This window comes from Sagittula sp. S175, from assembly GCF_049800975.1.
GTDB lineage: Bacteria > Pseudomonadota > Alphaproteobacteria > Rhodobacterales > Rhodobacteraceae > Sagittula.
The window spans coordinates 1-109,570 of record NZ_JBNAGB010000012.1 but is presented as its reverse complement, the minus strand read 5'-3'; the positions used below and the strand labels follow the sequence as shown (position 1 = coordinate 109,570).

Genomic DNA, 109,570 nt, shown 5'->3' with positions numbered 1-109,570 from the left:
CCGGTGATCGTTGAACTTAAGCTGAAGTTGTCGCTGTCACTGTTCCACCAGGCCGTGACGCGTCTGAAGGTGACGGACCACGTCTACATCGCCGTTCCGAAACCCTCCGGGCGAACGGCGCGGCGGGCGTTGAAGGACAATCTTTCGCTGTGCAGGCGGCTGGGGCTGGGCTTTATCACGGTGCTGGAGGATGGCCGCGTCGAGGTACAGTGCGATCCCGGCCCCTATGCGCCGCGCCAGGACAAACGGAAGGCTGCGCGACTGCTGCGTGAATTCCATGCGCTGCGCGGCGATCCCAATGACGGAGGCGCGACACGCCATGGCATCGTGACGGCCTATCGTCAGGATGCCTTGGCCTGTGCGGCTTTCCTGATCGAACACGGCTCCAGCCGTGGGCAGGATGTTGCCAGGGCGACGGGCGTCACGCGGGCCACGACGGTCATGCGGGACAACCACTACGGCTGGTTCGAAAAGGTCGAAAAGGGCGTATACGGTCTGACCGCAGAGGGACAGAACGGTCTGGTACATTGGGCCGGCTCCTGGGAGGATGCCGACACGTGACGGGATCGGTCAGGCCACCTCGGGGATGGCTGCGGCCTTGCGGGCTTCACGCTCGGCGCGGGCATTCAACCGTTCGCGGTGCAGCGTATAAAGGCCGGAGGCCACGATGATTGCACATCCGAGAAAGGTCCATTGGTCAGGCAGGTCACCGAAAACCACAAATCCGTAGAATGTGCTCCAGATGATGAGCGAGTAGTGCATCGGGGCAACGACGACGGCCTGTGCAATATCAAGAGCGCGGATCACCAGCACTTCGCCAAGCGCCGCAGTCGAGGTCAGGCCAAGGACGACCAGCCAGAGTTTCAGGGACTCGGGTGTTTGCCAGTACATCGGCAGAGCCACGGAGAGGATCAGCGTAGCCGTGATCGAGGTATACGCGACCGTTGTCACAACCGGGTCGGCGCCGGACAGGCTGCGCGACAGGACCTGGCGCAGCGCAAAGAACGAAGCCGCCAGAACCACCAGAAGGATCGCGGGATTGATGACGCCCAAGCCGGGCCGGATCACGATCAGCATCCCCACAAAGCCGACGGTCACGGCAGCCCAGCGGCGCGGACCGACGGGTTCGCGCAGGAACACCGCGCTCATGAGTGTGACAAAGAAGGGCGCCATGAAGCTGACGGCCACGGCGTCTGCCAGCGGAACGAAGCTGACGGCGACGACGAAGCAGATCGAGGAAACAACCGCACATAGCCCCCGCGCGATCTGGATACCGGGCAGATGCGACCGGAGCAGGCCGGGCCCCTTGATGGCAATCAAGGCCGCGACACCCAGGAACAGTCCGATCTGTCGGAACCACACCACTTCGACGGCATGGAAATATTCCGTCAGGTATTTCGCCTGCACGTCGCAGGCCGCAAAGGAAAAGAAGCCAAGGCTCATGAGAATGAGCCCCTTCAGGTTCTCGGGTTCGCGCGGCGGCGGAACGTGACGCAGGGGAGCGGCCTGAAGCGTTGGCATGTCGGGGACTCGCGGTTTGGTCTGGCGATGATAGGGTCAGTTACTATGACCAATCAAGCTCGAAAGCGTGCTGATTGCATCAAATTGTCATGCGCAATCAAGGCGACCGACGGGCGGTGGCCGCTCGGACGTGTCAGTCCCGGGTTTGACCGCAGGGGGCGCCGGTGTTTAGGTCGGGACGAGGAATTGCCTTGGGAGACGGGGATGCGAAGGCTGTGGCGCGAGGCGCCCTATTTGACGGCCGGCCTGCTGCTGGCCTTGGTCGTCGCCGGTTTCTTCGGCGTTCGGTTGGTCTTGGGCGCTGTGTTCTGGGCCGATCCAAGGCATCAGGATATGCCGATCGCCCCTTGGATGACGCCGAGGTTCGTTGCCATGTCCTGGGATGTGCCCAAGGAAGTGGTCATCGAGGCGCTCGGCATGAAGCAGGACGGCCACGGGCCGGAACCTCTGAAAAAGATGGCCGAGGAGCGGGGTGTGCCCGTGGAGGCCCTCGTTGCAGAGCTGGAGGCGGCCATTGCAGCTTACCGCGCGGACACGCCGCTTGGGGCTGGGCATGAGTGAGACGATCTTCGGTTTGGTCTCGACCTACGGCTTGTGGGTCGTTGCCTTTTCTGCCTTCTTTTCCTGTCTCGCGGTGCCCATTCCGACGGCGCTGGTGATGCTGGCCGCGGGTGCGTTTGCGGCGGCTGGGGATCTGGTGTTGTGGCAGGTCTGGCTGGTCGCCTGGCTTGCGGCGCTGGCGGGGGACAACGCAGGATACCAGATCGGGCGGCGAGGCGGTGTGCCGCTGGTGCGCTGGCTGGGCGCGAAGTTGCGTAAGGAGAAACTGATCGCGAAAGGCGAGGACACCGTCGCAAGATATGGCGGTATTGGCGTTTTCTTTTCCACTTGGCTGGTCGCGCCTTTGGGGCCTTGGGTGAACCTTATTTCGGGCGCGATGGGGCTGCCGCGTCTGCGCTTTGCCCTATGGGACACGGCGGGAGAGACCATCTGGGTGACCGGGTATGTCGCGCTGGGCTTTGCCTTTGGTACGCAGATCGACACCGTGGCGCAGATGGTGACAGACTGGGCGGGGCTGGTGGCCGCACTGGCCGTGGCGGCGGGCTTTGGCGTGGCACTGGTCGTCAAGCTCTGGAAGCACGTTCAGCCCGTGAAAGGCTGAGACTGTCGAAACTTTGCTTCAGCAAGAAGGCCGAGGCGTTCAGTGCGTCCCGCTCGATATCCGACAGGTCCGGCATCAGCGTGGCTGTGATCCCTTCGCGCCCGACGATCCTCGGTAGGGAACAGGCAACGCCGGGCACGTCCAGCACGTCTCCGACGGTCGATACTGTCAGGACGGCCTGTTCGTCCCCGGCGATGGCGGCGACGATGCGCGCCAGTCCGGCACCGATCCCGTACCATGTGGCCCCCTTGCCCTCGATGATGGTGTACGCCGCGCGGCGGACGCCGGTGTCGATCTCGGCACGGATGGCGTCGGTCAGGGGGCTGCGCATCTGGGCGGCAAAGCTTTCGACGCTGACCGATCCGGCGCGCGCCGCGGACCACGCCAAGACTTCGCTGTCGCCGTGTTCGCCCAGCACATAGGCATGAACGGACCGCGGCGCGATCCCGAGGTGCCGCCCCAGCAGCCAGCGAAAGCGCGCGGTGTCGAGGATCGTCCCTGACCCGATCACCCGCCCGGCGGGCAGTCCGCTCAGGGATTGTGTCACCTGCCCCATGATGTCCACGGGGTTCGACGCCACCACGAGAATGGCCTCGGGCGCATGCCGCGTGACCTCGGCAACCACCTGCCGGAACACCTCGGCGTTTCTGGACAACAACTGTAACCGGGCTTCGCCGGGTTTCTGTGAAACCCCACAGGCGAGGATCACGACACCTGACCCGGAAAGATCCGCGTAGCGGCCCGCCTCCACCTGCACCGGAGAGGCAAAGGGAACGGCATGCGCGATGTCTTCGGCTTCGGCCTTGGCCCGCGCTCCGTTCAGGTCCACGAGCACTATCCGCGAAGCGACACCGCGCATGGTACAGGCGAAGGCGGCGGATGATCCGACCATGCCTGCTCCGACAATCCCGAGCTTCATCTGTGTATCCCTTTCTGCATATGCGGCAGGGTATCGGACTCAGGGGGCAGACCAATGCTTTTCGACGCCAGTGCCTTGGTATTGATTGCAGATGTCGGATTTTTGACAAGCGCCGCTCACCATACGTGCGTGGTTGTAGCGCCGGACCGTGGTGCCTATCTCTGTCACTGACCGGGCGGCAAACGCCGCAGCGCAGCACCCCGAAGGTCAGAAAATTTCCGCGCTCCGTGTTGACACGACTCATCGCGTTCCTTACCTCAGCGCCGTTAGCACTCTCCGAGGGTGAGTGCTAACGGCCCGCCCGATTGGGGGGCAGTAGTGAAACTTTGAGCCAGGAGAACTCAGAGATGGCATTCAAACCGCTTCATGACCGCGTGCTGGTTCGTCGCGTAGAATCCGACGAGAAGACGGCTGGTGGGCTGATCATTCCCGACAGCGCCAAGGAAAAGCCGGCAGAAGGCGTGGTTGTCGCGTGTGGCGAAGGCGCACGTAAAGACAGCGGCGAGCTGATCGCGATGGCCGTCAAGGAAGGCGACAAGGTCCTGTTCGGCAAGTGGTCCGGCACCGAAGTCACCGTCGAAGGTGAAGAGCTGCTGATCATGAAGGAAAGCGACATCCTCGGCATCATCAGCTGAGGACGGCAGGGGGCCAAGGCTCCCGCACGCATTCCCGAACGGACCCCGGGATGATCCCCGGTCCAAGCATCCAAACAAGTTTCAAGGAGATCGCAAATGGCTGCGAAAGACGTGAAATTCGATACCGAAGCCCGCACCAAGATGCTGCGCGGCGTCAACATCCTCGCCGACGCGGTGAAGGTGACGCTGGGCCCGAAAGGCCGCAACGTGGTTCTGGACAAGTCGTTCGGCGCACCGCGCATCACCAAGGACGGTGTGTCCGTGGCGAAGGAAATCGAACTGGAAGACAAGTTCGAGAACATGGGCGCGCAAATGGTGAAGGAAGTTGCTTCCCGCACCAACGACGAAGCCGGTGACGGCACCACCACCGCGACCGTTCTCGCTCAGGCGATCGTCAAGGAAGGCATGAAGGCCGTTGCGGCTGGCATGAACCCGATGGACCTGAAGCGCGGCATCGACATGGCAACCGCCAAGGTCGTGCAGGCGATCAAGGACGCGGCACGCCCGGTCGACAACTCCGACGAAGTCGCTCAGGTCGGCACCATCTCCGCGAACGGCGAGGCCGAGATCGGCCGTCAGATCGCCGACGCGATGCAGAAGGTCGGCAACGAGGGTGTCATCACCGTCGAAGAGAACAAGGGCCTCGAGACCGAGACCGATGTCGTCGAAGGCATGCAGTTCGACCGTGGCTACCTGTCGCCCTACTTCGTGACCAATCCGGACAAGATGATTGCAGAGCTCGAAGACTGCATGATCCTGCTGCACGAGAAGAAGCTCTCCTCGCTGCAGCCGATGGTTCCGCTGCTCGAAGCAGTGATCCAGTCACAGAAGCCGCTGCTGATCATCGCCGAGGACGTCGAAGGCGAAGCACTGGCAACCCTCGTGGTCAACAAGCTGCGTGGCGGCCTGAAGATCGCCGCCGTGAAGGCACCGGGCTTCGGTGACCGTCGCAAGGCCATGCTGCAGGATATCGCGATCCTGACCGGCGGCCAGGTGATCTCCGAAGATCTGGGCATGAAGCTCGAGTCCGTGACCATGGACATGCTGGGCAACGCCAAGAAGATCCAGATCACCAAGGACGAGACCACCATCGTCGACGGTTCGGGCGAGAAGGCCGAGATCGAGGCACGCGTGGCCCAGATCCGCACCCAGATCGAAGAGACCACCTCGGACTACGACCGCGAGAAGCTGCAGGAACGCGTTGCCAAGCTGGCAGGCGGTGTGGCTGTCATCCGCGTCGGCGGCATGACCGAAGTCGAAGTGAAAGAGCGCAAGGACCGCGTCGATGACGCCCTGAACGCGACCCGCGCGGCCGTGCAGGAAGGCATCGTCGTCGGCGGCGGCACCGCTCTGGTGCAGGCCGGCAAGGTGCTGGAAGGTGTGGAAGGCGCGAACGCCGACCAGAACCGCGGCATCGCGATCATCCGTGCAGCTCTCGAAGCGCCGATGCGCCAGATCGCGCAGAACGCAGGCGTCGACGGTTCCGTCGTGGCAGGCAAGGTGCGCGAGTCCAACGATCCGAAGTTCGGCTACAACGCTCAGACCGACGAATATGGCGACATGTTCAAGTTCGGCGTCATCGACCCGGCAAAGGTCGTGCGCACCGCGCTGGAAGACGCCTCCTCGGTTGCTGGCCTGCTGATCACCACCGAAGCGATGGTGGCTGACAAGCCCGCCAAAGAAGGTGCAGCCGGTGGCGGCATGCCCGACATGGGCGGCATGGGCGGCATGATGTAAGACGAATTCCCTTCGGGAATTCTGTCTGACACAGAAAAGCAAAGGCGCCCTCTGGCGCCTTTGTTCATTTTCGGCCACCGGTTGTCAGAATGACCCGACCGGAAACCCCGATTTAACTGAGGACGCGCTAGTCAAGGTCATGCGCAGTTTCGCGGGCAATGGTTTCCCGCATTGCGAGAATTTTGAGGATTCGTTTCATCTCGCCCGACGTGAGTCCTCTGGGTATCCTCGTCCAACGCAAAGGGGTGGAGAAACGATGAGTCGCCGTGACGGGAGGAAGGCCTTGGAGCTGCGCCTGCCTGACGAGCTGCGAAAACGGCTCGTTAAAACGTCCCAACAACATCTGCCGTTGGCCTATCTGGCACGGCAGGCCCTGCGGCGTGCGCTGGACACCGGCGAAGGCTGGCAGACAGAGGTGGCGCCGGGCGGCGACCGGCCGATCCTGCTTCAGCTTTCGACAGAGGAACTGGCGCGGCTGGAAATGTGGATCGCTTCCAAAGACGTGCCGCCGGAGACTGCGGTGCTGTCGCTCATCTCGGCTGTTGTCTGACGCACCCGTCCTCAGAACACGTCTGGCGCCGCGCCGGTAAAGCGGCCGGAGGGTTCGTGGCGGGCGCGTGAGACGTCCCAGGTATAAAGGTAGGTCTGCGCTTCGACTGAACGGCCGTCTGCCATGGCAACCTCGATCATGCGACGCAGGTACTCGTGCGGTTCTGGCCAATCCGGCGAACACCCCTCGAAGGCGTCGATCTGCGGAAAGACGATATCGGGCGCGTTGACCTCGTACAGTTCCCCATGCACGCGGTCATCCGGGTCCGGCGAGGGCAGGGCACCGGGATAGCTGTTCTGGCCGGGTACATCCGGGTCTTCGATCACGTAGAGCCGCGCGCGGATCGTTCCGTGGCCAATATGACGGCCATGTTCGCGCAGCAGTGCGCCCATCGGGTGTCCGGCGGTCGTGGTGAGCGTCCCGTAGACGAAAAGCAGGGGGTGGGACATGCGCAGCCTTCAGTTGGGATCGACAGGAGGTTAGGCAGCTGTGGCCCGCTTGGAAAGCCGGAAACGCCCTGGTTGCCGTATCAGAGGGAATCGGCTCTTACCTGCATATGGACATGATGTACGAAAACGCGCTTTGGGCGCAGGGTGTGACGCGGATTGCAGGCGTCGACGAGGTCGGGCGCGGCCCGCTTGCAGGGCCTGTCGTCGCGGCTGCGGTGGTGTTGAACCGTGACTCCATCCCGGAAGGTCTGAACGATTCCAAGAAATTGAGCATCAAACGGCGCGAATTCCTGGCACCGCTCCTGTGGCAGTCGGCAGAGGTGGCCATAGGCGTGGCCAGTGTCGAGGAGATAGACGAGATCAACATCCTTCAGGCGAGCCTGTTGGCGATGCGCAGGGCGGTGGAGGGGCTGGGCCTGCCGCCGGAACATGTTCTCGTAGATGGTAACAGGATCCCTGCGCAACTCCCGTGCAAGGCGACTGCCGTGGTGGGTGGTGACGGCAAATCACCCAGCATCGCGGCGGCCTCAATTGTGGCAAAAATCTGGCGGGATAATGTCATGAAAGAGGCCGCGACACAGTGGCCAGGATATGGTTGGGAAACAAACGCCGGATACCCGACGAAGTGTCACAAATCTGCCCTCCGAAATCTGGGGGTAACTCCCCTCCATAGACGTTCGTTCAAACCGGTACGCGATATCTTGTGACAAGAAGAAATCGCAACCCTCTGTTAACTTAAAATAATTGACCACGAATCGGTTTCGAATCAGATTCGATGCCAACAACTGAGCCCGAACAACGGGCCGGGACAGAGGCAGAGAATGACGACGATGACCAAGGCGAAGAGCGCGTCCGCGCTCCCGATCAATACAATTTTGTCCGGCGACTGTATCAATGTGATGAACAGTCTGCCCGAGGGTTCTGTTGACCTGATTTTCGCCGACCCGCCGTACAACCTGCAACTGAAAGGCGATCTGCATCGCCCCGACAACTCGAAGGTCGACGCAGTGGATGACCACTGGGACCAGTTCAACAGTTTTGCCGCCTACGACAGCTTTACCCGAGACTGGCTGAAGGCGGCGCGCCGTTTGCTCAAGCCCGACGGGGCCATCTGGGTGATCGGCAGCTATCACAACATCTTTCGGGTCGGCGCCGCGCTTCAGGACGCTGGCTACTGGATCCTGAACGATGTGGTCTGGCGCAAGTCGAACCCGATGCCGAACTTCCGTGGCAAGCGGTTCACCAACGCACACGAGACGATGATCTGGGCATCGAAGTCGGAGGGTGCCAAGTACACCTTCAACTACGAGGCGCTGAAGTCGCTGAATGAAGGCGTACAGATGCGCTCCGACTGGGTCCTGCCGATCTGCAATGGCGGCGAGCGACTGAAGGACGAGAACGGTGACAAGGCGCACCCGACGCAAAAGCCGCAGTCCCTGCTGCACCGCGTGATCGTCGGGTCGACCAATCCGGGCGATGTGGTTCTGGACCCGTTCTTCGGCACTGGCACCACGGGCGCCGTGGCCAAGATGCTGGGCCGCGACTTCATCGGCATCGAGCGCGAGGAAGCCTACCGCAAGGTTGCGCAGCAGCGCATCAATGACATCCGTCCTTTCGATGGTTCGGCCCTTCAGGTGTCCACCTCGAAGCGCGCCGAACCCCGCGTGCCCTTCGGACAGCTGGTCGAGCGTGGCATGCTGCGCCCCGGCGAGATGCTGGTCAACCAGCGCGGCCAGAGCGCCAAGGTTCGCGCCGACGGCACCCTTGTGGGTGACGGCGTGACCGGTTCGATCCACCAGGTGGGCGCAAAGCTGGAAGGCGCGCCGTCCTGCAACGGCTGGACCTACTGGCACTTCAAGCGTGAAGGCAAGGTCGTCCCGATCGACGTCCTGCGCCAGCAGATCCGCGCGGAAATGCAGTAACCGGGCCAGCGCCCACAGAGTTTCACAGATACCAAGAACACCGCCGGCGCCCGCGCGAAAGCGAGGGGACGCCTACTGACCCCGTCTGCCTTTTGGCAGGCGGGGCTTTTTTTATGCGCGGTCAATGTTACCTTTGGCGCGAGAGGGAGGACGACACATGCGGCTGAGGGCGGATTTTTCGAAACGCGAAGTGGTGCGGCCCGAGGACTACGACTGGCGCGCCAGCCCTGCGAGCGGCGTATCGCGCATGATGCTGGACCGTATCGGTGAAGAGGTCGCGCGGGCCACGACCATCGTGCGCTTTGACCCGGACAGCGCCTTTGACGCCCATACGCATGGCGGTGGCGAGGAGTACCTCGTGCTCGAAGGGGTGTTTTCGGACGAACACGGCGATTACCCGGCGGGCACCTACGTGCGCAATCCCATCGGCACGCGGCACCGACCGCATATCGGGCCGGAGGGGGCGACGATCCTCGTGAAGCTGTGCCAGTTCGCCGAGGACGATCAGGCGCAATTTGCGATCGACACCCGTAAGGCGGTTTTTCATCCGGGGCAACTGTCCGGCGTGTCAGAGCTGCAGCTGCACCGGGTGCCCGGCGAAGAGGTCAGGATGATCCGCTTGCAACCCGGAGCCGAGCTTGGTCACCATGTCCATCATGGCGGTGCCGAGCTCCTCGTATTGGAGGGCACACTGGAGGACGAGAGCGGCAGCTATCCCGCCGGGACGTGGGTCCGCCTTCCTCAAGGCGACGCCCATACGCCACGGACGTCGGAGGGGTGCCTGCTGTGGATCAAGACGGGCCATCTGCGCGCCTGAGGCTCACCAGTCGATGTAGTCCTTGAAGGCGGACAGCGAACTGCGCCAGATCTCGAGGTTATCGGTAAAGTTCGCCTCCGAGACGCCTCCGTCGATGTTCATGTCCATCTGCAGGAAGGGATCCTGCTCGTCATCGAGATAAACCGAGGTGAAGCGTTGGTCCCGCGACCAGCCCAATGCCTGTTCGGCGGTCATTCCGTCTGCCATGTCGAATGCAGCAAGGAACTGGACCGAGGTGCAGTTCAGATGGTCCTCTCCGCAGCCGTAAAACTGGATGTAGAAGGCCGTTCCCTCCGATTTTACCACCAGTTGCGGGTCCCCGATGTCATCGGTGCCTTGCTCCACCGGATAGCCTTGGCTGCTGATCAGCGCGGACAGCTGGTCAGGGTCGGCCTGTGTCAGATTGGTCTGAGTCAGATTGGCCTGTGTCAGCTCGGCCAGTGCCGGAGAGGCAAGCAGCGTCGCGGCGGCGATGAGGTGTTTCATCGTTCGGTCCTTTCGGTAGGCGCGTTTGTGGAAAGGCTAACATGCGGGTTCGCGTCGGCTCAATCGCAACGCGTGCCTTCACAAGGCGAAATGGCCGTTCTACAGCTTTGCCCATGGATATGCGCGCGATCTTGATGGGGCTGGCCTTTGCGGCAATGTGGTCCTCTGCCTTCACCTCTGCCCGGATCATCGTCGCGGCCGCGCCGCCGCTCAGTGCGCTGGCCCTGCGGTTCTTGATCTCGGGTCTGATCGCCGTGGCCATTGCCCTGTTCCTGCGGCAAAGCTGGCGCCTGACGCGGACGCAATGGCGGGCGACCATCATCTTTGGGATATGCCAGAACGCGCTGTATCTCGGGCTGAATTTCGTTGCGATGCAGACGGTCGAAGCCTCTCTGGCGGCAATCATTGCCTCGACGATGCCGCTCATCGTGGCGCTTCTGGGCTGGGCGGTGTTCAGGGAGCGACTGCTGCCGCAGGCCACGCTGGGCCTGCTCGCCGGTGTTGCCGGTGTCGCGCTCATCATGGGGGCGCGGTTTGGCGGCGGGATGGACCTGTTCGGGGTTGCGTTGTGCGTCCTGGGGGCCTTGGCGCTCGCCGTGGCGACGCTGACGCTGCGCGGTGCCAGCTCGGGTGGGAACTTCATGATGATCGTCGGGTTGCAGATGCTGATCGGCTCTGTCGCACTGTGGGTGCCAGCGCTTCTGCTGGAAACCTGGGACGTCACCTGGACGCCGCGGCTGACAGTGGCCTTTGCCTATACCACCCTGGTGCCGGGTCTGGCGGCGACCTTCGTTTGGGTGCTGCTGGTGGACCGCATCGGCGCCGTGCGTGCAGCCACCTTCCATTTCCTCAACCCGTTCTTCGGTGTAGCCATCGCAGCGGCTTTGCTGGGCGAGGATCTGCGGGTGCTGGATATGGTCGGCGTGGCTGTTATCGCGGCGGGCATTCTCCTCGTGCAAACGGCGCGCCTGCCGTCATCCGTGCCCGGAAAGGGCTGATCCGCTCAAAGTCGCCGTATTTTTGGGGTGGTTTGCTAGGGTTTGTTTACAGAGCCAGCCTACGGTCAAGCCGAACATTTGCAGGGGCACCGGCACGCCCCCTGCACGGCTTGAGGTGACGCATGAGCAGATTTTCCATTCGAATCCAGGTTATTTTCCTGGCTGGGACACTTCTGGCTGCGATGCTCGCGTTATCGGGACTGAACTGGTTTGCGCAACGACAACTGGGCTTGTCCATCCAGACAGCTGACCAGCTGAGTTCAGAAATGTCCATCCTGTCAGGGATGATGGAAACCATCGACGAATCCGTATCAAACTTGCTTTTCGTCGCGGTGGACCGGGACAGGGAGTGGTCGATCTTCACCGACGGGATTTCCGAGGTGCGTCGAACGATCGTCGAATCGGAGGAGGTCTTCGGCGACGGCACGGTGGACCATCTCGAAATCCAAAAGGGCTTGGCAGAAGTCGACGTATTGCTCGCCGAAATGGAGGCGTTTTACGATACCACAGAAGAAGAGCTCTCTTGGGGCATCGTCACCACCGCGAACGCGGAGATGCTCCCGCGACTTACCGGCGCCGAAGAACGGTTGGGCGCGGTCATGGACAATATCTCGCTGAAAATCGAAGAAATGTATGCCAGCGCCAATTCCGAGGTCGCGCGGTTGAACCAGTTGGTCATGGCGGGCAACATGATCGCGATTGTGCTGGGAGTGGTGCTCTCCTATCTGTTCGGACGCCATCTGAGCCAACCCATCGAGCGGGCACGCAGTCGCATCGCAAGACTGAGCGAGCAGGACTACGACAGCCCGATCGAAGATCAGGCGCGCGGGGACGAAGTTGGGCATATCGCGCGTAGTCTGAACGATCTGCGACGTATCCTGCGCGACGCCGAGCAATCCGATAACCGCATCAAGGAGGAGAACGGTCGCCGGGTGGACCTCTTTCAGACGCTCAGCGTGGCCATGAGCAAGCTCCGCAGCGGGCAACTGACAGAGCGCATCGCGTCCGAAGAATGGCGGGATCTCGGAGAAAGCTACGTGAAGCTGTGTCGCGACTTCAACGATCTCGCGTCTGCCCTGCAGTCTTTGGTAGATTCGCTCAGATCCAGCACCTCCACCGTCCAAACCAATGCCAGTGAACTGTCAGGCATGTCTGACGAAATGTCCCGCCGCGCCGAGATGCAGGCCGCCACGCTGGAACAATCGGCAGCTGCGCTGGACGTCCTGTCCGTCGGCGTAAAGACTGCAGCGGACAAGGCGCAGGACGCCGACGAAAAGGTGGTTGAGGGGCGGCGCCGGGCAGAGCAGGGCGGAGAAGTCATGGAGCAGGCGTTGAAAGCCATGAGTTCGATTGCAAAATCGTCCGAGCAGATCAGTCAGATCATCGGCGTGATCGATGACATCGCCTTTCAGACCAACTTGCTGGCACTGAACGCAGGCGTGGAAGCAGCACGTGCCGGCGAATCCGGAAAGGGCTTTTCCGTCGTAGCGTCAGAGGTCCGGGGCCTCGCACAACGAGCGTCTGAGTCCGCCAATGAGATCAAGGAACTTGTCCTGAACAGCGTGTCACAGGTCGAAGACGGTGAACGGTTGGTTCAGGCCACCAGCCAGACACTCAGCCACATCGTGGAGAGCGTCACGGAGGTCTCGGAGATGGTTTCGGGAATTGCCACCTTGTCTCGCGAACAGGCGCGTGGCGTTGAAGAAATAAACATCGGCATCGGCGAGCTGGACAAGGTGACCCAGCAAAACGCTGCAATGGTCAGTCAGACGAGTACCGCCAGCCAGCAATTGACGGTCGAGGCGACCAGATTGTCGGATCTTCTGACGCGCTTTACCGGCGGGAACGTGACTGCTGGTGGCATTGGCGCCGATGGCGGCATGCCGGAAATGTTTGACCACACGAATGAAATCGAATTGTTTGACGACGTTCCGCCGTTGCCATCGGCAGCTGTCGCGAAACCGCCGCAGAAGCCGGGGGCCAAACCTCAAGGACACGGTTACAATGCGTCCAAGAGTGGCGCCGACATATCGAAAAAGCCTGAGAAACTTCAAAAGGAGATTCTTGTTCATGGCAGTTGGGCCGCAGAAATTGCGGACCCAGAGCCCGTCCCGATGGCTGTAGAAGAGCCGCTGGTGGTGAATGCCATAAGGGTTCCAGCGGCGACGCCGCGCCCTGCGGCCAGCAAGGACGATGCGTGGTCGGATTTTTGATGCGAGAACCCTCGGTGTAGCCGAAGCGGGACAGAGACTCAGCCGATTACGCCACCTGCGGCTCCGACCTGCCCGCGATGCAGCAGCAAGTGATCCAGTAGAACACAGGCCATCATGGCTTCGCCGACCGGAACGGCGCGGATGCCGACGCAAGGATCGTGACGGCCTTTGGTGATGATCTCTGTTGCTTCGCCGGACTTCGTGATCGTTTGACGTGGCCGCAGGATCGAAGAGGTTGGTTTGACAGCAAAGCGTACGACCACGTCCTGCCCCGTGGAAATGCCACCGAGAATGCCGCCCGCATGGTTGGAAGAGTAAACCGGCTGGCCGTCATTCCCGAGGAAAATTTCGTCGGCGTTCTCTTCGCCGGTCAGTTCCGCTGCGCGCATGCCTTCGCCGATCTCGACACCCTTGACCGCGTTGATCGACATCATCGCCGCCGCGAGGTCCGTATCGAGCTTGCCGTAAATCGGTGCACCGAGCCCTGCGGGGACACCGCGCGCCACGACCTCGATAACGGCACCGACGGAATTGCCGGACTTGCGGAGTTCATCCAGTTCACCCGCCCATTGCGCCGCCATGACCGCATCCGGGCACCAAAAGGGATTCTGATCGATCTGCATCATGTCATAACGTGAGGGGTCGGCCTTTGAACGGCCCATTTGCACCATGTAGCCTTGGATTTCGACAGTAGGCGCCAGCGCAGTCAGCGCCGCCCGGGCCAACCCGCCCGCAGCAACCCGCGCCGCGGTTTCACGCGCCGACGACCGCCCGCCGCCGCGGTAATCGCGAATGCCGTATTTCTGGAAATAGGTAATATCGGCGTGGCCGGGACGGAATTTTTCGGCAATATCGCCGTAATCCTTCGAGCGTTGATCGGTATTCTCGATCATCAGCTGAACGGAAGTGCCGGTGGTCCGCCCTTCGAACACCCCGGACAGGATCCGCACCGCATCCGGCTCGCGGCGCTGGGTCGTGTACTTGTTCTGCCCCGGCTTTCGCTTGTCCAGCCAGACCTGAAGCTGCGCCTCGTCCACTTCAATCCCCGGCGGCACGCCATCGACGGTCGCGCCAAGCGCGGGTCCGTGGCTTTCGCCCCAGGTGGTGATGCGGAACAGATGGCCGAAGGTGTTGAGGCTCATGGGCAGTCTCCTTTGCGTCGGTGGTCTAGGGCAGCCGCGCCATGCGCTCAAGGGGTTTTGGCTTGGTTGCGTCGGCGCGCGGGGCGCGTTCGGTCCGGGCGCATACGCGCGCGGGGGCTTTCGGCTTGCACGCCTGCGCCCGCGGCAATAGGGTGCGCCTCACCTCGGGGTGGCGGAGCACGATCCGTCTGAGATTTGCGTAAGCGCATCAACCCGTTGAACCTGAACCGGTTAACACCGGCGGAGGGAAGGTGCAGGCCGACCAAGTGTCTGCCGAACTGATCCCCTCGCGCCGCAAATAAGGAGGATGCCATGAAGGCACCGATATTTGCTGCGGGATTGTTGCTGGCCACCAGTGCGGTGGCTCAGGAAAACGTCCTGACCGTCTATGCCCCGGACTATTTCACGTCCGAATGGGGCCCGGGCCCCAAGATCGAGGAACTGTTTGAGGCGCAGTGTGGCTGTGATCTTCAGTTCAAGCCGGGCGAGTTGCTGCCGCGCCTGATGCTGGAAGGCGACCGGACCGAAGCCGACGTGGTGATCGGCCTGAACACCGACGTGACCAAGAAGGCGCGCGAAAGTGGGCTGTTCGCGCCGCATGGTGTGGACCTGTCGCCACTGACGCTGCCGATCGAATGGACGGACGACACGTTCCTGCCGTTCAACTATGGCCACACGGCATTCATCTATGACACGACAAAGATGGAGGCGCCCGCGTCGTTTGACGCGCTTCTGGAGGCGCCCGACGACCTGCGGCTGGTGATCCAGGACCCGCGCACTTCGATCTCGGGCCTCGCGCTGGTGCTCTGGGTGCAGGAGGTCTACGGCGACAAGGCACAGGACGCCTGGGCGAAACTTGCGCCGAAAATCGTCACGGTGACAAAGGGTTGGTCGGAAAGCTACGGCATGTTCAACGACGGCGAGGCGGATATGGTGCTGTCTTACACGACCTCGCCCGCCTATCACATCATCGCCGAGGAAGATGTGACCAAGAAGGCCGCGATCTTTCCCGAGGGGCATTATTTCATGGTCGAGCTGGCGGCCAAGGTGGCCGGGACCGACCAGCCCGAACTGGCGCAACAGTTCATGGACTTTATCCTCAGCCATGATTTCCAGTCGATGATCGCCACCGGCAACTGGTCGATTCCAGCGGCGCTGGACAAGGCAGAGTGGCCGGAGGGCTTCCAGAAGCTCGACCTGCCGGAGAACGTACTGTTCTACTCCGAAGACGAAGCCGCCGCGCTGCGGGATGAGGCCATCGAGGCATGGCGCGCCGCGCTGTCTCAGTAATTGCGGGGCTGGCCCTGGCGCTTTTGACGCTGGGGCCAGTGATCGTCGTTCTGAACCGGGCCGGGGGGCTATCGGCCCTCGGGCCCGGACTGCTGAAGGCCGGGGATTGGCAGGCTGTCCGGTTCACGTTGTGGCAGGCGCTGCTGTCCGCAGGGGTCAGCGTCGCCTTGGCTGTTCCGGTGGCCAAGGCGTTGGTGAGGCAGCGCTTTCCGGGGCGGGCTGCTCTGGTCACGCTGATGGGGGCGCCGTTCATCCTGCCGGTGATTGTGGCTGTCATGGGGCTGATCGCGGTGTTCGGGCAGGCGGGTCTGGTGAACGATCTGCTGGGCGCCTTGGGGCTGCCCGGTGTCGACGTCTACGGGCTGCACGGAGTTGTTCTGGCGCATGTGTTCTTCAACCTGCCCTTGGCGGTGCGGATGCTGCTGAACGGTTGGCAGGCGGTTCCGGGCGAGCGTCTCCGGCTGGCGTCCTCGTTGGGACTGACGCGTGGCGCGATGTGGCGGGTCGTGGATTGGCCGGTGGTGACGCGGGTGGCTCCAGGGGCTTTCGTGGTGATTTTTGTCATCTGCCTGACGAGTTTCGCGGTCGCTTTGACGCTGGGCGGCGGGCCGCGGGCCACGACGGTGGAACTGGCGATCTATCAGGCCATGCGATTCGATTTTGATCTCGGGCGGGCGGCAGTTTTAAGCCTGATGCAGCTGGCCTTGGGGCTGGCTGCGGGCCTTGTGGCGTTGAAGGTCGCGAGAACCGAAGGGTTTGGCGTCGGGCGAGATCGGACGTTGCTGCGCCGGGACGGATGCGGGTGGACGCGGCTTTGGGATTTTGGCTGGATCACGCTTGCGGCCTTGTTTCTTTTGGTGCCCTTGGGGGCGGTGGTGGCACGCGGCGTGCCCGGATTGGCCCTGTTGCGGGCGGATACGCTGATCGCCGCTGGCCATTCACTGGCGGTTGCTGCGGTGTCGACGGTGCTGTGCATGGCATGGGCCGTGGCCTTGGCGAACAGACGCGGCGAGCTGCTGTCCCTCGCGGCGATCACCGTGTCGCCCTTGGTTCTGGGGACCGGGCTGTTCCTGATGCTGCGTCCATATGTGAACCCGTTCAGCATGGCTCTGCCCGTGACGGCCTTGGTCAACGCCTTGATGGGGTTGCCTTTTGCGCTGCGGATCATCACGCCTCAGGCCGAGGCGGTGCAGGCGGATTTCGGACGTCTGCGGGCGTCACTTGGGCTGACGGCATGGGCCTGGTTGCGGCTGGTCTGGCTGCCGCGCCTGCGTCGCCCGATGGGCTTTGCCGCCGGGTTGGTGGCGGCGCTGGCCATGGGGGACCTCGGCGTGATCGCGTTGTTCGCCGACCCGGATCGAGCGACGCTGCCCTTGCAGGTCTATCGGTTGATGGGGTCTTACCAGATGGAGGCCGCCGCCGGTGCGGCGCTGTTGTTGCTGGGGCTGAGCCTTGGCGCGTTTGTCCTGCTGGACAGGGGAGGGCGGCTTGCTGAGGTTTGAAGAAGTCCGGATCGCGATGGATCGTGGCACGCTGGACGCGGATCTGGCCTTGGGGCCGGGGCGGCGTGTGGCGGTGCTTGGGCCTTCGGGGGCGGGAAAATCCACGCTTCTGGACGTGATCGCCGGTTTCCGGGCACCGTTGTCGGGCCGGATCAGCTGGGAGGGGCGCGACCTGTCCGCCGTGCCGCCCGAGAAGCGCCCGGTGTCGATCCTTTTTCAGGACGGCAACCTGTTCCCGCATCTCGACCTTGCCCGGAACCTTGGGCTGGCGTTGCAGCCCGGCGGGCAGCGGCCGGGACCCGAAGAGATGGCGCGGATCGAAGGCGCGTTGCGGCGCGTGGGGCTGGACGGCTACGCCCGCCGCAAGCCCGGCACCCTGTCGGGCGGGCAGCAAAGCCGCGCGGCACTGGCGCGGGTGCTTCTGATGGCGAGACCTGTTCTGCTGCTGGACGAACCGTTTGCAGCACTCGGGCCGGGATTGAAGAAAGACATGCTGGCCGTGGTGCGCGAGGTGGCCGGGGCATTGGGGGCCCTGACCCTCATGGTCACGCATGACCCCGAAGACGCCCGTTCTTTTGCGCAGGATGTCGTTCTGGTGGCCGAAGGGCTGGTGCATCCGCCCGCCCCGACACGCGCATTTTTCGAAGTCCCGCCAAAGGCATTCCGCGCCTACATGGGAGAGTAACCCCGGTTATCTCCCTGCGCCGACTCGCGGCTTGCGGTGGGAGAGACAGTGCGGATTGCCACCTCTGCGTCCGTCGTTTCTAGCCTCGAAAGGCTGCGGACCACACCAGTGATGATCCGATTCGTGCGGGTATTCCCTTGCCCGGATGTGTCGGAACATGCCCGGGTTTGGAGAAAATCATTCCCCGAAGATCGTGGCGGCAACCGAGTGCGCATCTACAAAAAACAGGATCTTCTTTAAATTTTTCTTGGCCCTGCGCGCGGGGCCGTCAAGGGCAACGCCTTGGGGCGGCTGAGGGGACGCGATGCGGGCAAAGAAAAAGCCCCGCGCGCGGCGGGGCTTTTCGGAGATTGGGGGCACGGTCGGCGCTCTGGCCAGACCGGTGCCGATCAATGCTTGCGCTTGATCGGGGCCCAGATGCGCTTGTTCACCAAGTACAGCAGGACCGAGAGGATCAGCAGGAAGAAGACGCCGATAAAGCCGGCTTCCTTGCGCTGGTTCAGCTTCGGCTCGGCGGCCCACATCAGGAACGCCGCGACGTCCTGCGCCTCGTGGTGCAGCGAGTTGGAGTGGCCGTCGTCAAAATCGACGTCCTCGCCCATCAGCGGCTGGCCCATTGCGATCCAGGAACCGGGCACGGTGTGGTTGCCGTGCTCGTCCTTGCACTCCTCGGGGTAGCCACCCACGGCGAAGACCGCGTTGTAGCTGCCGGGGAAGTCCTCGGGGGCGCATTCCGGTGCCTCGTGGTAGCCGGTCAGCAGGGAGGCGATGTATTCCGGACCGCCCATGCCTTTGACGAACTGGTTGATGCCCAGACCGTAGGGGCCATGGAAGCCCGCGCGCGACTTGGCCATCAGCGACAGGTCAGGTGCGCCCGCGCCGGTGTTCGCCGGGAACTTGTCCGCCGGAACCGCCTCGCGGAAGTCGCCTTCGCCGCCGTTCAGCGTGCGGTCCCAGACCTGGAGCTGCGACGCATAGGCGAACAGCTGGTCCTCGTTGTAGCCCAGAGCCGCGAGGTCGCGGATCGGGACGTACTTGAGGCCGTGGCAGGCCGAGCAGACTTCGGTGAAGATCTTCAGACCGCGCTGAAGCTGCATCTGGTCGTATTTGCCGAAGGGACCTTCGAAGGGGAAGGCGAAGTCTTCGACGTGGGGTGTGGCTCCGGCGGCAAATGCGCCGGTGCCAAGACCGAGGGCCGTCAGGGCCGCGAGGGTGAGTTTCTTGAACATCTCTTGCGATCCTCTTGTCTTATTCCGCCGGAGTCGCGGTGGACTTGGGCGGATAGTGCGCGTCGAAGTCCTCTTCGATGGTCGCGGGCTGCGGCAGCGGCTTTTCGAGGACACCCAGCAGCGGCAGGATGACGAAGAAGTAGCCGAACCAGTAAGCAGCAGCGATCAGCGAGAAGGAGGCGTAGGGCTCTTCAGCGGGCATCGCACCCAGCCACATCAGGGCCATGAAGTCGATGCAGAGCAGCCAGAACCACCACTTGAACATCGGGCGATACTTGCCCGAACGCACGCGGGAGGTGTCCAGCCACGGTGCCAGTGCCATCGCGAGGATTGCACCGAACATCGCGATCACGCCGAAGAACTTCGCGTCGATGATGCCGTTGGTGATGAAGGATGCGAACTGAACGACCCAGACTTCGGAGGTGAAGGCACGCAGGATCGCGTAGAACGGTAGGAAGTACCATTCCGGAACGATGTGCGCCGGGGTCGAGAGCGGGTTCGCCTCGATGTAGTTGTCGGGGTGACCCAGGTAGTTCGGCATGAAGCCGACGATGGCGAAGAAGACCGCCAGGATCACGGCCAGCGCGAACAGGTCCTTGATGACGTAGTAGGGCCAGAACGGAACCGTGTCCTTCTCGGCCTCGGCCTTGGAGCCGCGGCGCACTTCGACACCTGTCGGGTTGTTGTTCCCGGTGGTGTGGAAGGCCCAGATGTGAACGGCCACGAGGGCGGCGATCACGAAGGGCAGCAGGTAGTGCAGCGAGAAGAAGCGGTTCAGCGTGGCGTTGTCCACGGCCGGTCCGCCCAGCAGCCAGGTCTGGATGGCCTCGCCCACGCCGGGGATGGCGCCGAACAAGCCGGTGATGACGGTCGCGCCCCAGAAGGACATCTGACCCCAGGGCAGAACGTAGCCCATGAAGGCGGTGCCCATCATGCACAGGTAGATCAGCATGCCGATGATCCAGGTGATCTCGCGCGGTGCCTTATACGACCCGTAGTAGAGACCACGGAAGATGTGCAGGTACACGGCCACGAAGAACAGCGATGCGCCGTTGGCGTGCAGGTAGCGGATGAAGTGGCCGCCGTTCACGTCGCGCATGATGTGCTCGACCGAGGCAAAGGCCAGGTCCACGTGCGGCGTGTAGTGCATCACCAGGATGACCCCGGTGGCGATCTGCAGCACGAGGCAGAAGGTCAGGATGATGCCCCAGATCCACATCCAGTTGAGGTTCTTGGGCGTGGGGATCATGATGGTGTCATAGAGCAGACCAACGATGGGCAGGCGCGAGTGCACCCACTTCTCGATGCCGGTCTTGGGCTCGTAATGATCGTGCGGGATTCCAGCCATGTTACGCGCTCCTTAACCCAGCAGGATGGTCGATGCGTCGACCCAGGAGGTCGGCGGGATGTGCAGGTTCTCGGGCGCCGGGCCCTTACGGATACGGCCTGCCATGTCGTAGTGCGAGCCGTGGCACGGGCAGAACCAGCCGCCAAAGTCACCGGCATCGCCCAGCGGCACGCAGCCGAGGTGGGTGCAGACGCCCATCTGGACCAGCCACTGGCCTTCGGGGCCTTCGGCGCCCTCGGGGTTCGGCGTGGTGCGGTTTGCGTCGGTCGCCGGTGCAGAGGGGTCCAGGTTCTCGTTGCGCGCCAGCGTGTCGACCAGCGGCGAGGCGGACCCATCGGCAATCGCCGCGTCCTGTTCTGCCGCCCGAGCGATCTCGTCTTCGGTGCGGTGGCGGATGAAGACCGGCTTGCCCAGCCATTTCACCGTCAGCTGTGCGCCCGGCTCGACGCCGGAAATGTCCACACGAATGGTGGACAGCGCCCGCACATCCGCGGAGGGGTTCATCTGGTTGACCAGCGGCCAGACTGCCGCGCCCGTGGTGACGGCCCCGGCGCCTGCAGCGGCGTAGTAGAGGAAGTCCCTGCGGGTGGCATCATGATCGTCAGCGTGTGACACGATTGTCGCTCCCTAGTTCGGGGCCCGAGGAAGCGCCCTCCGGCCGAGATACGTCAAAACGCATGGGCGGAGTCATGCCGACTCTGTCCATGCGAATTCAGACGCGTATCTACCCGTCACCTTTGGTGTGGTAAAGCATACAAAAGCCACACTTTGACAGGCGGGCGGATGTGTCGCAATTGAAACCCACCCGGGCGAGGTTTAGCTAGGACCCGAGCAGAGGGAGTTCGTCAGATGAAACGTCTGATTCCGGGCGCGGCGCTGGCAGCCGCAATCACCGCATCCATGGCCGTTCCGGTCGCCGCCGAGACCGAGCTTTCGGTCTACATGGGCTGGCAGACCTTGCCGCACAGCCGCATCAAGGGCGAGCTGCCCAACAACGGCGGGTCTTACAACGAGCTGGTCGGATGGGAGGGCAAGCCCTTCTCGTCGCCGCCGTATTACGGCGCGCGGGCGACGTGGTGGAAGTCCGAAACACTGGGGTTCGGCATCGAATACACCCACACAAAGGCCTATGCGCCGGGTTCGGTGAAGACTGCGCTGGGCTTTGACCGGCTTGAGTTTTCTGACGGGCACAACGTGGCGACCCTCAACGTGATGAAGCGCTGGCCCGACAAGTGGGGGACCATGACGCCCTATGTCGGCGGCGGGATCGGCTTTGCCTTCCCGCATGTGGACGCAAGCCATGTGAGCGGATCGCGGACCTATGGTTTCCAGGTCACCGGACCGGCGGCGCGGGTGCTGGCGGGGGCGACGATGCCGATCAACGACCGCTATTCCGTTTTCGGCGAATACCAGTTCACCTATTCGTCGAACGAAGGCACCTTCGACCAGGGCGGCACCTTCAAGACCGACATCAAGACCAACGCGCTGAACGTCGGCATTTCGATGAAATTCTGAAGAAATTTGCCTCTCAGGGCAAAGCGGGCGGGCCATCTGGTCCGCCCTTTTTCGTCGGCGCGGGCGGAAACTTGCAAAGTTTCCGGAACGGTTTCTTTGCAAGGAACCGGGGCGCGTCAGGCCGGCTGGGTCGCCTGCATGGCCGCGCGTTGGCCGAAGGCTTCGAACCACGCGGCCAGCGTCGGGCGACCGGTGCGCCAGCTGCGCACGTCATGGCGGAAGTCGATGTACCCCAGTGCACAGCCCACGGCGATCTGGCCCATGTCGAGCGGCCCGTTCAGGTGGCTCATCCAGCGGGTTTCAAGGGCGTCCAGCGCGCGGGCGACCTTTGTCCACTGGCCCTCGATCCAGTCCATCGACACCTTTTCCTGCGGGCGGAAGCGCTCTTCATAGACGATCAGGACGGAGGCCTCCATCATGCCGTCGGCGGTGGCCTCCAGCGTCAGCGTGTCCCAAAGGCGCTTCTCCGGATACAGGTTCGTGCCCGCCCGCGCATCGAGGAAGCGGCAGATCACCCTTGAATCATAAAGGGTTGGGCTGTTCTCGCGGATGAGGGCGGGGATCTTGCCCACCGGGTTGGCAGAGGCCAGCGTCGGGTCGGAGGCCAGTGGCGTGGTGGTGACGTTCACCCGTTCGACATCGTCCATCTGCCCGGTTTCATGCAGCGTGACCATGACCTTACGCACAAAGGGCGAGGCGGGGGAGTAGAGCAGTTTCATGACGGGTCTCCTTCCATTGTCTGAATGGATGGCAGAGCGGGGCGCATGGCTCAAGGGAAATGCGGGGCCAGCGTACGGTGGTTTTACCGGGGTTTCCAGTCCATGCAGGTTAAACCACCGTGCAGCGGGGTAACGGAGCGTGCGCTCTGCGTGGGGTGCCATATGTGGGTGTTTTCGAAATTTCCGGCACAACGGGTTAAGGGGTATTAACCTTTCACCCCTCTACCTTAACGCGCGAACCGGCCGGATTCCCGATGATTCCCGGCCGGTTCTTAACCTTTGGGTGAGTCGGGGTGCGAAACCCCGTTGCGTGAAAATCTTTCGCGTTAACCGTGGCGAAAAACCGCGGTTTCCGGCCAAAGCCACGGTCGCCGTCAGGGGCTGATTTGCGGCCAGAGGGCCAGCACCAGCGGCAGCGTCACGACCGCGACCAGCGTCTGAAAGGTGATGAGGGCGGCCATGTAGGGGCCGTCTCCGCCCAGTTGCCGGGTGAGGACGTAGGCGGTCGAGGCCGTGGGAATGGCGGAAAAGGCCACCAGCACCAGCGCGGCGTCGGCTGGCAGGCGGAAGGCCAGCGCCACGGCCATGGCAAGGGCGGGCATGGCAATCAGGCGCAGTGCCGAGACGCCGAGCAGCGCGGGCAGGTCGCGACGCAGCCCGTCCATGCGCAGCGCCGCGCCGACGCACAACAGGCCGAGGGGCAGGCTGCCCTGTGCCAGCAGCGCGGCAAAGTTCTGCAACCCGAAGGGCAGGCCAATGCCGGTGCTGGCAAGGGTCAGCCCGACGACGCAGCCCAGCACCAGCGGGTTGCGCAGCACGGTCATCAGCAGGACTCGCGGGCGTGCACGGCCCGACAGGGCGATGATAGACAGGACGTTCACCAGCGGCACCGCGATGGCGAGGTAGACCGCGGCAGAGGTCGCGCCGTCGCTGGGGGCCATGCGGGTGATGACGGCAAAGCCGAGGTAGGTGTTGAAGCGGATGACGCCCTGAAGCGTGGGGCCGAAGCGCTCCGGTGGCGCGGGGGTCCAAAGGCGCAGCAGCACCATGACCCCGGCGGCGATCAGGATCGTGGTCGCGCCCGCAGCCCCCATGCGCAGCAGGTCCGGGTCGCTGACGGGCGCGCGCGACAGGCTGGAAATCAGCAGCGCCGGGAAGAGGACGAAGTAGTTCAGTTTCTCGGCGGCAGGCCAGAAGTCGGCGGAGGGGATGCCGCGCCGCGCCAGCACCGCGCCAAGGCAGATCGCGGCAAAGAGCGGCCAGATGGTGGTTATCAGCAACTCAGCCCGCCTTGGGGTGGCAGGCCTCGTAGACCTGCATCAGGTGGACCTGGTCGACGGCGGTATAGGCCTGCGTCGTGGACAGCGAGGCATGGCCGAGCAGTTCCTGGATGGCGCGCAGGTCACCGCCCGCTTGCAATAGATGCGTGGCAAAGCTGTGCCGCATGGCGTGCGGCGTGGCCGAAGACGGCAGGCCCAGTTGCATGCGCGAGCGTTCCGTGACCTTGGCGATGTGGCGGCCGTTCAGCGGCCCGCCGCGTGCGCCGCGAAAAACGTGTTCGTCGGGCGTCATCGGGTAGGGGCAGAGCGTCAGATAGGCCTCGACCGCGCGGCGGGCAACGGGGAGGACCGGGACAAGGCGTTCCTTGTTGCCCTTGCCGATGATGCGCAGGCTGTCGCCCAGCGGCAGGTCGCGGCCCTTGAGGCCAAGAGCTTCGGAGATGCGCAGACCGCAGCCATAGAGCAGCTTGACGACGGCGGTGTCGCGGGCGCCCTGCCAGCTGTCCTTTGTCTGGTGCTCGACCGTTTCGATCATGGCGCGGGCGGCGTCTTCGGTCAGGGGGCGGGGGAGTTTCTTCTGGAACTTCGGCGCACGTGTGGCGAGGACGGCGGTGGGCTCGAACCCCTCGCGTTCGGATAGCCAGCGGTAGAAGGTTTTCACCGCCGACAGCTTGCGCGCCACGGAGCGCGGCGAGATGTCGTCGCGGCGCAGATGCGCCATCCATGCGCGCATGTCCGAGGTGGTGATGCGGGCGAGGGGCGCCAGCCCCTGCGGTTCGCCATGGTGCAGCGTCATGAAGACGATGAAGTCCAGCACATCGGCACGATAGGCGGTGATCGTGTTCTCGGACGCGTCTTTCAGGGCGCGCGCATGGTCGAGCCATGTGGTCAGGGCGTGGCGGGCGGCGTGCGAGATGTCGAGGGTCATGCGGGTCCGTTCACGCGTCTTCGCGTGCCTTTGAGGGTCCCCCGGGGTTTCGTGTCAGGCTGGCAGGCCCTTGGTTTACGACAACCAGCGCCGCATGCCGCGTTCGAACACGCCCGCGAAGAAGGCCAGCAGGTCGGTGCCCTGTTGCGGGGTGAACTGGTGCGGATCCTCGGAGCCCATGACCAGCAGGCCCGGCAGGCGGCCGGGGCCGAAGTCGAGCTTCAGGCAGGCCTCGGAGCGGATCCATTCGGCGCGCGTGCCGTACACTCGGCCGTCGCCATGGCTGATCTGGCGCAGGGTGACGGGGCGGATCGGTGCCTCGCGGTTGCCGGCGATGAAGCTTTCGACAAAGCCCGGTTCGGCCACGGACAGCACCTCGCCCAGACGGCGGATGACCGGTTCGTTGTCGTTCTGCTGGCTTTCCAGCACCAGTTTAACCACGTCGACGCGCAGGATCTGGGCGACTTCGCCGCCGAGGTCGCGCAGGAAGGGTTCGAAATCCAGCGGGTCCAGCATGCGCAGGATGGCGCGGTGTATCTGGTTGGTCCCGGCGAGGTTTTCATAGGCGGCGGCGATGACGCTGCGATGGGTGTCTTCGAGCCGGTCAAGGCGCGCTTCGAGCCGTTCCATGGCGATGCCGCGCAGGTCGACGATATTGCCGCCCATGGCCCGCTCGTTGGCGGCGATCAGCGCGTGCATGAGGTCCTTGTCGTCAAGGATCATGTCGGGGCGCGAAATGATCGTCTCGCGGAGGGACTCCTCGATTCGGGCGGTGCTGGTCATGTGCTGTCCTGTATCGGGGCCCCGATGGGGCAAGTGCCGTCGCTCGATGGGCGTGTTTGCACGCCCTGTGTTCTGAATTGGTCATTTTTTGCCCCGGCGGGGGCGTTGCTGTCAAGAAATTCCGGCCCGTTTCCGGGCGACAGCGCGCGAAACGCGGCGCTTTGGGCACGGGGGATTCCGTGGCAAGCTGGGGGCAGGGAGGATCGACCATGCCACATATCCACGTCAGCGACGCGGTGCAGACCGTTTTGACCACCTTCGAGACCAGCCCCGGCAACTGCCAGGACCTGCTGGACGAGTTGCGGGAGGCCTATGCCGGTTTCATCTCGGAGCAGCCCGGTTTCGTTGCCGCCGGGTTGCACGTGAATGACGCGCAGACCCGTATCGCGAATTATTCGCAATGGCGGCGGCGCGAGGACTTCCTTGCCATGTTACGATCTGATGAGATGCGGGCGGTGAACAAGCGTCTGAACGCGCTGTGCCGGTCGTTCGAGCCGGTGCTGTACGACGTTGCGGCGGTGTTCTGAGTGTAGGAGGCCCGGTTGGGCATACTGGACGCCCTGAAGGGCAAGAAGGCGCTGGAGCCGGAGGTGCTGAGGGTCGCGTAGTTGAGCGCGCGGGTGCAGCCGTTGGGGTGGGGCGACTATGTCGAGGACCCGCTGACGAAACAAGCGCGGATCGTGCAGATCGCGTGATGTGTCGCCCGGTATCGGGCGACACATAGGGGCATAGGATTAGGCAGCGACCGCTGCGGCCACGTCGCTGGCGGCGAAGCGGAAGCCGGAGCCGCGGACGGTGTCAATGTCCACCGCGCCCGCCGAGGCCTGAAGGCAGGAGCGCAGGTTGCAGATGTAGACGTCGAAGACGCGCGCATCCGGTTCGTTTTCAAGGCCGTAGATGTGCGACAGCAGCTCTGCCCGCGTCACCAATTGGCCGGGGCGCAGCGCGAGGTATTCCAGCAGTTCATACAGCTTGGGCGAGAGCTTCAGCGGGCAGGTCAGCATGTAGGCCTTGCGCGTCAGCAGGTCGATACGCAGCGGGCCGTGCACGATCTGCGGACGCGACAGGCCGAGGCGGCGGCGGGCGACAGCCTGAAGGGTGACCACGGCCTCTTCTGGTGGGCGGGTGGCGTCGATCACGCAGTCGGCGCCGGCGTCAAGCCATGCGGCGATCTGTTCGGATTGCGGCTTGTCCGCGACAAGCGCGATGGGCATGTCGGGAGAGATGCGGCGCAGCGCAGCCAGCGACATGCCGCGATTGGCGATCTGGTCGGCGGCGAGCACAAGCAGGTCCGCCTCGCCATGGCGCATGAAATGTTCGACGTCCTCGGGCCGGTCGGTCCGCGTCATCAGCGTGCCATTGGCCGCCAGTTCGGCGGCGAGGGTCATCATGGTCCAGTTGGTTTCGGCGATCAGGTAACGCATTGCTTTCCTCACGGTCAGTAGAGAGCGTGTCGCCCGCCGGAGGACCCGCACGGGGCCACACACATGGCGGTCGCTCGGCCCGTTCCGGATCTTCTGTCGGGTGGGGCCGGGAGGAGGTGCGTTCTGCAACCTGTGTTAATGGGATACGTTTGGATTGAGAACAAAATGTGACCCGATCACGGCGTGCGCGCGGCATGACCTGCATCAAGGCGGCGCGAAAGGAGTGGGTCCAGTGTACATTTGGTGAAAAAGGGAGAATTCGGCCATGTACAGGAACATTCTGGTGCCGCTGGCGATGGATGAAGGCAGCGAGGACCGCATCCGCAAGTCGATCGCCGTGGCAGAGGCGCTGGCGACCGAGGGCGCGAAGATCACGCTGCTGCACGTCATGGAGCAGGTGCCGGGTTACGTCGATACCTACCTGCCGCACGATTACATGGACGAGCTGCGCAAGGCCCTGGAGGATCGGATCGCGCAACTGGCGACCGAGGTCGACGGCGCGCAAGGGGTGATCGTGATCGGCCATGCCTCGCGCGGGATCCTCGACTATGCGGCGGCAAACGACGTCGATCTGGTGGTGATCGCCTCGCACCGTCCGGGCATGGGGGATTTCCTCATCGGCTCGACCGCGGCGCAGGTTGTGCGCCACGCGCAATGCTCTGTGCACGTACTGCGTTGACTTTGCCCTGCGGCGGGATCACCTCGGCTGCATGGACAAGCTTTATGAACTGACGGAACGGGACGGGCTGCCAGAGGCGCTGAAGGTGCTTCTTGAGGCCTATCCGCGCGAGGTGTGGCAGGCGCATCCGAACTTTGCCGGGCTGGTGGCCTTCTGGCTGGAACGCCACGAGATGTTCCGTCAGCTCTGCGAGGTGATGGGCACGGATGCCGAGGGCGTCGTGGACGGGCGCATGGACCCGCAGCAGATGAAGGGGCGGCTGTCGCGCTATGGCTCGATGCTGTTGCAGAACCTGCACGGGCATCACCAGATCGAGGACATGCATTACTTTCCCATGCTGCGGCCCAAGGACACGCGGCTGGAGCGGGGCTTTGACATCCTCGACCGCGACCATCACGCGATGGACGGGCTGCTGAACCGCTTTGCCGAAGGGGCGAACGGCGTGTTGCAGGGCAAGGTGGAGGCCGGGCGGTTCCGCGAGGAACTGGCGGGCTTTGAAGGGCTGCTGTTGCGCCATCTGGCGGACGAGGAAGACCTGATCGTGCCGGTGATCCTGAAACACGGGCCGGACGGTCTGGCGTAAGCCGGGGTTCGCGCGGGGTTCCGGGTGGGACGGTTGGACGCGGTCTGCATGGCGTGCATTTGGTGTGGATGAGTCCTAGCTTTCCGGTGATGGATCGGAGGCGAGGATGAAACAGAAGGGCGCGGCACTGTCGCTGGCGGCGGCGCTGGTCTGGCCGGGCATGGCCTGGTGTCTGGCGCTGGCCTTGGGGCGGTTGCTGGAGGGCGGCTCCGGCATCTGGCCACTGGCCTTGATTTTCATTGCATTGGGCGCGGTGCGCGCGGCGCTGGAGGCAGCGGCGCAGGCCGTGCTTGCGCGGCAGGCGGATGCGGAGATCGCGGCGTTGCGGGCCGAGGTTCTGGCGGGCGAGGTTGCGACCGTCGAGCCGTCCGATCTGGGCGGTCCGGGGGCCTTGGCGGCGCTCGTGGCCGAGAAGCTGGACGCGCTGCGGCCCTACCTCATGCGCTATCGCCCGGCGATGCTGCGCGCGCGGGTGGTGCCGGTGGTGATCCTCGGGCTGGCGTTCTGGCACAGTTGGGCCGTGGGGCTGGTCCTGCTGGTGGCGGGGCCGGTGATCCCGGTCTTCATGGCTTTGGTCGGCTGGGCGGCAAAGGACGCCAGCGCGCGGCAGATGGACGAGATCGGATCGCTGAGCGACCTGCTGGTGGACCGGCTGGCGGCGCTGGCGGACATGCGGCTGGTGGGCGGGGGCGAGGCGGTGGTCGCGGGGTTCGCTGACGCCTCCGAGCGGCTGCGCGCGCGGACCATGGCGGTGCTGCGCGTCGCCTTCCTGTCCTCGACCGTGCTGGAGCTGCTCTCGGCGCTGGGCGTGGCCATGGTGGCGGTCTGGACCGGGTTCTCGCTGTTGGGTCTGGTGGCGTGGGGCGGCGAGGTGTCCCCGGCGGTGGGCATCTGGCTGCTGCTGCTGGCGCCGGAGTATTTCCAGCCTTTGCGCGATCTGGCGGCGGCTTGGCATGACAAGGCGGCGGCAGAGGCCGTGCAGGGCGATGTCGCCCGCTGGCGGGCGCAGGCGCGCGCGGCGGTGATGCGCGGCGCGGGGACGGTGCCCGAGGGGCCGCTGGTGCTGCGCGGCGTGGTGGCGCGGGGGATCGCCTATCCCGACATTCAGGTGCAGCCCGGCGAGAAGCTGGCGCTGATGGCGCCAAGCGGCGCGGGCAAGACGACCCTGCTGCGCGTGCTGGCGGGGTTGGAGCCGTTCGACGGTTCAGTGACGGTGGGCAGGGTGCCGCTGCGCGAGATCGTGGACGACTGGCGCGGGGGGCTGGGGTGGATGCCGCAGGGTCCACAGTTCCTTGGCCGGTCGCTCCGGTACAACGTGGGGTTCGGCGCGCCCTTGCGGCCCGAGGTCGTGGCGCAGGCGGCGCTGAGCGGGGTCGTCGCCGCCTTGCCCAAGGGCGACCTGACCGTGTTGGGCGAGCGCGGCGCGGGGCTGTCGGGCGGCGAGGCGCGGCGGGTGACGCTGGCGCGGGCCTTGCACGGTGCGCCGCGCGTGCTGCTGGCCGATGAACCGACCGCCGATCTGGATGCCGACACCGCCGAGGCCGTGACCGAGGGTTTGCTGGCGTTTGACGGCACGCTGATCGTGGCGACGCATGATGCGCGACTGGCGGGGAGGATGGATCGCGTGATCCATCTGGGCGCATGAGGGCGCTTTTGCGGGTCGTGACGCTGGTGCTGCGCGGGCAGCGGCGGGCGTTGCTGTGGGGGTTCCTGCTGGCGGTCACGGTACTGGCCATGGGCGCGGCGCTGCTGGGCCTGTCGGGGTGGTTCATCACCGCTGCCGCCGCCTCGGGTCTGGCGGGGACGGGGGCGCTGTTCAACGTGTTCGGGCCGTCGTCCATGGTGCGTTTCCTCGCGCTGGGACGGACGGCGGCGCGCTGGGGCGAGCGGGTGCTGACCCATGACGCGACCTTGCGGGCGCTGTCGGGGCTGCGGGTGCAGTTGTTGCGCGGGCTTCTCGCACAGCCGTACCGGGCGCTGGAGCGGCTGCGCGCCAATGCGGTGCTGAACCGGGTGACGGCGGATGTGGACGCGCTGGACGGGGTTCTGTTGCGGCTGGTGGTGCCGGGCGTGGCGGGCGGTCTGGTGGTCATCGTCGCGGGGCTGGTGGTCGGCTGGCTGGTCCACCCTTGGGTCGGGCTGTGGATCGCGGTGGGCTGGCTGCTGCTGCCGACGCTGGTCTTTGTCCTGGGGCAGCGGCTGGCGCGCGCCCCGGCGCGGCGGGTCGAGGCCGGAACGCAGGCGCTGCGGGCGCGGATGGTCGACCTGCTGGCGGCGCGCGAGGACCTGCTGGTCTACGGCCAGTTGGGGACGCAGGCAGAGCGGGTCCGGTCCGCCATGGCCTTCGAGGCCGGCGCGCGGCGCGTGCTGGAAAGGGTCGAACGGCGCATGGGCCTTGGGCTTGACCTGATCGGCGTGGCCGTCGTCGGCGGGGCGCTGGCGATTGGTGGCGCTCTGGCAGAGCAGGCAGAGGTGACAGCGGCTCAGGTCGGTCTGGGCGTGCTGGCGGCGCTGGCCCTGGGCGAGGCGGTCATGCCGGTGCGCCGTGCGCTGGCCGAAGTCGGCCGGATGGCGCAGGCGGCGCGGCGCGTGGTGCCGTCGCTGGAGGTGCCCGCGCAGCCGACTCGGGGCGTCGTGCCCGAGGGCGTGCTGGCGGTCGAGGGCCTGAGCTCCGGGCGTTTCGCGCCGGTGTCCTTCACCGTGGCCCCGGGCGAGACCGTGGCGCTGACCGGGGCGAGCGGGGCGGGCAAGACGACGCTGTTGCTGATGGCGGCGGGCGTACTGGACCCGGCAGAGGGGCGCGTGACCCTTGGCGGTGTCGCGCCGGTGGCCGAGGCGGACTGGCGGCGCGCCGTGGTCATGGTGCCGCAGCGCCACGCGCTGATCGCCGGGACGGTGCGCGAGAACCTCGCGCTGGCGGGCAGCGATGACGCGGCCATGTGGCAGGCGCTGGAGGCTGTCGCGCTGGCGGATGTGATCCGCGCCAAGGGGGGCCTCGATGCGCGGCTGGGGTTCCGCGGCGCGGGCCTGTCGGGCGGCGAGGCGCGGCGGCTGGTGCTGGCGCGCGCCCTGCTGACCCGCCCGCGCGTCCTGTTGCTGGACGAACCGACCGAGGGGCTGGACCTCACGACTGCGCGACGGGTGCTGACGGGGCTGCGCACCGCGCTACCTGACAGCGCACTACTGATCGCCGCGCACCGCGCCGAAGAAGTGGCGCAGGCCAACTGCGTCATCGCGTTGCAGGGGCGGGCTGTCACAGTTCCGAAATGACACATCCAGGATATAGAATTTTGATGCACATCAAAGTCGCATCTGAGATTTAGAATATAACCCGCCCCATCGCCCCGTTCGAGGGGCCGGGAAACAAGGGAGCCACGCCATGGAAATCGGCCTGGTCGAGCTGTCTCGCCTGCAATTCGCGATGACCGCTCTGTATCACTTTCTCTTCGTGCCGCTGACGCTGGGTCTGTCGATCCTCGTCGCGATCATGGAGACCGTCTACGTCATGACCAACCGCCCCATCTGGCGGCAGATGACGAAGTTCTGGGGCACGCTGTTCGGGATCAACTTTGTCCTTGGCGTCGCAACGGGCATCACCATGGAATTCCAGTTCGGGATGAACTGGTCGTACTACTCGCATTACGTGGGCGACGTGTTCGGCGCGCCGCTGGCGATGGAGGGGCTGATGGCCTTTTTCATGGAGGCGACATTCGTCGGGCTGTTCTTCTTTGGCTGGGACAAGCTGTCGAAGGTGGCGCACCTCGTCGTGGCCTGGCTGGTGGCCATCGGGTCGAACTTCTCGGCCCTGTGGATCCTGATCGCGAACGGCTGGATGGCCAACCCGGTGGGCGCGGAATTTAACCCGGACACCATGCGGATGGAGATGACGTCGTTCTTCGAGGTGATCTTCAACGAGGTGGCGCAGGCAAAGTTCGTGCACACCGTCAGCGCGGGTTATGTCACCGCGTCGCTCTTCGTGCTGGGCGTGTCGGCGTGGTATCTGCTGAAGGGGCGGCACATCGACCTCGCGCGGCGGTCCATCGCGGTGGCCTCGGCCTTTGGTCTGGCCTCGGCCCTGTCGGTCGTCGTGCTGGGGGATGAATCCGGCTACTCGGCCAGCCAGACGCAGAAGATGAAGCTGGCCGCGATCGAGGCCATGTGGGAGACGGAGCCCGCGCCCGCGTCCTTCACCCTGATCGGCATTCCCGATCAGGAGGCGCGCGAGACGCATTACGCGGTGCATGTGCCCTACGTGATGGGCCTGATCGGCACGCGCTCCCTGACCGAGGAGATCCCCGGCATCGCGCAGTTGGTCGAGCAGAACGTCGGCAAGATCCGTCGCGGCGTCATCGCCTATGACGCGCTGATGACCATCCGCGACGCGCGGACGGCGGGCGAGGACGTGCCCTCGGAGGCGAAGTTCGTGTTCGAGCAGAACTCCGAGGATCTGGGCTATGCCTTCCTGCTGAAGCGCTACGTCGAAGACCCGCGCGACGCCAGCGAAGAGCAGATCCAGATGGCGGCGGATGACACCGTGCCGGGCGTCTTCCCGCTGTTCTACGCCTTCCGGATCATGGTGGGGCTGGGCTTCAGCTTTATCCTCATCACCGCGTATTTCTTCTGGCGGACGTCCTTCAAGGGCATGTCCTACCCGCGCTGGGCGCTCTGGGGCGCGGTGGCGTGGATCCCGATGCCGTGGATCGCCGCCGAGATGGGCTGGTTCGTGGCCGAGTTCGGGCGCCAGCCCTGGACGGTGGACGGGATGCTGCCCACGGCCATGTCGGCCTCGCACCTGTCGATCATGGACCTGCTGCTGACGCTGGCCGGGTTCACGATCTTCTACACGGTGCTCTTCGTGATCGAGATGAGCCTGATGGTGAAATACATCAAGAAAGGCCCGATTCAGGACGTAGCCGAGACCGACGCTTGGAACGCCCGCCACTGGGCGCGGCTGTCCACGCGGCGCAATCAATCCGCAATCGCAGAACCTGCAGAGTGACCGGGCGGAGTAAAAGACATGATCCTGAATGAATTCATCGACTTCGAAACGCTGCGCGTGATCTGGTGGGGGCTGTTGGGCGTGCTGCTGATCGGCTTTGCCCTGACGGACGGGTTCGACATGGGGGTCGGCGCGCTGCTGCCCTTCGTGGCGAAGACGGACGTGGAACGGCGCGTGGTCATCAACACCATCGGCCCCGTGTGGGAAGGCAACCAGGTGTGGTTCATCCTGGGCGGCGGCGCGATCTTTGCCGCATGGCCGCCGCTCTATGCGGTGTCGTTCAGCGGGTTCTACCTGGCGATGTTCCTGATCCTCGCGGCGCTGATCCTGCGCCCGGTGGGGTTCAAGTACCGCTCCAAGCGCGAAGGCACCAAGTGGCGCACCCGCTGGGATTGGGCGCTGTTCATCGGCGGCTTTGTCCCGGCACTGCTGTTCGGGGTGGCCGTGGGCAACGTGCTGCTGGGCGTGCCGTTCCGGTTCACGCCGGACCTGCTGTCGATCTACGAGGGCGGCTCGATCATGAAGCTGATCGGGCTGTTGCGGCCCTTCGCGCTGCTGGCGGGGGTCGTCTCGGTCGGGATGCTCTTGATGCATGGCGCGGCATGGCTGTCGCTGAAGACCGAAGGCGTCATCAAGGACCGCGCCCGCCGCATCGGCACCGTGGCCGGGATGGTCGCCGCCGGGGGCTATGCGCTGGCGGGCCTGTGGCTGGCGGTGGGGGTCGAGGGCTATGCCTTTGCCGGTGAGGTCGCCCATGACGGCCCGTCCAACCCGCTGTTCAACGAGGTGGTGCGCAGCGGATCGTGGCTGACCGCCTACGCGGAGCGCCCGTGGATCGCCATTGCCCCCGTGATGGGTTTTGTCGGCATCGCGCTGGCGGTGATGGGCCTGCGCGCGGGGCGCGAGGTCACCACGCTGCTGTTTTCGAAGATGGCGATCCTCGGGATCGTGTCCTCGGTCGGGCTGACCATGTTCCCGTTCATCCTGCCGTCGAACATCGACCCGACCTCGTCGCTGACGGTCTGGGATGCGTCCTCGTCACATATGACCCTGTTCGTGATGCTGGTGGGCACGGCGATCTTCATGCCGCTGATCCTCATGTACACGGCATGGGTCTACAAGGTCCTCTGGGGCAAGGTGACCGAGGCCGACGTGACCGACAACGCCGAAACGCTGTACTGAAAGGAGCGGATATGTGGTATTTTGCCTGGATGCTGGGATTGCCGCTGGCGGCGGCCTTTGCAGTTCTCAACGCGATGTGGTTGGAATTGCGCAGCGATGCGCAGATGGCCGAGGAGGCCGACGCGCAGGCCGACGATCCGGCCGAAGATCGGGCCGACCACCGGCGCGGCGCATAACGAGACACATTCAAAGGGGTTGAGGGTTTCAGGGGGACCTACCCTTTCTCCCCCTGAAAGGGGCGGGCCTCGAAGGGTGACCTTCGGGGCCCGTTTCCGTTTTATTCGCAGGTAAAGCTGTCTGCACTGGCCGGATCGCTTCCGGTGTAGCGGGCGATCTGCGGGTAGGGGCACAGCTTGCGGCTGACCGGGCCAAGCGCTGCCTGCCCTTCGGTGTTGCCTTCGGTCACCGTGGCGGTGATCGCACCGGGCGCGGTGCCGTTTTCCACCCAGTCCACCAGCGGCGTCATGACGTCGAACCCGTCGGTGGACGGCCCGCCCGCGCCATGCGGCATCCCCGGCACGCGGTAGAAGGTCACCACCTCGTGCGCCGCGCCGCCGGTGTTGGCATCGAGCTTGTCATACCATGCCATCGTATCGCGCACGGAAAAGACCGGGTCGGAATTGCCATGCAGGATCAGGATCTTGCCCCCTGCTGCGCGGAACTCGGCCAGCTTTGGATCGTCGCTGCCCGGCGGGGTCATGACCTCCATCGCGCTTTCGGTAAAGGTCTTGTCGGTGGCGTCGATCCCGGCGGCCTGACCGGCGATGTCGAACTCCATGAGGAACTGTTCCAGCGCCTCCGGCGACCCTTCGACCGGGGTCGGCGGCGTGGTAAAGATCTGCGCCAGCGAGGCCGCGCCCATCACGGCGATGATCGGCTTTTGCCCCCATGGCGGGACGGTGGATTCCACCTTCCAGAACCGCCAGTTGCCCGAACCGATGCCCGTGTCCCAATCCCAGTCGCTGTACAGCTGCTCGCCGTTCGCGCCTTTTGGTCCGGCGTGGATCGTGACCAGCGCGGCGGTCTGCTCCGGTGTCAGGCAGGCGCTGTTCTGGCCATCGGTGCAGGTGAGCGAGGCCGGGTCAAAGGCCTGCTGGCAGGCAGGCGCGTCGTTGATCAGTCCATCGGCCAGCCCGTCGAGGGCATCGCAGGCGTCGAGCAGTTTCGAGGCGACCAGCGTCAGGTCGTCCTTGCTGAACGATTCGGCCAGCGGTTTGCCGGTCGAGCGGAACGCCTGTACATCCAGCGCATGTTGCAGCGCGGCGCGGGGGAGGTTGAAGCCGGGATAGCCCACCAGCAGCCCGTCGAAGGCCTCGGGCATGCGCGCGGCGGCCACCATGGCGTGCCGCCCGCCGTTCGACCCGCCGATGCCGTAGCTGTAGGCGATGTCGCTGCCGTAGTAGGTCTGTACCAGCGCCTCGGCCACCGGGTTCAGGTCCCGGACGGCGGTGTAGCCATAGGCGGCGCGGGCTTCGGGGTCGAAGCCGAAATTGGCGCCACCCGCCAGCCCCTTGTCCTTGAACAGTGCGCCGTCATGGCCCGCGTTCGACGACACCACCGCATAGCCACGCGACAGGGCGGTGTCGGCCTTGTTGCCGGAGAGCAGAGGCCCCACGGCGGGTTTCACCTCGCCATCGTTGCCGCCGTTGAACTGGTGCACGAAGCGCCCGTTCCACTCGTCGGGCAGGCGCAGCTCGAAGCCGATCGCATAGGCGCGGCCCTCGGCCCCGATGCGCTGGTTCATCTCGCCGGTGACGCGGCAATGGGGCAGGGGGCTGTCCTCGCCCGCGGGCAGGGCTTCGATCCCGGTGAGGGTGACGCCTTCGTGGGCAAAGGTGTCTTGTGCAAAGGCCTCGGCGGTGCACTCGGCCAGCGCGGGGCTGGCCAAAGTCGTCGCCAGTGCCGTTGCGGCCAGCAGGGCGGCTGCGTGGGTTTTCATGGTTGTCCTCCCGTGTCGGGGGCCGTTGTCGGCCCCTCGGAGTCAAAGGAGTAACGGGGGAACGGTCCTCGGGGAAGCCCGTTCAGGTTGCGCTAACGGCGTTTCGGCAGGATGCCGAGGCAGAACTGCGCCAGGACCGAGGGGACCGCGTAGCTGAGGGTGAACATCACGATGCCCTGCGCGCCGCTGCCATGACGGCCCGAGAACAGCCCGGCGACAAACACCAGCCCCCAGATCACCGCGATCAGCCACAGGCCGGGGCGCAGCAGGCGCGGCGTGGGGCGGTCGGGGGCGCGCATGAGACGGATGAAGTGCCAGGCGTTTTGCAGCGCGATGGCCACCATCATCGGGCAGATCACGATATAAAGCAGGATCAGCACGCCCTTGCCGTAGGTCAGGTTGCCAAAGCCGCCATAGGCGATCAGTGCGCTGTTCAGCATGACGGCATAGGCCAGCGCCATGACGGCGAGGATCAGCGCACAGATCAAACCGAGCGTGCGGGTCGTTCGGGACATTGCAGGGGTATTCCTCGTCAGTTGATTTCCGGCTCCGGCACCGCGCCGCCGTAATCGGTGCGCAGAAAGTCGAAGTCGCAGCCCTTGTCGGCCTGCTCCACGTGCTTGGTGTAGACGTAACCGTAACCGCGTTCAAATCGCGGTTCGGGTTTCACCCAATTGGCGCGGCGCTCGGCCAGCTCCTCGTCGGAAATCAGCGCGTTGAGGCGTCGTTTCGGCACATCCAGCTCGATCAGGTCTCCGGTCTCGATCAGCGCCAGCGGCCCGCCGATGAAGGCCTCGGGCGCGACATGCAGCACGCAGGCCCCGTAAGAGGTGCCGGACATGCGGGCATCCGACAGGCGCACCATGTCGCGGTGACCCTGTTTCAGCAGCGCCTTGGGCATGGGGATCATGCCCCATTCCGGCATCCCCGGCCCGCCCTGCGGCCCTGCGTTTCGCAGCACCAGCACGTGATCGGGGGTCATGGGGTAGTCCTCGTCGTTGATGATCTCCTTCAGCTCGGCATAGCTGTCGGCGACGATGACGGGGCCGGTGTGGTGCTGGAACTTCGGGTCCATGGCGGCGGGCTTGATGACCGCGCCATCGGGGGCGAGGTTGCCGCGCAGCACGGCGAGGCTGCCCTCGTGATACACCGGGTTCGACAGGGGCCGGATCACGTCGCTGTTGTAGTTCTGCGCGCCCTCGATGGTCTCGCCCAGCGTCTTGCCTGAGACGGTCATGACCGACAGGTCTAGCTTGTCCCCCAGTTCCTTCATCAGCGCGGGCAGGCCGCCGGCGTAAAAGAAATCCTCCATCAGGTAGTCCTTGCCGGAGGGGCGGATGTTGGCGATCACCGGGGTGGTGCGCCCGATCTCGTCCAGATCATCAAGGCCCAGCGGCACGCCCGCGCGGCGCGCCATGGCGATCAGGTGGATGATGGCATTGGTGGAACAGCCCGTGGCCATGGCGACGGTGACGGCGTTGCGGGTGCTTTCCGGGGTCATGATCTTGTCGGGGGTCAGGTCCTCCCAGACCATGTCGACGATGCGGCGGCCACAGGCCTTGGCCATGCGTTTATGGCCCGCGTCCGGGGCAGGGATCGAGGACGCGCCGGGCAGGGTCAGGCCCCAGCCGTCGGCGATGCTCATCATGGTGGAGGCCGTGCCCATGGTCATGCAGGTGCCATAGCTGCGCGCAATGCCGCCCTGCACGCCAAGCCATTGTTCCTTCGTGATGTTTCCGGCGCGGCGCTCGTCCCAGTATTTCCAGACGTCAGTGCCGCTGCCCAGTTTCTCGCCCGCGTAATTGCCGCGCAGCATGGCCCCGGCGGGGACAAAGATGAACGGCAGGCCCATGCTGACAGCGCCCATGACCAGCGCCGGGGTGGACTTGTCACATCCGCCCAGCAGCACCGCCCCGTCGATGGGGTGGGAGCGCAGCGTCTCCTCGACCTCAAGCGCGCCCATGTTGCGATACAGCATCGAGGTCGGCTTCAGCAGTTGTTCGGAGAACGAATGCACCGGCATTTCCACCGGATGCCCGCCCGCCTGAAGAATGCCCTGACGCACGAAATCGGCCCGGTCACGCAGGTGGTGGTGGCAGGGCGACAGGTCGGACCACGTGTTGATGATCGCAATCACTGGCCGGTCGGTCCAGTCCTGCTCGTCCCAGCCCATCTGCATGGCGCGACTGCGGTGACCCATCGACCGCAGGTCGTCGGGCGCGAACCAGCGGGCAGAGCGGAGATCCTTCGGGTCCTTGGGCATGGCGGTCTTTCTGCATCGTGCGGACGGGGTTAACGCCGATGGTGCAGTCTGAGCCGCGGTTCGCCAAGCGGTTTCTGAATGTGACCTAGGGGCAGGCGGAGGCCCGCCCTCAGCGCTGGTTCAGCAGGGCCGCCATGACGCGGGGCGTGTCGATGTAGCCGAGGGGCGTGTCGCTGTCCGCCACCAGCACCGGCAGGGTGCCGTCTGCCACCATGGGCAACAGCTCGCGGATCGGGGTGGTGGGGGCAATGCGGGGCAGGTCGGCGGGCGCGGTGTCGGGCACCGGCCCCATGATCTCCAGCGCGCGCAGCACGGTGAGCGGGTTCATATGCGCCACGAAATCCGCCACGTATTGCGTCGCCGGGTTCAGCACGATGTCCTGCGGCGCGCCGCATTGCACGATGCGCCCGCCCTCCATGATGGCGATACGGTTGCCGATCTTCAGCGCCTCGTCGAGGTCGTGCGAGACGAATATGATGGTGCGGCCCAGCTTGGCCTGAAGGTCCAGCAACTCGTCCTGAAGCCGGTTGCGGATCAGCGGATCGAGCGCCGAAAAGGGTTCGTCCATCAGCAGGATCGGCGCTTCGGTCGCCAGCGCGCGGGCAAGGCCCACCCGCTGCTGCATCCCGCCGGACAGTTCGCTGACCTGCCGGTCGGCCCATTCGCCGAGGTTCACGAGGTCCAGCTGCGCACGGGCGCGGTCGTGGCGCTCCTTCTCGGGGACACCGGCGATTTCGAGGCCAAAGGCCACGTTGTCCAGAACGGTCCGCCACGGCAGCAGGCCGAATTGCTGGAACACCATGGCGACGCGCCGGATGCGGATGTCGCGCAGTTGCTTTGGCGAGGCCGTGGCGACGTCTACGGGACCGTCGTCCGTCAACACCTCTACATGGCCCCGCGCCACGGGGTTCAGCCCGTTGACGGCGCGCAGAAGGGTGGATTTGCCCGACCCCGACAGGCCCATCAGCACGAGGATTTCACCGTTGTGGACGTCGAGCGTGCAGTTGTGAACGCCAAGGACCTGGCCCGTCGCCTCCTGGATCTCGGCGCGGGTCTGGCCCTTGTCCATCAGCGGCAGGGCAGTGTGCGGGGAGTCGCCAAAGACGATGTTGACGGCGTCGAAGCGGACCATGGGTTTCGAAGTGTCGCGCATCACTTGTTCCCCCGCTTGAACATGCGGTCAAAGATGATGGCGACGAGGACGATGGCGATACCCACCTCGAAGCCCTTTGCGATGTTCACCGTGTTCAGCGCCCGCAGCGTCGGCACGCCAAGGCCCGAGGCCCCGACCAGCGCGGCGATCACCACCATGGACAGCGACAGCATGATGGTCTGCGTCAGTCCGGCCATGATCTGCGGCATGGCGTAGGGCAGTTCGACCTTCCACAGCAGCTGGCGGCGGGTGGCGCCAAAGGACTCGCCCGCCTCGATCAGCGCGGTGGGCGTCGAGGTGATGCCCAGATGGGTCAGGCGGATCGGCGCGGGGATCGCAAAGATCACCGTGGCAATCAGGCCCGGCACCATGCCAAGCCCGAACAGGATCAGGGCCGGGATCAGGTAGACGAAGGTGGGGATCGTCTGCATCAGGTCGAGGATCGGGGACAGCGCGTTCATCAGCCACGGCCTGCGCGCGGCGGCAATGCCCACCGGCACGCCGACCCCCATGCAGACCACCGCCGAGGCGATGACCAGCGCCAGCGTCTCGGTGGTTTCTTCCCAGTAGCCCTGGTTGATGATGAGCAGCAGCCCGAGTAGGGTAAAGAGCGAGAACCAGGGCGACCGGCGCGCGAGCCAGCTGAGCAGGGTGATGACTGCGACCACCACCAGCGCGGGCGGGGTTTGCAGACACCACAGCATCGCGTCGATCACGGTTTCCAGCAGGTAGGCCAGCCCGTCAAAGAACCACGCGGCATTGTCCGTCAGCCAGTCGACGAACTTCTGCACCCATTTGCCCAGCGGCAGCTTGTGATCTTCCAGCCACTCCATGCCCGTCCCCGTTTTTTGTTGATTGGCGAGTCAATAAAAACTGCAGGGCTTATGCGACAATTCAGCCCGCATGGAAAGAGCATAGGCGGAAAATGCGACCTTCGTGGAGGGAAAACCGACCGCCGTCGGGTTAGATGCGCCTCTTGGGCGGGCGCATTCACCGGTCTGCGGCGGCGCGGCTGAGGCGGTCGTTGATGGCGACGCCCAGTCCGATATGCGGGATCGGCGAGACGGCGATGCGCGCCGCACCAGTGGCATCCAGCCGGTGCAGGTACTCGAACAGGTTCGCGGCGGCTTCGGTCAGGTCTTCGCCCGGCGAAAGATTCAGGTCGCAGTCCACGTCACCGAATCCCAGCCGCGCCTCGCCGTCCTCGAAATCCACCGCGTTCAGCCGCACCAGAGCGTTGGGCGCATAGTGCGAGCGGGTCTGACCGGGGGCAGAGATCTTGTCCGTCTCGTGCCGCTCGGCGATGCGCTGGCCGAGAACGTGGGACAGGGCCTCGATCGTGATGCCGCCGGGGCGCAGCAGCGTCGGGCGACCCGCCAGCCCGAGGATTGTCGATTCGAGCCCCACGCTGCACGGTCCGCCATCGAGGATCGCGTCCACCCGGTCCCCCAGCGAAGCGGCGACATGCTCTGCGCGCGTAGGGCTGATGTGACCGGAGCGGTTGGCCGACGGCGCGGCGACGGGACGCGCCGTTTCGCGCAGCAGCGCCTGCGCCACAGGCGCGGCGGGCAGGCGCACCGCCAGCGTGTCCAGCCCCGCCGTCACCAGTTTCGACACGGGCGCGCCCGGGCGCAACGGCAGCACCAGCGTCAGCGGGCCGGGCCAGAAGGCCTCTGCCACGGCATCGGCCTCGGACGACCACTCCACCAGCGCCTTCACCGCGTCGAGATCGGCCAGATGCACGATCAGCGGGTTGAAGCTGGGCCGCCCCTTGGCCTCGTAGATCCGCGCCACCGCGCGGTCGTTCCCGGCATCGGCGCCAAGGCCGTAGACCGTCTCTGTCGGGAAGGCCACGAGCGCGCCATCGCGCAGCAGGCTTGCGGCGCGGGACAGGCCTTCGGCGGTGTTGCTCAGGTGTTCGGTCATGAGGCCCGTTTGTGACGTGGCGTTCCGGTTGCTGCGATGCCGCAGGCGCATACGCTTGTGATATCGGGGCGGTTGCTACTAGGAAGATGCAGCCTTGCCAAGCCGGAGGAGTTTTTCGAATGACCTATCGCGCGCCATTGAGCGATTTTTCCCGCATCCTGAAACATGTCGTCGGCTACGACCGCGTCGCCGCCACGACGCTCTTCGAGGATGCCTCGATGGAGACGGTGGAGGCGGTTCTGGGCGAGGCGGCCAAGATGTGTGACGAGGTCATCGCGCCGACCCTGCGCAACGGCGACCTCGATCCGGCGGTGCTGGAGAACGGCGTGGTCCGCACGTCCAAGGGCTTTGCCGAGGGCTATCAGGCGATTGCCGAGGGCGGATGGATCGCCTCTTCGGCCAGCCCGGAGAACGGCGGCATGGGTCTTCCGATGGCGGTGACCACCTGCGTGAACGACATGCTGGCGGGCGCGAACCTCGCCCTGCAACTGAACCCGCTGATGACCCAAGGCCAGATCGAGGCGCTGGAACACCACGCCTCCGACGAGCTGAAGGCGATCTACCTGCCAAAGCTGACCACCGGCGAATGGGCGGGGACCATGAACCTGACCGAACCGCAGGCCGGGTCCGACGTGGGCGCGCTGTCTTCCAAGGCGGAACCGAACGGCGACGGCAGCTATGCCATCACCGGGCAGAAGATCTACATCACCTGGGGCGACAACGACTTTACCGGCAACGTCTGCCACCTGGTGCTGGCGCGGCTGCCCGATGGCGCGCCGGGGACCAAGGGGATTTCCCTGTTCATCGTGCCGAAGTTCATTCCCGACGAGAACGGCGAACCGGGCCAGCGCAACGACCTGCGTGTCGTGAGCCTTGAACACAAGCTGGGCCTGCATGGCTCTCCGACCGCCGTGATGTCCTACGAGGGCGCAAAGGGCTGGCTGGTGGGCGAGCCTCACGACGGTATGCGCGCCATGTTCACCATGATGAACAACGCCCGTCTGGGTGTGGGCGTGCAGGGCGTGGGTGTGGCCGAAGGCGCCTACCAGCACGCGCTGGCCTATGCCAACGAACGCAAGCAGGGCAAGTCCGAGACCGGCACCATCCTCGGCCACGCCGACGTGCGCCGGATGCTGGCCGAGATGAAGGCCGACACCTTCGCCGCCCGCTCCATCGCGCTGGCGCTGGCGGTGGCGCTGGACATGGGCCGCGCCACCGGGGACGCCGCATGGAAGACCCGCGCCGGGGTGCTGACCCCCATCGCCAAGGCATTCGGCACCGATACGGGGATCGACGTGGCCTCCAAGGGCGTGCAGGTCCACGGCGGCATGGGCTACATCGAGGAAACCGGCGCGGCGCAATACCTGCGCGACGTGCGCGTGACGGCGATCTACGAAGGCACCAACGGCATTCAGGCCATGGACCTCGTCGGCCGCAAGCTGATGGACGGCGGCGAGGCGGTCTTCTCCCTGCTGGACGAGATCGAAGCCCACGCCGAAACCGCGAAACCCCACCTGCCCGAACTGGCCGAAGCCGTCTGGCAAGCCACCGAAACCCTGCGCGAAACCACCGAGGCGCTTCTGGCACGCGACATGGCGGACCGTTTCGGCGGGGCCGTGCCCTACTTGCGCGCCTTTGCCCGCGTGCTGGGGGCCGACGCCCACCTGCGCGCGGCCTGCGCGGAACGGGACGGCGCGGTGGAACGGCTCGCGCGGTTCTACATCACGCGGATACTGCCGGAACACAGCGGCCTGTGCGTGCAGGCGCGCGTAAAGGACCTCGTCCCGGCCGCGGATTTCGCGGCGTGATGGACGGCACGCTGGGTCCGATCCGCTTCCCCTTCGACACGCCACCCGAACACGGCGCGGCGGTCGAGGTGGCCGAAGGCGTCCTCTGGATGCGCCTGCCGCTGCCGATGAAGCTGGACCACGTCAACGTCTACGCGCTGGACGATGGCGACGGCTGGACCGTGGTGGACACCGGCGTGGCCTCGGGCAAGACCCGCGCCATCTGGGACAGCCTTCTGACCGGCCCTCTGGCGGGCAAGCCGGTCAACCGCGTGCTCGTCACCCACCACCACCCCGACCACATCGGTCTTGCCGGCTGGTTCCAGGAGCAGGGCGCGCAGCTGGTGACCTCGCGCACCGCCTGGCTGCTGGCGCGGATGCTGCAACTCGACCCGCATGAAACGCCCCCGCCCGAAGTCGTCGCCTACTGGCGCGCCTGCGGCATGGCCGAGGAAGTCATCGCCAAGCGCATGGACGAGCCGCCCTACATGTTCGCGGCCACCCTGCATCCCATGCCCTTCGGCCACAAACGGCTGGCGCAGGGGGATACCTTCCACGCGGGTGGACGGATGTGGGACGTCCATATGGGCGGCGGCCACGCGCCGGAACATGTCACGCTCTGGTCACGCGACGACAATCTGCTGATCGCGGGCGACCAGGTCCTGCCCTCGATCTCGCCGAACCTCGGCACCTATGCCACGGAACCCGAGGCCGATCCCGTGGCCGACTGGCTCGACACCTGCACGCGGTTCCAGCCGATGGCGCGCGAGGACCACCTCGTCCTCGGCGGGCACAAGCTGCCCTTCACCGGCCTTCCCGCCCGCCTGCGGCAGATGATCGACAACCACCACGGCGCACTCGACCGCCTGTCGGACTTCCTGACCAAGCCGAAAACCGCCGCCGAATGCTTCCAGCCACTCTACATGCGCAGCATCCGCGAAGGCGAATACGGCCTCGCTTTGGTCGAGGCCATGTCCCACTGCCTGCACCTGTGGCACGAAGGCCGCGCCACGCGCGAGATCTGCCCTGATGGCGCCTGGCGCTTCCGCCAAAAGGCGTAGCCAACCCCTCCCTTCATCTTGATCCAAATACCCTCGGGGTCCGGGGCAGAGCCCCGGCGGCGCGCCCGGAACGGGCGGGCCGGTCGCCTGGGCGCAAGCGCAGGCGAAACCCCGCGAACCGCACCTGCCATCAACAAAAACCGCTGCCTTGTCCCCTGATGGTCCTGGGCATACCCTCCAACGGGGAGGGCCGACATGGACGACACCATCAACACCACCGCCGAGGCGCACGAGGGCAGCGCGCTGCCCAAACGCCGCGATGTGCACACCACCGACACGCCCGCCACGCGCCCAGAGGTCCTGCCCGAGTCGGTGACCAAAACCCCGGTCGAGGCAAAGTCCCCGGCGCAATGGGCCTACGAGCGGCTGATCCTCTACATCCAGCAATTCGAGGAACAGCTCGATTCCGAGGAGGAGGTCGCCATGGGCTTCGCCGGCGGCGAAGCGGGCGTGCTGCGAATCGAGGGCATGGGCTATTTCGACCCGGACATCATCACCTTCTACGGCCAGGATCTCGAAGGGATGAAGACGCAGCTGATCCAGCATGTCTCGCAGCTCAGCGTGGTCCTGACCGCCATGCCCAAGGAAGACGAGGCCGAAGAACCACGCCGCATCGGCTTTCGGCTGGTGCGCGAACTGGACGAGGCCTGAGCGGGCCGGGTGGAAACACGACGCTTTCACACCGCGACACTTGCGCCCAAAGAGCGCGGTGACAGGGCGAAAAATATGCGCTAAGGACCATGGTCAACACGCGCAAGTACCATTTGGAGACGGGACAATGGCAGAGCACAAGCATGGCACCATGGACATCACGGTGCAGGAAAAAACCTTCGAAGGCTTCATCAACTTCACCATCAAGACGGTGATCGTGATCCTCGCCATCGTCGTTTTCCTGGCGGTCTTTGGCGCGTAAGACGCCTGTCGGCCACGCGCCTATAGCGGCACAGCGGTCACGCTGAATTATTCAAGGCCCGGGCTCACTTGAATGTGACTCGGGCCTCGTGCTGTTCTCCGACACAAGACGTAATGCGAACAGGCCGGAACCGGCGGGGCAACCGGCAGACCGGACGGGTGGGAATGACCATGAACATGATGCGCGGCCTGCGGGCCATCACGGCGCTTTGCGCGGCACTGACACTGGCGGCTTGCGGCGCGGGGCAGATCTCGGGGCCGAATGCCACGCCAGAGGCGGCGGCGGCAGCAGCCTATCGCTCGACTGAGCCGGCCTCGATCACGCTCTACACGATGATCAACAACCGCACGAACGGCGGGGCGCATACCTCGATGATGATCAACGCGCCGTCCCAGCGCGTGGTCTTCGATCCGGCGGGGTCCGTGCGCTTTGGCTCCGTCCCCGAGATCGACGATGTGCTTTATGGAATCACCCCGGCGGTGGAAAAGGCCTATGAGAGCGCGCACGCGCGGTCGACTTACCGCGTGATGATCCAGCGCAAGCTGGTTTCGCCCGAAGTGGCAGAGCAGGCGCTGCGCATGGTGCAGGCCAACGGGCCGGTCGCCTCGGCGGCCTGTACGACGGCGACCTCTTCGATCCTGCGCCGCCTGCCGGGCTTCGAGCCTCTGCCGCAGAGCCTGTTTCCCGACAAGCTGATGAAGGCCTTTGGCGAATTGCCGGGCGTCACGACGCGCGAGTTGCGCGAGGATGACGAGGACGACAAACAGGCGGCGGTCGCCCGCATCGAGGCAGGCTGGCAGCAGGGCACTCAGGCGCGCACCGGTCAGTAGGGGCGCACGCTTTTGCGGCGCAAAAGCGGACACGGGGGAAGCTCTGCTTCCCCCGAACCCCCATCGAGGTATTTTCCTCAAGATGAAGGAGAGGCGCGGCGCTTCGGCGTGACGTGGTCCTGACTATGGGTTCAGGCGGCGAGGAACCAGTTGCCTGCGAGCATTGTGATGGCCCCGGTGCCGAGCGCGGCGTAGAGGTTTTTCGTCGTGGCGCCGACGGCGAGGGCGAGAGCTGCGGCGGTCAGGCGCAGCGGGTCGGTCTGGCCATCGTTGGCAGCGGGCCAGAGCACCAGCGGTGCCACCAGCGCCGGGATCACCGCCACGGCGGTGTAGCGCAGGTGGCGCAGCATCCATTCCGGCAGCTCGCGGTCTCCGATCAGGCCGAGGAAGACGAAGCGCAGGCCGAACGACCCGAGCCCCAGAAGGACGATGACGATCCAGAGGGAGGTGCGGTCGATCATGCCTTGTCCTCGACAGTGGTGCGGCGTTCGAATTCGGCCCCGGCCATCATGCCCAGTACGGCCCCGACGATCAGGCCGAGGTTGTAGGGCAGGAAAGCAAACACCAACGCGCCGACGCAACCGGTCAGGGCGGCTGCGCGATGCGCCCCGGTGCGCAGTGACGGTCCCAGCATGGCAATGAAGGCCAGCGGCAGGACGAAGTCGAGCCCGAGGCTTTCGGGGACGCGGTTGCCCAGCCAGGCGCCGACCCATGTGAACAGGTACCACGGCGGGCAGATCGGCATGGCGACGCCCAGGAAGTAGGCGAATTTCTGCGACAGCGTCTGGTTGGGGTGTTTCTCGTAGTCCAGTGCCGCGGCGGCGTAGGTCTGGTCGACAAGAAAGTAGGCGGTGATGACCCGCTTCCACAGTGGCAACGCGCCGAGGTGCGGGGTGATCGAGGCCGAGTACATGGCCATGCGCAGGTTCACCGCCAGCGCCGACATCAGCACCACCACCGTCGGGGTATTGTCCGACAGGAGTTGCAGCGCGGTGAACTGCGCCGCCCCTGCGATGACCACCACGGAGAAGCTGAGCGTTTCAAAGACGTTCAGCCCGGCTTCGGTCGCGATGACGCCGAACAGCATGGCAAAGGGGCCGACGACGAAGAGGAAGGGGGTGCCGTCGCGCAAACCTCTCCAGAAGCTTGACATCACATCGGGCTGGGGCATGGTCGCATCTCCGGAGAACCGGGAAATGCCTAACGGGGGGACGCGACAGATGCAATCCGACGACAGCAACTACCTGATTGCACCGGACCCCGCCGCGCCGCGTCTGACCCGCGCGGTGCAGGGCGTCGATCACGAGGGTCGGGCCATCGACATCAACGTGGTCGAGGAGCGCCCCCTGACCATCTACCTCAACAGCCAGGAGATCGTCACCGCCATGACGATTGGCGATTACCCGGAGTACCTCGCGCTGGGGTTCCTGAAGAACCAGGGGATGCTGGCCAGCGGCGAGGAGGTCACCGGCGTCGATTATGACGAGGAGCTGGAGGTCGTTGTCGTTCGCACCGCCAGCCAGACCACCTACGAGGACAAGCTGAAGAAGAAGACCCGCACCAGCGGCTGTGCCGTGGGGACGGTCTTTGGCGACATGATGGAGGGGCTGGAGGGGCTGACCCTGCCCGCGACCGAGGTGCGGACCTCGTGGCTTTACGCCCTGGCGCATCGGATCAACACGACGCCGTCGCTGTACCTCGAGGCCGGGGCGATCCATGGCTCGGTGCTGTGCCAGGGCGACCGTCCGCTGGTCTACATGGAGGACGTGGGCCGCCACAACGCGGTGGACAAGATCGCCGGGTGGATGGTCTCCGAAGGGGTCTCGGGCGATGACAAGATCCTGTATACCACCGGGCGGCTGACCTCGGAAATGGTCATCAAGACGGCGCTGATGGGCATCCCGGTGCTGGCCTCGCGGTCGGGCTTCACCGCCTGGGGTGTGGAAATCGCGCGGCAGGTTGGGCTGACCTGTGTAGGGCGGATGCGGGGGAGGCGATTTGTCTGCCTTTCCGGCGCGGAAAGGTTGCATTGGGACGTCGATCCGGCCAGCGTGGCGGAAGAAGACCGCAAGCACCGGAGGAAGAGTGCAGAGTGAACCGTTGGTTCTGCGTTATCGGCTGACGCCGGAGATGTCGCTGGACGCGATGATGGCGATCGGCGAGGCCGTGGCCGGGCAGGCCGCATACGGCGGACCGGGGCCCTGGGTCAAGGTCGCCGGGTGGTTCGGCCTTGTCGGGCTGATCGTGCTGTGCCTGAGAACCCTGTATGACCGGCCGATCATCCTGCTTACCGTCGGGATGTTGGCAGGTGTTGTCGTGGGGGTGGCGTCGTTCATGAACGTCGTCCGGCGCAGCACACGCGCGGCCTACCTTGGCATTGCCGAGCGTGCGGCGGCGGAGGGTGAATACTGGCTGGAGATCGGCGAACACCACATCCGGGAAGAGACCTCTGAGGGCCTGCGGCAGGTCACGATCCGGCAGATCGACTCGGTCCTGCGCATCCCGGAGGCCTCGGTGCTGCTGGCCAACGGCTTTGGCTTTGTCGTGCCGGATGTGGCCCTGCCTGAAGGTATGTCACCGGAAAGGCTGAAGGAATTGGTCTTGTGGTGGCGCGAGGAATGACCGATCCGAATGATGTGCCCCGCGTGACCATGTGTCCGGGGGAACGGGCCGACCCGGTAGAAGTGTAAGGACAGGTATGCGTTACGATTTGACGTTTGACATCCCCGAAGCGGTCTACGCGCGGGCGATCACGCAGCCGCTGGTGCCTCGCAGGCGCGGGGTGACCATTGCCCGCAACCTGGCGGCGGCGGTGCTTGCGCCGCTGGCGCTGTACAGACTGAACAAGGCGCTCTTCGGCGATGCGGGGCTGATCCCGCTGCTGGTGGGGTTCATGCTTGGGGCCACGCTGACCCTGCTGGTCTGGAAGAAGCAGCAGCTGGTGCACGTCGGCCATGAGCTGGAGCGCAACAGCGCCGATCCACAGGTCAGCTTTGCCGCCGGGCCCGAGGGCATCGTCAGCAGTCGCGGCGTGCTGAGCAGCCAGATCGGCTGGCCCGCCGTCACCGAGATACGACAGACGCCAGAGGCCGTTCTGGTCTGCATTGGCACGTCCCGTCTGGTGGTGCCGATCACGGCGCTGGAGGACGTGGGAACATTCGTCCGCGATCTGGAAAACTGGCGCGCGGCCGGTTCCGAGATCACGACAGGAGGCAAGCCATGACCGACACCCTCACCTTTTCCGTCAATACGCCAAAGGCCATTCTGCAACAGGGTGCCAAAACCTATGGTGCGCATATCTACGTGCCGCTGCTTGGGCGCATGTTCGGCAGCCTCACCTTTCCGATCCTCGGCGGTCTGGTGGCTCTGGTGGGCTTGACACTTGGCGCGCTGTTTCCCGGCCTCGGGAGCGCACCGGCACTGGCGCTGGTGATGCTTGGCGTTTTGCTGATCCTCTGGAGCATCGTGACGACGCCGGGGAGGCAATTGATCGCGCGCCGTTTGGCTGCCGTCGCCGGGGCCAATGCGGCCTGGCAATTCGTGCTGAGCGACACATACATCGAAGAATCCAACGAGGCCGCGACCTATCGCTTTCACCTGGGCCTAGTGACCCATGTCCTGAAGATTCGCGACGGTTCGGCCATCGGCGCACATGGCATGACCATGGTTATCGCCGACAAGGACCTGCCCGAGGGACTGACCCCGACCGCCTTTCGTGCCGAGGTGGCCCGCCGCGTCCGTGCCGCTGGTGGCGAGATCATGTGCCAGACCTGACTGCTGCGACGCCTGTACATTCGGTGCGTTTCGGGCCAGACCATGGCCCGGAAACGAAAGGGATGGGCATGAAGGCACCGGTGGGCGTGATCCTTGCGGGCGGGCTGGCCTCGCGCATGGGCGGGGGTGACAAGGCGTTGCGGAGCCTCGGCGGCCAGACCCTGCTGTCGCGGGTGATCGAGCGCATTTCGCCTCAGGTCGCGGATCTCTGCCTGAACGCCAATGGCGATGCGGGGCGGTTCGACGCCTACGGCCTGCCCGTGGTGGCCGATCCGCTCGACGGCTTTCCGGGACCGCTGGCCGGAGTGCTGGCCGGCATGGACTGGGCCGCCGCCCAAGGGGCCGACACGGTCGTCAGCGTTGCCGCCGACACGCCCTTCCTGCCCTGCGATCTGGTGCCTGTGCTGCAACTGGCCTCCGAAGGCCAAGCGCATCCGCTGGTGCTGGCCGCCACCGAGGGTGACACGGAAACCCGCTCGTCGAAGGGGCGGCTGATCCGTCACCCGACCTTTGGCCTCTGGCCCGTGGCGCTGCGCGACGACCTGCGCGCGGCGCTGGAGGGCGGGCTGAAAAAGGTCGTCCTCTGGACCGAGAAACACGGCGGGCGCGAGGCGGTCTTTCCCGACGAACGCGCCTTCTTCAACGTCAACACGCCAGAGGATCTGGCCGAGGCGGAGCGCATGATATGAACGTCTTTGGCGTCACCGGCTGGAAGAACTCCGGCAAGACCGGGCTGATGGAGCGTCTCGTGGCCGAGATCAGCGGGCGCGGCTTCACCGTCTCCACGATCAAGCATGCGCATCATTCCTTTGATATCGACCACCCGGGGCGCGATTCCCATCGCCACCGCGAGGCCGGCGCCCGCGAGGTCATCCTCGCCTCGCGTAAGCGTGTCGCCCAGATGACCGAATTGCGCGGCGAGACAGAGCCGGAGCTGGCCGACCTGCTGCCGCGCCTTGGTCCCTGCGACCTGGTGCTGGTCGAGGGCTACAAGAACGCCAGGCACCCCAAGGTAGAATGCTTCCGCGCCGAGGCCGGGCACCAGCTCATCGCGCCGGGCGACCAGACGATCCTCGCCTTGGCCAGCGATTGTGCGGTGGACGTGGCGGTGCCAGTCTTCGACCTTGATGACACCGCCGCCATTGCGGATTTTGTGCTGTCGCAGGTCGGGCTGGCCTAGTCCTCCGTCCCGCGCAGCGCCTCGCACAGCGCGTCCATCTTGCGCGCTAGCTTCGCATCCAGCGCCGACAGCCCATCCACGTCATGCGTGGTCAAAGTGACCTCCACCGTCTTGTAGACGTTGGACCACTCCGGGTGATGGTTCCACTTTTCGGCGTACATGGCGACCTTGGTCATAAAGCCGAAAGCCTCGACGAAATCGCGGAACGTGTAGGTCTTGTGGATGGCATCGCGGTCCTTGACCGGTTCCCAGCCGGTGGCAAACAACGGTTCCAGCATGGTCTTGCGGCCCGTGTCCGACAGTTTCTCGTTCATTGCTGTTCCTCCCGTTGGTCCTTCCTGAACGGTCCGAAAGCCGTCAGGATTTCAATGTCTTCGTCCACGGCGCGCCGTTCCGCGTCGAGGTAGTGCTCAACCGCGTCCCGGAACGAAGGTTCCGCCAGCCAGTGCAGAGAATGCGTGGGCGCAGGCAGATATCCGCGCGCCAGCTTGTGTTCACCCTGCGCGCCCGCCTCGACGCGCTTGAGGCCGTGGGCGATAGCGTAATCGATGGCCTGATAATAACACGCTTCGAAATGCAAGCAGGGGTGGTCCTCGATGCAGCCCCAATAGCGCCCGAACAGCACCTCGCGCCCGATGAAGTTCAGCGCCCCGGCCACCGGCACGCCGCCCCGTTCGCAGATCACCAGCGCGATGTCGTCGCGCAGCCTGTCATGGGCGATTTCAAAGAACTTCCGCGTCAGATAGGGCTGTCCCCACTTGCGGCTGCCCGTGTCCTGATAGAACCGCCAGAAGGCGTCCCAATGCCGGTCCTCGATCTGCGCGCCCGTCAGCATGTGAATCTCGCCGCCGAAGGCCTGCGCCTTGGCGCGCTCCTTGCGGATGGCTTTGCGCTTGCGCGAACTCAGCGCCGAGAGGAAGTCATCGAACGTGGCATACCCTTCGTTCAACCAATGGAACTGCTGCGTCACGCGGTGCAGCAGGCCCATCTCCGCCCCGGCCTCAGCCTCGTCCTCGGTGCAAAAGGTCACATGGACCGACGACAACTGATGGTTCGCCGCGAACTGGATCGCGCCCTGCACGAGGGCCGACCGCCCCAGCACCTCCCACCCCGGTTTGGTCAGGAACCGCCGCCCCGTCGCCGGCGTAAACGGCACGGCCAGCTGCATCTTGGGGTAATACCGCCCGCCCGCGCGCTCCAGCGCATGCGCCCATGAATGGTCAAAGATATACTCGCCCTGTGAATGCCCCTTGGCATACATCGGCGCGACGGCGACGGTCTCGCCCTCGACCTCGACCACCAGGTACTGCGGCTCCCACCCGGTGCGCGTTCCGACGGAACCGCTGTCCTCCAGCGCGCTCAGGAACCGATGCGTGGTAAAGGGATCGAGCGGCCGCCCATCGACCGCCTCGGGGCAGGCGCAGGCATCCCAGACCTCGGGCGCGATCTGCGCCAGCGAGGGGATCACATTGACGGTCACGTCGCGGGAATGGCTCTCGTCGTTCATGTCACCCAATCTGGTCCCTCCCGGGCGGCGATCAAGCGGCGTATCCCTCGAACGTCACATTGTCTGCAATTTCCCGCGCCGCCGCCTCTTCGGCGGGCGAGCGGATGGTCCAGCACAGGATCGGCACCCCGCGCGCCTTCAGTTCGGCCACGCGCGGGTTGGACAGGTCATGATGGTCGTGGCTGATGAAGGCGAGGTCGATTTCGTCCGCCACCGGCAGCCGCGCCAGCTCCTCGCGCCGCGCCTTGGACAGGGTCGGGTAGTCCTCGACCGACCCGGCACAACTGGTCAGGCCCACGGGCCGATCGGGGCACAACCGCGCCAAGGCCTTCACCGAATAGGGGTTGAACGACATCAGCGCCACGTCGCCGGTATAGTCGCGCAGGGCCTCTGCGGTGGCCTGCTCCAGAGGGCCGACATCCGGCCCCATGGCCCCGTCTTGGTCCTTCACCTCGATCAGCAGCGGCACGCGGCCCGCCACCATCTCCAGCATCTCGGCCAGCGTCGGAATGCCGTCCCCGGCATCCAGCAACCGGGTCGCGGCCAGCTCCGCTGCCGTGCGCTGCCGCACCGCGCCTGCCACCCCGGTCAGCCGCTTCAGGTCGTAGTCATGGAACACCATCGCCTGCCCGTCCGAAGACAACTGCAAATCGAACTCGATCCCGTACCCTGCGTCGATAGCGGCGCGAAAGGCGGCGCGGGAATTCTCCGGCCGCCCCGCCGCGCGGTCATGCAGCGCCCGATGGGCAATCGGGCGCGTCAGAAAGGCCGCGGGCAGCATCATGCCAGCTCGAAGATGCCTTCGATCTCGACCGCGACGCCCAGCGGCAAGGACGCCGCCGACACGGCCGAGCGCGCGTGCCGCCCCTGGTCGCCCAGCACCTCGACCAGCAGGTCAGAGGCACCGTTGATCACCTTGGGCTGGTCGGTGAACTCGGCGGTGGAATTGACGAAGCCCGTCAGCTTCACCACGCGCTTCAGCTTGCTCCAATCGCCGCCCGTGGCCGCATTGACCTGCGCCAGCAGCGCCAGCGCGCAGTTCGCGGCTGCTGCAACACCGTCCTCCAGCGCCATGTCGGCGCCGAGCTTGCCCTTGACCAACGCACCATCGCGCTGGCTGATCTGCCCGGACACGTACAGCATGTTGCCGCTCAGCACGTAAGGCACGTAGTTGGCCGCCGGGGCAGCGGCAGAAGGCAGGCTCAGGCCCAGCGAGGTCAGGCGGGTGATGACATCTTGCGACATGGTGTCCTCCATTCGTTTGCGCCGGACGCTAGAGCGGCCTTCGACAAAGCGAAACCCCTTCCGGCTTCTCCTTGGAAAAATACCTACCGCCGGAGGCATTCGGCAGCGCCGCACAGGCAGACGCCGAAGAAGCGCACGCGTGATCCGGTGTAGGTCGGGGTTAACCCCGACCCACGGCGTAGAGATGTGGTGAAACACTCGGGGTGTCAGCGCCGCTGAAGTGCTGCACCCGGTATCGAGTCATCCCGGCGCTGCGCGCGTTCGGATTTCGAACCATCCCCCGGATGGTTCGCCGTGCTGTGCACGGACCAATCCTCACCCCTCCCGGAACGCCTTCGAGAAGTAGTCCATGAAGGGTTTCACGAGGTAGCCCAGCGGCGTGCGGTCCTTTGTGCGGATGAAGGCTTCGACCGGCATGCCGGGGATCAGGACCGCGCCCTCGGGCAGCTTCGCGATCTCGCCGTCCTTCAGCACGATCTCGGCCCGGTAGTAGCGCACGCGCGAAGCCTCGTCGGTGAAGGCATCGGCCGAGATCTGCTGCACGGTGCCGAACAGTTCCGGCGTCTGGCGCTGGTCCAGCGAGGAGAACCGCAAGGACACGTCCTGCGATACGAACAGCTGGTCGATGTGGATCGGTTCCACCTGCGCGGCGATCACCAGCGGGCGGTCCTGCGGCACGAGGTACAGCACCGGGTCCGCCGGGCGAATGACCGAGCGCGGCGTGAACACCGTCAGCCCGTAGACCACGCCCGACACCGGCGCCGTGATCTCCATGCGGGAGAGGCGTTCGTGCAAGGCGCGGCGCTGTTCAGCCAGTTCGCGTTCCCGGAATTGCAGGTCGCGCAGGGTGGAAATCGCTTCCTCGCGGCGGCGCGTTTCCAGCGAGAGGATCTGGATCTCCGTCTCGGTGATGCGGCCCTCGGCCTGCGCCTTGCTCGCGATCAGTTCGCCCACCGAACCGGTCAGCCGGGCTTCTTCGCGTTCGATGGCCAGAACCTCGGGCTTGCGCACATGGCCGCCCTCCAGCGCCTTGCGCTTGTCCACCAGTTCGTCTGCGATCAAAGCCAGCTGCTTTTGCAGCGCCTCCTGCTGCGCCTCGATCCCCTGCACCTGATCGGCGATCTGTTCGGTGCGCTTGCGCAACTGCGCCACTTCCTTGTCCAGCGATTCCGCGCGGGCAAAGAACAGGTTGCGCTGGCCCTCCACCAGTTCGGCGACCTCGGTGTCGCGATCCGCTGCCTGGATCAGTTCTTCGTCAAAGACGATCTCCTCGGCGCCGTCACGTTCCGCCACCAGACGGGCCCGCCGCGCCATGAGTTCGTAAAGCTGCCCCTCGGTGATGGTCAGCTCGGACTTCAGCAGGGTCGGGTCCAGTTTCAGCAGCACGTCGCCCGCCGCCACCTCGTCGCCCTCGTCCACGAGGATCTCGGCCACCACGCCGCCGTCGGGGTGCTGGACGATCTGGCGGTTCTGATCGACCTCGATCTGACCTGAGGCGACGATGGCGCCCGAGATATTCGTCGTCGCGGCCCAGCCGCCAAAGCCCACCACAAGCAGCAGGAAGGCGAGGATGCCCAGTATCATGGGCACCCGCGTCGGGAATGTCGCGTGGCCGACGCCCTCGCCCGACGGCGCGACCTTAGCGGCGGGTTTGGCCGGGGCCGATGCTGGGGCAGGTTTGGCCGCAGCAGGGGGCTGCGTCGCGCCGCTGTCACCGGGCTTTGCCTGATCCGCAGGCACCTTCACCGGTTCTATCTTGCCGATGGGTTGGTCGCTCATCTCACACCTCCGGGCGTGGCCGCCTTCTGGATCTGCTGATGGTTCTTCACCATCTGTTGCAGCACTTCTTCCTTGGCGCCAAAGGCCACGCGCTGCCCGCCTTCGAGCATCAGGAGCTTGTCGCATTCCTTGATCGCCGCCGGGCGGTGCGCCATGATGAGCACCGATTTCCCCTCGGCCTTGAAGCCCGCGATGGCGCGGTTCACCGCCTCGGAGCCCTCGTTGTCGAGGTTCGAGTTCGGCTCGTCCAGCACCAGCAGCACCGGGTCGCCATACATGGCGCGCGCCAGGCCGATCCGCTGCATCTGCCCACCGGACAGGCGACCGCCCACGGCGGTTACGCGGCTGTCGTAGCCGTTGGGAAGCTTGAGGATCATCTCATGCGCGTCGGCCTTCTTCGCGGCCTCGACCACCTTGGCCGCGTCGGGCTGGGGCGAGAGGCGGGCGATGTTCTCGGCAATGGTGCCGTCGAACAGGGTCACCCGCTGCGGCAGGTAGCCGATGTGGCTGCCCAGCACGTCCGGGCCGTATTGGTCCAGCGCCGCGCCATCCAGCCTGATCTTGCCGCCCGCGGGCCGCCAGATGCCCGTCAGCGCCCGCGCCAGCGTCGATTTCCCCGACCCGGACGGCCCGATCACGCCAATCGCCTCGCCGGGGGCGACGTTGAAGCTGACCAGCCGCAAGGCTGCCTGCTGTTCGCCGGGCGGGATCACCGTCAACTGCTGCACGTCCAGCTTTGCCGCAGGGCGGGGCAGGGCAGTGCGCGGTGCCTCGGCGGGCACCTCCGTCAGCAGTTGTGCGAGGTTCTGCCAGCCCTTGCGCGCCCGCGTCACCAGCGGCCACTGGCCAATCGCCATTTCGATCGGCGCCAGCGCACGCCCCATCAGGATCGAGCCTGCGATCATCGCACCGGGGCTCAGTTCCCCCTGCAACACCAGGTAGGCACCAAGGCCCAACATGGCAGATTGCAGGATCATCCGCAGGGTCTTGGTCAGTGTCGAAAAGGTCCCGGTGATGTCCGCCGTCGCAATCTGCCCAGACAGAGCCTGACCGCGCGCCCCGATCCAGCGGGTGAACGCGTCGCGCCGCATCCCCAGCGCCTGCACCATTTCCGCCTCTTGGCGGATCTGTTCCGACGTGCGTTCCGCCTGCATGACCGACATGTTGGATTTCAGCGTCGGATTGCGCGAGATCAGCTGGTTGGCGACCGTGATGACGATCAGCACCAGACCACCGACAACGGCCAGAGACCCCATCCACGGGTGAAAGATGAACAGGCCAAAGAGGAAAACCGGCGCCCAGGGCACGTCAAAGGCCGCCAGCAGCACCGGCGAGGACATCAGCCGCTGCACCGATTCGAGATCGCGCAACCCGGTTTGTGCCAGCTCGTCCGGCTGCACGGCGGACCGCCGCAGCACCGCGTCGAACACCCGCAGGTCCAGCGCCGCCTGGAACCGCGCCGCCACGCGCCCCATGATCCGGCCACGCACGTAGTCCAGCACGCCCATCATGCCGTAAAGGAACAGCACCACCGCCGAGAGCGCGATCAGCGTCGCCTCCGACCGCGAGCCGAGCACCCGATCATAGACCTGCAACATGTACAGCGGCCCGGTCAGCATCAGCAGGTTGACCAGTGCGCTGAAAATCCCGACGAACCAATAGTAGGGTCTGGATTGCCGCCGCGCCGCGCGCAGCTCCTCCAGCCCGGTGTCCTTCTTCTGGGTGCTCATGAGCCCGTGGTGCCCCTCAAATTCCGGCGGCCTTCTGCCGCATGCGCGAAAACGGATAGCAAACGCCCGCTTTCTTGTCTCCATTGTGCCACAAGGGGGTAGAAATCCACTTCATTCCTTGGGCACAATCCAAAATCAAATTAAGTAACCTTTTAAGGAAACCGCTGCCGGTTTCCAAAGACATTTGCTGGGGGGCAAGCTGAAATGGGCGGTTTTCGTGGGGTTTTGGCCATCTCCGCGCTGGCGGTGACGCTGGCAGGATGCTCCGTCCCCGGCCCGGGGCAGGCGCCCGACGGCATCTGGGACCCCAACGAGGCGACGAACCGCCGCATCCACGACTTCAACACCCGCGTCGATGAACGCCTGCTGCGCGGCACCGGCAAGGGCTTTGCCGAAAGCCTCCCTGACGGCAGCCGGCAGGCGGTTGGGCAGTTCGCCGACACCGTGTCCGTGCCGCAGACCGTTGTGAACCAGCTGCTGCAACTGCGGCTGTGGCGCGCGACCAAGAACACGCTGCGCTTTACCCTCAATGCCACCATGGGGCTGGGCATCATGGACCCGGCCGCCGAACTGGGCCTGACCGAGGACGCCAGCGACTTTGGCGAGACGCTCGCCGTCTGGGGCGTGCCCGAAGGCGCCTATATGGAGCTGCCCGTCCTGGGCCCCTCGACCGAACGTGACACCACCGGCAAGGTCGTTGACCTGTTCACCGATCCGCTGGGGTATGTGCTGGGCAAACCAGAGAAATTCCTCCCCCCGGTGGCGAAAGTTGCCGATAAAGTGATCACGCGGGGCGAGTTCTCGACAACCGTGGACTCGGTGCTGTACGACAGTGCCGACAGCTACGCGCAGACGCGCACCATGTATTTGCAGAACCGTCGTTTCGAGCTGGGTCAGGACGATCCTGCCAGCGCCGACATCGACCCGCTGGCGCTGGACGTGTCGGGGTTCTGACAGCCACCGGAGGAAACACCATGGCCCCGATCTTCACCCGCCGCCACTTCATGCTGACCGCCGCCGCGGGGGCGTTGACGCTGATGCTGCCGAAGGACGCGCTGGCGCTGAACGATGCGCAGGCGAAATCGCTGGTCGACAGCCTCGTGGGGGAAATCAACAAGGTCATCGCCTCGGGCAAATCCGAGACCGCCATGTACGGCGATTTCGAGCGTATCTTCCGCCGCTATGCCGACTTGCCCTACATCGCGGCCTATGCGCTGGGGGCCGATGGCCGCTCCGCTTCGGCGGCACAGAAGAAGGCCTTTACCGACGCCTTCACCGGCTACATCTCGCGCAAGTACGGCAAGCGCTTCCGCGAGTTCATCGGCGGCAAGCTCGAGGTCAAGGGCGTCAAGGCGGTGAAGAACTACTACGAGGTCGCCTGCACCGCGATCCTGCGTGGCCAGAGCCCCTTCACCGTGACCTTCCACGTTTCTGAACGGACGGGCAAGCCCTTGATGTTCAACATGTATATCGAAGGCGTGAACCTGCTCCTGACCGAGCGGACCGAAGTGGGCTCGATGCTGGACAAGCGGCGCGGCAACATCGACCAGATGATCGCGGATCTGCGCAAAGCCTCCTGACACGGGCGGTATCCGGACCATGCGGTTCGACAGCGTGGTCATGGTCGACTGGTCCGGCGGCAACGACCGGGGTTCGCGACCGTGCAAGGACGCCATCTGGATCGGCGATGCGGGGCATGATCCTGTGTACTGCCGCAACCGGCAGGTGGCCGAGGATTGGCTGACTGACCGCCTGTCACGGGCGGTTGCGCGGGGCGAACGGCTGATGGTCGGCTTCGACTTCCCCTTTGGCTACCCGCAGGGCGTGGCGCAGCGCCTCTCCGGGGGCGGGGTGTTTGACCTCTGGAACTGGATCGACGCCCGGATCGAGGATTCACCCAAGCGCAACAACCGCTTCGACATGGCGGGGCAGGTGAACCTGTCGCTCGGCGGCGGGGGCCCATTCTGGGGCCACGGCCTTGGCCGCGAGGTGCCGGGCCTTGCGCGGAACAAATCCGGCTACCGCAATCCCTTCCCGGACCGCCGCCGTTGCGAAGACCGGGCCAAGGGCGCCTTCACCGTCTGGCAACTGGCCTATGCCGGGGCGGTGGGCAGCCAGGTCCTGATGGGCCTGCCGGTGCTGAACCGCCTGCGCAGCCGTTTTCCCGTGGCCATCTGGCCTTTCGAGGCCCCCGACGCGCCGATCCTGTTCACCGAAATCTGGCCCGGCCTGATCGACCCCGCCGTGCGCGCCCAGCCCGGCATTCGCGACGCCGTACAGGTTCGCCTGCTGGCAGACGGTCTGATGCGGTTGCACCCGGACCGGCTCGGCGCGATGGTACAGGTCGACGACCCGCTGGCCCGCTCCGAGGAAGGCTGGATCCTTGGCCTCGGCCACGAAGAGGAATTGCTGACCACATGCCGCTGAAACCGCCGCCCCTGCGGAACGACTGCTTTGCCCTGCCGCCTGGCGTGGACTGGACCCCGGTGGATCAGGCCCTGACCATGCTGCGCGAACGGCTGTCCCCGGTGGTGGCGCAAGTGACCGTGCCGCTGGCGCAGTCGGCGGGCCGCGTGCTGGCGCAGGACCTGACGGCGCATCGCGCCAACCCGCCACTGCCGAACACCGCCGTGGACGGCTACGGCTTTGCCGCCGCCAGCGTGGGGGAGGGCGACATCACCCTGCCCTTGGTCACGGGCCGCGCCGCCGCCGGCGTTCCCTTCGCGGGCACCGTGCCCCCCGGCCATGCGATCCGCGTCCTGACCGGGGCCGCCCTGCCAGACGGCGTCGATACCGTGGTTCTGGACGAAGACTGCGCCACCGACGCCACATCCGTCGCCTTCCGCGGCCCGGTCAAACCCCGCGCCAATACCCGCCGCGCAGGCGAGGATGTCGAGGAAGGCGCACAAGCTCTGCCCAAGGGCCGCACCCTCACCCCCGCCGACCTCGCGCTGGCCGCCGCCATCGGCTGGTCAAACCTGCCGGTCTATGAAAAACTCAGCGTCGGCGTCCTGTCCACCGGCGACGAAGTCGTCCCGGCAGGCACCCAGGCCACACCCGGCCAGATCTTCGACGCCAACCGCCCCATGCTGCTCAGCATGGCAGACCGCTTTGGCTACACACCCGTCGACCTCGGCCACGTCCCGGACGACCGTGCCGCCCTGCGCGCCCGCCTCGACACCGCCGCCGCACAAACCGACCTCATCCTCACCTCCGGCGGCGCCTCGGCAGGGGACGAAGACCACGTCTCCGCCCTCCTGCGCGAAACCGGCGCGCTGGCGGAATGGCGCATCGCCCTGAAACCGGGCCGCCCGCTGGCACTGGGCATCTGGCAGGGCACCCCCGTCTTCGGCCTTCCGGGCAACCCGGTCGCCGCCTTCACCTGCACGCTGATCTTTGCCCGGCCCGCCATGAGCCTGATGTCCGGCGCAGGCTGGCAGGAACCGACGGGCTTCACCGTCCCCGCCGACTTCACGAAAAACAAGAAACCGGGCCGCCGGGAATACCTGCGGGCCCGCATCCGGGGCGGTCAGGCCGAGGTCTTCAAATCCGAAGGGTCGGGCCGCATCTCGGGCCTCAGCTGGGCCGAAGGCCTCGTAGAACTCCCCGACGGCCCGCAACAAATCAAACCCGGCACACCGGTCCGCTACATCCCCTTCGGCAGCTTCGGACTTTAGCGCAGCATTCCTGCTTCTTCTTGGTTCAAATGTCTCCGGGGGAGTCTGCCGAAGGCAGGCGGGGGCAGAGCCCCCAGGCGCGATTTTTCGGGGAAAAATCGCTCCCCCAGAAACAACCGGATCAGTCGAACGTCCCGGCCACGCGCCCCAGCAACATGAAGGCCCGCGAGGTCCGCGTGCTTCCAAAGGCCGAGATATCCTCGTCCGAGAACCCCGGCTCCACATTGGCAAACAGCTGGTCATAGCGCCGCAGGAAGTGATGCGCCGCGTCCCGGAAAATCGGGTCCTCGCGCATCCGTCCCGCCGCCAGTGCCAGCGAGGACCGGTCATGCACCCCACCCAAAGGCGCGATCGTGCGCCCGCGCTCGCCCTTGGCAAAGGCGCGCCAGACCTCCGGACGCGCCATGTCGGGACGCAGGTCGTCCATGTAGATGCCATCCTGGCTCATCAGCGTCAGGATGTCCTGCGCCGCCTGGATCACCTTGGCCGCCTGCCTGTCCTTCAGCGCCCGACGCAGGGCGGCAAAGCCCTCGTCGTCCTCGGCGGTCTCGGGGAAATGCAGCGCGCGGATCAGGTCGGCGTTGGACAGCGGCGGCAAGAGCGCCTCGGCGGGCGTGCCCAGAGACAGCGCCGGCTGGTCGTCCACCGCCGGTTCCGCAACCACATGGGTTTCCGCCTGACGGATGCCACCCAGCATGGCCAGCGTCGCCTCGAGGTTCTTCACCCCGCCGCCCAGATCGTCCAGCCGCTTCAGCACCTGCGGATGCGGCGGCTGACCCTTTCCGGCCTGCGATTGCTGCACATAGGCCTGCCGCAGCGCGTCGATCGCCGCCTGCAGGCGCGCGCTCTCCTCGCGCATCACCTTGGACGCGCGCACCGCCATGGCCGCGACCCAGATCATCGCCACGGGCAGCACGATCACCATCAGCACGATGAGGAAACTCACGCCACCGCCATCGTCCGACGGCCCGCCGGACATGAAGAACCACGCCGACAGCAGCAGCCATACGACCGACAAGGCCGCCGCCGCGATCTCCACCGATGTCAGGCCCGCAGCCTCGCCGCGGCTGTAGAGGCCGGGCAGGGTCGGGCGGGCGTCCTTGGTCTCGGCCATGGCAGGGCTGCCTTACTTGTAGCTGATCGAGAGGATCTCGTAGGCCTTCTGACCGCCGGGGGTGTTCACCTCGACGCTGTCGCCTTCTTCCTTGCCGATCATCGCGCGCGCGATGGGGGATTTCACGTTCAGCAAGCCCTTCTCGATGCTCGCCTCGTGTTCGCCGACGATCTGCCAGGTCTTTTCCTCGTCGGTGTCCTCGTCCACCACCGTCACGGTCGCGCCGAACTTGATCGGGCCGGACAGGCTGGCGGGGTCGATGACCTCGGCCAGGCCGATCACGCCTTCGAGTTCCTTGATCCGCCCCTCGATGAAGCCCTGTTTCTCGCGCGCCGAATGGTATTCGGCGTTCTCCTTCAGGTCTCCCAGCTCGCGTGCCTCTGCAATCGCCTGGATGATGGCGGGACGCTCGACGGACTTGAGCTGCTTCAATTCTGCTTCGAGCGCGGTAAAGCCCGCGCGGGTGATCAGGATCTTGTCCATTTCGGATCTTCTTTTGCTGAGAGACGCGTTTGAATGCGGAAAGTGTCGCGTGTGCCGCGTGATGTAAAGGGTGGGGCGTCCGCTGGCCAGCGGGTTTTTCGCGCGGTTGGCGTGTTTTTGCAGAGCATTCACCGCTGTCCGCGACCGGGTTCCATCCCGCTTGGGTGGATCGGTTGGTGGATCAACCTTTCTCTCAAAAGGCGAAATGCAGGGGCCGCTGCGCCACGAGCCCGGCGGAGTCGCTCCCGTCTGGCGGGTAAAAAACGCTTAACGAATCACTGAGATTCACGATGTGATCGACAATACCGATCCTGAAGGGGCAATCGTTTCCATTCTGGTCCGGGTTTTTGGTGAATTGTGGCGAAATTATGCGGCGCTGGTTGAAATTCTAGCCTCACGCCGCTCTGCCGTCTAAGTTGTGGGCCGTGGGTTGGCACGGAGCGTGTCTCGGCCCGGTGCAAGATTTGAATGACGATATTCGGGGAGACACGCGATGCCAGCAACATCGGGGCATGACAATCTGACAGGAACCTTGAACGGCGACGTGATCGCGCTGCTGGAGGGGGATGACACCTTCTTTGGCCTCGCGGGGAACGATACCGTCGATGGCGAGGCCGGGAACGACGTCCTTTGGGGCGACGAGGACGACGACTGGCTGAAGGGCGGGATCGGCATGGACCTGCTGCTGGGCGGTGAGGGCAACGACACGCTCGAAGGCGACGAGGACAACGACACCATCGACGGCGAGGCGGGCAATGACCTGATGCTCGGGGGCGAGGGTGACGACTGGCTGGTCGGCGGCGACGGCAATGACACCATGGATGGCGAGTCCGGGGACGACAAGATCGAGGGCGATCTTGGCGACGATTGGATGAAGGGCGAGCAGGGTAACGATCTGCTGCTGGGCGGCGAGGGCAACGACACCCTCGAAGGTGGTCTCGACAATGACACCATGGACGGTGAATCCGGCGCTGACCTGATGCTCGGCGGCGAAGGCAACGACTGGATGAAGGGTGAGGACGGCAACGACACCATGGACGGCGAGTCCGGGGACGATACCGTCGAAGGCGGCCTTGGCGACGACTGGATGAAAGGCGAGCAGGGCGCTGACCTGATGCTGGGCGGCGAGGGCAATGACACCCTCGAAGGCGGTCTGGACAATGACACCATGGACGGTGAGTCCGGCGCTGACCTGATACTGGGTGGCGAAGGCAATGACTGGATGAAGGGCGAGGACGGCGACGACACCATGGATGGCGAGTCCGGTGACGACCGTCTGGAAGGGGGCCGCGGCAACGACTGGATGAAGGGTGAAGCGGGCAACGACCTGCTGATCGGTGCCGCTGGCAGCGACACCATGCTGGGCGGCGAGGGCATGGACACCCTCTACGGCGGCGGCAACGATGACGAGATGCACGGCGGCGACGGCGACGACTGCATGGTCGGTCACGGCGGTGCCGACCTGATGTTCGGCGACGCGGGCAACGACACGATGAACGGTGGCGCGCAGAACGACACCATGGACGGCGGTGACGGTGACGACTGCCTGCAAGGGCAGACCGGCGATGACGCACTAATGGGCGGCCTCGGCGCCGATACCTTGCTGGGCGGCGCCGGGACTGACGACCTGAACGGCGGTGCGGGCCATGACTCGATGGACGGGGGCGCGGACAATGACCGCCTCACCGGCGCGGCGGGCAATGACACCATGTTCGGCGGCGACGGCAACGATACGCTCTATGGCGGCGGCAACAACGACGAACTGCACGGCGGTGCGGACGACGATTGCCTTGTCGGGCACGCTGGCGCGGACCAACTGTTCGGTGACGCGGGCAACGACACGCTCAACGGCGGCGCGCATGACGACATCCTGGACGGCGGCGAGGGCGACGATTGCCTGAAAGGGCAGGGGGACAACGACGTTCTGATCGGTGGCGACGGCAACGACACCCTCGACGGTGGCGAGGGCGACGACATCCTGACCGGTGGCCTGGGAGTGGATACCTTCGTGTTCAACGGCACCTCCGGTGTGGATCACATCATGGACTTCGAGGTCGGCACCGACATCCTCGACCTGACCGGGCTGGCCGTGATCTCCGTGGGCTGGCACCAGAACGGGACCGGGGTCGACATGGAAATCAACGGAACGCTCGTGGCCTACATCGAGAACGTCGATCACTTCGAGCTCATCAGCACGGACATCCTGTACTGACGCACTCCCGCGCGACAGGACGGTAGACCATGGCTCGGCCCGCCCCTCCGGCGGGCCGTTTTGCGTCTCTGCCCTGTCGCCAACGGCACCCGGCGGACCGGCTTTCCCTATAGGATGCGGCTTCGTGACGCTGCGCGCGCATTGACGAATGCCGCATTGCCGCGATAGGAATTTTGAAATTTTATTACCCGACGGAGCGCAAACCCGTTGGAAGCCGTCTCTGGAGGGAGTGGACATGAGCGAGATCGAACGCGAGTCGATGGAATACGACGTTGTCATCGTCGGTGGCGGTCCTGCGGGCCTGTCCGCCGCGATCCGTCTGAAGCAGCTGGACCCGGACCTGAACGTCGTCCTGCTGGAAAAGGGCTCCGAAGTCGGCGCGCATATCCTGTCGGGCGCGGTGCTGGACCCGGTCGGCCTCGACGCGCTGATCCCCGACTGGAAGGAAAAGGGCGCGCCGCTCAACACCCCCGTGAAGGAAGATCACTTCTACATGCTGGGCGAAGCGGGCGAAGTCCGCATCCCCAACTGGCCCATGCCCAAGCTGATGGACAACCACGGCAAATACATCGTGTCGATGGGCAACGTCTGCCGCTGGATGGCCGAGCAGGCCGAGGCGCTGGGCGTCGAGATCTTCCCGGGCATGGCGTGTTCCGAACTGGTCTACGGTGACAATGGCGAAGTCAAAGGCGTCGTCGCGGGCGTCTTCGGCCTCGAAGCGGACGGCTCCTATGGTCCGAACACCGAGCCGGGCATGGAGCTGCTGGGCAAATACGTCTTCCTCGCCGAGGGCGTGCGCGGCTCGCTGTCGAAGGAAGTCATCGCCAAATACGACCTGCAAAAGGGCCATTGCCCGCAGAAGTTCGGCATCGGCATGAAGGAAATCTGGGAAATCGACCCGGCCAAGCACCGCGAAGGCAGCGTCACCCACACGATGGGCTGGCCGCTGAACTCGAACGCGGGCGGTGGCTCCTTCATCTATCACCTCGAGAACAACCAGGTTTACGTCGGCTTCGTGGTGCACCTGAACTACGAGAACCCGCACCTCTATCCCTACATGGAATTCCAGCGCTTCAAGCATCACCCGATGGTGGCCGAGCTGCTCGAAGGCGGCAAGCGCGTGGCGTACGGCGCGCGCGCGATTTCCGAGGGCGGCTACCAGTCCATGCCCAAGATGGTCGCACCGGGCGTCGCCCTGCTGGGCTGCTCTGTCGGCATGGTCAACGTGCCGCGCATCAAGGGCAACCACAACGCGATGCTGTCCGGCAAGGCCGCGGCCGAAGCGGCCTATGACGCGATCAAGGCCGACCGCGCCGGCGACGAGCTGACCGCCTATGAAACCGAGGTGCGCGAAGGCGCCATCGGCAAGGACCTGAAGCCCGTCCGCAACGTGAAACCCATGTGGTCTAAGTGGGGCATGATCCCCTCGCTGGCGCTGGGCGGTCTGGACATGTGGACCAACTCGCTGTTTGGCCTGTCGCTGTTCGGCACGCTGAAGCACGGCAAATCCGACGCCGCCGCCACCGGCGAGGCGTCGAAGTTCAAGCCGATCGACTACCCCAAGCCCGATGGCAAGCTGTCCTTCGACCGGCTGACGAACGTGTCCTTCTCGTTCACCAACCACGAGGAAAGCCAGCCCTGCCACCTGAAGCTCAAGGACCCCTCGATCCCGATCAATGTCAACCTGCCGAAGTTCGACGAACCGGCGCAGCGGTACTGCCCGGCAGGGGTCTACGAAGTGGTGGAAAAGGACGGCACGAAGGAATTCGTGGTGAACTTCCAGAACTGCGTCCACTGCAAGACCTGCGACATCAAGGACCCCTCCCAGAACATCAACTGGACGGTCCCGCAGGGCGGCGACGGCCCGAACTACCCGAACATGTGATCGCGTCTTCTTTGGCCGATCCAGCGAACGCGCCCCTCGGGGCGCGTTTTGCGTTTCAGGGGAGGGGTTAACCCGGTCTTCATGCGAAGCACGCATCCTCGCCCGCGTAGGGTTTCAAGGATGCACAGCATGATAAAGGAACGCGCCGACCGCTGGCCCAGTGCCTGGGGGTTCGAACTGGCCACCGACGACGGTGACTTTGCCGCGACAATCGTCAATGTCTCGGAAAGCGGCGCCTTTGCCGAAGGGCGGCTGCCGCTGGCCATCGGCGCGCGCGTGCGGCTGACCGCCATGCAGCAGCCCATTCTGGCAAAGGTCGTGCGGGTGAACACCCGTGGCGCGGCGCTGGAATTCGACGCCCCGCTCAGTGCCGCGCAGCTGGCCAACCTGCGTCAGTACCGCGACCTCCGGCAGATGTGATCGAATTGCGCGCCTCACGGGCGTCGCGCGGGTCTGCCAGTGCATTGCCATGCCTCGCGGGGCGCTCTAGGCTTTGCGCCAACAAGGAAACGAACAGGGAGGCCGGAGCGTGACGCACAGGACCAACGTCTGGGCACAAAGCATTCGGGCCGGCGCCTTGGCGCTGCTGACCACCGCAACGGGCGCCATCGCCCAGAACGCCGATCCGGCCCCCGGTTTCGCGGGCGACTACCTCGCCGCGCGTCAGGCCAGCTTCATCGGTGATTTCAAGGCCGCCGCCCATCATTACGGTCGCGCGCTGGCCTTCGATCCGAACCGCGGCGAACTGCTGGAACGCGCCATCCTGGCCGAGATGTCGCTGGGCGATTTCGGTCGCGCCGCGCTGCTGGCGCAACGCATGACCGAGGCGGGGCTGGACAGCCAGATCGCCCAGATGGCCGCGATCACCCATGCCGCGACCAAGGAAAGCTACGCCACCATCATCCAGGCGGTGGACGACAAGAAGGGCATCGGCCCGCTGGCCGACGGTCTGGTCAAGGCCTGGGCGCAACTGGGCACCGGCGACATGAGCGCCGCCCTGCTGTCCTTTGACGCGGTGTCAAAGATGCAGGGCCTCGCGCCCTTCGCCGCCTATCACAAGGCGCTGGCGCTGGCCTCCGTCGGTGACTTCGAAAGCGCCGCCGCGATCTTCGACGGGGACGAGGCCGCCGGCATGGGCTCCACCCGCCGCGGCACCATGGCCCGGGCCGAGATCCTGTCGCAACTGGGCCGCGCCCCCGAGGCGGTGACCCTGCTGGACGACAGCTTTGGCACCGAACTCGACCCCGAGTTGAAGCAGATGCGCAGCGCGCTGGAGGCGGGCGAGAAACTCCCCTTCTCCCACGTCCGCACGCCCAAGGACGGCATGGCCGAGGTCTTCTACACTCTCGCGGGCGCGCTCTCGAACGAGGGCAGCGACGACCTGACCCTGCTCTATTCCCGCATGGCCGAGGCCCTGCGCCCCGACCACACCGACGCCATCCTGCTGTCCGGTGAAATCCTCTCGGGGATGCAGCAATACGACATGGCGGAGCAGACCTTCTCGCAGGTCCCGCCCGAGGACCCCTCCTACCACGCCGCCGTCATGGGCGAGGCCGAGGCGCTGCGCGATCAGGGCGACGTTGCCGGGGCCATCGCCGCGCTCGAGGATCTTGCACAGAAGCAGCCCGACCTGACCGTCGCCCATACCACTCTGGGCGACCTCTACCGCCAGGAAGAACGCTACGCCGACGCGGTCAGCGCCTACACCACAGCGCTCGGCCTCTTCGAGGAAGAAGGCCCGCGCCAGTGGTTCCTCTACTACGCCCGCGCCATCAGCCACGAACGCCAGGACCAATGGACCGAGGCAGAGGCCGATTTCCGCAAGGCGCTGGAACTGAATCCCGAACAGCCGCAGGTTCTGAACTACCTCGGCTACTCGCTGGTCGAACAGAAGACCAAGCTCGACGAGGCGCTCGACATGATCGAACGCGCCGTCGCCGCGCGCCCCGATTCCGGCTACATCGTCGACAGCCTCGGCTGGGTGCTCTACCGCCTCGGCCGCTACGAGGAGGCCGTGCCGCACATGGAAAAGGCCGCCGAACTCATGCCCATTGACCCGGTGGTGAACGACCATCTGGGCGACGTCTACTGGGCCGTGGGCCGCGAACGCGAGGCGGAATTCATGTGGCACCGCGCACTCTCCTTCGTCGATTGGGAGGACGCCGCCGCCGAGGCCGACCCCGAACGCATCCAGCGCAAGCTCGAGGTGGGCCTCGATCAGGTCCTCGCCGAAGAGGGCGCACCGCCCCTCGAACGCGCCGCCGTCGAGTAAGCATGCCGCCCGGAACGACCACGGCCTTCGCCCCGGCGAAGGTCAACCTCGCGCTTCATGTCACCGGCCAGCGCGCTGACGGCTACCACCTGCTCGACAGCCTCGTGATGTTCGCCGACGTGGGCGACACCATCACCCTGCGCGACGCACCCGAGATGTCGCTCACCGTCACCGGCCCCCGCGCGACAGGCGTCCCCACGGACGCCCGCAACCTCTGCTGGAAGGCGGCGGAACGCTTCGGCGCCGCCGTCGCCATCACGCTCGACAAACACCTTCCCGCCGCCGCAGGCATCGGAGGCGGCTCCTCCGACGCCGCCGCCACCCTGCGCGCCATGGCCGACCTCTACAACCGGTCCTTCCCCACGGAAAACCTCGCAACCCTCGGCGCCGACGTCCCCGTCTGCACCGTGGCCCATGCCGCCCGCATGTCCGGCATCGGCGATCACGTCCTGCCGCTGACCATGGCCCCGCTGCACGCGGTCCTCGTCAATCCCGGCGTCGACGTCCCCACGCCGCAGGTCTTCAAGACCCTGACGACCAAGGCCAATCCCCCCATGACCGACTGGCCCGACCACGGCGGCGCCCCCGCCGCCATCGACTGGCTGCAAACCCAGCGAAACGACCTGCAGGCCCCGGCCATCGCCCTGCAACCGGTCATCGCCGACACGCTCGCCGCCCTCGCGGCCACCACAGGCAACCGCCTGACCCGCATGTCCGGCTCCGGTGCGACCTGCTTTGCCCTCTACGACGACCGCACTACAGCCGAGGCCGCCGCCACCCAACTCCAATCCCTTCACCCGGACTGGTGGACCACCGCCTGCACCCTGCGCTGACCCTGCTTCTTTGGTTTTCCAAATACCCTCGGGGAGTCCCGAAGGGACGGGGCAGAGCCCCATCCACATCTCCACAGTCCGCAGCGTTAACCACGGGAAACCGCACAATCATGCGCATGGTTTGTGCATGCATTGTGCATCGCAATTTCCGGCGCTGTGCAGCCGTTAATATTAACCCAAAAGGTTAACGCGACTCAGGGCGGGCACCGCCCGAAATTCAACCCAAAGGCGATAGCTCTCAGCTGACCCGCGCCACCACGTAATCGTTCAGGTCGATCAACAGGTCGCGCATCTCACCCGCCGGCAGCTGCTCCATCGCTGCCTTGGCCTTCGCCGCCCAGGCCAGCGCCTCGACCCGCGTGGCCTCCAGCGCGCCATGCTTGTTCAGCAATGCCAAGGCGTGCTCCAGGTCGCCGTCCCGCTGGTCGCCCTTCTCGATCACCCGCTTCCAGAAGGCCTGCTCCTCGGCATCCGCCTTGGCATAGGCCTTGATGAGCGGCAGCGTCAGCTTGCGCTCGCGGAAGTCGTCGCCGACGTTCTTGCCCGTCGCATCCGACCCCCAGTAATCCAGCAGGTCATCGACGATCTGAAAGGCGATCCCCAGCGCGTCGCCATAGTCGAACAGCGCCTGCACCTCGTCGTCGGGCCGCCCGGCGATCACGCCACCGACCTCCGTCGCCGCCGAGAACAGCGCCGCCGTCTTGCCCCGAACGACCTGCAAATACACATCCTCGGACGTCTTCAGGTCCTGCGCCGCCGTCAGCTGCAACACCTCGCCCTCGGCGATGGTCGCGGAGGCATTGGACAGGATGCGCAGCACCCGCAGGTTGCCCGTCTCGGTCATCAACTGGAACGACCGGGCAAACAGGTAGTCGCCCACCAGAACCGAAGATTTGTTGTCCCACAACAGGTTGGCGGTCTTGCGGCCGCGGCGCATGGCGCTTTCGTCCACCACGTCGTCATGCAGCAGCGTGGCCGTGTGGATGAACTCCACCGTCGCCGCGAGATGCACGTGATACGGACCTTCGTAGCCGCACAGCTTTGCCGCCGCGAGGGTCAGCATGGGCCGCAGCCGCTTGCCCCCGGCCTCGACCAGATAAGCCGTCACCTCGGGGATGCGTGGCGCATGTTTCGACGCCATCCGCTCGCGGATCAGGCCATTGACGGCCTCCATCTCGGGGGCCAGCAGCTGGGCCAAACGCTCGTGCGGTTTCGCGCTTCTCTGATCCAACATTTCACTCCCCGTGAAGGCTCGACAAGGGCGGTGCCCAGTCCTTACATCATCGTTATGGAAGAGCTTCTGCGCACCACCGACATCACCTTGATCCCGCTGGCCAAAACCCTTCTGGACGCCGAGGATATACCCAGCTTTGAGCTGGACGTAAACATGAGCATCCTCGAAGGATCCATGGGTATATTGCCGCGCCGCCTGATGGTCAGGACCGATGACCTGACGCGCGCCCGCCGCATCCTGGACCTCGCGGGCGTCAACTATGAGGGCTGAGCCCTTTCCCGAAGACGAACTGACCCGCGACGCCATGCTGGGCGGCAAGGTGCAGTTGTGGCAACCGCGCGAAGGCTATCGTGCGGGCACCGACCCGGTGCTGCTGGCTGCCTCGGTTCAGGCGCGCGCGGGCCAGTCCGTGCTGGAACTGGGCTGCGGCGGCGGGGCGACGCTGTGTTGCCTCGGGATGCGCGTCCCCGGCCTGCGCCTGTGCGGGATCGAGATCCAGCCGGGCTACGCCGACCTCGCCCGCCGCAACCTGTCGGACAACGGGCTGCAAGGCGAGGTCTGGGAGGGCGACCTCACCGACCCGCCCCGCGCCCTGCGGGGCGAGAGTTTCGACATGGTCGTGGCCAATCCGCCGTATTTCGAGACCGGCAAGGGGTTCGCCGCCAGCGACAGCGGGCGCAGCACGGGCCGCAGCGGCGAGGTGCCCTTGTCGGCCTGGGTCGCGGTGGCGACCAAACGGCTGAAGCCGCGCGGCTACGCGACATTCATCCAGCGCATCGAACGCCTGCCGGAACTGCTGGCGGCCATGGATGCGCATCTTGGCGCGCTGGAACTGTTGCCGCTCCTGCCGCGCGAAAACCGTCCGCCGCGTCTGTTCCTGCTGCGTGGGCGCAAGGACGGCCGCGCCCCGTTCCGATTCCATCCGCCAAAGGTGATTCATGGACTCGCGATTCGCGGAAATGCCTCGGACAACTATACGGATAGCTTCCGCGAGGTCATGGTGAGCGGTGCATCGCTGGAATTTGAGCCGGATCAAGGCTGATTCTTGCCGCGTATTACAGTTTTGTGAAGCATTATTGCAGGCGCAGCGTGACAGAACGCTTACGTTATGCTGCACTGGAATCCTGAGCCAACGAAAGGAGGATCCCCATGAGCTTGAGCTCGCATCTGCAGGAATTGAAGAGGAAGCACCAGACTCTCTCGGACGCCGTTGAGGTCGCCCAGCGATCGCCCGGGACCAATGACCTGCACATCGCGGATCTGAAGAAGCAGAAATTGCGGATCAAGGAGGAAATTACGCGCCTTTCGTCTACCGCCGTCGCCTGACCAGCTGCGGTGGGGCCTGTCCTGACGCCCGTCGGGGCAGGTCCGCCCGAGGATGGTCGCACGCCGTTGCCGCCCGGTTCGTGGCACATGCCTTGAGCCATAACTGTTGCGAAAAATCCTCGCTCAAGAGACCAGCGTCTTGCCCTCCATTCCCGTGGGCAGCGCCCTGATCTCTCCCATGATCCACTCACGGAAGGCCGCGATACGCGGCTGCATTTCCTCGCCCTTGCGACAGAGGAACCTGAACCGCGCCGGGGTCGTCAGCGCCACCGGATAAGGCGCCGTCAACAGCCCTTGCGCAAGCATGCCCTGCGCGAGGGAGGTGCGCGTCAGCAGAACGCCGCCCCCGGCAAGCGCCGCGTCCAGCGCATGATCCGCTTGGCTGAAACTTGCGGTCACCGTCGGCTGATGATCCACCCCGCAGGCCCTGAACCACGCCGCCCAGTCGCGCAAGGGGTCGAGGAACGCGATGGAAGCGTCGTCCAGCAGAGGTGCCTCCCGCAGGCTCTCGGGCGTCGGATACCGCGCGGCGATGTCTGGCCGCATCATCGGCGTGACGCCTTCCTCCAGCATTCGTTCCGAATACAGCCCCGCATCGTCGCCGGTGCCGTAACGGATCGCCACATCCACCGTGTCACGGTCGAAATCCAGCATGCGCAAGGTGGCGGCAAAGCGCAGTTCGATGTCGGGATGCGCCTGCGCAAAGGCAAACAGGCGCGGGGCCAGCCGCTTTGCGGTGAATGCCGGGCCCGCCGTGATCGTCAGCGCCGCGCCATCCTGCAAAGCCCGCGTCGCGCGCCAGGCCGTCGTCAGCCGGTCGAACCCCTCGGAGGTGCCCGGCGCCAGCACGCGCCCCGCTTCCGTCAGGGTCACCGCCCGGTTCAGACGATGGAACACGGCCTGTCCCAGGTGCTCCTCAAGGCTCTTGATCTGAAAGGACAGGGCGGCGGGCGTGACGTTCAATTCCTCCGCCGCCTTGGCAAAGGACAGGTGACGGGCGGCCGCCTCAAAGGCGCGCAGGGCGGTCAGTGGCGGAAGGCGGTCGGTCATTCGGGCAAGAATTTCTTGTGTGAAATGGCAAGAGGTCTCGTTTGTGCTGATTAAGCGTGAGGAATATTCAGAGATCAGTCAAGTAAAACTGGTTCAAGGATTTCCACCATGCTCGAAACATCTCCCGACCGCCGTCATCACTGCGCCTATCGCGCCGCACACGCAGCGCGCGGCGCTTTTGTCGCATCCCTCTGGCGGGCTGTCTTCTCTCCGCGCATCACCCGCGCAGGAAAGTGACCACCTGATCCACCTCGGTCTGGGCAATCTCGTGCCCGCCGGGGTGCCAGACGGTCGTGACCCGCGCGTCCTGATCGTCGAGCCAACTCACCAGCCGCCGCGTCAGCGGCGCAGGGCAGATTGGATCACGCTCGCCCGCCGTGACCAGCACACGGACCCTGGACAGACCAGGCACTGGCGCGGGCTCCCAGGGGATCAGCGGATGCAGCAGTGCCAGATCGGTGAACAGCGTCGGATCGGCCATGGCCGCCGACGCCAGGATATTCGCCCCGTTTGAATACCCCAAACCCGTGACGCGCGTCGCACCGGTTCTGGCCCGCGCCTCCGAGACAAAGCGGATCATCGCCTCCGTCCGTCGCGCAAGATCCGCCATGTCGTACAACCCTTCGGCCTTGCGGCGGAAAAACCGCAACGCCCCGTGTTCCGACACATCGCCCCGGGGCGAGATCACGTGCGCCTCGGGCAGGACCTCGCGGGCAAAGCCGTGAAACTGCGCCTCGGTGCCGCCGGTGCCGTGAAAGGTGAAGACGAGGGGCGCACCGGGCGCGCCCTCCGTCTCGGCAAAGGCGTAATCAGTCACGGATCGGCTCCAGCATCTGCTCCAGTCGAGCGCGCAGGTGTTCATGCTGCGTCGGCAGCTTCAGCGCTTCGCCAAGGTGCGCGCTGTCTTCGTCGCGGTCAAAGCCCGGCTCGTTGGTGGCCACCTCGAACAGCACCCCGCCCGGCGTGCGGAAGTAGATCGCCCAGAAGTAATCGCGGTCGATCACCGGCGTCACCTGGTAACCCGTGTCCATCAGCGCTTTGCGCACCTCCAGCTGCTTGTCCCGGTTGTCGACGGAAAAGGCGATGTGATGCACCGACCCGGCCCCTTGCGCGGCATGGGCGGCCTCGACCTCGGTGATGTCGATTACCTGTGCTTCATTGCCGTCGGGCACGCGATAGCGGGTCACGTTGTGCTGCGTGTCCTCCTTTTCGTAGCCCATGAAGGTCAGCAACTCGCCACTGGCCGCCGCGCCGCGTGGGCTGAGCCGCATGTCAGCGGAATGAAAGCCGCGAATCGCCACGTCCTCGGGGACATCCGCCACCCAGGGGGCGCGGTCGTCCTCGGCCTCGACCAATGCGAACCCGTCGCCGTCCGGACCCTTGAACATCAGCCGCGTCTCGCCCATCCGGTCGGTTCGGATCAGCCCATCGACCTCATAAGCGCCAAGCCGTTCCTCCCAGAAGGGCAGGGCGCCTTTCGGCACGGCAAAGGCGGTGGTGCCGACCTCCCCCACGCCGGGACGACCGCGGGCCGCATCCGGGAAGGGGAAATAGGTCATCACCGTCCCGGGCGTGCCCGCCGCGTCGCCGTAATACAGGTGGTAGACGTCCGGCGCGTCGAAGTTCACTGTCTTCTTGACCCTGCGCAGCCCCAGCACCTTGGTGAAGAACGCGTTGTTTTCCTGTGCGCCGGACGCCAGCGAGGTGACGTGGTGCAATCCGTTGATCTGCTTCAGCATGAGAAACCCTCCGTTTGGAGGCAGGATATAGCGCGGCTTCGTCTGTGTGGAATTGCAGGATTCTGCGCGGGGTTGGTGCGTGCGCGCGCAAAGACTTTTCGTCGAAAAGTCTTCGCCCCCAAAACGCAAAACGCCCCGACCTGACGGCGGGGCGCTGCGCAAGGACTTTCAACGAAAGTCCTTGGCCAGGTCGGTGACAGATCAGACGAAGAACTGCGCGCCGTTGGCAGAGATCGTCGAACCGTTGATGAAGCCCGCATTGTCCGAGGCGAGGAAGACCACGCAGCGCGCGATTTCTTCCGGCTCGCCCAGACGGCCCGCCGGGATCTGGCCGATGATCGACTCGCGCACCTTTTCCGGCACGGCCATGACCATCTCGGTGGCGATGTAGCCCGGGCAGATCGCGTTGGCAGTGATGCCGGCGCGCGCGCCTTCCTGCGCCAGGGACTTCACGATGCCCAGATCGCCCGCCTTGGTCGCGGCATAGTTCACCTGCGCGAACTGGCCCTTCTGACCGTTGATCGACGAGATGACGATGATGCGGCCAAACTTGCGCTCGCGCATCCCCGGCCACACCGGGTGAACGGTGTTGAACACGCCGGTCAGGTTGGTGTCGATCACCTCTTTCCACTGCTCCGGGGTCATCTTGTGGAAGGGCGCGTCACGGGTGATGCCCGCGTTGGCCACCACCACGTCGATCGGGCCGAGGTCGGCTTCGACCTGCGCGATGCCCGCCTTGGACGATTCGTAGTCGGCCACGTTCCACTTGTAGGTCTTGATGCCGGTCTCGGCGGTGAAGGCGGCGGCCTTCTCGTCGTTGCCTGCGTAGGTCGCGGCGACGGTGTAGCCCTCTGCCTGCAGCGCCTTCGAGATCGCCTCACCGATGCCGCGGCTGCCGCCGGTGACGAGTGCAACTCTTCCCATGATCTTCCTCCAGTCCTTGGATATTGTTTGGTAACTTTGTTACCTACCTGTTGAGGTGCCCGCAATATTGTTTCGTGCGATATTTTGACGTCTGCCGCATTTCACGCGCCGTATGGCATCGCCATGGGCCATGGACGGCATCCCTCCTCCCCCGTTTTCCGGAGGTTCAGAATTGCGCAACTTTTCCGAGAATGCAAAGGCGCTGTTAGCGCTGTAACCAATCAGGGGGACAAAAAGCAACGGGCCCCGAAGGGCCCGCCTTTTCCGTACCTTACGGGCGCTCGACGCAGAGCGCGACGCCCATGCCGCCGCCGATGCAGAGGGTCGCGAGACCCTTCTTGGCGTCGCGGCGCTGCATTTCGAACAGCAGCGTGTTCAGGACGCGCGCGCCCGAGGCGCCGATCGGGTGACCGATGGCGATGGCGCCGCCGTTCACGTTCACGATCTCCGGGTTCCAGCCCATGTCCTTGTTCACGGCGCAGGCCTGCGCGGCAAAGGCTTCGTTGGCTTCGACCAGGTCGAGGTCCTCGGCCTTCCAGCCGGCCTTTTCCAGCGCCTTGCGCGAGGCGTAGATCGGGCCGACACCCATGATCTTCGGGTCGAGACCGGCGGTCGCGTAGGAGGCGATGCGGGCCATCGGGGTGATGCCGCGCTTTTCCGCGTTCTCTGCGGACATCAGCAGGACACCGGCCGCGCCGTCGTTGATGCCCGACGCGTTCGCCGCGGTGACCGAGCCGTCCTTGGTGAAGGCCGGGCGCAGTTTCTGCATCGACTCGATGGTCGCGCCGTGACGGATGTACTCATCCTTGTCCATCACGATGTCGCCCTTGCGGGTCTTGATGGTGAAGGGGATGATCTCGTCGGCAAAGCGACCGGCGACCTGGGCGGCCTCGGCCTTGTTCTGCGAGGCCAGCGCGAACTCGTCCTGCATCTCGCGGGTGATCTGCCACTGGTTTGCGACGTTCTCGGCGGTCTGACCCATGTGGTAGCCGTTGAACGCGTCCCACAGGCCGTCCTTGATCATCGTGTCGATGTAGGAAACGTCACCCATCTTGTAGCCCTGACGCAGGTTCTGCGCGTGGGGGGACATGGACATGTTTTCCTGGCCACCGGCGCAGACGATGTCGGCATCGCCCAGCATGATGTGCTGTGCCGCCAGCGCGACCGAGCGCAGGCCCGAGCCGCAGACCTGGTTGATCGACCATGCGGCAGAGCCTTCGGGCAGGCCTGCGTTGATATGCGCCTGACGGGCCGGGTTCTGGCCCTGTGCTGCGGTCAGAACCTGACCGAGGATGGTTTCCGAGACTTCGCCTTTTTCGATGCCTGCGCGCGCAACCAGCGCTTCCAGCACGGCGGCGCCAAGGTCATGCGCCGGGGTGTTGGCAAACGATCCGCCAAAGCTGCCGACGCCCGTGCGGGCCGCGCTTGCGATAACGACATTGGTCATATGGTGTCCTCCTGGCCAAGCGTTCATATGCGCGGAACCGCGGGGCGCGGGCCGCTTCCTGTCTCGCCTGTCGGATCAGGGGATTAACCGATTTTTAGCCTGGTCAAAAGGGACAGCGTGCCACAGGGTGACGCGACGTCGCGCGCATCATGCTTGTTTGCGCTCGCGATCCTCCCGCCATGCGGGTGAAATCGTAGGCGCGGCAAAGAAGTAGCCCTGAAGGCAATCCACCCCCAAAGCGGTGAGGCAATCCGCATCGCTTTCGTTTTCGACACTTTCCGCCACGGTGAACATGTCGAATTGCTCGGCGATTCGGATCATCGCGCCAACCAGCACCTGGTTGTCCGGGTCCCTGGAAATTCCCCGACAGAATTCGCCGTCAATCTTCAGGATATCAAAGCTGAAGTCCTTGAAGTGCCGCAGCGCCGTGTAGCCTGACCCGAAATCGTCGATGGCAAAGGTGATTCCCTTCTTCTGGAGGTCATCCATGAAGGTGGTCACCAGCTCGGGCACCAGCATGGCGGAATGTTCCGTGATCTCCAGGATCAGGCGCTCCCCCACCGTCGCGTCCTGCTGCAAGCCGCGTTGCAACACGCGCATCCATTTCTTGTAGCCGATCGACCGCGCCGACATGTTGACCGACAGGCGCAGATTGGGCACCCGGGAAAGTTCCGCCAGCCCCTTTTCCAGCGCGATACAGTCCAGCAGGCGGCCATATTCCGTGTCTTCAACGGTGCCGATGAACTCGCCCGCGGGAATCACCCGGCCCGTTTCATCCAGCACCCGGATCAGCCCTTCGTGAAAGGCGGGGCGATCCGGCTGGGCGGATTGCACGACAGGCTGGAAGGCCAGCACCACCTGCCGATGCTGGATTGCCCGTCGCACCATGTCCATGACGCCCGCGTCACGGGCCTGCACAGCGTGTTCCAGCGGATTCAGTGGTCCTGTCGTGATCTTCCCCATGGGAATGCTCCGTTTGCGCGGATTCCTGCTTAGGGCGGCAATCTGCCCGCTCAGGCGTTAAGCAATCTTTAAAGGTCGGGTTTGCCGCGAATTGGCGGCAATTCCTGCCGACAGCCAAAGCGGGGCATATTCCACCCCGTTGCAGGCTTGACTCCCCGGCATCGCAGTGTATTTGGGCGGCTCCATTGGTGTTGGTGGCCCTCGCAAGAGGATGCCTGTCACGCCGGGCAGCCGGGAAACCGGTCCGGTGAGAGGACAACGCCCTTCGAAACCTTGAGAAGGAGATCAGACGTGACCAAACGCACGACTGCCAAGTACAAGATCGACCGCCGCATGGGCGAAAACATCTGGGGCCGCCCGAAGTCCCCGGTGAACCGTCGTGAATACGGCCCCGGCCAGCACGGCCAGCGCCGCAAGCAGAAACTGTCGGACTTCGGTCTGCAGCTGCGCGCCAAGCAGAAGCTCAAGGGCTACTACGGCGACCTGACCGAAAAGCAATTCCGCCGCGTGTTCTCGGACGCCGAGCGCATGAAGGGTGACACCGGCGAGCTGCTGATCGGCCTGCTCGAGCGCCGCCTCGACGCCGTCGTCTACCGCGCCAAGTTCGTGCCGACCGTCTTCGCAGCGCGTCAGTTCGTGAACCACGGCCACGTTCTGGTGAACGGCAAGCGCGTGAACATCCCCTCCTACCGCGTGAAGGAAGGCGACGTCATCGAAGTTCGCGAAAAGTCGCGCCAGATGACCGTTCTGCTCGAAGCCGTCCAGCTGACCGAGCGTGACGTGCCCGATTACATCGAGGCCGACCACTCCAAGATGACCGCCAAGTTCGTCCGCACCCCGGGCCTGTCCGACGTGCCGTACCCGGTCATGATGGAACCGAACCTGGTTATCGAATACTACGCACAGAACTAAGTGGTGCGCGGGGGACACCCCGCCGCCCCGGTTCAAAGGCCGTCCCTCGGGGCGGCCTTTTGCATTTTCACGAAGATTTTCGTGAAAGATATGCGCATCCTGCGATATATCCCCGTGCAAACACACCGGAGGTTGCCATGCGCGCTGTTGCGATTCTGTCCTTGATCCTGCTCGCCTCGCCGGGCGTGGCCCAGATGCACGGGCAGGGCGGGGGGCATGGGATGGGCGGGATGGGCCAGCATCACGGCGCGGACGGCACTGGCCATGACGAGGTCAACATGCCCGGCCTGCGCGGTCTCGATGCCACGCCCGAGGAAAGCGGCGAGCTCATGGTGATGTTTCACCACTTCGACACCCTCTCGCGCGAGGTCGAGAACCTGCCGAACGGGATTCGCACCGTCACCACGTCATCGGACCCCATGGTGATGCAGGTCCTCGTGTCGCACGTCACCGGCATGATCCAGCGCGTCGAGGAAGGCCGCGACCCCAAGGTCATGATCCAGAGCCCAACGCTCGACATCTTGTTTGCCCGCCCCGAGGCCATCGAGACAGACATCGAGATCACCGATGCGGGAATTGTCGTGACGCAGACCTCGAACGACCCCGAGATGGTCGCGGCGCTGCACACCCATGCGGCCGAGGTCTCTGACATGGCGGCGCGCGGGATGCAGGCGGTGCATGAACGGATGATGCGTCAGGCAGGGAACTGACCCCGACCGTCAGGCAAAGAAAAACCGCCACACCCGACAGGGCGCGGCGGTCTTGCGGAAGCCATCGTGAACGATGGTCTCAGACGTAATACACGTCGCGGAAGACGTGATGTGCAATGCCTTCACGCTTCAGGCCACGCTCGGCCAGCTGTGCGTCGGTCATCGCGTTCAGACGTTCGATTTCCTTCATGCGGTGGTTGGATTCCGCGATGCGGGCCAGAACCTCGATCATGCCGTTGAACATGTCGGCCAGGAAGTTGCCGCGCGGTGCGGCGTCGTGAGTGATGTGTGCCATGTGTAATCTGTGCCTCTTCGGTTGGGTTTATAGCTCCCCTCCGTGAGAACAGGATATGCCGCGATGCAGCATAATGCCAGTGCAGGTGCAGCATAGCCGCTCCGTCAAAGATGCATGGCTGCAGCATGTAGTTGCGCAGCCCACCCATCCGGCACCAAAAAGGCGGCCCGGGGGCCGCCAGATTGGTTATCGAAAATGGGTCATGGAATGACGCGTAAAACTGTCACCGGTTACCTGCCCCGGGCCGTGAAGCAGGTCGGACCGGAGCGTCTTCAACGCCTACCTACCGATTCCCCATGACAGCGGTGTGAACCCCGCCGCGAAAAGTCATTCTGCCGCCATCCGCGCCTCGCGCAGCCCGGCAAAGCGGTACGCCGCCTCGCCGGTCAGCCAGACGATGCGGCCCTCGCAGAACACCGCCTCGACCGTGCGGCGCTGCGCGTGGATCACCACGAGGTCGGCGCGCAGCCCGTAGTCGATGCGGCCACGATCCGTCAGGCGCATGATGTCCGCCGGTGCCGAAGACAGCATCGCCCAGGCCTCGGGCAGACCCATCAGCCCCTCGTCCACCAGCCGAAAGGCGGCGGGGACAAGCGCCGACTGGTTGCGCTCTGACACCAGCACATTGCCCAGCCCGCCACACAACATGTGCCACTGCGGTCCCTGGCCCAACACGTCCGAGGCCGCCAGCAGGATCGGATCACCGACCGCATGGGCCAGCGCCGCCGCAGGACGCCGTTGCGGCAAGGCGCACAGCTTGGCCCCGATCTGGGTGTAATACTCGCGCGTCTCGCCGTCGGTATCGCCAAGGCTGCCGTAGACCACGCCCCGCGTGTCAAAGCCCTCGGCCAGCCGGCACAGGTGGCGCGGCACGTCACGCCGCCGCGCCTCTGCCCGCCGCATCGCCGCCAGATGCGCCTCGACGCTGCGCCCGGCGGCCAACGCCTGCCGCATCAGCGCGGGCCGGTCGGTCTCTGCCAGCAGCCGGGCGCCGTCCAGCCGGTTCTCGAACAGCACGCTGTCCACGCCATGCGCCTGCACCGTGGCCATCAGGAAATCCTGACTGTCCGCCGTGTTGACCTCGCAGCGCAGTTGCAGACGCAGGTCGCACAGCGCCCGCCTGCGGTGATCGTCCAGCGCATGCAGCACGGCGCTGGTCTGCTCGGGCGCCCGCAGGCCACCCTCCCAGCTCCAGGCCTGCGTCGTCCAGCAGGTCGTCACGCCGCGCGACACTGCCATGCGATCCGCATGGACCCAGGCCTCTGCCAGGCTGCCGAAGGCGTCCAGCGCGGGGGCGTGCAGGTCGACGATCCCCGGCAGGATATGGAACCCCGTCAGATCGACCTCGGGCAGCGGCCCCTTCGAGACGCGCCCATCTTCGATCGCCACGGAGCGGCGCTGCAAGACGCCGTCGCGCAGGACCGTCGCGCCGGTCAGGCGCACTCTGCAAGGGACAAGGGGCATGGATTCCGCTCGGGGTCTGGTTTTCGGGTCTCGTTTTGCCCAATGAAATAGGGGGCGAATGTATCGCCGGGGTGACAAACCGCTCACATGCACGCAAAAATTGCGTGATCTCCGTCGCCGTGGCGGCCCATGGCGTCCCACGACCCGTGTCCGCGCGGCCACGCCCGCCAGCCATCCGCGCAAGGCGGAACCAATCCGGCTGCGCGCGGCTTGGTCTGGTGACACCCTGCACACAGACACGGACCCGGACCGACATACATGCTCAAAGCCTTCCGCATCGCGCCCGATGCCCTGACGCCGCTCCCCCAGGGCGCCCCCCTGACCGAGGCGCATTGGATCGACCTCCACGATCCCACGCCCGAAGAGACCGCAGCCCTCCGCGAACTCGGGTTCGACGTGCCGACCCTCGCCGACATGGAAGAGATCGAGATCTCCAACCGCCTCTACAAGACCGGCGAGATCGAGGTGCTTACCGTCGCCCTGCCGGGGCTGGACAAGGGCAACGCCCGCCGCTTTGCCCCCGTCGCCTTCCTGCTGTCGCCGCAACGGATGCTGACGGTGCGCTACCACGCGCCGCGCTCGTTCGACACCTTCCCCTCCCATGCCGCCACCTCCTCGGCGGGATGCAGCAGTCACCTGCACCTGTTCCTTGGCCTGATCGAAGAGATCGTCGCCCGCATCGCCGACCTGCTCGAAGGCGAGGGCAGGGCGCTCGACGCCGCCTCGCGCCGCCTGTTCAATGACGATGGCGAAACCGAGGACCTGCTGGAGGAAATGCTCCGCACCGTCGGCCAGCGCGGCGAGGAACTGGCCAACCACCGCCACGCCTTGCTGACGCTGGAACGGGCGCTGACCACCTTCCAGCTGAACCTGTCGTCCAAGGCCCCCGGCGCGCTGAAGGCGCTGCTGAAGGCCCGCACCCGCGACATCCAGTCCCTCGTGGTCCATGCCGATTTCCTTACGGGACGGGTGGCGCATGTGACCGACGTGATCCTCGGGATGATTAACCTCGAACAATCCGACGCCAACCGCATCCTGTCGGTGGTCGCCGTGCTGTTCCTGCCGCCGACGCTGGTCGCCTCGATCTACGGGATGAACTTTCAGGTGCTGCCGGGGGTGAACCACCCGCAAGGCTGGCTGATCGCCACCGGCTTGATGGCGGCATCTGCCATCGGCACCTACCTCTATTTCAAATGGAAACGCTGGCTCTAGGCTCAGCCGCCCAACTGACCCAGCAACAGCGCCATCAGCAGGCCGCAGGTCACGGCGATGCCGGTCCAGTACCGGTCGTCGCGGAAGGCCTGCGGAAACACCTCCGTCGCCAGCGAGGCCGTGACGGCCCCGGCGGCAAAGCACTTGATCGCGGCGATGGCCTCTGTCGGCGCGTCCTCCAGGCCAAAGTATCCCCCCAGCGCCGCCGCCGACAGGATGGCCGCCGTGACGCCCCAGATCAGCACAGCCTTGCCGCGCGACATGCCGTCCTTGGTCATCTTCTTCGCGCCGCCCGCCGCCTCGGGGAGGTTCGACAGGAAAATGGACCCGGCCAACGCCGCGATCTCCAGCGGCTTCGCCCCGATCAGGGCGGTCCCCAGCGCGAGGTTCTCCGGAATGCCGTCCAGCGTCACCGCCAACAGCAGGCCAAGGCCACCGGCACCGGCCATCCGCGTCTTTACCCAGCTGTCCAGCCCGGTGAACACCACCGCACCCGCCGCCACGGCGGCCACCACGATCCACAACTGCGCGCTCTCGGTCGAGGGGCGGATGAGTTCGTCCATCACCGACACGATCAGCGCGCCCCCGGCCATGGCCACGATGAAGCCCTCGGTCCGGTCGTTCAGCCCCTTGAATGCCCCCCAGACCGCTCCGGCGAGCAGGGCAAAGGATACGATCAGGACAACGATGGCGACGGTCATGCCAGCCAATGCGCCACGTCCGCCAAAGGTTCCGCACCCTTGACCCCACCCCCGCCTCGCGGTATACGCGCGCCCGTCGACAAGGCAAAAACTGCCGCGACGCGCAGCGAGCAGGGCCGGAACCACCGGCCCTCTTTGTTTTGCGCGTGTTCGTGGAACGCAACGCCCCGACATCACGCACCGAGACCGGCGGAGACAACCGCTCGGCCAGCATAAACCGATGTAAAGGACACACAGACCAGATGGCGAATAGCGCATCCATGGAGGAATTCGAGGCCCTCCTTAACGAAAGTCTCGAAATGGACACCCCCGACGAGGGTACGGTTGTCAAAGGCAAGGTCATCGCGATCGAAGCGGGCCAGGCCATCATCGACGTCGGCTACAAGATGGAAGGCCGTGTCGAGCTGAAGGAATTCGCTGAACCGGGTGAGCAGCCCAACGTTCAGGTCGGCGACGAAGTCGAGGTTTACCTCCGCTCTGCCGAAAACGCCCGTGGCGAAGCCGTCATCTCCCGCGAGATGGCCCGCCGCGAAGAAGCCTGGGACCGCCTGGAAAAAGCATACGCAGACGACGCTCGCGTCGAAGGCGCGATCTTTGGCCGCGTCAAGGGCGGCTTCACCGTCGACCTCGGCGGTGCCGTCGCGTTCCTGCCGGGCTCGCAGGTTGACGTGCGCCCCGTGCGCGACGCCGGCCCGCTCATGGGTCTCAAGCAGCCGTTCCAGATCCTCAAGATGGACCGCCGCCGGGGCAACATCGTTGTGTCGCGCCGCGCGATCCTCGAAGAGTCCCGCGCCGAACAGCGCGCCGAAGTCATCGGCAAGCTGCAGGAAGGCGATTCGGTTGACGGCGTGGTCAAGAACATCACCGAGTACGGCGCATTCGTCGACCTCGGCGGCGTTGACGGCCTGCTGCACGTCACCGACATGGCATGGCGCCGTGTGAACCACCCGTCCGAGATCCTGTCGATCGGCGAGACCGTGAAGGTCCAGGTCATCAAGATCAACAAGGACACCCACCGTATCTCCCTCGGCATGAAGCAGCTGCAGGACGATCCGTGGGATCTGGTGGCCGTCAAGTACCCGCTGGGCTCCGTGCACAAGGGTCGCGTCACCAACATCACCGATTACGGCGCATTCGTTGAGCTCGAAGCCGGTGTCGAAGGTCTGGTCCACGTCTCCGAAATGTCCTGGACCAAGAAGAACGTGCACCCCGGCAAGATCGTCTCCACCTCGCAGGAAGTGGACGTCATGGTGCTGGAAATCGACGGCGCCAAGCGCCGCGTGTCGCTGGGTCTGAAGCAGACCATGCGCAACCCGTGGGAAGTGTTCGCTGAAACGCACCCCGAGGGCACGCAGGTCGAAGGCGAAGTCAAGAACATCACCGAATTCGGTCTGTTCATCGGCCTCGACGGCGAGATCGACGGCATGGTGCACCTCTCCGACCTGTCCTGGGACGAGCGTGGCGAGGATGCCATCCAGAACTACCGCAAGGGCGACGTCGTCCAGGCGGTCGTGTCCGAAGTGGACGTCGAGAAGGAGCGCATCTCGCTCTCCATCAAGGCGCTGGGCGGTGACAAGTTCGCCGAAGCCGTTGGCGGCGTGAAGCGCGGTGAGATCATCACCGTCGAAGTGACCGCGATCGAAGATGGTGGCATCGAGGTGGAATACGAAGGCATGAAGTCCTTCATCCGCCGCTCCGACCTGTCGCGTGACCGTGCCGAGCAGCGCCCCGAGCGTTTCTCGACCGGTGACAAGGTCGACGTGCGCGTCACCAACATCGACTCGAAAACCCGTCGTCTGGGCCTGTCCATCAAGGCCCGCGAGATCGCCGAAGAGAAAGAGGCCGTGGAACAGTACGGTTCCTCCGACTCGGGTGCATCGCTGGGCGACATCCTGGGCGCAGCGCTGAAGGGCGACAACTGAGAGTCCTGACCTGAATTGGACAACAGCCGGTCTTCGCCTTCGAGCGAAGCGAGAGACAGCGAAGACCGGCCCCGCTCCATTCAGAGCTCCAAAGTCGCACGCGCAAGCGTTCTGACATCGAAAGGCCCCCGCACCACGCGGGGGCCTTTTCCGTTCCCGGCCGAGGGGGGTACGTATGTTGGTCGGAGCCCATTTCGCCAGACGCTGCGCAGCAGAGGGGTGGCCGCTTCGGGCTAGCTTCCCATAAACCGCCGTCTTGCCTCTACGGCTATGTTGTAGCGTTGCTGAAGGTCGGCGATCAGAGCCATTGCGACGCGTTTGGCGTCATCGCCCTCTGCTTCCTTGTAGCTTTGCTTTGCTGCCTCCAGCAGCTTCTTGATCTTGAATTCCTCGGGCATTGCGCCCGCTTCGGCCATGATGCGGACCGCCACTGCTGTCGCCATGTCGGTCAACGCTTCGCCCGAGCGGTCGGGCAACGGTTTCCCTTCGCCATCGAGGCCGCGTAATTTGCCCTCTGCGAGGGCCTTCTGGATCTGCCGCTCCACGAGCCGGTTCATAGACTGGGTCATGCCGTCCTCCTACCTTCTTCCTGATGCCGCTGAGGCAACCATAGCGTAGAAACAGGGGCGACTCTGAAAGTTCTGCGCCGAACGGTGCCTTCGTCCGCTCAGCCGTCTTCCCTTGTCCCGGTCGCCCGTCACCGCATCCACCACCCGGGGGGCGACCAGCGCGGCCCCGGTGCTGCGGGCGGCAAGCCCAGTTCGCGGCGGATGCGGGCGTCCATATGTTGATCTTGCGCCCTGCGCTGGCGGCGGGCTTGGCGGGTGAAAAATCGAAGCATCTCGGCCTCCTGTGGTTGATGCCCCGAAATGCGCCCGCAGCCCGAGTGCGGCGACCCGGAACCTGCGCCTCCCTGCTCCGTTTCCTGCGCCTTCGCCGCAGATCACGCGCGGCGATTGCGGCCCCCGACGCGCCGTGATACGCGGCCTCATGCGATATATCCTTTTGTTTATAATGCCTTTTGTCTTGGCCATTCTCGCGGACGTGGTGTTGCTTCCCTTGCTGGCGGAAACCTCTGCCTTTGCAAAACAGGCTGTGCAGGCGCTGAATTCCGACGACCCCGAGGCCAAGCGCCGCGCGCTTGATGCGGATCGCCTGCACCGGTTCGGCCAACTGCACGACCGGATCGACCTCGTCCGCACGGCGTCCATGATCCTTGGCGGTACGCTGTTGTCGCTGCTCGTCCCCGCGCGGGCCCGACCGGAGCGGCAGGGCAACCTCCTGTTCACCATGGCTCTGGGTTTCCTGGCCGTGCAATGGATGACCGGGTGGCAAAGCTGGCCGCGTTTCCTTGCATGCCTGCTGGCGGTCCTTGTGGCCGCGATTGCCATTTTGACGGTCCGGCGACGAGCGGACTCGCCTTCCGGGACGCATCCGCCTAACGTGGACTGACAGCGCCGGTGGGAGGCAAGTATGCGATTTCTCAGTATGATCCTTGGAATGACACTCTGCGCAGGGGCGGCTTGGGCGCAGGACATCGTCCTGCCCGCCGATGATCCCGGCTACCGCCAGGAGGCTCCCCAGCAAGGCACCGACCTCGTCATGAAGCCCTATACCGTGCGCGACCAGAACCAGCTGCGCGGGCGCTTCGGCACCGCCTGGTCCGAAGGCGAGGTCAAGCAACGCGCCGCCCAGACCTGCGCCGAGAACGGGATGCAGCTGATCTACTTCAAGTCCGAGGCCCCCGATCCCAAAGGGCGCCGCGAATTCGCTGCGGTGTGCAAGTAGCCTGACCTCAGGCCGACCCGCGTCACGCGCGAATCGTCGCGCCGGCGGGGACAGCTGCGCGCCGGGCCCAATGGTGCGCAGCGACCCCAAGCGTTGCCATATCCACACAGATTTCCCCGAAAACATCGGCAAACATATGCAAAATCAGACATTTCAGCCGTTTTCTCCTGTTTGCGTCATGGGCCGGCGTGCGTATAGTCTGGCGGTAACGCGTCTCAATTCCGAGGAAGGCGCGGCGAGGGGGAAGTGAAGATGATCAGATCAGAACTGATCCAGAAGATTGCGGACGAGAACCCGCATCTGTATCAGCGTGACGTGGAGCGGATCGTGAACACGATCTTCGAAGAGATCACCAACGCCATGGCCCGGGGCGACCGGGTCGAGTTGCGGGGCTTCGGAGCGTTCTCGGTCAAGAAGCGGGACGCGCGCACCGGACGGAACCCTCGGACGGGGGATTCCGTTGAGGTAGACGAGAAACACGTCCCCTTCTTCAAGACCGGGAAGCTCTTGCGGGACCGCCTGAACGGGAAGTAACCCCATGCGCTACATCACCTATCCCATCTACGCGGTGGTCGCCATCGTGCTGATCATCGTGTGCCTCGCCAACCGCGACACCGTCACGCTCAGCACCCTGCCGGACGGGCTGGCGGCGATCCCCGGGATGGGGTGGTTGTCGGTCTCGGTCAACCTGCCTTTGTTCATCGTGGTCCTGGGCTCGATGCTGATGGGTTTTGTCATCGGCGAGCTGTTCGAATGGCTGCGCGAGCACAAGTACCGCGCTGAGGCCTCGCAGAAAAAAGTCGAGGTCAAGAAGCTGGAGCGCGAGCTGAAGCGCACGCAGGGTGAGCGCGACAAGGACAAGGACGAGGTTCTGGCGATCCTCGACCAGTCCCGCGCCTGACCCGCTGATCCCAGCCTGACCCACCCGCCCGGGGCGACGATTTTTCCGTGGAAAAATCGTGCGCCCGGCCCATGCGGAGCGATTCCATGTCTGACGTGCGCGTCAAGATCTGCGGTCTCAGCCGCCCCGAGGACGTCGATGCCGTGGCAGCCGCCAAGGCGGCCTATGCGGGTTTCGTCTTTTTCCCGAAAAGCCCGCGCAATGTCTCTCCCGAGCAGGCGCAGGCCTTGGCCCTTCAGGCCCCTGTCGGGCTGGCCAAGGTGGCGCTGGTGGTGAATGCCGACGATGCGCTGCTGGACCGGATCACCGCCTCGGTGCCGCTGGACATGCTGCAACTGCACGGGGCCGAGACGCCCGAACGGGTCTCACAAGTACGCGCCCGCTATGGTCTGCCGGTGATGAAGGCCGTGGGCCTCGCCTCCGAAGACGACCTGCCGAAGCTGGGTCTTTATGCGCAGGTGGCGGACCAGTTGCTGATCGACGCCAAGCCTCCGAAGGATGGCGATCTTCCGGGCGGCAACGGTCTGGCTTTTGACTGGCGACTCATCGCCGGACGCCGCTGGCCGCGCCCCTGGATGCTGGCCGGTGGCTTGACCTCCGACAACGTGGCCGAGGCCATCCGCATGACCGGTGCGCGGCAGGTGGACGTGTCCTCCGGCGTCGAAAGTGCGCCCGGGGTCAAGGATGCCGACCTGATCGCGGCCTTCGTATCAGCGGCTCAGGAAGATCCCGTGCCGCAGCTCTGACATGCGACGTCGGAGGAGGGGGCTCTGCCCCCCGCTGCGCTCCCCCCGAGGGTATTTGAGAAACCAAAGAAGCAGGGCCGTGTGGCGGTGCAGGTCTTCTCGGAGCCAATGCCCTTGGAGGCGCGGGGGCGCCTCGCAATTCCTTCAGAGCAGGTCCAGAACCCGTTCCGGCGGGCGGCCAATGATGGCGCGTTTCCCGGTGATAAGCACAGGGCGTTCGATCAGTTTTGGCTCCTGTGCCATGGCGGCCAGAAGCGTCTCGTCCGGATCGTCCTTCGACAGGCCCATGTCCTTGAAGGCCGTTTCCTTGGTGCGCATCATCTCGATCGCCTTGACGCCCAGCAGCGATTGCAGCCCGCGTAAATCGTCCACGCCCGGCGCGTCCTCGAGGTAGCGGCGTACCACCACCTGTGCGCCACGCTCTTCCAGCAGGGCCAGCGCCTCGCGCGACTTGGAGCAGCGCGGATTGTGCCACAGGATCATAGCCAGTCCTTTCGTCCGGTGCCGACCGCCTCGGCCACGTTGGCGAAACCGTCGCGCGCCAGCAAGGCATCCAGACCGCGCGCGATCTCCGCGCCCAGCGACAGCCCGCCGTAAATGAGCGCGGTGTAAAGTTGCACGGCCGAGGCCCCGGCGCGGATCTTCTGATAGGCCTGTTCGGCAGAGCCGACACCGCCCACGCCGATCAGGGGCAGCTTTCCGTCGGTCAGGTCGGACAGGCGGGCCAGCACGCGGGTGGATTTCTCGAACAGGGGCGCGCCGGAGAGGCCGCCCATCTCGCCCTGGTTCGCCGATCTCAGGCCATCGCGGGACAGCGTGGTGTTCGTCGCGATGACGCCGGCGACCCCGGAGGACAGCGCAACCTCGGCCACATCCTCCAGCCCCTGTGCGTCGAGGTCCGGCGCGATCTTCAGGAAGATCGGGATCGGCTTTGCCAGCCCGTCACGCGCGGTCATCACCCCCGCCAGCAGGGCCGCGAGGGCCTCCTTGCCTTGCAGGTCGCGCAGTTTCTCGGTGTTGGGAGAGGAGACGTTGACCGTCGCGAAATCCAACGACGCCCCGCAGCGCGTCAGCACCTTGGCGAAATCCGCCGCACGGTCGTCGCTGTCCTTGTTCGCGCCAAGGTTCAGCCCCAGCACCATGTCGCGCGGGCGTTGCGCCAGCCGACCCGCCGCCGCCTCCATCCCCTCGTTGTTGAAGCCGAAGCGGTTGATCGCCGCGCGGTCCTCGGTCAGGCGGAACAGGCGCGGCTTCGGGTTGCCCGGTTGCGGGCGTGGCGTGATCGCGCCGACTTCGACGAAGCCGAAACCGGCGCGCGCCAGCGGGTGCAGCGCCTCGGCGTTCTTGTCGAACCCCGCCGCCAGCCCCACCGGGTTGGCCATGTCCAGCCCGGCGACGGTGCAGCGCAGCCGGTCCGAGGTCACCTCGCCCGCCAGCGGCGCCAGCCCGGCGCGCAGCGCCTTCAGCGCCATGCCATGCGCCGCCTCCGGGTCCATCCGGTGCAGCGCGGCGAGCCCGATTTTCTCGATCACGTTCATCCCGGTCTCCTCAGGCGAACCCGTCGGGGAAGCGGTGTTGGCCCCCCTCGAGCGGCAGCGGCTGGCACCATGTCACATCCGCAAGCCTGAGCGGCCCGTACAGATGCGGGAACTCGGCCCCCCCGCGCGAGACCTCCCACTTCAGCGCATCGCCCATGCGGTCGGTGTCGAGCGCTGCAAGGAACAGCCCCTCGGCACCGGCGAAGTGTTTTGCCGCTGTCTCGCGCGCCTGTTCGGCGGTCGAGAAGTGGATGTAGCCGTCAGAGACGTCGATGGGCGCGCCTTGGGTCTCGCCTTTGGCACGCAGGTCCGACCATTCGTCGGCGCGGAGGATCTTGTAGATTTCCATGCCGGATGGGATGCCGCGAAGCCTTGGTCGGGTCAAGACCCGCCTGTTGGCCCGACAATTGGCCCACTTACTGGTAAGCGACGAAGAGCACGCTTTCGCCCGTCGTCGCGGCATGGACGTAGAAGGTCTGCATCTGCTGGAGGGCCATCGCCGTATAGGCCAGATCGCCTTCGTTCGGGACCATGCCGTAGTCGTCCGGCGGGATCGCCCTGTAGCGCTGGCGAAAGCTGTCCTCTTCCAGCGTGGCCAGAGCTGCGGCGATGTCGGCCACCTCCCGCGGCGTCTTCAGCCAGATCAGCAGATCCGGATCGCTGCCGACCGGCGCGCCGCCCAGCACGGCCAGTGACAGGGGGTTGGTGGGCGCATCGGGAAAGTCCGGCAGCGGTCCGGGTCTACAACTTGGATCGGCGCTCTCTTGCCCGTCACACAACCCATTGCCTATGCTGCATTTTTACGCGTCACCGCGTCATCTGCCCGTCATCTGTGCGTGGTTAACGCTAGATCAGCCTTTGACTCCGCCCAAAACGCGGTGTCTCCTTCGAACATAACAGATCGCTTTAGACGACCAACAGAGAGGTTCCCATGCGTTTCCTGATGACCACTGCCGCCGCTGCCCTGATCGCGGGCGCTGCGCAGGCCGATTATTCGCTGACCATTTTGCACACCAACGACTTTCACGCGCGGTTCGAGCCGATCTCGAAATACGATTCGGGCTGCTCTGCCGAGGACAACACCGCCGGTGAATGCTTTGGCGGCTCCGCGCGGATGCAGACCGCGATCACCGAAGCCAAGGCGCGCACCAACAACTACCTCCTCGTGGATGGCGGCGACCAGTTCCAGGGCACGCTGTTCTACACCTATTACAAGGGCAAGCTCGCCGCCGAGATGATGAACCAGATGGGCTACGACGCGATGACCGTGGGCAACCACGAATTCGACGACGGCCCCGAGGTGCTGCGCGGCTTCATCGACGCCGTCGAATTCCCGGTCCTGATGTCTAACGCGGATTTCTCGGGCGAGGAGCTGCTGAAGGACACGCTGCTGAAATCCACCGTGATCGAGAAGGGCGGCGAGAAGATCGGCCTGATCGGCCTGACCCCGCAGGACACCGACGAACTGGCATCGCCCGGCAAGAACATCATCTTCACCGATCCGTCGGAGGCGGTGCAGGGTGAGGTCGACAAGTTGACCGCCGAGGGCGTGAACAAGATCATCGTGCTGTCGCACTCGGGCCTGAACGTCGACAAGACCGTGGCCGAGAACACCACCGGAGTCGACGTGATCGTCGGCGGCCATGACAACTCGCTCCTGTCCAACACCATCGAAGGCGCAAAGGGTCCGTACCCGGTCATGGTCGGATCGACCGCCATCGTGCAGGCCTATGCCTACGGCAAGTTCCTGGGCGAGCTGAATGTGACCTTCGACGACGAAGGCAACGTGACCGAAGCCAAGGGCGAGCCGATCCTGCTGGACGGTTCGGTGGCCGAGGAAGAAGGCACCAAGGCCCGCATCACCGAAGCCGCCGCCCCGCTTGACGAGATCCGCAACAAGGTCGTGGCCGAGGCCGCCGAGTCCATCGAAGGCAACCGCGACGTCTGCCGCGCGATGGAATGCTCCATGGGCAATCTCGTGGCCGACGCCATGCTGGACCGCGTGAAGGATCAGGGCATCGAGATCGCCATCGCCAACTCCGGCGGTCTGCGCGCGTCCATCGACGCGGGCGAGGTGACCATGGGCGAAGTGCTGACCGTGCTGCCGTTCCAGAACACCCTGTCCACCTTCCAGGTGAAAGGCGCGACCGTGATCGAGGCGCTGGAGAACGGCGTGAGCCAGATCGAGGAAGGCGCAGGCCGCTTCCCGCAGGTGGCGGGCATGAGCTTTGCCGTCGATCCGTCGAAGCCCGCCGGTGAGCGCGTGTCCGAGGTCATGGTCGGCGGCGCGCCGATCGACCCCGAGAAGATGTATGGCCTCGTGTCGAACAACTACGTCCGCAACGGTGGCGACGGCTTCAAGATGTTCGTGGACGCCGAGAACGCCTATGACTTCGGCCCGGACCTGGCAGATGTGACCGCCGAGTACCTCGCGGCGAAGGGCCCCTACCAGCCCTACACCGATGGCCGCATCAAGATGATGGGCCAGTAATCGGTACAGTAATCGGGCCACTGCGCAGTCCGGTGATCCGGCAACGCGTCTGATTTGAGAAATGGGCCCTCCCCCTGATCGGGGGAGGGTCTTTGTGTTTTCGCCTTCGCTTCGCTCAGGCGACCGGCTGGGGAGGCGCTGCCTCCCCAGACCCCTCCGAGGGTATTTTCGTCAAGATGAAGGGGTGGCGGGGTGGCCGGTGTCGGAGTGGGGGACAGGTGGCGTGGGGTGGGGATTAACCACTTTTGACGTAACGTCATGCGGAAAGGGTTAACATCCGGCCGGTTTCTGCGGCCAAACCGGCCGGTTCTGCCCTTAACGCGGCTTCAGACAGGTGACGATCCGGTTAAATCATCGTGTTTGGATGGGGGCGGGCCACCATATGTTGAGCCGCGCTGATCGGTTTGGGGCGTTAATCCTGATCGTGCGCAGCTGTAAGGTTAATGCCGGTTAGATTTTGAGACTCACTCCGCCGCCATGCCTTCGGTGAACTGCAGGCGGGCGAGGCGGGCGTAAAGGCCGCCTTCGGCCACGAGGTCATCGTGGGTGCCCTGGGCGACGATCCGGCCGTTTTCCATGACGACGATGCGGTCGGCCTTTTTGACCGTGGCAAGGCGGTGGGCGACGATGATGGTGGTGCGGCCTTCGGCCAGCGTGTCGACCGCCTGTTGCACCAGGCGTTCGGATTCGGCGTCGAGCGCGCTGGTCGCCTCGTCCAGCAGCAGCACCGGGGCATCGCGCAGGATAGCGCGGGCGATGGCAACGCGCTGCTTTTGTCCGCCCGACAGCATCACGCCGCGTTCGCCCAGCCAGCTGTCGTAACCCTCTGGCAGGGCTGACAGAAAGTCATGTGCTGCGGCAGCGCGGGCGGCGGCTTCGACCTCGGCGTCGGTGGCGTCGGGGCGCCCGAAACGGATGTTGTCGCGGGCCGAGGCGGCGAAGATCTGCGGGTCCTGCGGCACCAGAGCCATGTGCTGGCGAAAGGCGGGCCGTGCCATGTCCGTCAGGGCCACGCCGTCCAGCGTAATGCGCCCCGAAACCGGATCGTAGAAGCGTTGCAGCAGCTGGATGATGGTGGTCTTGCCCGCGCCGGAGGGGCCGACGAGAGCGACGGTTTCGCCCGGCGCGATATGCAGCGACACGCCGTCCAGCGCCGAGACGCCGGGCCGTGCGGGATAGGCGAAGTGCACGTCATCAAAGGATATTTCGCCGCGGACCGGGGCGGGCAGGGCGGCGGGCTGTGCCGGGTCCTGCACGGTGTCCTCGGTCTGTAGCAGTTCCACCAGACGTTCGGTGGCACCGGCGGCGCGTTGCAGTTCCGAGAAGGTCTCGGACAGGGCGCCAACGGCACCTGCGACCATGACGGAATAGATCACGAACTGGATCAGCACGCCTGCAGACATGTCCCCGGCGCGCACGTCCCATGCGCCGATCCAGAGCACGCCGACGATGCCGGTGAAGACGAGGAAGATCACGATGACCGTCAGCGCGGCACGGGTCCAGATACGCTTTTTCGCGGCGACGAAGGATTTCTCCGTAACCTCGGCAAAGGCGCGGGCCGAGATCGCTTCGTGTGTGTAGGCCTGCACGGTCTGCACAGCGCTCAGCGCCTCGGAGGCATTGCCAGAGGAGGCGGCGATCCAGTCCTGGTTCTCGCGGCTCAGGACCCGCATCCGACGCCCCAGCACGAGGATCGGCACCACGACCAGCGGCACGATCAGCAGAACCAGCCCGGTCAGCTTTGGCGAGGTGAAGAGCATCAGGATCAAGCCACCGGAAAACAACAACATATTCCGCAGGGCGATGGAGATCGACGAGCCGATCACCGACAGGATCAGCGTGGTGTCGGTGGTGATGCGCGACAGGACTTCGCCGGTCATGATCTTTTCGTAGAAGGCGGGGGACAGGCCGATCACGCGGTCAAAGACGGCCATGCGGATGTCGGCCACGACCCGTTCGCCGAGCCGCGTCACCAGCGCGTAGCGCAGCGCCGTGCCAAGGGCCAGAACGCCCGCGATGGCCAGTGCAGCGCCGAAATACTGGTCCAGCAGCGCGCCGTCGGCGGCGTTGAAGTTGTCCACCACGCGGCGCACCGCCATGGGCAGCACCAGCGAGGTGCAGGCCGTCAGGATCAACGCGCCGATGGCGGCGAACATCAGCCCGCGATAAGGCCGCACGAAGGGCCAGAGCGCCCGCAGCGCGCCGACGTTCTTCGACTTTTCGCGCTCTTCTCCGGTTCCGGTCGCTGGTCCGCGGGCCATGTCGTCTCCTGTCGTGCTTGCGCGGTGCGTTGTGGACACGGGGACGCTCCGGGTCAAGCGTCCAAAGGACGCGGCCCGCGTCGTGTCAACGCAATTCCGGCGGGGGCCAGTTCCCGGACTGCACCAGTTCCTCGGCCTCGTCGGGGGTGAAGATGCGCTCCATCACGCCCATCTGTTCCAGCCGGGGCAGGACGCGTTGCAGGGCCGCGTGCTGGTCGGTGCCTTCCTTGATCTTCGATGTGGCGGCCAGCCATGGCAGGGTGAACCCCGACCCGTCCGCCGCGCGCGGGTCCGCCCCGCGATCGAGCAGGAATTCCACCATTTCCCAAGAGTTTGCCGAAGCCGCCGTAATCACGGGCGTTGCGTTGAAGAAGCCCGGCGTCTCGATGCTGGCACCGGCGTCGAGCAGCTCTGCCACGCCTTGCGCATCACGCTGCTTGATGCGCCAGAAGATGATCGGCAGCCCGTCCGGGCCCTTCTCGGTGATCTCGACCACGCTGTGCCTTCTGTCGTCTGTCCTGACCTCGGATATGACCCAAACCGCCATCGCCACGACGCCAGGCAGAAGGGCGATCTTTGTCAGTTGGTGCAAGCGGTGCGGTGTCATGCGTCGATTGAAATCACTGCGGTCGCCTTGCTGCAAGTCCTGCGTTCGGGCGATCACTTTGTCCATGACGTGAAAGCGCTTGGCGCCGGGGACACAAAACATGCCCGCGTTGCGACGTCTTGGGTAAAGCCATGGGGGAAATGGAGCGGGTACACGGGATCGAACCGAGATAACCTGCTTGGAAGGCAGGGGCTTTACCATTAAGCTATACCCGCTCGGGTAGGGCGTGATTATGACAACCTCCGGCCCCGGTCAAGAGGTCGCGCGACCTGCACGGTTTTGCCGCCCGGCGGCCCATCGACGAGAGGCGTGCGTGGCGCGGGTTCTGATCCTTTCCAGTTTCGTGGCCTGCGGTCATGTGGGTCTGTCGGCGGGCCAGCCCGTGTTGCAGGCACTGGGGCACGCGGTCACCGGCTTGCCGACGATCCTGCTGTCGAACCACCCCGGGTTTTCAGCCGTCGCGGGCGAGCATGTTCCGGTGCCGCACCTGCAAAGGATGCTGGAGGCTCTGGCAGGCAATGGCTGGCTTCAACGCTATGACGCTGTTCTGACGGGCTACCTGCCAAGCGCCGGACACGTCCAGTTTGCCGCCGGGATGATTGACCGGATTCGCGCCTTTCGACCGGATACTCGTATCGTTGTGGACCCGGTGCTCGGCGATACGCCCAAGGGGCTCTACATGCCGAACGAGGCGGCTGAAGCGATCCGGGACCGTTTGATGCCCCTGGCCGATGTTCTGACGCCGAATGCTTTTGAACTTGATTGGCTGGACGGGGCGGCAGGCGTGTCGCGGGTGCTGGTGACCTCGGCGGAGCAGGGGGACCAGTTCGGTGTGTTCGACACCGCCAGCCAACTGTTTCACCGGGTCGAACGTCGTCAGGGTGTGCCACACGGCGTTGGCGATGTGTTTTCTGCCCTGATCGCGGCGGGGTTGCCCGTGCCGCAGGCGCTTGGCCATCTTCAGGCGCTGATCGAGGCCAGTCTTGGGCACGCGCATTTGCAGATCGCCGAGGCATTGACCGAATGGACGCGGGCAGACCCGCCGGAAGGGAGCCGGAATGGCCTTTGATTTCATCTTCATGCTGACCTCGAACGACCGCACGATCCCGGACGCCCGCGCCCGGCTGGAGGAGGCACTGGAGGGCGGTGTGCGTCATATCGGCTTCAAAGACGTGGGCCTGCCCTTCGAGGAATTGCGCGGTCTGGCGCAGGCGATCCGGGCGGCAGGCGGGCGGTCCTATCTCGAGGTCGTCAGCCTTGATGCCGAAACGGAACTGGCCTCGGCCCGTGCCGCCGTGGGCCTCGATGTGGACTGCCTTCTGGGTGGCACGCGGGCGCGCGAAGTGACCGAGATCACGCGTAGCCATCCCCTGCGCTACTACCCCTTCCCGGGTCGGATCGTCGGTCATCCATCGGTTCTGGAAGGTCCGGTGGAGGCCATCGTGGACTCGGCGCGCGCCCTGACCGACCTCGAGCATGTGCACGGGCTCGACCTGCTGGCCTACCGGTTCGACGGCGATGTGACGGGACTGATGGCTGCGGTCTGCGCAGCGGTGGAAAAGCCCGTCATCATGGCCGGCAGCATCGATTCCGAGGCCCGCGTGCAGGCGGTGGCACAGGCCGGGGCGGCGGGCTTTACCGTGGGGACGGCGGCGCTGGACGGGGTCTTCCCCGCTGACGGCGAGGGCTTCGTGGCGCAGGTGCGCTCTATCCTCGAGATGACGGGACGGGCGCGCCGCCTGTCACGCGCGCCGCGCCGCATCGCGCTGGTCGCCCATGACAACCGCAAATCCCACCTGCGGGCTTGGGTGCTGCGTCATGCCAAGGCACTTCAGGGGCACCGCGTCATCTGTACCGGCGGCACCGGTCGGATGGTGTCCGAGGCCGCGCCAACCCTCACCGTCCAACGCCTGCAGCGCGGAACGCTGGGAGGGGATCAACAGCTGGGTGCCCTGATCGCCACGGGCGAACTGGACGCCGTGATCTTCTTTGCCGATCCAAGTGACCGGCACGCGGGCGACGCCGATCTGCAAGCGCTGACGCGGCTGGCGATCTACCACGACACGCCGCTGGCACTGTCGCCCGCCGCCGCGGACGCGCTGCTGGGAGGGCTGATGGCAGAGCAGTAAGCGCCACACGAACCGCCGGACGCCCAGCGACCTGTGCCGCGCGTTGACACGCAGAGGGGCGGCACGCAAGGTCGCGCAAAGGCAGGGGGTGTTGATGCGCAAGACGGTGGCAATTGTCGGGGCGGGGATCGTGGGGGTATCGGCCGCGATCTGGTTGCAGCGCGAAGGACATGACGTTGTCCTGATCGACCGCAAGGGGCCGGGCGAAGGCACCAGCCACGGCAACGGGGGTGTCCTTGCCAGCGCCGCAGTCGTTCCGGTCCCCGTGCCGGGTCTGTGGCGCAAGGGGCCTGCCATGCTGTTCGATCCACGCCAGCCGCTTTACCTCAAGTGGCGCTACCTGCCACGCCTTTTGCCCTGGCTCCTGCGTTACATGGCCCAGGCGACAGAGGACGGCGTCACCCGGCGCGCCAAGGCGATCCTGCCGATCATCGGGGACAGCCTGAACGACCATCTGGCGCTGGCCGAGGGCACGGGTGCCGAAGGTTTCGTGGTGCCGTCGGACTACCTGTATATCTACGACAGCCATGCCGATTACCTGAAGGACGCGGCCTACTGGCAGGTGCGCAAGGAAACGGGCTTTGACTGGGAGGTCATGGATGGGCCTGCCTTCCACGCCTACGACCCTGTCTTTGGTCCTGCCTTTCAATGTGCTGCGCGGCTGCCGGATCACGGGCGGATCACTGATCCGGGCCGCTACGTAAAGACATTGGCGGCCCATGTGGAACGTCAGGGCGGACGCATCCTGACAGGTGACGTCTCGGACATCGCGCGGGAAAACGGGCGGGTCAGCGGGGTGCGCGTCGGCGGGGAAACGCTGCCCTGTGACACCGTGATCCTTGCGGCAGGCGCGTGGTCGGCGTCTCTGGCCACCAAGCTGGGCGTGAAGGTGCCACTCGAAAGCGAGCGCGGCTATCACCTCGAGCTTTGGGAGCCCTCCGTCATGCCGAGGTCGCCCGTCATGGTGGCTTCGGGCAAGTTCGTCGCCACGCCGATGGAAGGCCGGCTGCGCCTTGCCGGGATCGTCGAGTTTGGCGGACTGGACGCACCGCCCTCGCAGGCCCCGTTCAGGCTGCTCGAAGACAACATCCGCAAGGCCATTCCCGGTCTTACATGGGCGAAAAAGGTCGAATGGATGGGCCATCGGCCCAGCATGTCCGACTCGCTGCCGGTGATCGGGGCGTTTCCCGGCGTGCAGGGGGCTTATGCGGGCTTTGGCCACGATCACGTCGGTTTGACGGGCGGTCCAAAGACCGGGCGTCTGCTGGCGCAGCTGCTGTCGGGGCGTGAACCGAACATCGACCTCGCGCCCTATAGCCCGGCGCGGTTCATGTGACGCCTCTAACCGATATGGCGGCCGGACGGGGAAAGCGGAAGGCAACAAGTATCCCACGCCCGTGATGGTTAATAGTAAGTAATCTAAAGACATTCCCTCCCGTGTAGAGGGATCGTTTCCGTTTTTGCCTCAGTCTGATGGCGAGTCAGACGAGCGAGCGGAAATCATGCCCACCCTGTCCAGTGCCGCCGTGGCCTTTGGGTCGACGGCCCAGACCAGTCTTTTCGGCGGCAACGTCCTCGCGCCGCGGGCGCATATGACCGGCCCGGAAAGCTACGCCCACGCCATCGAGGAACTGGGCGTCACCACGCTGCGCTACCCGGGAGGATCGCTGACCGAATATATGTTCGACATGCGCAATCCGGATGCGGAATGGGCGGTCGATCCGGATACCGGGCGGTTGGAAAGCTTCATCCCCCTGTCCGACGTCATGAGCTATGCCGCTGACACCGGTCGGTCGGTCAGCATCGTGATCCCGACGCGCGACCAGCTTTCCGAAACCCAGTTCGATGACAACGGCGACCGGATGCCCGCCATCGACCGGGCTGTCCTGCAGGACTTCGTGCGCGACGTGGTCAGCGGGCAGTACGGCCATGGAACGGTGGCCGCCTTCGAGATCGGCAACGAATACTGGGGCTCGGGCGAGATGAACGCCTCTGAGTACGGTCGCCTCGCTGCCGACATGGCGGAACTCATCGACCGCGAGCTCAACGCTCTGTCCGGCGACTTCCCGCAGGCGGCAGAGGTCGATGTTCTGGTGCAGGTGGGTACGAACTTCGGATCTTCGGACCTGTCGGACGATTACGCCGGGATCGCGCCCCGCGACGTGGTGGCCGATCTCAATGCCTCTTACGGTCTGGATCTGGGCGACGAGGTGATCTTTCCCAACGGCGGCATGGACTGGACCGAGATCAACAACGAGATCCTGTTGTCACATTTCGACGATGACGCCATGGCGGCGACCGATGGCGTCATCGCCCATGTCTATTCGCGCGCGCCAGTGGTCGAACATTCCCGCTGGTTCCAGTTGGAGCAGATCCAGGAACACTGGATGGAGCGTGATCCGACGCTTGAGATCCACGTCACCGAATGGAACCAGAAGGCGAACACCAACGCTTTCGACGAAACGCGGGACTACGGGCTGTATCAGGCGCAGGAGATGCTTCAGCAGGTCGAGGAATTCATGCGCATGGATGTGGACTCTGCGCAGGTCTGGCCGCTGATCCAGAACACGGATTCCGCTCTGGCGCTGGGGCGCGAGTATGACCAGCCGACGGCGCCGGGGCACATGTTTTCCATGATGTCCGACAACCTGCCGGGCATGAAAATGCTGGACTTCAACCCTCAGGACGAACGCGCCACGGAACTGGTGACCTCCGAGATGAACATCCACGCTTTTGCCGACGGGCAGGACATGCTGTTCTACTTCACCTCCAACCTGACCAATGGGGTGGTGAATTCGGAGGTCGATATTTCGAACCTCGTGGGCAGCTTCGCGTCGATGGAGATCACGACACTGGGCGTTCAGCCGGGTTCATCGCCGGGGGATACGACCAGCCCCGCCGTGGTCAGCTATCCCGATCCCGAGGATCTGCATGTCGATGGGCTGATCGAGACGGTTCTGACGCCGGGCGAGATCATGCAGGTGCGGCTCAACGACGTGATCCCGACAGCCGAATTTGCCGACACCTTCGACGCGACCGGCCAGGACGCCCCTATGCCTGAGGCCATGGTCGCGGGAGTCGCGGCAAGCGGGAACACCGATGGCGACGGGATCCCCGACGGCCTGGAGGACGACGCGGCGGCGGTGGACGGTGGATCAGACGACGACGAGGACGGAGGCGGCGATTTTGGTGGCATCTGGATGGTGGGGCTGCTGCCGCTGCTCTTCCTGTTGGGCTGATCCCGCCTCAGATCGGCTCGATCAACTCCGGTCCCGAGGCCCGGTTGGAGTTCACGCGGGGCGAGACACGGTGAAACGCCAGCGCATCCTCCGGTGCAGGTTGCATCAGCGTGGCGGCACCGTGGCCGGCCTCTCCCAGCCACTTGGCCCAGTCTTCGGAGGGCAGGATCACCGGCATCCTGTGGTGGATCCGGGACATGGGGGCATTCGCCCCACAGGTCACAATCGCACAGGTACGCCAGGCCACGCCGTCACGCTCCCAGTCCTGCCAGACGCCCGCCATGACCAACGGCTCGCCATCCGTGCGGGTGATGTACCAGGGCAGTCGATTGCCGTCCTCGTCCTTTGTCCATTCATAGAAGCCGCTGGTCGGGATCAGGCAGCGCCGCTCGCGGCAGGCCATGCGAAAGGCGGGCTTCTCCGCGATGGTCTCGGCCCGTGCGTTGATCAGCAGGGGGCCGTCATTCGGCGCCTTGTACCAATGCGGGATGAAACCCCAGCGCATCGACACCAGCCTGCGCCCGTCGAGGTCATGCACCACGTGGATCTGCGTCGTGGGGCAAACATTGAAGTTCGGCACATCCGGCAAATCATTCGCCGGAATGGCGTTGAACAGTTGCGCCATGGCGTCGGGCGGCAGGGTGACGGCGAAACGGCCACACATGGTTGGGCTCCCTTGGGTCCGCTTCAGTGTAGCGTCTCGCACGGTCAAGGCCAGCGGTGGCGGATCCTTGAAAAGGATCCGGACGAAGTCTTTTCAAGACTTCGGCACCGCTCAGGCCAGGCCGAAACGCGTGTAATGCAGCAGACCCCAGGCGGTGAACGCCCGGTCGATCCTGCCCCAGAGCGCGGCAAAGCGCATTGGATCCATCTGTACCACCTGTGCGATCTGCGCGAGGCTTCGACGCCCGTCGGCGGTGGCGATCAGCGGCGCGGCTTCGCGGGGCAGGTCGATGGTGGCCTCGATTTCCGGCAGGGAGACCGGCAGCGGTTTGCCTTGCGCGACGTGGCGGGCGACGCCGGGCAGATTTGGCAGCTGGAAACGCGGGACGAGACTGGCCTTGGAGGGTTTGGGCAGCGGGCGATCTTCGTCCGCCGGCACCAGATAGCCCACATGCTTGCGGATCGTGCCGCGCAGCTTTTCTGCGATGGCCATGGCTGTCTCCGGCGGCATTCCGTCCGGCACGTCCGTGATCTGCGACAGGTCATACAAACCCGGCTGAACAAAGCCCTGTAGCCGCCACCCGGTGCGGGCGCAGGTATCCAACAGGCGCGGGACATCGTAGGGCGTGTCGGTAGAATGCAGCAACAGATCATAGAACCCGGCGTCCGAGTGTTCATGATCCATCAGGTTGGAGTTGCTGGCGAACGGGTGCCCTTTGGGCAGTTCTGCCACGATCTGTCTGGCCCGCATCAGGCGTTCGCCGGGGGACAGCCCATCAAACAGCGCGCCAAAAGCCTCTTGCAGGGGATATACTCCGGAGCGCCCATAGGTCGCGTAGACCATGAAGCCCATGCCTCCGCCCGGCGCCAATGCCGCACGCAGCGCCGCGAACCCGGCGTCCGGGTCGGGCAGGTGATGCAGGACGCCGCAACAGTCGATGTAGTCGAAGAGGCCATGATCCGGCGCGTCCAACAGCGAGCCGGAGAGAAAAGTGATCCCCGTCAGGCCGCGCGCCCTTGCCCGCGCCTCGGCAATCTGGCGCGAGGCGGTGGAGAGGTCGATGTAGGTGATGTCAGAGGGCGCGCCAGCCTGAGTCATCAACTGCGCCAGCTGAATCAGCGCATCGCCGGTGCCGCCACCGGCCACAAGCACTTTCAACGGCTTGGACCAATCGCGGCAGCCGCCCCACAGGTAGTGATCCATCTCGGACGGACGCGAGGGAGAGCCCGTGATCAGGCGCTTTGCCTCGTCCGCCGGGTCGCGGGCGGGGTAGGGGAAGTGTTCGTACTGTTCCTTGACCGTCACCATGTCGCGCCCCCGTCTGGATTGCCGCTTTGTGACGCAAGGGGGGAGGGAAGGCCAGCCTTTAGCGCCGCTTGGCGATCTCCAGCCGGGTTTCCAGCAGGGCCATGTCCTGCATCAGCGTGTGGCGGCGGGTCCGGTCGGCGGTCTCGATCAACTCTGCGCGCAGGCGGGCAAGTTCCCTTGACACGGACACGGCCTCTGGCACGGCGCCGTTGTCCTTCATGATCCGGTTCAGCACAGCGTTTTCAGGGTCGTCGCAGGGTGGCAACGGCTGACCAGCACCGGGCAGGTTGTCAAAGGCGCCTTCGGCTTCAGCGGAACGGATGCGGGCGTTGATGAGGTCGATGAGCGGGTGGTCCATATCGGCATTATATGGCGGTTTGGGGCGCGGAGGAAGGCAGGCGGGTGAAACGCTGCGTCACGGGGCAGGTCACGCCACGTCCGACAGCCTTGCACGCGGGGCAGTCTCGGGCCAACACTGGAGGCGGAGACACGAGGGAGGATAGGGCGCATGGGCTTTGCCAGCATGCAGGACCGCAACGCGATGGAGAACGAGAAGCCCTGGGCGGAACGGAACGTGCCCGTGACGCTTTGGGGGCAGTTGACGCAGACGGCCGAGCGGTTCCCGGACCGGCCTGCGGTCAGCTACCAGTTGCTGTCCGGGCCGACCGACAAGGCCGAGACGCTGACTTGGGCGCAGGTGCGGGACAAGACCGCGCAGGCAGCGAACCTGTTCCGCTCGCTGGGGATCGGCGAGACCGATGTCGTGGCCTATGTCCTGCCCAACGCAAACGAGACCATCGCCACCCTGCTGGGCGGCGCTGTCGCCGGAATCGTGAACCCGATCAACCCCTTGCTGGAGCCCGAGCAGATCGGGTCCATCCTGCGCGAGACTGGGGCGAAGGTGGTCGTGACGCTGAAACCCTTCCCCAAGACCGACGTGCCTCAGAAGGTGCACGAGGCGGTGCGCCATGCTCCGGGCGTGCACACGGTGCTGGAAGTCGACCTCAACCGGTACCTGACGCCGCCGAAGAAATGGATCGTGCCGCTGGTCCGGCCCAAGCTGGAGGGGCCGCGCCACGCGGACTACCTCGACTTCAACAGGGAATGCGCCAAGCAGCCGAAAACGCTGAGCTTTGCCGATGCGACCGAAGATCGGGTCGCCGCCTATTTCCACACCGGCGGCACCACGGGGATGCCCAAGGTGGCGCAGCATCTCTATTCCGGGATGCTGTACAACGGCTGGCTGGGCGACCGGCTGCTGTTTACCGAGGAAGACAGCGTGATGTGCCCGCTGCCGCTGTTCCACGTCTTTGCCTGCCATGTGATCTTGATGGCGATGATCTGTTCGGGGGCGCATGTGGTGTTCCCGACCCCTGCGGGCTATCGCGGCGAGGGGGTGTTCGAAAACTTCTGGAAGCTGTGCGAGCGCTGGGGGACAACCTTTGTCATCACCGTGCCGACCGCCGTTTCGGCGCTGATGCAGCGCAAGGTGGATGCGGATATCTCCAAGGTGAAGACGGCGTTTTCCGGCTCGGCGCCGATGCCGATGGAACTGTTCAAGCGTTTTGAATCCGCCTGTGGCGTAACCATCTGCGAGGGCTACGGCCTGACCGAGGCGACCTGCCTGGTGTCGGTGAACCCGCCGTCCGGAGAGAAGAAGGTGGGCTCGGTCGGCATCCCGTTTCCCTACACGGACGTGAAGATCCTGAAGGTCAAGGACGGCCAGCCGGTCGCCTGTGGTGTGGATGAGATCGGCGAGATTTGTGTATCGAATCCGGGGGTTTACGCGGGGAATACCTATACCGAAGAGGCAAAGAACGCGGACCTGTTCCATTATGGGACGCACCTGAGGACGGGCGACCTTGGGCGGCTGGATGCGGATGGTTACCTGTGGATCACGGGGCGGGCGAAGGACCTGATCATTCGCGGCGGGCATAACATCGACCCGGCGGATATCGAAGAGGCGCTGCTGGCGCATCCGGCCGTGGCCTTTGCCGGGGCCATCGGCCAGCCCGACGCGCATTCTGGCGAATTGCCCTGCGCCTTTGTCGAGCTGGTGGCGGGCGCCGAGGTGACCGAGGAGGAGCTTCTGGAGCACGCCCGCGTCCATGTGCACGAGCGTGCCGCGCATCCCAAGCATATGACAATCCTCGCGGAATTACCCAAGACCGCCGTTGGCAAGGTGTTCAAGCCCGATCTGCGCAAGCATGCGATCACGCGGGTTTACAACGGTGCCCTGGAGGCGGCGGGCAGCCCGGCGCGGGTGGTGGCCGTCGTGGATGACAAGTCGCGCGGGCTGGTGGCGCAGGTCGAGGCGCACGGGGCCTCGGGCGAGGATGTGGGGCACATCCTTGGGGCCTTTGTGCGGCCCTGGGAATGGGCGGAGCAGGACGCGTCCCGGGCTTGACGTCGAAAGGTTAACGTCCCGATTTGGCGGCAAAATCGGGATGCACAAACCATGCAGAAACCATGCGCATGATTTGCGGGTTTTCCGGAATTAACAGGGCGTGCGGCCCGGTTGCGGGATGTCAACGATCCATGGGCAGCATGGTGGGTTTGGTCCGGAAAGGGGCTCTGCCCCCGTCCCTTCGGGACTCCCCCGAGGGTATTTGGGAAACCAAAGAAGCAGGGGGGCGTGCCCCCTGAGCAGCCTTCAGTGTGTGACGTTCGGGTCGATGGGTGTGTGGCCAAGGTCTAGCGCCTGTTCGAGGCGGTGGGCGACTTGCAGCAGGCGGGCCTCGCCCCGGGGCGGGCCGATGAGTTGCAGGCCGACGGGCAGGCCGGTGTCGGTGAAGCCCACGGGGAGCGACAGGGCCGGCAGGCCGCAGAGCGTCGCAAGGAAGGCGAAGCCCAGCCAGTCGAGGTAGTCGGTGGAGGGCGTGCCTGCGACCTCGGGGGGGTATTCGATTTCGACCGGCAGAGGGGCAAGGCCCGTGACGGGGCAAGCGAGCACGTCATGTGTGCTCAGCAGGCCGCGCATCATCGTGTAGAGGCGGGAGCGGGTGACGTTGGCCTTGGCGATATCGTCCACGGTGAGTTGCCCGCCCTGGGCGATGTTGCTCTTGAGCGTGGCTTTGAACTGGTCGGAGACGCGCTTTGGCGTGACCTGTGCGTTGGTCCACATGCCAAGGCCGCGGAAGGTGCGGAAGGCGTGGTCGAGGCCGGAGAAGTCTGGGGTGCTGTCCTCGACCGTCACCTCCGGGGCTTGAAGGCGGGTCAGGGCGTCCGACAGGATGCCTGACATTTCCGCCGTGATCGGGCGGCCGCCGAGGTCGGGCGAGAAGGCGATGCGGATATTGCCGGGATCGGACAGGCAGGTGTCCAGAACGCTGTTCGTGGGGTAAGACAGCGGGTCTGTCAGGTCGACGCCGGTCATGGCGTCGAGAAACAGCGCCACGTCGGCGACGCTGCGGGCCATCGGCCCTTCGACACCGAAGGGGTTGAAGCCGTCTGCGCCGGGGGCGGAGGCGATGCGGCCCGGGCTGGGGCGCAGGCCGACCACGCCGCAATAGCTGGCGGGGGTGCGGAGCGAGCCGCCGAGGTCGGAGCCGTGGGAGAGCCAGACCTCGCCCGTTGCCAGCCCGGCTGCCGCGCCGCCCGAGGAGCCGCCCGCGTTCATCCGCGTGTCCCAAGGGTTGCGGGTCTTGCCGAAGACAGCGTTGAAGGTGTTCGCGCCCGCGCCCATTTCCGGCGTGTTGGTCTTGCCGATCACGACGGCACCGTTCTGTTCCAGCCGCGTGACCAGCGGATCGGAGGCGGTGGGGATATGGTCAGCAAAGGCGGGCGTGCCCCAGGTGGAGCGGACACCCGCGACCGGGGTGAGGTCCTTGATCCCGATGGGCAGGCCCGCGAGGGGGCTGTCGGGCGTGGCTTGCGCGGCGGCGGTGCGGGCGCGGTCCTCGCAGGTGGTGACCATGGCGTTGATCGCCGGGCCGGTCTGCGCGATGCGGGTGAGACTGGCGTCAACCAGTTCCGCGGGCGACACCTTGCGCGATTTCAGCAGGCCCACGACCTCGCGGGCAGTGAGGCGGCAGAGCTCGGGGCCCGTGAAGGGCGGCTTAGCAGTTGCCATCGGGTCCGGCGCAGAACATCTCGTAGAGCAGGCCGATGACGCGGCTCGTGTTGTCGTTGGCGAGCGAGTAGTAGATTGTCTTGCCTTCGCGGCGGGTGCTGACCAGCCCTTCTTCGCGCAGGCGGGCGAGCATCTGGCTGACGGCAGCCTGTCGGATGCCGAGAAGCGATTCCAGTTCGCCCACCGATTTCTCGCCGCCACCGAGGTGGCAGAGGATCATCAGACGGCCCTCATGCGCCAGCGTCTTGAGAAAGGCGGCGGCGTTCTGGGCGTTCGTTTCCATTTCTTCCGGCGGCGCCGGGGGAGCTTTCTGGTCCATAAGTCAGTCTCGCTGCCTCATTGATTTGGCGGACTATAATGTTGTCGCACACAAAAGGCGAGATCACGATTCGTGGTTTGCGTCTGGCGGTTCGTCCGCAGCGGGGGCTCCTCCCTGAAACGCATTTGCGCCGTGATAGTTGCAGGGGGCGTCCTGCATTTGCAGGTGGAGGCCGTCGCCGGTGTAGGGATGGGCGCGGGCGAGGGCTTCGTTCACCTCGATCCCGAGGCCGGGGGCTGTGGGCGGCGTGATGTAGCCGTTTTCGACGGTGATCCCGCCGTGGATCAGGTCGCGGTGGAAGTCGGTCTCGATGGTCTCGGCCATGAGGATATTGGGGATGCAGGTGGCGAGCTGGATGTTGGCCGCCCATTCGACGGGACCGGCGTAGAGGTGGGGGGCCATCTCGGCGTTGAAGCTTTCGGCGAGGGCGGCGAGTTTGCGCGCCTCCCAGAGGCCGCCGACACGGCCAAGGGCAGGTTGCAGGATCTTGGCCCCGCCGGAGCGCAGAACGGTGGCGAATTCCGAGCGGGTGCAGAGGCGTTCGCCGGTGGCTAGCGGCACGCGGACCTGGCGGGCGACCTCGGCGTATTCGAGGAGGTTGTCGGGGGGGATCGGTTCCTCGAACCACAGGGGGTTGTAGGGTTCGAGGGCCTGTCCGAGGCGGATCGCGCCCGAGGTGGTGAACTGGCCGTGGGTGCCGAAGAGCAGGTCGGCGCGGGGGCCTACGGCCTCGCGGATGGATTTGCAGAAGGCGACCGAGAGGGCGATGTCGGACAGGGCGGGCTGGTGGCCGCCGTGCATTGTATAGGGACCGGCGGGGTCGAATTTCAGGGCGGTGTAGCCTTGGTCGACACAGGCGAGTGCGGCTTCGGCGGCCTGGTCGGGCGAGGTCCAGAACTCGGACATCCTGTGGTGTGGCAGCGGGTAGAGGTAGGTGTAGGCGCGGATGCGGTCGTTCATGCGCCCGCCCATGAGGGCATGGACGGGGCGGTTCAGGGCCTTGCCGACGATGTCCCAGCAGGCGATTTCGAGGCCGGAGAAAGCGCCCATGACGGTGAGGTCGGGGCGTTGGGTGAAGCCCGAGGAATAGGTGCGGCGGAAGGCGCGTTCGACGTTCTCGGGGTTTTCGTTTTCGAAGTAGCGTTGGAAGACGTCCTCGATCACGGCGGTCATGGCCTTGGGTCCGACGGAGGCGGCGTAGCATTCGCCCCAGCCGTGGAGGCCGCAGGCGGTGGTGAGTTTCACGAGGATCCAGTAGCGCCCGCCCCAGCCGGGGTAGGGGGGCGCGGTGACGATGATGTCGAGGTCTGTCAGGCGCATGGTGGGGTCCTCCGGGTGTGGCGCCCCG

General features: G+C 65.3%; 113 protein-coding genes, 1 tRNA gene and 1 riboswitch (1 of these 115 cut by a window edge). Of the genes, 61 read left to right on the top strand and 53 right to left on the bottom strand.

Annotated elements, in window-relative coordinates; all coding sequences use genetic code 11:
• Positions 1-561, top strand: the 3' portion of a protein-coding gene (locus ACP16H_RS15955; RefSeq protein ID WP_425073238.1) for a DUF2161 domain-containing phosphodiesterase. The gene continues 117 nt to the left of window position 1, outside the view; only the last 561 of its 678 coding nucleotides appear in the window; its start codon lies off the left edge, out of view; its stop codon occupies positions 559-561.
• A gap of 9 nt (positions 562-570) precedes the next feature.
• On the opposite strand, the gene ACP16H_RS15950 is transcribed toward ACP16H_RS15955, so the two are convergent.
• Positions 571-1,521 (bottom strand): DMT family transporter, encoded by a 951-nt coding sequence (locus ACP16H_RS15950; protein WP_425073237.1) that lies wholly within the window; start codon positions 1,519-1,521, stop codon positions 571-573.
• Positions 1,522-1,725: 204 nt separating this feature from the next.
• On the opposite strand from ACP16H_RS15950, the gene ACP16H_RS15945 reads away from it, so the two are divergent.
• Both ACP16H_RS15945 and ACP16H_RS15940 read left to right on the top strand, forming a co-directional pair.
• A complete protein-coding gene (locus ACP16H_RS15945; protein WP_425073236.1) occupies positions 1,726-2,082 on the top strand; it encodes a hypothetical protein in 357 nt (118 codons plus the stop codon).
• Entirely contained in the window at positions 2,075-2,683 is a 609-nt protein-coding gene (locus tag ACP16H_RS15940) for a DedA family protein (RefSeq protein ID WP_425073235.1), read from the top strand. The genes ACP16H_RS15945 and ACP16H_RS15940 overlap by 8 nt, the downstream gene beginning before the upstream one ends.
• Here the strand turns inward: ACP16H_RS15940 and ACP16H_RS15935 are convergent.
• Entirely contained in the window at positions 2,646-3,602 is a 957-nt protein-coding gene (locus tag ACP16H_RS15935) for an L-lactate dehydrogenase (protein WP_425073234.1), read from the bottom strand. The genes ACP16H_RS15940 and ACP16H_RS15935 overlap by 38 nt on opposite strands.
• 347 nt (positions 3,603-3,949) lie before the next feature.
• Here ACP16H_RS15935 and groES point away from each other — a divergent pair, with 347 nt between their 5' ends.
• The 3 genes from groES to ACP16H_RS15920 all read left to right on the top strand — a co-directional run bounded on the left by groES (position 3,950) and on the right by ACP16H_RS15920 (position 6,524).
• Positions 3,950-4,237, top strand: a complete 288-nt coding sequence (gene groES, locus ACP16H_RS15930) for a co-chaperone GroES (RefSeq protein WP_425073233.1) — start codon at positions 3,950-3,952, stop codon at positions 4,235-4,237.
• 96 nt (positions 4,238-4,333) lie between these two features.
• A complete protein-coding gene (gene groL / locus ACP16H_RS15925) occupies positions 4,334-5,974 on the top strand; it encodes a chaperonin GroEL (RefSeq protein ID WP_425073232.1) in 1,641 nt (546 codons plus the stop codon).
• A 283-nt stretch (positions 5,975-6,257) separates the two neighbouring features.
• Entirely contained in the window at positions 6,258-6,524 is a 267-nt protein-coding gene (locus ACP16H_RS15920; RefSeq protein WP_425073231.1) for a hypothetical protein, read from the top strand.
• Positions 6,525-6,535: 11 nt separating this feature from the next.
• Here the strand turns inward: ACP16H_RS15920 and ACP16H_RS15915 are convergent, their stop codons facing one another.
• Complete coding sequence (locus tag ACP16H_RS15915) at positions 6,536-6,973, bottom strand: gamma-glutamylcyclotransferase family protein (RefSeq protein WP_425073230.1); 438 nt, start codon at positions 6,971-6,973, stop codon at positions 6,536-6,538.
• A 107-nt stretch (positions 6,974-7,080) separates the two neighbouring features.
• Here ACP16H_RS15915 and ACP16H_RS15910 point away from each other — a divergent pair, with 107 nt between their 5' ends.
• From ACP16H_RS15910 to ACP16H_RS15900, 3 genes are all read left to right on the top strand, one after another.
• On the top strand, positions 7,081-7,680 hold the full coding sequence (locus ACP16H_RS15910; protein WP_425073229.1) for a ribonuclease HII: 600 nt from the start codon (positions 7,081-7,083) through the stop codon (positions 7,678-7,680).
• A 114-nt stretch (positions 7,681-7,794) separates the two neighbouring features.
• Complete coding sequence (locus tag ACP16H_RS15905; RefSeq protein WP_425073228.1) at positions 7,795-8,895, top strand: site-specific DNA-methyltransferase; 1,101 nt, start codon at positions 7,795-7,797, stop codon at positions 8,893-8,895.
• Positions 8,896-9,052: 157 nt separating this feature from the next.
• Positions 9,053-9,712 (top strand): cupin domain-containing protein, encoded by a 660-nt coding sequence (locus ACP16H_RS15900; RefSeq protein WP_425073227.1) that lies wholly within the window; start codon positions 9,053-9,055, stop codon positions 9,710-9,712.
• 3 nt (positions 9,713-9,715) lie between these two features.
• Here ACP16H_RS15900 and ACP16H_RS15895 read toward each other — a convergent pair whose 3' ends face one another.
• Complete coding sequence (locus ACP16H_RS15895; protein WP_425073226.1) at positions 9,716-10,198, bottom strand: YbjN domain-containing protein; 483 nt, start codon at positions 10,196-10,198, stop codon at positions 9,716-9,718.
• A 113-nt stretch (positions 10,199-10,311) separates the two neighbouring features.
• Between ACP16H_RS15895 and ACP16H_RS15890 the strand changes: the two genes are divergently transcribed.
• Together ACP16H_RS15890 and ACP16H_RS15885 are read left to right on the top strand one after the other, a co-directional pair.
• Positions 10,312-11,196, top strand: a complete 885-nt coding sequence (locus tag ACP16H_RS15890; protein WP_425073225.1) for a DMT family transporter — start codon at positions 10,312-10,314, stop codon at positions 11,194-11,196.
• A gap of 122 nt (positions 11,197-11,318) precedes the next feature.
• Positions 11,319-13,409 (top strand): methyl-accepting chemotaxis protein, encoded by a 2,091-nt coding sequence (locus tag ACP16H_RS15885; RefSeq protein ID WP_425073224.1) that lies wholly within the window; start codon positions 11,319-11,321, stop codon positions 13,407-13,409.
• A 38-nt stretch (positions 13,410-13,447) separates the two neighbouring features.
• Here ACP16H_RS15885 and aroC read toward each other — a convergent pair whose 3' ends face one another.
• Positions 13,448-14,551: a chorismate synthase gene (gene aroC, locus ACP16H_RS15880; protein WP_425073223.1), complete on the bottom strand. Its 1,104-nt coding sequence runs from the start codon at positions 14,549-14,551 to the stop codon at positions 13,448-13,450.
• A 155-nt stretch (positions 14,552-14,706) separates the two neighbouring features.
• Positions 14,707-14,817, top strand: a riboswitch (TPP riboswitch).
• A gap of 46 nt (positions 14,818-14,863) precedes the next feature.
• Between aroC and thiB the strand changes: the two genes are divergently transcribed.
• From thiB to ACP16H_RS15865, 3 genes are read left to right on the top strand one after another with little or no spacing between them, the layout of a single operon-like run.
• Positions 14,864-15,841, top strand: coding sequence for a thiamine ABC transporter substrate binding subunit (gene thiB, locus ACP16H_RS15875; protein ID WP_425073222.1), 978 nt, complete (start codon positions 14,864-14,866; stop codon positions 15,839-15,841).
• The gene (locus ACP16H_RS15870) at positions 15,817-17,343 is read left to right on the top strand and encodes a thiamine/thiamine pyrophosphate ABC transporter permease ThiP (RefSeq protein ID WP_425073221.1); all 1,527 of its coding nucleotides are present in this window, start codon (positions 15,817-15,819) and stop codon (positions 17,341-17,343) included. The genes thiB and ACP16H_RS15870 overlap by 25 nt, the downstream gene beginning before the upstream one ends.
• On the top strand, positions 17,330-18,028 hold the full coding sequence (locus ACP16H_RS15865) for an ATP-binding cassette domain-containing protein (protein ID WP_425073220.1): 699 nt from the start codon (positions 17,330-17,332) through the stop codon (positions 18,026-18,028). The genes ACP16H_RS15870 and ACP16H_RS15865 overlap by 14 nt, the downstream gene beginning before the upstream one ends.
• Positions 18,029-18,417: 389 nt before the next feature.
• Here the strand turns inward: ACP16H_RS15865 and ACP16H_RS15860 are convergent, their stop codons facing one another.
• From ACP16H_RS15860 to petA, 3 genes are read right to left on the bottom strand one after another with little or no spacing between them, the layout of a single operon-like run.
• The gene (locus tag ACP16H_RS15860) at positions 18,418-19,257 is read right to left on the bottom strand and encodes a cytochrome c1 (protein WP_425073219.1); all 840 of its coding nucleotides are present in this window, start codon (positions 19,255-19,257) and stop codon (positions 18,418-18,420) included.
• 19 nt (positions 19,258-19,276) lie between these two features.
• Positions 19,277-20,605 (bottom strand): cytochrome b, encoded by a 1,329-nt coding sequence (gene petB / locus ACP16H_RS15855; RefSeq protein WP_425073218.1) that lies wholly within the window; start codon positions 20,603-20,605, stop codon positions 19,277-19,279.
• 12 nt (positions 20,606-20,617) lie between these two features.
• Positions 20,618-21,220 (bottom strand): ubiquinol-cytochrome c reductase iron-sulfur subunit, encoded by a 603-nt coding sequence (gene petA / locus ACP16H_RS15850; RefSeq protein WP_425073217.1) that lies wholly within the window; start codon positions 21,218-21,220, stop codon positions 20,618-20,620.
• 234 nt (positions 21,221-21,454) lie between these two features.
• On the opposite strand from petA, the gene ACP16H_RS15845 reads away from it, so the two are divergent.
• The gene (locus ACP16H_RS15845) at positions 21,455-22,120 is read left to right on the top strand and encodes an outer membrane protein (RefSeq protein WP_425073216.1); all 666 of its coding nucleotides are present in this window, start codon (positions 21,455-21,457) and stop codon (positions 22,118-22,120) included.
• A gap of 116 nt (positions 22,121-22,236) precedes the next feature.
• Here the strand turns inward: ACP16H_RS15845 and ACP16H_RS15840 are convergent, their stop codons facing one another.
• The 4 genes from ACP16H_RS15840 to ACP16H_RS15825 form a co-directional block, all read right to left on the bottom strand.
• Positions 22,237-22,839 (bottom strand): glutathione S-transferase, encoded by a 603-nt coding sequence (locus ACP16H_RS15840; protein ID WP_425073215.1) that lies wholly within the window; start codon positions 22,837-22,839, stop codon positions 22,237-22,239.
• Positions 22,840-23,213: 374 nt separating this feature from the next.
• Positions 23,214-24,119, bottom strand: a complete 906-nt coding sequence (locus ACP16H_RS15835) for an AEC family transporter (RefSeq protein WP_425073214.1) — start codon at positions 24,117-24,119, stop codon at positions 23,214-23,216.
• Position 24,120: 1 nt separating this feature from the next.
• The gene (locus tag ACP16H_RS15830) at positions 24,121-25,047 is read right to left on the bottom strand and encodes a tyrosine recombinase XerC (RefSeq protein ID WP_425073213.1); all 927 of its coding nucleotides are present in this window, start codon (positions 25,045-25,047) and stop codon (positions 24,121-24,123) included.
• A gap of 75 nt (positions 25,048-25,122) precedes the next feature.
• On the bottom strand, positions 25,123-25,830 hold the full coding sequence (locus ACP16H_RS15825; protein WP_425073212.1) for a DUF484 family protein: 708 nt from the start codon (positions 25,828-25,830) through the stop codon (positions 25,123-25,125).
• 209 nt (positions 25,831-26,039) lie between these two features.
• Here ACP16H_RS15825 and ACP16H_RS15820 point away from each other — a divergent pair, with 209 nt between their 5' ends.
• Positions 26,040-26,357: an antibiotic biosynthesis monooxygenase family protein gene (locus tag ACP16H_RS15820; protein ID WP_425073211.1), complete on the top strand. Its 318-nt coding sequence runs from the start codon at positions 26,040-26,042 to the stop codon at positions 26,355-26,357.
• Positions 26,358-26,564: 207 nt separating this feature from the next.
• On the opposite strand, the gene ACP16H_RS15815 is transcribed toward ACP16H_RS15820, so the two are convergent.
• Positions 26,565-27,254 (bottom strand): response regulator transcription factor, encoded by a 690-nt coding sequence (locus tag ACP16H_RS15815; RefSeq protein WP_425073210.1) that lies wholly within the window; start codon positions 27,252-27,254, stop codon positions 26,565-26,567.
• Positions 27,255-27,519: 265 nt separating this feature from the next.
• Between ACP16H_RS15815 and ACP16H_RS15810 the strand changes: the two genes are divergently transcribed.
• From ACP16H_RS15810 to cydX, 7 genes are all read left to right on the top strand, one after another.
• Positions 27,520-27,933 (top strand): universal stress protein, encoded by a 414-nt coding sequence (locus ACP16H_RS15810; protein ID WP_425073209.1) that lies wholly within the window; start codon positions 27,520-27,522, stop codon positions 27,931-27,933.
• Between the two features lie 31 nt (positions 27,934-27,964).
• Positions 27,965-28,516 (top strand): hemerythrin domain-containing protein, encoded by a 552-nt coding sequence (locus ACP16H_RS15805; RefSeq protein ID WP_425073208.1) that lies wholly within the window; start codon positions 27,965-27,967, stop codon positions 28,514-28,516.
• Between the two features lie 106 nt (positions 28,517-28,622).
• Positions 28,623-30,161, top strand: a complete 1,539-nt coding sequence (locus ACP16H_RS15800; RefSeq protein ID WP_425073207.1) for an ABC transporter ATP-binding protein/permease — start codon at positions 28,623-28,625, stop codon at positions 30,159-30,161.
• Positions 30,158-31,786, top strand: coding sequence for an amino acid ABC transporter ATP-binding/permease protein (locus ACP16H_RS15795; RefSeq protein WP_425073206.1), 1,629 nt, complete (start codon positions 30,158-30,160; stop codon positions 31,784-31,786). Before ACP16H_RS15800 ends, ACP16H_RS15795 begins: the two co-directional genes overlap by 4 nt.
• Positions 31,787-31,895: 109 nt before the next feature.
• Positions 31,896-33,515: a cytochrome ubiquinol oxidase subunit I gene (locus tag ACP16H_RS15790; RefSeq protein ID WP_425073205.1), complete on the top strand. Its 1,620-nt coding sequence runs from the start codon at positions 31,896-31,898 to the stop codon at positions 33,513-33,515.
• Positions 33,516-33,533: 18 nt separating this feature from the next.
• On the top strand, positions 33,534-34,697 hold the full coding sequence (gene cydB, locus ACP16H_RS15785; RefSeq protein WP_425073204.1) for a cytochrome d ubiquinol oxidase subunit II: 1,164 nt from the start codon (positions 33,534-33,536) through the stop codon (positions 34,695-34,697).
• Positions 34,698-34,708: 11 nt separating this feature from the next.
• On the top strand, positions 34,709-34,873 hold the full coding sequence (gene cydX / locus ACP16H_RS15780; RefSeq protein ID WP_425073203.1) for a cytochrome bd-I oxidase subunit CydX: 165 nt from the start codon (positions 34,709-34,711) through the stop codon (positions 34,871-34,873).
• A gap of 101 nt (positions 34,874-34,974) precedes the next feature.
• Here cydX and ACP16H_RS15775 read toward each other — a convergent pair whose 3' ends face one another.
• The 6 genes from ACP16H_RS15775 to ACP16H_RS15750 all read right to left on the bottom strand — a co-directional run bounded on the left by ACP16H_RS15775 (position 34,975) and on the right by ACP16H_RS15750 (position 41,978).
• A complete protein-coding gene (locus tag ACP16H_RS15775; RefSeq protein ID WP_425073202.1) occupies positions 34,975-36,636 on the bottom strand; it encodes a tannase/feruloyl esterase family alpha/beta hydrolase in 1,662 nt (553 codons plus the stop codon).
• A gap of 92 nt (positions 36,637-36,728) precedes the next feature.
• Complete coding sequence (locus ACP16H_RS15770) at positions 36,729-37,151, bottom strand: hypothetical protein (protein WP_425073201.1); 423 nt, start codon at positions 37,149-37,151, stop codon at positions 36,729-36,731.
• A 17-nt stretch (positions 37,152-37,168) separates the two neighbouring features.
• Positions 37,169-38,899 (bottom strand): L-arabinonate dehydratase, encoded by a 1,731-nt coding sequence (araD, locus tag ACP16H_RS15765; protein ID WP_425073200.1) that lies wholly within the window; start codon positions 38,897-38,899, stop codon positions 37,169-37,171.
• Positions 38,900-39,008: 109 nt separating this feature from the next.
• Complete coding sequence (choV, locus tag ACP16H_RS15760; RefSeq protein ID WP_425073199.1) at positions 39,009-40,052, bottom strand: choline ABC transporter ATP-binding protein; 1,044 nt, start codon at positions 40,050-40,052, stop codon at positions 39,009-39,011.
• Positions 40,052-40,885, bottom strand: coding sequence for a choline ABC transporter permease subunit (gene choW / locus ACP16H_RS15755; RefSeq protein ID WP_425073198.1), 834 nt, complete (start codon positions 40,883-40,885; stop codon positions 40,052-40,054). Before choW ends, choV begins: the two co-directional genes overlap by 1 nt.
• Positions 40,886-41,042: 157 nt before the next feature.
• Complete coding sequence (locus ACP16H_RS15750) at positions 41,043-41,978, bottom strand: L-threonylcarbamoyladenylate synthase (protein ID WP_425073197.1); 936 nt, start codon at positions 41,976-41,978, stop codon at positions 41,043-41,045.
• 119 nt (positions 41,979-42,097) lie between these two features.
• Here ACP16H_RS15750 and ACP16H_RS15745 point away from each other — a divergent pair, with 119 nt between their 5' ends.
• From ACP16H_RS15745 to ACP16H_RS15725, 5 genes are all read left to right on the top strand, one after another.
• The gene (locus ACP16H_RS15745; RefSeq protein WP_425073196.1) at positions 42,098-43,786 is read left to right on the top strand and encodes an acyl-CoA dehydrogenase; all 1,689 of its coding nucleotides are present in this window, start codon (positions 42,098-42,100) and stop codon (positions 43,784-43,786) included.
• On the top strand, positions 43,786-44,826 hold the full coding sequence (locus ACP16H_RS15740) for an MBL fold metallo-hydrolase (protein ID WP_425073281.1): 1,041 nt from the start codon (positions 43,786-43,788) through the stop codon (positions 44,824-44,826). Before ACP16H_RS15745 ends, ACP16H_RS15740 begins: the two co-directional genes overlap by 1 nt.
• 195 nt (positions 44,827-45,021) lie before the next feature.
• The gene (locus ACP16H_RS15735) at positions 45,022-45,477 is read left to right on the top strand and encodes a DUF6173 family protein (RefSeq protein WP_425073195.1); all 456 of its coding nucleotides are present in this window, start codon (positions 45,022-45,024) and stop codon (positions 45,475-45,477) included.
• Between the two features lie 127 nt (positions 45,478-45,604).
• A complete protein-coding gene (locus ACP16H_RS15730) occupies positions 45,605-45,739 on the top strand; it encodes an aa3-type cytochrome c oxidase subunit IV (protein ID WP_425073194.1) in 135 nt (44 codons plus the stop codon).
• 164 nt (positions 45,740-45,903) lie between these two features.
• Complete coding sequence (locus ACP16H_RS15725) at positions 45,904-46,569, top strand: hypothetical protein (protein WP_425073193.1); 666 nt, start codon at positions 45,904-45,906, stop codon at positions 46,567-46,569.
• 131 nt (positions 46,570-46,700) lie between these two features.
• Here ACP16H_RS15725 and ACP16H_RS15720 read toward each other — a convergent pair whose 3' ends face one another.
• Together ACP16H_RS15720 and ACP16H_RS15715 are read right to left on the bottom strand one after the other, a co-directional pair.
• Positions 46,701-47,030, bottom strand: coding sequence for an AzlD domain-containing protein (locus tag ACP16H_RS15720; RefSeq protein ID WP_425073192.1), 330 nt, complete (start codon positions 47,028-47,030; stop codon positions 46,701-46,703).
• Positions 47,027-47,740: an AzlC family ABC transporter permease gene (locus ACP16H_RS15715; protein ID WP_425073191.1), complete on the bottom strand. Its 714-nt coding sequence runs from the start codon at positions 47,738-47,740 to the stop codon at positions 47,027-47,029. The genes ACP16H_RS15720 and ACP16H_RS15715 overlap by 4 nt, the downstream gene beginning before the upstream one ends.
• Before the next feature lie 49 nt (positions 47,741-47,789).
• Between ACP16H_RS15715 and ACP16H_RS15710 the strand changes: the two genes are divergently transcribed.
• From ACP16H_RS15710 to mobB, 6 genes are all read left to right on the top strand, one after another.
• Positions 47,790-48,665 (top strand): formate dehydrogenase accessory sulfurtransferase FdhD, encoded by an 876-nt coding sequence (locus ACP16H_RS15710; protein WP_425073190.1) that lies wholly within the window; start codon positions 47,790-47,792, stop codon positions 48,663-48,665.
• On the top strand, positions 48,655-49,191 hold the full coding sequence (locus tag ACP16H_RS15705) for a hypothetical protein (RefSeq protein WP_425073189.1): 537 nt from the start codon (positions 48,655-48,657) through the stop codon (positions 49,189-49,191). Before ACP16H_RS15710 ends, ACP16H_RS15705 begins: the two co-directional genes overlap by 11 nt.
• A gap of 76 nt (positions 49,192-49,267) precedes the next feature.
• A complete protein-coding gene (locus tag ACP16H_RS15700; protein WP_425073188.1) occupies positions 49,268-49,792 on the top strand; it encodes a hypothetical protein in 525 nt (174 codons plus the stop codon).
• Entirely contained in the window at positions 49,789-50,343 is a 555-nt protein-coding gene (locus ACP16H_RS15695) for a hypothetical protein (protein ID WP_425073187.1), read from the top strand. The genes ACP16H_RS15700 and ACP16H_RS15695 overlap by 4 nt, the downstream gene beginning before the upstream one ends.
• Positions 50,344-50,411: 68 nt before the next feature.
• Positions 50,412-51,032: a molybdenum cofactor guanylyltransferase MobA gene (gene mobA / locus ACP16H_RS15690; RefSeq protein WP_425073186.1), complete on the top strand. Its 621-nt coding sequence runs from the start codon at positions 50,412-50,414 to the stop codon at positions 51,030-51,032.
• The gene (gene mobB, locus ACP16H_RS15685) at positions 51,029-51,523 is read left to right on the top strand and encodes a molybdopterin-guanine dinucleotide biosynthesis protein B (RefSeq protein ID WP_425073185.1); all 495 of its coding nucleotides are present in this window, start codon (positions 51,029-51,031) and stop codon (positions 51,521-51,523) included. Before mobA ends, mobB begins: the two co-directional genes overlap by 4 nt.
• On the opposite strand, the gene ACP16H_RS15680 is transcribed toward mobB, so the two are convergent.
• The 6 genes from ACP16H_RS15680 to ACP16H_RS15655 all read right to left on the bottom strand — a co-directional run bounded on the left by ACP16H_RS15680 (position 51,520) and on the right by ACP16H_RS15655 (position 57,784).
• Positions 51,520-51,837, bottom strand: a complete 318-nt coding sequence (locus ACP16H_RS15680; protein WP_425073184.1) for a 4a-hydroxytetrahydrobiopterin dehydratase — start codon at positions 51,835-51,837, stop codon at positions 51,520-51,522. The two genes, mobB and ACP16H_RS15680, sit on opposite strands and share 4 nt — an antisense overlap.
• Positions 51,834-53,030, bottom strand: coding sequence for a GNAT family N-acetyltransferase (locus ACP16H_RS15675; RefSeq protein WP_425073280.1), 1,197 nt, complete (start codon positions 53,028-53,030; stop codon positions 51,834-51,836). The genes ACP16H_RS15680 and ACP16H_RS15675 overlap by 4 nt, the downstream gene beginning before the upstream one ends.
• A 31-nt stretch (positions 53,031-53,061) precedes the next feature.
• A complete protein-coding gene (locus ACP16H_RS15670) occupies positions 53,062-53,814 on the bottom strand; it encodes a glycerophosphodiester phosphodiesterase family protein (protein WP_425073183.1) in 753 nt (250 codons plus the stop codon).
• Positions 53,811-54,275 (bottom strand): RidA family protein, encoded by a 465-nt coding sequence (locus ACP16H_RS15665; protein ID WP_425073182.1) that lies wholly within the window; start codon positions 54,273-54,275, stop codon positions 53,811-53,813. The genes ACP16H_RS15670 and ACP16H_RS15665 overlap by 4 nt, the downstream gene beginning before the upstream one ends.
• A 315-nt stretch (positions 54,276-54,590) precedes the next feature.
• Positions 54,591-55,859, bottom strand: a complete 1,269-nt coding sequence (locus ACP16H_RS15660; protein ID WP_425073279.1) for an HlyD family type I secretion periplasmic adaptor subunit — start codon at positions 55,857-55,859, stop codon at positions 54,591-54,593.
• Between the two features lie 191 nt (positions 55,860-56,050).
• Complete coding sequence (locus ACP16H_RS15655) at positions 56,051-57,784, bottom strand: type I secretion system permease/ATPase (RefSeq protein WP_425073181.1); 1,734 nt, start codon at positions 57,782-57,784, stop codon at positions 56,051-56,053.
• Between the two features lie 204 nt (positions 57,785-57,988).
• On the opposite strand from ACP16H_RS15655, the gene ACP16H_RS15650 reads away from it, so the two are divergent.
• The 4 genes from ACP16H_RS15650 to glp are packed head-to-tail and all read left to right on the top strand — an operon-like array spanning position 57,989 to position 61,461.
• Positions 57,989-58,738: an MlaA family lipoprotein gene (locus ACP16H_RS15650; protein WP_425073180.1), complete on the top strand. Its 750-nt coding sequence runs from the start codon at positions 57,989-57,991 to the stop codon at positions 58,736-58,738.
• Between the two features lie 20 nt (positions 58,739-58,758).
• Entirely contained in the window at positions 58,759-59,364 is a 606-nt protein-coding gene (locus tag ACP16H_RS15645) for an MlaC/ttg2D family ABC transporter substrate-binding protein (protein WP_425073179.1), read from the top strand.
• A 19-nt stretch (positions 59,365-59,383) separates the two neighbouring features.
• On the top strand, positions 59,384-60,211 hold the full coding sequence (locus tag ACP16H_RS15640; protein WP_425073178.1) for a molybdopterin guanine dinucleotide synthesis: 828 nt from the start codon (positions 59,384-59,386) through the stop codon (positions 60,209-60,211).
• On the top strand, positions 60,202-61,461 hold the full coding sequence (gene glp, locus ACP16H_RS15635; RefSeq protein WP_425073177.1) for a gephyrin-like molybdotransferase Glp: 1,260 nt from the start codon (positions 60,202-60,204) through the stop codon (positions 61,459-61,461). Before ACP16H_RS15640 ends, glp begins: the two co-directional genes overlap by 10 nt.
• Before the next feature lie 121 nt (positions 61,462-61,582).
• On the opposite strand, the gene ACP16H_RS15630 is transcribed toward glp, so the two are convergent.
• Together ACP16H_RS15630 and greA are read right to left on the bottom strand one after the other, a co-directional pair.
• Positions 61,583-62,575 (bottom strand): hypothetical protein, encoded by a 993-nt coding sequence (locus tag ACP16H_RS15630; RefSeq protein ID WP_425073176.1) that lies wholly within the window; start codon positions 62,573-62,575, stop codon positions 61,583-61,585.
• A 12-nt stretch (positions 62,576-62,587) separates the two neighbouring features.
• Positions 62,588-63,058 carry a transcription elongation factor GreA gene (greA, locus tag ACP16H_RS15625; RefSeq protein WP_425073175.1) on the bottom strand — a complete coding sequence of 157 codons (471 nt, stop codon included), beginning with the start codon at positions 63,056-63,058 and terminating at the stop codon, positions 62,588-62,590.
• Positions 63,059-63,551: 493 nt separating this feature from the next.
• Between greA and ACP16H_RS15620 the strand changes: the two genes are divergently transcribed.
• From ACP16H_RS15620 to ACP16H_RS15600, 5 genes are all read left to right on the top strand, one after another.
• Positions 63,552-65,270, top strand: a complete 1,719-nt coding sequence (locus ACP16H_RS15620) for a calcium-binding protein (RefSeq protein WP_425073174.1) — start codon at positions 63,552-63,554, stop codon at positions 65,268-65,270.
• Between the two features lie 235 nt (positions 65,271-65,505).
• Positions 65,506-67,155 carry a 4Fe-4S dicluster domain-containing protein gene (locus tag ACP16H_RS15615; RefSeq protein ID WP_425073173.1) on the top strand — a complete coding sequence of 550 codons (1,650 nt, stop codon included), beginning with the start codon at positions 65,506-65,508 and terminating at the stop codon, positions 67,153-67,155.
• Positions 67,156-67,284: 129 nt separating this feature from the next.
• Positions 67,285-67,575: a PilZ domain-containing protein gene (locus ACP16H_RS15610; protein WP_425073172.1), complete on the top strand. Its 291-nt coding sequence runs from the start codon at positions 67,285-67,287 to the stop codon at positions 67,573-67,575.
• 109 nt (positions 67,576-67,684) lie between these two features.
• Positions 67,685-69,427 (top strand): tetratricopeptide repeat protein, encoded by a 1,743-nt coding sequence (locus tag ACP16H_RS15605; protein WP_425073171.1) that lies wholly within the window; start codon positions 67,685-67,687, stop codon positions 69,425-69,427.
• Between the two features lie 2 nt (positions 69,428-69,429).
• On the top strand, positions 69,430-70,260 hold the full coding sequence (locus ACP16H_RS15600; RefSeq protein ID WP_425073170.1) for a 4-(cytidine 5'-diphospho)-2-C-methyl-D-erythritol kinase: 831 nt from the start codon (positions 69,430-69,432) through the stop codon (positions 70,258-70,260).
• A gap of 238 nt (positions 70,261-70,498) precedes the next feature.
• Here ACP16H_RS15600 and ACP16H_RS15595 read toward each other — a convergent pair whose 3' ends face one another.
• Positions 70,499-71,494: a polyprenyl synthetase family protein gene (locus ACP16H_RS15595; protein ID WP_425073169.1), complete on the bottom strand. Its 996-nt coding sequence runs from the start codon at positions 71,492-71,494 to the stop codon at positions 70,499-70,501.
• Positions 71,495-71,548: 54 nt separating this feature from the next.
• Between ACP16H_RS15595 and ACP16H_RS15590 the strand changes: the two genes are divergently transcribed.
• The 3 genes from ACP16H_RS15590 to ACP16H_RS15580 all read left to right on the top strand — a co-directional run bounded on the left by ACP16H_RS15590 (position 71,549) and on the right by ACP16H_RS15580 (position 72,820).
• Positions 71,549-71,764, top strand: coding sequence for a DUF2007 domain-containing protein (locus ACP16H_RS15590; protein WP_425073278.1), 216 nt, complete (start codon positions 71,549-71,551; stop codon positions 71,762-71,764).
• A complete protein-coding gene (locus ACP16H_RS15585) occupies positions 71,754-72,536 on the top strand; it encodes a tRNA1(Val) (adenine(37)-N6)-methyltransferase (protein ID WP_425073168.1) in 783 nt (260 codons plus the stop codon). The genes ACP16H_RS15590 and ACP16H_RS15585 overlap by 11 nt, the downstream gene beginning before the upstream one ends.
• Positions 72,537-72,643: 107 nt before the next feature.
• Positions 72,644-72,820 (top strand): YdcH family protein, encoded by a 177-nt coding sequence (locus tag ACP16H_RS15580; RefSeq protein WP_425073167.1) that lies wholly within the window; start codon positions 72,644-72,646, stop codon positions 72,818-72,820.
• Positions 72,821-72,943: 123 nt separating this feature from the next.
• Here the strand turns inward: ACP16H_RS15580 and gcvA are convergent, their stop codons facing one another.
• From gcvA to ACP16H_RS15550, 6 genes are all read right to left on the bottom strand, one after another.
• The gene (gene gcvA, locus ACP16H_RS15575; protein ID WP_425073166.1) at positions 72,944-73,870 is read right to left on the bottom strand and encodes a transcriptional regulator GcvA; all 927 of its coding nucleotides are present in this window, start codon (positions 73,868-73,870) and stop codon (positions 72,944-72,946) included.
• A gap of 217 nt (positions 73,871-74,087) precedes the next feature.
• Positions 74,088-74,687 (bottom strand): alpha/beta hydrolase, encoded by a 600-nt coding sequence (locus ACP16H_RS15570; RefSeq protein WP_425073165.1) that lies wholly within the window; start codon positions 74,685-74,687, stop codon positions 74,088-74,090.
• Entirely contained in the window at positions 74,680-75,609 is a 930-nt protein-coding gene (locus ACP16H_RS15565; RefSeq protein ID WP_425073164.1) for a VOC family protein, read from the bottom strand. The genes ACP16H_RS15570 and ACP16H_RS15565 overlap by 8 nt, the downstream gene beginning before the upstream one ends.
• Positions 75,610-75,810: 201 nt before the next feature.
• The gene (gene phbB, locus ACP16H_RS15560; protein ID WP_425073163.1) at positions 75,811-76,533 is read right to left on the bottom strand and encodes an acetoacetyl-CoA reductase; all 723 of its coding nucleotides are present in this window, start codon (positions 76,531-76,533) and stop codon (positions 75,811-75,813) included.
• Positions 76,534-76,804: 271 nt separating this feature from the next.
• Positions 76,805-77,980 carry an acetyl-CoA C-acetyltransferase gene (locus ACP16H_RS15555; RefSeq protein ID WP_425073162.1) on the bottom strand — a complete coding sequence of 392 codons (1,176 nt, stop codon included), beginning with the start codon at positions 77,978-77,980 and terminating at the stop codon, positions 76,805-76,807.
• A gap of 147 nt (positions 77,981-78,127) precedes the next feature.
• Complete coding sequence (locus ACP16H_RS15550; protein WP_425073161.1) at positions 78,128-78,943, bottom strand: EAL domain-containing protein; 816 nt, start codon at positions 78,941-78,943, stop codon at positions 78,128-78,130.
• A gap of 291 nt (positions 78,944-79,234) precedes the next feature.
• On the opposite strand from ACP16H_RS15550, the gene rpsD reads away from it, so the two are divergent.
• The gene (gene rpsD / locus ACP16H_RS15545) at positions 79,235-79,855 is read left to right on the top strand and encodes a 30S ribosomal protein S4 (RefSeq protein ID WP_425073160.1); all 621 of its coding nucleotides are present in this window, start codon (positions 79,235-79,237) and stop codon (positions 79,853-79,855) included.
• 137 nt (positions 79,856-79,992) lie between these two features.
• Positions 79,993-80,565, top strand: a complete 573-nt coding sequence (locus ACP16H_RS15540) for a hypothetical protein (protein ID WP_425073159.1) — start codon at positions 79,993-79,995, stop codon at positions 80,563-80,565.
• A 79-nt stretch (positions 80,566-80,644) separates the two neighbouring features.
• Here the strand turns inward: ACP16H_RS15540 and ACP16H_RS15535 are convergent, their stop codons facing one another.
• Together ACP16H_RS15535 and ACP16H_RS15530 are read right to left on the bottom strand one after the other, a co-directional pair.
• The gene (locus tag ACP16H_RS15535; RefSeq protein WP_425073158.1) at positions 80,645-80,860 is read right to left on the bottom strand and encodes a DUF1127 domain-containing protein; all 216 of its coding nucleotides are present in this window, start codon (positions 80,858-80,860) and stop codon (positions 80,645-80,647) included.
• A 327-nt stretch (positions 80,861-81,187) separates the two neighbouring features.
• A complete protein-coding gene (locus ACP16H_RS15530) occupies positions 81,188-82,324 on the bottom strand; it encodes an alpha-D-ribose 1-methylphosphonate 5-triphosphate diphosphatase (protein WP_425073157.1) in 1,137 nt (378 codons plus the stop codon).
• 258 nt (positions 82,325-82,582) lie between these two features.
• On the opposite strand from ACP16H_RS15530, the gene ACP16H_RS15525 reads away from it, so the two are divergent.
• The gene (locus ACP16H_RS15525) at positions 82,583-83,536 is read left to right on the top strand and encodes a magnesium transporter CorA family protein (protein WP_425073156.1); all 954 of its coding nucleotides are present in this window, start codon (positions 82,583-82,585) and stop codon (positions 83,534-83,536) included.
• Positions 83,537-83,538: 2 nt separating this feature from the next.
• Here ACP16H_RS15525 and ACP16H_RS15520 read toward each other — a convergent pair whose 3' ends face one another.
• Entirely contained in the window at positions 83,539-84,237 is a 699-nt protein-coding gene (locus ACP16H_RS15520; protein WP_425073277.1) for a ZIP family metal transporter, read from the bottom strand.
• Between the two features lie 242 nt (positions 84,238-84,479).
• Here ACP16H_RS15520 and rpsA point away from each other — a divergent pair, with 242 nt between their 5' ends.
• Entirely contained in the window at positions 84,480-86,159 is a 1,680-nt protein-coding gene (gene rpsA / locus ACP16H_RS15515; RefSeq protein WP_425073155.1) for a 30S ribosomal protein S1, read from the top strand.
• Between the two features lie 233 nt (positions 86,160-86,392).
• Here the strand turns inward: rpsA and ACP16H_RS15510 are convergent, their stop codons facing one another.
• Positions 86,393-86,728, bottom strand: a complete 336-nt coding sequence (locus ACP16H_RS15510) for a DnaJ family domain-containing protein (protein ID WP_425073154.1) — start codon at positions 86,726-86,728, stop codon at positions 86,393-86,395.
• A gap of 457 nt (positions 86,729-87,185) precedes the next feature.
• Between ACP16H_RS15510 and ACP16H_RS15505 the strand changes: the two genes are divergently transcribed.
• From ACP16H_RS15505 to ACP16H_RS15485, 5 genes are all read left to right on the top strand, one after another.
• Positions 87,186-87,611, top strand: a complete 426-nt coding sequence (locus tag ACP16H_RS15505; protein WP_425073153.1) for a hypothetical protein — start codon at positions 87,186-87,188, stop codon at positions 87,609-87,611.
• A 21-nt stretch (positions 87,612-87,632) separates the two neighbouring features.
• Positions 87,633-87,947 (top strand): hypothetical protein, encoded by a 315-nt coding sequence (locus tag ACP16H_RS15500; RefSeq protein ID WP_425073152.1) that lies wholly within the window; start codon positions 87,633-87,635, stop codon positions 87,945-87,947.
• A gap of 252 nt (positions 87,948-88,199) precedes the next feature.
• Positions 88,200-88,481, top strand: a complete 282-nt coding sequence (ihfB, locus tag ACP16H_RS15495; protein ID WP_425073151.1) for an integration host factor subunit beta — start codon at positions 88,200-88,202, stop codon at positions 88,479-88,481.
• A gap of 4 nt (positions 88,482-88,485) precedes the next feature.
• Positions 88,486-88,848 carry a LapA family protein gene (locus tag ACP16H_RS15490; RefSeq protein WP_425073150.1) on the top strand — a complete coding sequence of 121 codons (363 nt, stop codon included), beginning with the start codon at positions 88,486-88,488 and terminating at the stop codon, positions 88,846-88,848.
• Positions 88,849-88,934: 86 nt separating this feature from the next.
• Entirely contained in the window at positions 88,935-89,594 is a 660-nt protein-coding gene (locus ACP16H_RS15485) for a phosphoribosylanthranilate isomerase (RefSeq protein WP_425073149.1), read from the top strand.
• Between the two features lie 144 nt (positions 89,595-89,738).
• Here ACP16H_RS15485 and arsC read toward each other — a convergent pair whose 3' ends face one another.
• From arsC to ACP16H_RS15465, 4 genes are all read right to left on the bottom strand, one after another.
• Positions 89,739-90,077: an arsenate reductase (glutaredoxin) gene (gene arsC / locus ACP16H_RS15480; RefSeq protein WP_425073148.1), complete on the bottom strand. Its 339-nt coding sequence runs from the start codon at positions 90,075-90,077 to the stop codon at positions 89,739-89,741.
• Positions 90,074-91,132 (bottom strand): quinone-dependent dihydroorotate dehydrogenase, encoded by a 1,059-nt coding sequence (locus ACP16H_RS15475; RefSeq protein WP_425073147.1) that lies wholly within the window; start codon positions 91,130-91,132, stop codon positions 90,074-90,076. Before ACP16H_RS15475 ends, arsC begins: the two co-directional genes overlap by 4 nt.
• A gap of 10 nt (positions 91,133-91,142) precedes the next feature.
• Positions 91,143-91,481, bottom strand: coding sequence for a DUF952 domain-containing protein (locus ACP16H_RS15470; RefSeq protein WP_425073146.1), 339 nt, complete (start codon positions 91,479-91,481; stop codon positions 91,143-91,145).
• A gap of 67 nt (positions 91,482-91,548) precedes the next feature.
• The gene (locus ACP16H_RS15465) at positions 91,549-91,911 is read right to left on the bottom strand and encodes a DUF1877 family protein (protein WP_425073145.1); all 363 of its coding nucleotides are present in this window, start codon (positions 91,909-91,911) and stop codon (positions 91,549-91,551) included.
• Positions 91,912-92,063: 152 nt separating this feature from the next.
• On the opposite strand from ACP16H_RS15465, the gene ACP16H_RS15460 reads away from it, so the two are divergent.
• Positions 92,064-93,623 (top strand): bifunctional metallophosphatase/5'-nucleotidase, encoded by a 1,560-nt coding sequence (locus ACP16H_RS15460; RefSeq protein WP_425073144.1) that lies wholly within the window; start codon positions 92,064-92,066, stop codon positions 93,621-93,623.
• A gap of 464 nt (positions 93,624-94,087) precedes the next feature.
• Here ACP16H_RS15460 and ACP16H_RS15455 read toward each other — a convergent pair whose 3' ends face one another.
• From ACP16H_RS15455 to ACP16H_RS15445, 3 genes are all read right to left on the bottom strand, one after another.
• On the bottom strand, positions 94,088-95,884 hold the full coding sequence (locus tag ACP16H_RS15455) for an ABC transporter transmembrane domain-containing protein (RefSeq protein WP_425073143.1): 1,797 nt from the start codon (positions 95,882-95,884) through the stop codon (positions 94,088-94,090).
• A gap of 85 nt (positions 95,885-95,969) precedes the next feature.
• Positions 95,970-96,557, bottom strand: a complete 588-nt coding sequence (locus tag ACP16H_RS15450) for an ankyrin repeat domain-containing protein (protein ID WP_425073142.1) — start codon at positions 96,555-96,557, stop codon at positions 95,970-95,972.
• Between the two features lie 75 nt (positions 96,558-96,632).
• Positions 96,633-96,706, bottom strand: a tRNA-Gly gene (locus tag ACP16H_RS15445).
• Between the two features lie 98 nt (positions 96,707-96,804).
• Here ACP16H_RS15445 and ACP16H_RS15440 point away from each other — a divergent pair.
• The 4 genes from ACP16H_RS15440 to ACP16H_RS15425 all read left to right on the top strand — a co-directional run bounded on the left by ACP16H_RS15440 (position 96,805) and on the right by ACP16H_RS15425 (position 101,859).
• Positions 96,805-97,560: a bifunctional hydroxymethylpyrimidine kinase/phosphomethylpyrimidine kinase gene (locus ACP16H_RS15440; RefSeq protein ID WP_425073141.1), complete on the top strand. Its 756-nt coding sequence runs from the start codon at positions 96,805-96,807 to the stop codon at positions 97,558-97,560.
• Positions 97,550-98,620 (top strand): methylglyoxal synthase, encoded by a 1,071-nt coding sequence (locus ACP16H_RS15435; protein ID WP_425073140.1) that lies wholly within the window; start codon positions 97,550-97,552, stop codon positions 98,618-98,620. Before ACP16H_RS15440 ends, ACP16H_RS15435 begins: the two co-directional genes overlap by 11 nt.
• Positions 98,621-98,714: 94 nt before the next feature.
• Positions 98,715-99,956, top strand: coding sequence for an NAD(P)/FAD-dependent oxidoreductase (locus ACP16H_RS15430; protein ID WP_425073139.1), 1,242 nt, complete (start codon positions 98,715-98,717; stop codon positions 99,954-99,956).
• Between the two features lie 166 nt (positions 99,957-100,122).
• Positions 100,123-101,859, top strand: coding sequence for a hypothetical protein (locus ACP16H_RS15425; protein WP_425073138.1), 1,737 nt, complete (start codon positions 100,123-100,125; stop codon positions 101,857-101,859).
• Positions 101,860-101,866: 7 nt separating this feature from the next.
• On the opposite strand, the gene ACP16H_RS15420 is transcribed toward ACP16H_RS15425, so the two are convergent.
• From ACP16H_RS15420 to ACP16H_RS15410, 3 genes are all read right to left on the bottom strand, one after another.
• Positions 101,867-102,523 (bottom strand): SOS response-associated peptidase, encoded by a 657-nt coding sequence (locus ACP16H_RS15420; protein WP_425073137.1) that lies wholly within the window; start codon positions 102,521-102,523, stop codon positions 101,867-101,869.
• 111 nt (positions 102,524-102,634) lie between these two features.
• Complete coding sequence (locus ACP16H_RS15415; protein WP_425073136.1) at positions 102,635-103,831, bottom strand: class I SAM-dependent methyltransferase; 1,197 nt, start codon at positions 103,829-103,831, stop codon at positions 102,635-102,637.
• A 58-nt stretch (positions 103,832-103,889) separates the two neighbouring features.
• Positions 103,890-104,189, bottom strand: a complete 300-nt coding sequence (locus ACP16H_RS15410; protein ID WP_425073135.1) for a DUF1992 domain-containing protein — start codon at positions 104,187-104,189, stop codon at positions 103,890-103,892.
• A gap of 150 nt (positions 104,190-104,339) precedes the next feature.
• Here ACP16H_RS15410 and ACP16H_RS15405 point away from each other — a divergent pair, with 150 nt between their 5' ends.
• A complete protein-coding gene (locus ACP16H_RS15405; protein WP_425073134.1) occupies positions 104,340-106,238 on the top strand; it encodes an acyl-CoA synthetase in 1,899 nt (632 codons plus the stop codon).
• A 246-nt stretch (positions 106,239-106,484) separates the two neighbouring features.
• Here ACP16H_RS15405 and ACP16H_RS15400 read toward each other — a convergent pair whose 3' ends face one another.
• The 3 genes from ACP16H_RS15400 to ACP16H_RS15390 form a co-directional block, all read right to left on the bottom strand.
• Complete coding sequence (locus ACP16H_RS15400; protein ID WP_425073133.1) at positions 106,485-107,903, bottom strand: amidase; 1,419 nt, start codon at positions 107,901-107,903, stop codon at positions 106,485-106,487.
• Positions 107,890-108,186, bottom strand: coding sequence for an ArsR/SmtB family transcription factor (locus ACP16H_RS15395; protein ID WP_425073132.1), 297 nt, complete (start codon positions 108,184-108,186; stop codon positions 107,890-107,892). The genes ACP16H_RS15400 and ACP16H_RS15395 overlap by 14 nt, the downstream gene beginning before the upstream one ends.
• A gap of 99 nt (positions 108,187-108,285) precedes the next feature.
• Complete coding sequence (locus ACP16H_RS15390) at positions 108,286-109,542, bottom strand: mandelate racemase/muconate lactonizing enzyme family protein (protein WP_425073276.1); 1,257 nt, start codon at positions 109,540-109,542, stop codon at positions 108,286-108,288.
• Positions 109,543-109,570 lie beyond the last annotated feature (28 nt).

What these genes read in the sequence shown, in the direction of transcription:
- ACP16H_RS15450 (WP_425073142.1), bottom strand. Translation starts at nt 96,557, where the DNA reads ATGGACAAAGTGATCGCCCGAACGCAGGACTTGCAGCAAGGCGACCGC.
- ACP16H_RS15665 (WP_425073182.1), bottom strand. Translation starts at nt 54,275, where the DNA reads ATGTCGCAAGATGTCATCACCCGCCTGACCTCGCTGGGCCTGAGCCTG.
- gcvA (WP_425073166.1), bottom strand. Translation starts at nt 73,870, where the DNA reads ATGACCGACCGCCTTCCGCCACTGACCGCCCTGCGCGCCTTTGAGGCG.
- groL (WP_425073232.1), top strand. Translation starts at nt 4,334, where the DNA reads ATGGCTGCGAAAGACGTGAAATTCGATACCGAAGCCCGCACCAAGATG.
- ACP16H_RS15405 (WP_425073134.1), top strand. Translation starts at nt 104,340, where the DNA reads ATGGGCTTTGCCAGCATGCAGGACCGCAACGCGATGGAGAACGAGAAG.
- ACP16H_RS15580 (WP_425073167.1), top strand. Translation starts at nt 72,644, where the DNA reads ATGAGCTTGAGCTCGCATCTGCAGGAATTGAAGAGGAAGCACCAGACT.
- ACP16H_RS15805 (WP_425073208.1), top strand. Translation starts at nt 27,965, where the DNA reads ATGGACAAGCTTTATGAACTGACGGAACGGGACGGGCTGCCAGAGGCG.
- ACP16H_RS15485 (WP_425073149.1), top strand. Translation starts at nt 88,935, where the DNA reads ATGTCTGACGTGCGCGTCAAGATCTGCGGTCTCAGCCGCCCCGAGGAC.
- ACP16H_RS15670 (WP_425073183.1), bottom strand. Translation starts at nt 53,814, where the DNA reads ATGATGCTGCCCGCGGCCTTTCTGACGCGCCCGATTGCCCATCGGGCG.
- ACP16H_RS15520 (WP_425073277.1), bottom strand. Translation starts at nt 84,237, where the DNA reads ATGACCGTCGCCATCGTTGTCCTGATCGTATCCTTTGCCCTGCTCGCC.
- ACP16H_RS15895 (WP_425073226.1), bottom strand. Translation starts at nt 10,198, where the DNA reads ATGAAACACCTCATCGCCGCCGCGACGCTGCTTGCCTCTCCGGCACTG.
- ACP16H_RS15435 (WP_425073140.1), top strand. Translation starts at nt 97,550, where the DNA reads ATGGCCTTTGATTTCATCTTCATGCTGACCTCGAACGACCGCACGATC.
- ACP16H_RS15400 (WP_425073133.1), bottom strand. Translation starts at nt 107,903, where the DNA reads ATGGCAACTGCTAAGCCGCCCTTCACGGGCCCCGAGCTCTGCCGCCTC.
- cydX (WP_425073203.1), top strand. Translation starts at nt 34,709, where the DNA reads ATGTGGTATTTTGCCTGGATGCTGGGATTGCCGCTGGCGGCGGCCTTT.
- araD (WP_425073200.1), bottom strand. Translation starts at nt 38,899, where the DNA reads ATGCCCAAGGACCCGAAGGATCTCCGCTCTGCCCGCTGGTTCGCGCCC.
- ACP16H_RS15730 (WP_425073194.1), top strand. Translation starts at nt 45,605, where the DNA reads ATGGCAGAGCACAAGCATGGCACCATGGACATCACGGTGCAGGAAAAA.
- ACP16H_RS15885 (WP_425073224.1), top strand. Translation starts at nt 11,319, where the DNA reads ATGAGCAGATTTTCCATTCGAATCCAGGTTATTTTCCTGGCTGGGACA.
- ACP16H_RS15710 (WP_425073190.1), top strand. Translation starts at nt 47,790, where the DNA reads ATGCAATCCGACGACAGCAACTACCTGATTGCACCGGACCCCGCCGCG.
- petB (WP_425073218.1), bottom strand. Translation starts at nt 20,605, where the DNA reads ATGGCTGGAATCCCGCACGATCATTACGAGCCCAAGACCGGCATCGAG.
- ACP16H_RS15540 (WP_425073159.1), top strand. Translation starts at nt 79,993, where the DNA reads ATGCGCGCTGTTGCGATTCTGTCCTTGATCCTGCTCGCCTCGCCGGGC.
- ACP16H_RS15475 (WP_425073147.1), bottom strand. Translation starts at nt 91,132, where the DNA reads ATGAACGTGATCGAGAAAATCGGGCTCGCCGCGCTGCACCGGATGGAC.
- ACP16H_RS15790 (WP_425073205.1), top strand. Translation starts at nt 31,896, where the DNA reads ATGGAAATCGGCCTGGTCGAGCTGTCTCGCCTGCAATTCGCGATGACC.
- ACP16H_RS15420 (WP_425073137.1), bottom strand. Translation starts at nt 102,523, where the DNA reads ATGTGTGGCCGTTTCGCCGTCACCCTGCCGCCCGACGCCATGGCGCAA.
- ACP16H_RS15615 (WP_425073173.1), top strand. Translation starts at nt 65,506, where the DNA reads ATGAGCGAGATCGAACGCGAGTCGATGGAATACGACGTTGTCATCGTC.
- choW (WP_425073198.1), bottom strand. Translation starts at nt 40,885, where the DNA reads ATGGAGTGGCTGGAAGATCACAAGCTGCCGCTGGGCAAATGGGTGCAG.
- ACP16H_RS15610 (WP_425073172.1), top strand. Translation starts at nt 67,285, where the DNA reads ATGATAAAGGAACGCGCCGACCGCTGGCCCAGTGCCTGGGGGTTCGAA.
- ACP16H_RS15425 (WP_425073138.1), top strand. Translation starts at nt 100,123, where the DNA reads ATGCCCACCCTGTCCAGTGCCGCCGTGGCCTTTGGGTCGACGGCCCAG.
- ACP16H_RS15860 (WP_425073219.1), bottom strand. Translation starts at nt 19,257, where the DNA reads ATGTTCAAGAAACTCACCCTCGCGGCCCTGACGGCCCTCGGTCTTGGC.
- ACP16H_RS15935 (WP_425073234.1), bottom strand. Translation starts at nt 3,602, where the DNA reads ATGAAGCTCGGGATTGTCGGAGCAGGCATGGTCGGATCATCCGCCGCC.
- ACP16H_RS15510 (WP_425073154.1), bottom strand. Translation starts at nt 86,728, where the DNA reads ATGACCCAGTCTATGAACCGGCTCGTGGAGCGGCAGATCCAGAAGGCC.
- ACP16H_RS15795 (WP_425073206.1), top strand. Translation starts at nt 30,158, where the DNA reads ATGAGGGCGCTTTTGCGGGTCGTGACGCTGGTGCTGCGCGGGCAGCGG.
- arsC (WP_425073148.1), bottom strand. Translation starts at nt 90,077, where the DNA reads ATGATCCTGTGGCACAATCCGCGCTGCTCCAAGTCGCGCGAGGCGCTG.
- choV (WP_425073199.1), bottom strand. Translation starts at nt 40,052, where the DNA reads ATGCGCGACACTTCGAAACCCATGGTCCGCTTCGACGCCGTCAACATC.
- ACP16H_RS15845 (WP_425073216.1), top strand. Translation starts at nt 21,455, where the DNA reads ATGAAACGTCTGATTCCGGGCGCGGCGCTGGCAGCCGCAATCACCGCA.
- cydB (WP_425073204.1), top strand. Translation starts at nt 33,534, where the DNA reads ATGATCCTGAATGAATTCATCGACTTCGAAACGCTGCGCGTGATCTGG.
- ACP16H_RS15825 (WP_425073212.1), bottom strand. Translation starts at nt 25,830, where the DNA reads ATGACCAGCACCGCCCGAATCGAGGAGTCCCTCCGCGAGACGATCATT.
- ACP16H_RS15500 (WP_425073152.1), top strand. Translation starts at nt 87,633, where the DNA reads ATGCGATTTCTCAGTATGATCCTTGGAATGACACTCTGCGCAGGGGCG.
- ACP16H_RS15455 (WP_425073143.1), bottom strand. Translation starts at nt 95,884, where the DNA reads ATGGCCCGCGGACCAGCGACCGGAACCGGAGAAGAGCGCGAAAAGTCG.
- ACP16H_RS15950 (WP_425073237.1), bottom strand. Translation starts at nt 1,521, where the DNA reads ATGCCAACGCTTCAGGCCGCTCCCCTGCGTCACGTTCCGCCGCCGCGC.
- rpsA (WP_425073155.1), top strand. Translation starts at nt 84,480, where the DNA reads ATGGCGAATAGCGCATCCATGGAGGAATTCGAGGCCCTCCTTAACGAA.
- ACP16H_RS15565 (WP_425073164.1), bottom strand. Translation starts at nt 75,609, where the DNA reads ATGCTGAAGCAGATCAACGGATTGCACCACGTCACCTCGCTGGCGTCC.
- ACP16H_RS15830 (WP_425073213.1), bottom strand. Translation starts at nt 25,047, where the DNA reads ATGACCCTCGACATCTCGCACGCCGCCCGCCACGCCCTGACCACATGG.
- ACP16H_RS15525 (WP_425073156.1), top strand. Translation starts at nt 82,583, where the DNA reads ATGCTCAAAGCCTTCCGCATCGCGCCCGATGCCCTGACGCCGCTCCCC.
- ACP16H_RS15620 (WP_425073174.1), top strand. Translation starts at nt 63,552, where the DNA reads ATGCCAGCAACATCGGGGCATGACAATCTGACAGGAACCTTGAACGGC.
- ACP16H_RS15740 (WP_425073281.1), top strand. Translation starts at nt 43,786, where the DNA reads ATGGACGGCACGCTGGGTCCGATCCGCTTCCCCTTCGACACGCCACCC.
- phbB (WP_425073163.1), bottom strand. Translation starts at nt 76,533, where the DNA reads ATGGGAAGAGTTGCACTCGTCACCGGCGGCAGCCGCGGCATCGGTGAG.
- ACP16H_RS15600 (WP_425073170.1), top strand. Translation starts at nt 69,430, where the DNA reads ATGCCGCCCGGAACGACCACGGCCTTCGCCCCGGCGAAGGTCAACCTC.
- ACP16H_RS15655 (WP_425073181.1), bottom strand. Translation starts at nt 57,784, where the DNA reads ATGAGCACCCAGAAGAAGGACACCGGGCTGGAGGAGCTGCGCGCGGCG.
- ACP16H_RS15555 (WP_425073162.1), bottom strand. Translation starts at nt 77,980, where the DNA reads ATGACCAATGTCGTTATCGCAAGCGCGGCCCGCACGGGCGTCGGCAGC.
- ACP16H_RS15770 (WP_425073201.1), bottom strand. Translation starts at nt 37,151, where the DNA reads ATGTCCCGAACGACCCGCACGCTCGGTTTGATCTGTGCGCTGATCCTC.
- ACP16H_RS15715 (WP_425073191.1), bottom strand. Translation starts at nt 47,740, where the DNA reads ATGCCCCAGCCCGATGTGATGTCAAGCTTCTGGAGAGGTTTGCGCGAC.
- ACP16H_RS15940 (WP_425073235.1), top strand. Translation starts at nt 2,075, where the DNA reads ATGAGTGAGACGATCTTCGGTTTGGTCTCGACCTACGGCTTGTGGGTC.
- ACP16H_RS15415 (WP_425073136.1), bottom strand. Translation starts at nt 103,831, where the DNA reads ATGGTGACGGTCAAGGAACAGTACGAACACTTCCCCTACCCCGCCCGC.
- ihfB (WP_425073151.1), top strand. Translation starts at nt 88,200, where the DNA reads ATGATCAGATCAGAACTGATCCAGAAGATTGCGGACGAGAACCCGCAT.
- ACP16H_RS15910 (WP_425073229.1), top strand. Translation starts at nt 7,081, where the DNA reads ATGGACATGATGTACGAAAACGCGCTTTGGGCGCAGGGTGTGACGCGG.
- ACP16H_RS15585 (WP_425073168.1), top strand. Translation starts at nt 71,754, where the DNA reads ATGAGGGCTGAGCCCTTTCCCGAAGACGAACTGACCCGCGACGCCATG.
- ACP16H_RS15840 (WP_425073215.1), bottom strand. Translation starts at nt 22,839, where the DNA reads ATGAAACTGCTCTACTCCCCCGCCTCGCCCTTTGTGCGTAAGGTCATG.
- ACP16H_RS15595 (WP_425073169.1), bottom strand. Translation starts at nt 71,494, where the DNA reads ATGTTGGATCAGAGAAGCGCGAAACCGCACGAGCGTTTGGCCCAGCTG.
- ACP16H_RS15915 (WP_425073230.1), bottom strand. Translation starts at nt 6,973, where the DNA reads ATGTCCCACCCCCTGCTTTTCGTCTACGGGACGCTCACCACGACCGCC.
- ACP16H_RS15695 (WP_425073187.1), top strand. Translation starts at nt 49,789, where the DNA reads ATGACCGACACCCTCACCTTTTCCGTCAATACGCCAAAGGCCATTCTG.
- ACP16H_RS15700 (WP_425073188.1), top strand. Translation starts at nt 49,268, where the DNA reads ATGCGTTACGATTTGACGTTTGACATCCCCGAAGCGGTCTACGCGCGG.
- ACP16H_RS15800 (WP_425073207.1), top strand. Translation starts at nt 28,623, where the DNA reads ATGAAACAGAAGGGCGCGGCACTGTCGCTGGCGGCGGCGCTGGTCTGG.
- aroC (WP_425073223.1), bottom strand. Translation starts at nt 14,551, where the DNA reads ATGAGCCTCAACACCTTCGGCCATCTGTTCCGCATCACCACCTGGGGC.
- ACP16H_RS15725 (WP_425073193.1), top strand. Translation starts at nt 45,904, where the DNA reads ATGACCATGAACATGATGCGCGGCCTGCGGGCCATCACGGCGCTTTGC.
- ACP16H_RS15675 (WP_425073280.1), bottom strand. Translation starts at nt 53,030, where the DNA reads ATGAACGACGAGAGCCATTCCCGCGACGTGACCGTCAATGTGATCCCC.
- ACP16H_RS15810 (WP_425073209.1), top strand. Translation starts at nt 27,520, where the DNA reads ATGTACAGGAACATTCTGGTGCCGCTGGCGATGGATGAAGGCAGCGAG.
- ACP16H_RS15470 (WP_425073146.1), bottom strand. Translation starts at nt 91,481, where the DNA reads ATGGAAATCTACAAGATCCTCCGCGCCGACGAATGGTCGGACCTGCGT.
- ACP16H_RS15640 (WP_425073178.1), top strand. Translation starts at nt 59,384, where the DNA reads ATGCGGTTCGACAGCGTGGTCATGGTCGACTGGTCCGGCGGCAACGAC.
- ACP16H_RS15490 (WP_425073150.1), top strand. Translation starts at nt 88,486, where the DNA reads ATGCGCTACATCACCTATCCCATCTACGCGGTGGTCGCCATCGTGCTG.
- ACP16H_RS15630 (WP_425073176.1), bottom strand. Translation starts at nt 62,575, where the DNA reads ATGGCCGAGACCAAGGACGCCCGCCCGACCCTGCCCGGCCTCTACAGC.
- ACP16H_RS15650 (WP_425073180.1), top strand. Translation starts at nt 57,989, where the DNA reads ATGGGCGGTTTTCGTGGGGTTTTGGCCATCTCCGCGCTGGCGGTGACG.
- ACP16H_RS15815 (WP_425073210.1), bottom strand. Translation starts at nt 27,254, where the DNA reads ATGCGTTACCTGATCGCCGAAACCAACTGGACCATGATGACCCTCGCC.
- ACP16H_RS15390 (WP_425073276.1), bottom strand. Translation starts at nt 109,542, where the DNA reads ATGCGCCTGACAGACCTCGACATCATCGTCACCGCGCCCCCCTACCCC.
- ACP16H_RS15820 (WP_425073211.1), top strand. Translation starts at nt 26,040, where the DNA reads ATGCCACATATCCACGTCAGCGACGCGGTGCAGACCGTTTTGACCACC.
- ACP16H_RS15900 (WP_425073227.1), top strand. Translation starts at nt 9,053, where the DNA reads ATGCGGCTGAGGGCGGATTTTTCGAAACGCGAAGTGGTGCGGCCCGAG.
- ACP16H_RS15460 (WP_425073144.1), top strand. Translation starts at nt 92,064, where the DNA reads ATGCGTTTCCTGATGACCACTGCCGCCGCTGCCCTGATCGCGGGCGCT.
- ACP16H_RS15905 (WP_425073228.1), top strand. Translation starts at nt 7,795, where the DNA reads ATGACGACGATGACCAAGGCGAAGAGCGCGTCCGCGCTCCCGATCAAT.
- ACP16H_RS15550 (WP_425073161.1), bottom strand. Translation starts at nt 78,943, where the DNA reads ATGGGGAAGATCACGACAGGACCACTGAATCCGCTGGAACACGCTGTG.
- ACP16H_RS15590 (WP_425073278.1), top strand. Translation starts at nt 71,549, where the DNA reads ATGGAAGAGCTTCTGCGCACCACCGACATCACCTTGATCCCGCTGGCC.
- ACP16H_RS15720 (WP_425073192.1), bottom strand. Translation starts at nt 47,030, where the DNA reads ATGATCGACCGCACCTCCCTCTGGATCGTCATCGTCCTTCTGGGGCTC.
- ACP16H_RS15660 (WP_425073279.1), bottom strand. Translation starts at nt 55,859, where the DNA reads ATGATACTGGGCATCCTCGCCTTCCTGCTGCTTGTGGTGGGCTTTGGC.
- ACP16H_RS15870 (WP_425073221.1), top strand. Translation starts at nt 15,817, where the DNA reads ATGGCGCGCCGCGCTGTCTCAGTAATTGCGGGGCTGGCCCTGGCGCTT.
- ACP16H_RS15775 (WP_425073202.1), bottom strand. Translation starts at nt 36,636, where the DNA reads ATGAAAACCCACGCAGCCGCCCTGCTGGCCGCAACGGCACTGGCGACG.
- ACP16H_RS15530 (WP_425073157.1), bottom strand. Translation starts at nt 82,324, where the DNA reads ATGCCCCTTGTCCCTTGCAGAGTGCGCCTGACCGGCGCGACGGTCCTG.
- ACP16H_RS15430 (WP_425073139.1), top strand. Translation starts at nt 98,715, where the DNA reads ATGCGCAAGACGGTGGCAATTGTCGGGGCGGGGATCGTGGGGGTATCG.
- ACP16H_RS15745 (WP_425073196.1), top strand. Translation starts at nt 42,098, where the DNA reads ATGACCTATCGCGCGCCATTGAGCGATTTTTCCCGCATCCTGAAACAT.
- ACP16H_RS15395 (WP_425073132.1), bottom strand. Translation starts at nt 108,186, where the DNA reads ATGGAAACGAACGCCCAGAACGCCGCCGCCTTTCTCAAGACGCTGGCG.
- ACP16H_RS15535 (WP_425073158.1), bottom strand. Translation starts at nt 80,860, where the DNA reads ATGGCACACATCACTCACGACGCCGCACCGCGCGGCAACTTCCTGGCC.
- ACP16H_RS15945 (WP_425073236.1), top strand. Translation starts at nt 1,726, where the DNA reads ATGCGAAGGCTGTGGCGCGAGGCGCCCTATTTGACGGCCGGCCTGCTG.
- groES (WP_425073233.1), top strand. Translation starts at nt 3,950, where the DNA reads ATGGCATTCAAACCGCTTCATGACCGCGTGCTGGTTCGTCGCGTAGAA.
- mobA (WP_425073186.1), top strand. Translation starts at nt 50,412, where the DNA reads ATGAAGGCACCGGTGGGCGTGATCCTTGCGGGCGGGCTGGCCTCGCGC.
- ACP16H_RS15890 (WP_425073225.1), top strand. Translation starts at nt 10,312, where the DNA reads ATGGATATGCGCGCGATCTTGATGGGGCTGGCCTTTGCGGCAATGTGG.
- ACP16H_RS15680 (WP_425073184.1), bottom strand. Translation starts at nt 51,837, where the DNA reads ATGAACGAGAAACTGTCGGACACGGGCCGCAAGACCATGCTGGAACCG.
- mobB (WP_425073185.1), top strand. Translation starts at nt 51,029, where the DNA reads ATGAACGTCTTTGGCGTCACCGGCTGGAAGAACTCCGGCAAGACCGGG.
- ACP16H_RS15735 (WP_425073195.1), top strand. Translation starts at nt 45,022, where the DNA reads ATGGACGACACCATCAACACCACCGCCGAGGCGCACGAGGGCAGCGCG.
- ACP16H_RS15645 (WP_425073179.1), top strand. Translation starts at nt 58,759, where the DNA reads ATGGCCCCGATCTTCACCCGCCGCCACTTCATGCTGACCGCCGCCGCG.
- ACP16H_RS15410 (WP_425073135.1), bottom strand. Translation starts at nt 104,189, where the DNA reads ATGGACCACCCGCTCATCGACCTCATCAACGCCCGCATCCGTTCCGCT.
- glp (WP_425073177.1), top strand. Translation starts at nt 60,202, where the DNA reads ATGCCGCTGAAACCGCCGCCCCTGCGGAACGACTGCTTTGCCCTGCCG.
- ACP16H_RS15750 (WP_425073197.1), bottom strand. Translation starts at nt 41,978, where the DNA reads ATGACCGAACACCTGAGCAACACCGCCGAAGGCCTGTCCCGCGCCGCA.
- thiB (WP_425073222.1), top strand. Translation starts at nt 14,864, where the DNA reads ATGAAGGCACCGATATTTGCTGCGGGATTGTTGCTGGCCACCAGTGCG.
- greA (WP_425073175.1), bottom strand. Translation starts at nt 63,058, where the DNA reads ATGGACAAGATCCTGATCACCCGCGCGGGCTTTACCGCGCTCGAAGCA.